This window comes from Mycoplasmopsis glycophila (assembly GCF_900660605.1).
GTDB lineage: Bacteria > Bacillota_I > Bacilli_A > Mycoplasmatales > Metamycoplasmataceae > Mycoplasmopsis > Mycoplasmopsis glycophila.
In genome coordinates this window covers 461,371-576,713 of sequence record NZ_LR215024.1, presented here as the reverse complement: position 1 = coordinate 576,713, position 115,343 = coordinate 461,371, and the positions used below count along the sequence as shown (strand labels likewise).

The 115,343-nt window shown below is 28.5% G+C and carries 84 protein-coding genes and 2 tRNA genes (1 of these 86 running past the window's edge); 52 read left to right on the top strand and 34 right to left on the bottom strand.

Features of this window, described 5'->3' with window-relative positions; genetic code table 4:
• Nucleotides 1-456, bottom strand: the 5' portion of a protein-coding gene (locus EXC46_RS02310) for a MurR/RpiR family transcriptional regulator (RefSeq protein WP_044888836.1). Its footprint begins 387 nt before the window's first position; only the first 456 of its 843 coding nucleotides appear in the window; its start codon is at nt 454-456; its stop codon lies off the left edge, out of view.
• A 258-nt stretch (nt 457-714) separates the two neighbouring features.
• On the opposite strand from EXC46_RS02310, the gene EXC46_RS02305 reads away from it, so the two are divergent.
• The 19 genes from EXC46_RS02305 to EXC46_RS02215 all read left to right on the top strand — a co-directional run bounded on the left by EXC46_RS02305 (nt 715) and on the right by EXC46_RS02215 (nt 20,634).
• Nucleotides 715-1,770 (top strand): phospho-furanose lactonase, encoded by a 1,056-nt coding sequence (locus tag EXC46_RS02305; protein WP_027333399.1) that lies wholly within the window; start codon nt 715-717, stop codon nt 1,768-1,770.
• A gap of 70 nt (nt 1,771-1,840) precedes the next feature.
• A complete protein-coding gene (locus tag EXC46_RS02300) occupies nt 1,841-3,580 on the top strand; it encodes a PTS ascorbate transporter subunit IIC (protein WP_027333398.1) in 1,740 nt (579 codons plus the stop codon).
• Nucleotides 3,581-3,635: 55 nt separating this feature from the next.
• The gene (locus EXC46_RS02295; protein ID WP_027333397.1) at nt 3,636-3,917 is read left to right on the top strand and encodes a PTS sugar transporter subunit IIB; all 282 of its coding nucleotides are present in this window, start codon (nt 3,636-3,638) and stop codon (nt 3,915-3,917) included.
• Between the two features lie 3 nt (nt 3,918-3,920).
• On the top strand, nt 3,921-4,403 hold the full coding sequence (locus tag EXC46_RS02290; protein ID WP_044888835.1) for a PTS sugar transporter subunit IIA: 483 nt from the start codon (nt 3,921-3,923) through the stop codon (nt 4,401-4,403).
• A gap of 14 nt (nt 4,404-4,417) precedes the next feature.
• Nucleotides 4,418-5,074 carry a 3-keto-L-gulonate-6-phosphate decarboxylase UlaD gene (locus EXC46_RS02285; RefSeq protein ID WP_027333395.1) on the top strand — a complete coding sequence of 219 codons (657 nt, stop codon included), beginning with the start codon at nt 4,418-4,420 and terminating at the stop codon, nt 5,072-5,074.
• A 2-nt stretch (nt 5,075-5,076) separates the two neighbouring features.
• Complete coding sequence (locus tag EXC46_RS02280; RefSeq protein WP_027333394.1) at nt 5,077-5,949, top strand: L-ribulose-5-phosphate 3-epimerase; 873 nt, start codon at nt 5,077-5,079, stop codon at nt 5,947-5,949.
• A 3-nt stretch (nt 5,950-5,952) separates the two neighbouring features.
• Complete coding sequence (gene araD, locus EXC46_RS02275) at nt 5,953-6,696, top strand: L-ribulose-5-phosphate 4-epimerase AraD (RefSeq protein WP_027333393.1); 744 nt, start codon at nt 5,953-5,955, stop codon at nt 6,694-6,696.
• Nucleotides 6,677-7,507: a Cof-type HAD-IIB family hydrolase gene (locus EXC46_RS02270; protein ID WP_027333392.1), complete on the top strand. Its 831-nt coding sequence runs from the start codon at nt 6,677-6,679 to the stop codon at nt 7,505-7,507. The genes araD and EXC46_RS02270 overlap by 20 nt, the downstream gene beginning before the upstream one ends.
• Nucleotide 7,508: 1 nt before the next feature.
• On the top strand, nt 7,509-8,000 hold the full coding sequence (locus EXC46_RS02265; protein WP_027333391.1) for a hypothetical protein: 492 nt from the start codon (nt 7,509-7,511) through the stop codon (nt 7,998-8,000).
• 299 nt (nt 8,001-8,299) lie between these two features.
• Nucleotides 8,300-9,214 carry a DnaB-like helicase C-terminal domain-containing protein gene (locus tag EXC46_RS02260; protein WP_027333389.1) on the top strand — a complete coding sequence of 305 codons (915 nt, stop codon included), beginning with the start codon at nt 8,300-8,302 and terminating at the stop codon, nt 9,212-9,214.
• A gap of 12 nt (nt 9,215-9,226) precedes the next feature.
• Nucleotides 9,227-10,063 (top strand): hypothetical protein, encoded by an 837-nt coding sequence (locus EXC46_RS02255; RefSeq protein WP_027333388.1) that lies wholly within the window; start codon nt 9,227-9,229, stop codon nt 10,061-10,063.
• Between the two features lie 18 nt (nt 10,064-10,081).
• On the top strand, nt 10,082-11,737 hold the full coding sequence (locus EXC46_RS02250) for a hypothetical protein (protein ID WP_044888834.1): 1,656 nt from the start codon (nt 10,082-10,084) through the stop codon (nt 11,735-11,737).
• Between the two features lie 4 nt (nt 11,738-11,741).
• Nucleotides 11,742-12,953, top strand: a complete 1,212-nt coding sequence (locus EXC46_RS02245; protein WP_027333387.1) for a hypothetical protein — start codon at nt 11,742-11,744, stop codon at nt 12,951-12,953.
• Nucleotides 12,943-14,862 (top strand): hypothetical protein, encoded by a 1,920-nt coding sequence (locus EXC46_RS02240; RefSeq protein ID WP_027333386.1) that lies wholly within the window; start codon nt 12,943-12,945, stop codon nt 14,860-14,862. Before EXC46_RS02245 ends, EXC46_RS02240 begins: the two co-directional genes overlap by 11 nt.
• 49 nt (nt 14,863-14,911) lie before the next feature.
• Nucleotides 14,912-15,406, top strand: a complete 495-nt coding sequence (locus tag EXC46_RS02235) for a hypothetical protein (protein ID WP_027333385.1) — start codon at nt 14,912-14,914, stop codon at nt 15,404-15,406.
• 16 nt (nt 15,407-15,422) lie between these two features.
• Nucleotides 15,423-16,403: a hypothetical protein gene (locus tag EXC46_RS02230; protein WP_027333384.1), complete on the top strand. Its 981-nt coding sequence runs from the start codon at nt 15,423-15,425 to the stop codon at nt 16,401-16,403.
• Nucleotides 16,403-17,677 carry a hypothetical protein gene (locus tag EXC46_RS02225; RefSeq protein WP_027333383.1) on the top strand — a complete coding sequence of 425 codons (1,275 nt, stop codon included), beginning with the start codon at nt 16,403-16,405 and terminating at the stop codon, nt 17,675-17,677. Before EXC46_RS02230 ends, EXC46_RS02225 begins: the two co-directional genes overlap by 1 nt.
• A gap of 5 nt (nt 17,678-17,682) precedes the next feature.
• Nucleotides 17,683-20,319 carry a coiled-coil domain-containing protein gene (locus tag EXC46_RS02220; protein WP_027333382.1) on the top strand — a complete coding sequence of 879 codons (2,637 nt, stop codon included), beginning with the start codon at nt 17,683-17,685 and terminating at the stop codon, nt 20,317-20,319.
• Between the two features lie 3 nt (nt 20,320-20,322).
• Nucleotides 20,323-20,634 carry a hypothetical protein gene (locus EXC46_RS02215; protein WP_027333381.1) on the top strand — a complete coding sequence of 104 codons (312 nt, stop codon included), beginning with the start codon at nt 20,323-20,325 and terminating at the stop codon, nt 20,632-20,634.
• 33 nt (nt 20,635-20,667) lie between these two features.
• Here EXC46_RS02215 and EXC46_RS02210 read toward each other — a convergent pair whose 3' ends face one another.
• The 5 genes from EXC46_RS02210 to EXC46_RS02190 all read right to left on the bottom strand — a co-directional run bounded on the left by EXC46_RS02210 (nt 20,668) and on the right by EXC46_RS02190 (nt 23,897).
• Nucleotides 20,668-21,153, bottom strand: coding sequence for a hypothetical protein (locus tag EXC46_RS02210; protein ID WP_027333380.1), 486 nt, complete (start codon nt 21,151-21,153; stop codon nt 20,668-20,670).
• A 1-nt stretch (nt 21,154) separates the two neighbouring features.
• Nucleotides 21,155-21,775 (bottom strand): hypothetical protein, encoded by a 621-nt coding sequence (locus EXC46_RS02205; protein WP_027333379.1) that lies wholly within the window; start codon nt 21,773-21,775, stop codon nt 21,155-21,157.
• A gap of 129 nt (nt 21,776-21,904) precedes the next feature.
• A complete protein-coding gene (locus EXC46_RS02200; RefSeq protein ID WP_027333378.1) occupies nt 21,905-22,351 on the bottom strand; it encodes a hypothetical protein in 447 nt (148 codons plus the stop codon).
• A gap of 2 nt (nt 22,352-22,353) precedes the next feature.
• Nucleotides 22,354-22,689 (bottom strand): hypothetical protein, encoded by a 336-nt coding sequence (locus EXC46_RS02195; RefSeq protein WP_027333377.1) that lies wholly within the window; start codon nt 22,687-22,689, stop codon nt 22,354-22,356.
• 20 nt (nt 22,690-22,709) lie between these two features.
• A complete protein-coding gene (locus tag EXC46_RS02190) occupies nt 22,710-23,897 on the bottom strand; it encodes a tyrosine-type recombinase/integrase (RefSeq protein ID WP_027333376.1) in 1,188 nt (395 codons plus the stop codon).
• Between the two features lie 1,353 nt (nt 23,898-25,250).
• Between EXC46_RS02190 and EXC46_RS02185 the strand changes: the two genes are divergently transcribed.
• Both EXC46_RS02185 and EXC46_RS02180 read left to right on the top strand, forming a co-directional pair.
• Complete coding sequence (locus EXC46_RS02185) at nt 25,251-25,652, top strand: hypothetical protein (RefSeq protein ID WP_129622151.1); 402 nt, start codon at nt 25,251-25,253, stop codon at nt 25,650-25,652.
• Between the two features lie 264 nt (nt 25,653-25,916).
• Entirely contained in the window at nt 25,917-26,366 is a 450-nt protein-coding gene (locus EXC46_RS02180) for a GAF domain-containing protein (protein ID WP_027333374.1), read from the top strand.
• Nucleotides 26,367-26,486: 120 nt separating this feature from the next.
• On the opposite strand, the gene EXC46_RS02175 is transcribed toward EXC46_RS02180, so the two are convergent.
• The 8 genes from EXC46_RS02175 to EXC46_RS02140 all read right to left on the bottom strand — a co-directional run bounded on the left by EXC46_RS02175 (nt 26,487) and on the right by EXC46_RS02140 (nt 36,838).
• Nucleotides 26,487-27,716, bottom strand: coding sequence for an IS3 family transposase (locus tag EXC46_RS02175; protein WP_084262920.1), 1,230 nt, complete (start codon nt 27,714-27,716; stop codon nt 26,487-26,489).
• A gap of 146 nt (nt 27,717-27,862) precedes the next feature.
• Nucleotides 27,863-29,512: an MHO_4530 family protein gene (locus EXC46_RS02170; protein ID WP_027333372.1), complete on the bottom strand. Its 1,650-nt coding sequence runs from the start codon at nt 29,510-29,512 to the stop codon at nt 27,863-27,865.
• Complete coding sequence (locus tag EXC46_RS02165) at nt 29,512-31,707, bottom strand: ATP-dependent helicase (RefSeq protein WP_027333371.1); 2,196 nt, start codon at nt 31,705-31,707, stop codon at nt 29,512-29,514. Before EXC46_RS02165 ends, EXC46_RS02170 begins: the two co-directional genes overlap by 1 nt.
• 15 nt (nt 31,708-31,722) lie before the next feature.
• Complete coding sequence (locus EXC46_RS02160; RefSeq protein WP_027333370.1) at nt 31,723-32,379, bottom strand: RDD family protein; 657 nt, start codon at nt 32,377-32,379, stop codon at nt 31,723-31,725.
• Between the two features lie 2 nt (nt 32,380-32,381).
• Nucleotides 32,382-33,401 (bottom strand): glycosyltransferase, encoded by a 1,020-nt coding sequence (locus EXC46_RS02155; RefSeq protein WP_027333369.1) that lies wholly within the window; start codon nt 33,399-33,401, stop codon nt 32,382-32,384.
• Between the two features lie 154 nt (nt 33,402-33,555).
• The gene (locus tag EXC46_RS02150) at nt 33,556-35,058 is read right to left on the bottom strand and encodes a phospholipase D-like domain-containing protein (RefSeq protein WP_084262918.1); all 1,503 of its coding nucleotides are present in this window, start codon (nt 35,056-35,058) and stop codon (nt 33,556-33,558) included.
• Nucleotides 35,059-35,133: 75 nt separating this feature from the next.
• Complete coding sequence (locus tag EXC46_RS02145; RefSeq protein WP_027333368.1) at nt 35,134-36,318, bottom strand: MnuA family membrane nuclease; 1,185 nt, start codon at nt 36,316-36,318, stop codon at nt 35,134-35,136.
• Between the two features lie 79 nt (nt 36,319-36,397).
• On the bottom strand, nt 36,398-36,838 hold the full coding sequence (locus EXC46_RS02140; RefSeq protein ID WP_027333367.1) for an RpiB/LacA/LacB family sugar-phosphate isomerase: 441 nt from the start codon (nt 36,836-36,838) through the stop codon (nt 36,398-36,400).
• A gap of 117 nt (nt 36,839-36,955) precedes the next feature.
• On the opposite strand from EXC46_RS02140, the gene EXC46_RS02135 reads away from it, so the two are divergent.
• The 9 genes from EXC46_RS02135 (at nt 36,956) to EXC46_RS02095 (ending at nt 47,374) form a co-directional block, all read left to right on the top strand.
• Nucleotides 36,956-39,004 (top strand): Mbov_0121 family peptidase domain-containing ABC transporter, encoded by a 2,049-nt coding sequence (locus EXC46_RS02135; RefSeq protein WP_027333366.1) that lies wholly within the window; start codon nt 36,956-36,958, stop codon nt 39,002-39,004.
• Nucleotides 38,992-39,387, top strand: coding sequence for an MAG1140 family protein (locus EXC46_RS02130; RefSeq protein ID WP_027333365.1), 396 nt, complete (start codon nt 38,992-38,994; stop codon nt 39,385-39,387). Before EXC46_RS02135 ends, EXC46_RS02130 begins: the two co-directional genes overlap by 13 nt.
• Before the next feature lie 20 nt (nt 39,388-39,407).
• On the top strand, nt 39,408-39,878 hold the full coding sequence (gene ybeY, locus EXC46_RS02125; RefSeq protein ID WP_027333364.1) for an rRNA maturation RNase YbeY: 471 nt from the start codon (nt 39,408-39,410) through the stop codon (nt 39,876-39,878).
• A gap of 1 nt (nt 39,879) precedes the next feature.
• A complete protein-coding gene (cdd, locus tag EXC46_RS02120) occupies nt 39,880-40,278 on the top strand; it encodes a cytidine deaminase (protein WP_044888832.1) in 399 nt (132 codons plus the stop codon).
• A gap of 2 nt (nt 40,279-40,280) precedes the next feature.
• Complete coding sequence (gene era, locus EXC46_RS02115) at nt 40,281-41,156, top strand: GTPase Era (protein ID WP_027333362.1); 876 nt, start codon at nt 40,281-40,283, stop codon at nt 41,154-41,156.
• 73 nt (nt 41,157-41,229) lie between these two features.
• Entirely contained in the window at nt 41,230-43,068 is a 1,839-nt protein-coding gene (gene mnmG, locus EXC46_RS02110) for a tRNA uridine-5-carboxymethylaminomethyl(34) synthesis enzyme MnmG (RefSeq protein ID WP_027333361.1), read from the top strand.
• Nucleotides 43,069-43,503 (top strand): 23S rRNA (pseudouridine(1915)-N(3))-methyltransferase RlmH, encoded by a 435-nt coding sequence (locus EXC46_RS02105; RefSeq protein WP_027333360.1) that lies wholly within the window; start codon nt 43,069-43,071, stop codon nt 43,501-43,503.
• Between the two features lie 210 nt (nt 43,504-43,713).
• Nucleotides 43,714-45,456: an ABC transporter ATP-binding protein gene (locus EXC46_RS02100; protein WP_044888830.1), complete on the top strand. Its 1,743-nt coding sequence runs from the start codon at nt 43,714-43,716 to the stop codon at nt 45,454-45,456.
• Nucleotides 45,443-47,374 carry an ABC transporter ATP-binding protein gene (locus EXC46_RS02095; RefSeq protein WP_027333358.1) on the top strand — a complete coding sequence of 644 codons (1,932 nt, stop codon included), beginning with the start codon at nt 45,443-45,445 and terminating at the stop codon, nt 47,372-47,374. Before EXC46_RS02100 ends, EXC46_RS02095 begins: the two co-directional genes overlap by 14 nt.
• 120 nt (nt 47,375-47,494) lie before the next feature.
• Here EXC46_RS02095 and topA read toward each other — a convergent pair whose 3' ends face one another.
• Nucleotides 47,495-49,351: a type I DNA topoisomerase gene (gene topA, locus EXC46_RS02090; RefSeq protein ID WP_044888829.1), complete on the bottom strand. Its 1,857-nt coding sequence runs from the start codon at nt 49,349-49,351 to the stop codon at nt 47,495-47,497.
• A gap of 252 nt (nt 49,352-49,603) precedes the next feature.
• Here topA and rpsF point away from each other — a divergent pair, with 252 nt between their 5' ends.
• The 12 genes from rpsF (at nt 49,604) to EXC46_RS02030 (ending at nt 60,225) form a co-directional block, all read left to right on the top strand.
• Nucleotides 49,604-50,014: a 30S ribosomal protein S6 gene (rpsF, locus tag EXC46_RS02085; RefSeq protein ID WP_044888828.1), complete on the top strand. Its 411-nt coding sequence runs from the start codon at nt 49,604-49,606 to the stop codon at nt 50,012-50,014.
• A gap of 20 nt (nt 50,015-50,034) precedes the next feature.
• On the top strand, nt 50,035-50,598 hold the full coding sequence (locus tag EXC46_RS02080; protein ID WP_052352993.1) for a single-stranded DNA-binding protein: 564 nt from the start codon (nt 50,035-50,037) through the stop codon (nt 50,596-50,598).
• 27 nt (nt 50,599-50,625) lie between these two features.
• Nucleotides 50,626-50,883, top strand: a complete 258-nt coding sequence (gene rpsR / locus EXC46_RS02075) for a 30S ribosomal protein S18 (RefSeq protein ID WP_027333357.1) — start codon at nt 50,626-50,628, stop codon at nt 50,881-50,883.
• 101 nt (nt 50,884-50,984) lie between these two features.
• A complete protein-coding gene (locus EXC46_RS02070) occupies nt 50,985-51,767 on the top strand; it encodes a hypothetical protein (protein ID WP_027333356.1) in 783 nt (260 codons plus the stop codon).
• Between the two features lie 57 nt (nt 51,768-51,824).
• Complete coding sequence (gene rpsT / locus EXC46_RS02065) at nt 51,825-52,085, top strand: 30S ribosomal protein S20 (RefSeq protein ID WP_027333355.1); 261 nt, start codon at nt 51,825-51,827, stop codon at nt 52,083-52,085.
• Between the two features lie 111 nt (nt 52,086-52,196).
• Nucleotides 52,197-52,991, top strand: a complete 795-nt coding sequence (gene nadE, locus EXC46_RS02060; protein ID WP_027333354.1) for an NAD(+) synthase — start codon at nt 52,197-52,199, stop codon at nt 52,989-52,991.
• Between the two features lie 13 nt (nt 52,992-53,004).
• Nucleotides 53,005-53,742 (top strand): YebC/PmpR family DNA-binding transcriptional regulator, encoded by a 738-nt coding sequence (locus EXC46_RS02055; RefSeq protein WP_027333353.1) that lies wholly within the window; start codon nt 53,005-53,007, stop codon nt 53,740-53,742.
• Nucleotides 53,742-54,788 carry a ZIP family metal transporter gene (locus EXC46_RS02050; protein ID WP_044888827.1) on the top strand — a complete coding sequence of 349 codons (1,047 nt, stop codon included), beginning with the start codon at nt 53,742-53,744 and terminating at the stop codon, nt 54,786-54,788. Before EXC46_RS02055 ends, EXC46_RS02050 begins: the two co-directional genes overlap by 1 nt.
• Before the next feature lie 123 nt (nt 54,789-54,911).
• Nucleotides 54,912-56,903 (top strand): GGDEF domain-containing protein, encoded by a 1,992-nt coding sequence (locus EXC46_RS02045; RefSeq protein ID WP_027333351.1) that lies wholly within the window; start codon nt 54,912-54,914, stop codon nt 56,901-56,903.
• Nucleotides 56,904-56,905: 2 nt separating this feature from the next.
• The gene (gene rplI / locus EXC46_RS02040; protein WP_027333350.1) at nt 56,906-57,364 is read left to right on the top strand and encodes a 50S ribosomal protein L9; all 459 of its coding nucleotides are present in this window, start codon (nt 56,906-56,908) and stop codon (nt 57,362-57,364) included.
• Nucleotides 57,351-58,901 carry a DnaB-like helicase C-terminal domain-containing protein gene (locus EXC46_RS02035; RefSeq protein WP_044888826.1) on the top strand — a complete coding sequence of 517 codons (1,551 nt, stop codon included), beginning with the start codon at nt 57,351-57,353 and terminating at the stop codon, nt 58,899-58,901. The genes rplI and EXC46_RS02035 overlap by 14 nt, the downstream gene beginning before the upstream one ends.
• A gap of 88 nt (nt 58,902-58,989) precedes the next feature.
• Nucleotides 58,990-60,225: a CNNM domain-containing protein gene (locus EXC46_RS02030; protein ID WP_027333349.1), complete on the top strand. Its 1,236-nt coding sequence runs from the start codon at nt 58,990-58,992 to the stop codon at nt 60,223-60,225.
• Nucleotides 60,226-61,500: 1,275 nt separating this feature from the next.
• On the opposite strand, the gene EXC46_RS02025 is transcribed toward EXC46_RS02030, so the two are convergent.
• From EXC46_RS02025 to EXC46_RS02015, 3 genes are read right to left on the bottom strand one after another with little or no spacing between them, the layout of a single operon-like run.
• On the bottom strand, nt 61,501-61,917 hold the full coding sequence (locus EXC46_RS02025; RefSeq protein WP_052352992.1) for a hypothetical protein: 417 nt from the start codon (nt 61,915-61,917) through the stop codon (nt 61,501-61,503).
• A gap of 1 nt (nt 61,918) precedes the next feature.
• Nucleotides 61,919-62,407 carry a folate/biopterin family MFS transporter gene (locus EXC46_RS02020; RefSeq protein WP_027333347.1) on the bottom strand — a complete coding sequence of 163 codons (489 nt, stop codon included), beginning with the start codon at nt 62,405-62,407 and terminating at the stop codon, nt 61,919-61,921.
• On the bottom strand, nt 62,408-62,881 hold the full coding sequence (locus EXC46_RS02015; protein ID WP_027333346.1) for a hypothetical protein: 474 nt from the start codon (nt 62,879-62,881) through the stop codon (nt 62,408-62,410).
• 76 nt (nt 62,882-62,957) lie between these two features.
• On the opposite strand from EXC46_RS02015, the gene EXC46_RS02010 reads away from it, so the two are divergent.
• From EXC46_RS02010 to tsf, 4 genes are all read left to right on the top strand, one after another.
• Complete coding sequence (locus tag EXC46_RS02010) at nt 62,958-63,797, top strand: Cof-type HAD-IIB family hydrolase (protein ID WP_027333345.1); 840 nt, start codon at nt 62,958-62,960, stop codon at nt 63,795-63,797.
• 3 nt (nt 63,798-63,800) lie between these two features.
• Nucleotides 63,801-64,301: a hypothetical protein gene (locus tag EXC46_RS02005; RefSeq protein ID WP_027333344.1), complete on the top strand. Its 501-nt coding sequence runs from the start codon at nt 63,801-63,803 to the stop codon at nt 64,299-64,301.
• Nucleotides 64,302-64,530: 229 nt separating this feature from the next.
• Nucleotides 64,531-65,316, top strand: coding sequence for a 30S ribosomal protein S2 (rpsB, locus tag EXC46_RS02000; RefSeq protein WP_044888824.1), 786 nt, complete (start codon nt 64,531-64,533; stop codon nt 65,314-65,316).
• Between the two features lie 76 nt (nt 65,317-65,392).
• Nucleotides 65,393-66,271 (top strand): translation elongation factor Ts, encoded by an 879-nt coding sequence (gene tsf / locus EXC46_RS01995; RefSeq protein WP_027333342.1) that lies wholly within the window; start codon nt 65,393-65,395, stop codon nt 66,269-66,271.
• Between the two features lie 120 nt (nt 66,272-66,391).
• Here the strand turns inward: tsf and EXC46_RS01990 are convergent, their stop codons facing one another.
• Complete coding sequence (locus EXC46_RS01990) at nt 66,392-67,828, bottom strand: glycoside hydrolase family 1 protein (RefSeq protein WP_027333341.1); 1,437 nt, start codon at nt 67,826-67,828, stop codon at nt 66,392-66,394.
• A 137-nt stretch (nt 67,829-67,965) separates the two neighbouring features.
• Between EXC46_RS01990 and EXC46_RS01985 the strand changes: the two genes are divergently transcribed.
• On the top strand, nt 67,966-71,322 hold the full coding sequence (locus EXC46_RS01985; protein WP_027333340.1) for a hypothetical protein: 3,357 nt from the start codon (nt 67,966-67,968) through the stop codon (nt 71,320-71,322).
• Nucleotides 71,323-71,345: 23 nt separating this feature from the next.
• Nucleotides 71,346-74,759: a coiled-coil domain-containing protein gene (locus EXC46_RS01980; protein ID WP_027333339.1), complete on the top strand. Its 3,414-nt coding sequence runs from the start codon at nt 71,346-71,348 to the stop codon at nt 74,757-74,759.
• A 125-nt stretch (nt 74,760-74,884) separates the two neighbouring features.
• Here EXC46_RS01980 and EXC46_RS01975 read toward each other — a convergent pair whose 3' ends face one another.
• The 3 genes from EXC46_RS01975 to EXC46_RS01965 form a co-directional block, all read right to left on the bottom strand.
• Complete coding sequence (locus EXC46_RS01975; protein WP_129622150.1) at nt 74,885-76,573, bottom strand: IS1634 family transposase; 1,689 nt, start codon at nt 76,571-76,573, stop codon at nt 74,885-74,887.
• Between the two features lie 418 nt (nt 76,574-76,991).
• Complete coding sequence (locus tag EXC46_RS01970; protein ID WP_027333526.1) at nt 76,992-85,646, bottom strand: hypothetical protein; 8,655 nt, start codon at nt 85,644-85,646, stop codon at nt 76,992-76,994.
• Nucleotides 85,646-94,897: a coiled-coil domain-containing protein gene (locus EXC46_RS01965; RefSeq protein ID WP_027333525.1), complete on the bottom strand. Its 9,252-nt coding sequence runs from the start codon at nt 94,895-94,897 to the stop codon at nt 85,646-85,648. Before EXC46_RS01965 ends, EXC46_RS01970 begins: the two co-directional genes overlap by 1 nt.
• 359 nt (nt 94,898-95,256) lie before the next feature.
• On the opposite strand from EXC46_RS01965, the gene hisS reads away from it, so the two are divergent.
• Nucleotides 95,257-96,603 carry a histidine--tRNA ligase gene (hisS, locus tag EXC46_RS01960; protein ID WP_027333524.1) on the top strand — a complete coding sequence of 449 codons (1,347 nt, stop codon included), beginning with the start codon at nt 95,257-95,259 and terminating at the stop codon, nt 96,601-96,603.
• Nucleotides 96,596-98,296 carry an aspartate--tRNA ligase gene (aspS, locus tag EXC46_RS01955; RefSeq protein WP_027333523.1) on the top strand — a complete coding sequence of 567 codons (1,701 nt, stop codon included), beginning with the start codon at nt 96,596-96,598 and terminating at the stop codon, nt 98,294-98,296. The genes hisS and aspS overlap by 8 nt, the downstream gene beginning before the upstream one ends.
• Nucleotides 98,297-98,746: 450 nt before the next feature.
• Here the strand turns inward: aspS and EXC46_RS01950 are convergent, their stop codons facing one another.
• The 8 genes from EXC46_RS01950 to tpiA all read right to left on the bottom strand — a co-directional run bounded on the left by EXC46_RS01950 (nt 98,747) and on the right by tpiA (nt 110,542).
• Nucleotides 98,747-100,858 carry an ATP-dependent Clp protease ATP-binding subunit gene (locus tag EXC46_RS01950; RefSeq protein WP_052353009.1) on the bottom strand — a complete coding sequence of 704 codons (2,112 nt, stop codon included), beginning with the start codon at nt 100,856-100,858 and terminating at the stop codon, nt 98,747-98,749.
• A gap of 1,455 nt (nt 100,859-102,313) precedes the next feature.
• Nucleotides 102,314-104,428, bottom strand: coding sequence for a hypothetical protein (locus EXC46_RS01940; protein ID WP_027333522.1), 2,115 nt, complete (start codon nt 104,426-104,428; stop codon nt 102,314-102,316).
• Complete coding sequence (locus tag EXC46_RS01935) at nt 104,428-105,225, bottom strand: ABC transporter permease (protein ID WP_027333521.1); 798 nt, start codon at nt 105,223-105,225, stop codon at nt 104,428-104,430. Before EXC46_RS01935 ends, EXC46_RS01940 begins: the two co-directional genes overlap by 1 nt.
• Nucleotides 105,218-106,057, bottom strand: coding sequence for an ABC transporter permease (locus EXC46_RS01930; protein WP_027333520.1), 840 nt, complete (start codon nt 106,055-106,057; stop codon nt 105,218-105,220). The genes EXC46_RS01935 and EXC46_RS01930 overlap by 8 nt, the downstream gene beginning before the upstream one ends.
• Nucleotides 106,041-107,426, bottom strand: a complete 1,386-nt coding sequence (locus EXC46_RS01925) for an ABC transporter ATP-binding protein (RefSeq protein ID WP_044888866.1) — start codon at nt 107,424-107,426, stop codon at nt 106,041-106,043. The genes EXC46_RS01930 and EXC46_RS01925 overlap by 17 nt, the downstream gene beginning before the upstream one ends.
• Nucleotides 107,427-107,485: 59 nt before the next feature.
• Complete coding sequence (locus EXC46_RS03740; RefSeq protein ID WP_156932088.1) at nt 107,486-107,635, bottom strand: hypothetical protein; 150 nt, start codon at nt 107,633-107,635, stop codon at nt 107,486-107,488.
• 192 nt (nt 107,636-107,827) lie between these two features.
• Nucleotides 107,828-109,759, bottom strand: a complete 1,932-nt coding sequence (locus EXC46_RS01920; RefSeq protein ID WP_052353008.1) for a type 2 periplasmic-binding domain-containing protein — start codon at nt 109,757-109,759, stop codon at nt 107,828-107,830.
• Between the two features lie 48 nt (nt 109,760-109,807).
• On the bottom strand, nt 109,808-110,542 hold the full coding sequence (tpiA, locus tag EXC46_RS01915; RefSeq protein ID WP_027333518.1) for a triose-phosphate isomerase: 735 nt from the start codon (nt 110,540-110,542) through the stop codon (nt 109,808-109,810).
• A gap of 92 nt (nt 110,543-110,634) precedes the next feature.
• On the opposite strand from tpiA, the gene recU reads away from it, so the two are divergent.
• Nucleotides 110,635-111,120 carry a Holliday junction resolvase RecU gene (gene recU, locus EXC46_RS01910; RefSeq protein WP_044888864.1) on the top strand — a complete coding sequence of 162 codons (486 nt, stop codon included), beginning with the start codon at nt 110,635-110,637 and terminating at the stop codon, nt 111,118-111,120.
• 69 nt (nt 111,121-111,189) lie between these two features.
• Here the strand turns inward: recU and EXC46_RS01905 are convergent, their stop codons facing one another.
• From EXC46_RS01905 to EXC46_RS01890, 4 genes are all read right to left on the bottom strand, one after another.
• Nucleotides 111,190-111,471, bottom strand: coding sequence for an HU family DNA-binding protein (locus EXC46_RS01905; RefSeq protein ID WP_027333516.1), 282 nt, complete (start codon nt 111,469-111,471; stop codon nt 111,190-111,192).
• Nucleotides 111,472-111,825: 354 nt separating this feature from the next.
• A tRNA-Ser gene (locus EXC46_RS01900) sits at nt 111,826-111,916 on the bottom strand.
• Nucleotides 111,917-111,983: 67 nt separating this feature from the next.
• Complete coding sequence (locus EXC46_RS01895) at nt 111,984-113,714, bottom strand: GIY-YIG nuclease family protein (RefSeq protein WP_027333515.1); 1,731 nt, start codon at nt 113,712-113,714, stop codon at nt 111,984-111,986.
• 52 nt (nt 113,715-113,766) lie between these two features.
• Nucleotides 113,767-114,951, bottom strand: coding sequence for a phosphoglycerate kinase (locus tag EXC46_RS01890; protein ID WP_027333514.1), 1,185 nt, complete (start codon nt 114,949-114,951; stop codon nt 113,767-113,769).
• A gap of 153 nt (nt 114,952-115,104) precedes the next feature.
• Between EXC46_RS01890 and EXC46_RS01885 the strand changes: the two genes are divergently transcribed.
• Nucleotides 115,105-115,189 (top strand) — tRNA-Leu (locus EXC46_RS01885).
• Nucleotides 115,190-115,343 lie beyond the last annotated feature (154 nt).

Below are 115,343 nucleotides of genomic sequence, written 5' to 3'. Positions count from 1 at the left end.
GATTTTAATCATATTAGCATAAAGATTTTCGCTAATTCTTTTACTACTTCCACTTCCTTGAATTAATACTTTTTTACATTTGTTGATTATATTAGCTGCTTCACTAACTTTATCAATAAGAGCTTTATTGTAAAGGTTGTCGATTACATAACGGTGCGATGCTATGATTGAAGAAAATGATTCATCGTTATTTATTTCATAATTATTGTTAAATTTTTGAATTACTAAATTTAAATTTACTTTGAAATCAGAATAACTTTTAAAACCGTATTTTTTTGTAAAACGTGAAATACTTGATGTTGATATTCCTAATTTTTCTGCAAATTCTTCAATTTTATATTCGAAAGTTAAAAATTCATATTTATTAATAAATTCAATGATTTTATAATCGTTTTTTGACAAACCTGAAATTGATTTTATAAGTGGTCTTGTTAATTCGTTTTTTTCTCTCTTCATAAATATGATTATATGACTTTTACAATCAAATGAACTAAAAATGGAAAAAATGGTAATTTTTCCATATTTACCCTTTTAGTTGCTTAAATACTTTTTTCTATTTTTAGGCCTAAAATATAGGCCTTTTAGTCTAAAAGTGAAATTAAAATACATAAATGAAAAAAATTTTCAAAATTTTGTTTTATTATCTCGAATAAAGTTATCTAATTAGAGTGTGGTAAGGCCACAAAAAATATAAATTTTAAGGAGAGTATTTATATGGAAAAATTCGTAAGAACAGTTCTTGGTGATATTCCAGCAAAAGACTTGGGTGTCACAGATTGTCACGACCACTTTATTAAAAATGGTGGTCCAGAAGTTGAAGAACACATCGACTTTTTAATGTTAGATGTTGAAGCTTCTAAAAAAGAATTAAAAGAATTCGTAGAACGTGGAGGAAGAACAGTTGTTACTATGGATCCACCTAATGTAGGGAGAGATGTTCACCGTACATTAGAAATTGCTAAAGCATTCGAAGGAAAAGCAAACATCATTATGTCAACAGGATTCCACAAAGCTAAATTCTATGACAAATGATCTTCATGATTGGCAGTTGTTCCAACAGAAGACATTGTAAAAATGTGTGTTGCTGAAATCGAAGAAGGAATGGATGAATACAACTACAACGGACCAGTTGTTAAACGTTCAAAAGCTAAAGCCGGAATTATTAAAGCCGGAACAGGATATGCTGCAATCGATAGATTAGAACTTAAAGCACTTGAAGTTGCTGCTCGTACATCAATTCAAACAGGATGTCCAATTTTAGTTCATACACAATTAGGAACAATGGCTCTTGAAGTAGCTAAACACTTAATTGACTTTGGAGCAAATCCAAGAAAAATTCAAATTTCACACTTAAACAAAAACCCTGACAAATATTACTACGAAAAAGTAATTAAAGAAACAGGTGTTACATTATGTTTTGATGGACCAGACCGTGTTAAATATTACCCTGATTCAACATTAGCAGAAAATATTAAATACTTAGTTGATAAAGGTCTTCAAAAACACATTACATTAAGCTTAGACGCTGGAAGAATTTTATACCAAAGAAATTATGGAATTACAAAAGGAAAAGAAACTTTTGGATTAGCATACTTATTTGACAGATTCATTCCATTAATGAAACAATTAGGAGTTTCAGAAGAAGCTATCGAAGATATGCTTGTAAATAACCCTAGAGAAATTTTAGCATTCGACGAACCAAGAGTTTACGATGAATCAAAAGTTTCAGAAGAGTTAAAACAACTTAAAAAAGACTTAAGATTAGTTTAATAAAAATTTAATTTAAATTATTTTAAAACTGTAAAATTGAGTAATTTCAATTTTTACGAAAGAGGAAAATATGTCTAAAATGCCAGATAAGACAAAACAGACTATTAAATCTCTTGCAATTTTATTTGGAGTATTAGCAGTATTTGTTATCGGAATGCTTGTTACAATGGCAATTGCTCACTTCACATTAAAAGATGGTACAGGATTTAATGGTGCTGGAGTTGTATTTTATTTAAAAAGAGTTATCATTGACAACTTCTTAGGTGTTAATGCGTTCTTAATTGGTTCAATAGTATTTATTGGATACCTTGTTTTAGGTCGTGGATTTAGAGATGCCATTTTAGGTTTCATTAAATCTGCTATCGGTATCTTAGTCTTATCTATTGGATCTGGTGTTCTTGTTGGAATGTCAAAAGAAATTTTCGTTCAAATTTCTAAATTAGGAGCAGGTGTTACTTCACTTGACCCTTACACAGGATGAACATCAGCACAAAACTTCTTAAAAGACTTAAATGGTCAAAATGTTTCATCATTTATTTCTTATGCATTACTTGTTGGTTTTGCAATCAACTTAGTATTAGTTGTTTTACGTCGTTGAACAAATGTTCACTCAATTATGTTAACAGGACACGTTATGTTCCAACAATCAGCAATGATGGTAGCTGGAACAACAGTTGCTCTTTTCTTCACAGGTAACGAATTAACCTACGGAGCACAAGCTGGAATCATTATTCTTTCAGGAATTTTATTAGGACTTTACTGAGGTGTTGGATCAACAGCTACAATTAAAGGTTCTGACGTTGTTACACAAGGTGCAGGATTCTGTGTTGGTCACCAACAAATGTTAGGACTTTCATTAGCTTACAAAATCGGAAGATTCTTCGGTAAAAAAGAACAATCAGCTGAAAACATGGTTCTTCCAAAAAGATTAAAAGTTTTCGAAGATAACATTTTCTCACAATCACTTATTATGTTAGTTCTTTTTGGAATTTTAATCACAATTATTGCAGCTAAAAACCCTGCGGGTTCAGTATTCGATGCATCAACATTCAAATGAACAAAAACTTTATTACCTAACTGATCAGTTGATGGAAACGTATTCTTCGCATTCAACATTCTTTTAGGAGCACTTAAATTAGTTGGAAGTATTCTTGTTATCCAAACAGGAGTTAGAATGTTCGTAAGTGAATTACAACAATCATTCCAAGGTATTACAGAAAAAGTTGCACCAGGAGCTGTTGTTGCAGTTGACGTTGCTGCTACATATGGATTCTCATCAAACTCAGTAACATACGGATTTGTTAGTGGAACAATCGCACAATTTATTGCTACAGGTCTTTTAATCGGACTTTCATATGTTCCATTCCCTAATGGATTTAAATTAGATATTACAATTCCATTGTTTATTACATTATTCTTCAACTCAGGATCAATCGGGGTATTCGCAAACGCTTCAGGTGGATTCAAAGCTGCCTTAATCGTTCCTGCAATCTTCGGATTCTTTGAAATTCTATTATCATCAATCGGTTTAAGTATGCTTAAATTACATGAAAATGCTGTATTTGCAGCTGCAGGTCAAGATGTTAAACACGTATTCGGAACAGGATACTTAGGAATGTTCGACTGAAACGTATTCTTCGCACCAATCATGGGTATTGGAAGCTTAAACCCAGTTGTAGGAGCAATTTTATTCGGTGGAGCTGCAGTAGCACTTATGGTGTTCTCACAATTGGTAGACTCAGGAAGACAAAGTGAACCTACAAAATTACAAAAATTATTCAAAATAAACATTACAAAATACGCTCACTAATTAATTACATTTTTAATATAGTTTTTTATAGCGAAAACAAAATAAAGGAGCAATTATGAAAGTTTTATGCTTATGTGGAAGTGGAATGGGAACTTCTATGATTATTAAAATGAAAGTGTCACAAGCATTAAAAGAGTTAGGAATCAATGGTTCTGTTGAAGCTCTTGGACTTGGACAAGGAAAAAGTGTTGCAAATAACTATGATGTTATTTTATGTACACAAAATTTCGTTTCTGAAGTTACCACAACAGCTTTAGTATATGGATTGAAAAATATTATGAATTTAGATGAAATTAAAGCAGCATTAAATGATGCTAAAAGTAAAGGAATTGCATAATATATGAATCAATTAAATTTATTAGAAAGTCTATTGGCAAACGATGCAATTAGAGTGCATCAAGAAGTTGAAACATGGCAAGACGCAATTAAGGTTGCTTGTGAACCTCTTGAAAAAGCAGGTGTAATAACATCTAAATATTATGAAGATATTTTAGAATCGACAAAAAAATATGGACCTTATTACATAATAGCTAAAGAATTCGCTATGCCACATGCTAGTGCAACAGAAGGATCTGTTCTAAAAAACGGATTTTCACTTGTTACATTGAAAAAACCTATAGTATTCGAAAATGGTGTTTCTGTAAAAATTTTAATGTGCCTTGCAGCTAAAGATGGTGAAACACATGTTAAAGTAGCTATTCCTCAAGTAGTAGCTGTCTTTGAAGATGAAAGCAACATCGATAAAATCGCAGGCTTCACAACAAAAGAAGAAATTATTGATTTAATTAAATCAGTAGATTACACGAAATACTTAATGGATTAATTTAAAGGAGAAATATGGCTAAACCATTATTACAAATAGCTTTAGATAACTTAACAATAGAAGATGCAATTGCTTCAGCTAAAAAGGTTGAAAAATATATCGATGTAATAGAAGTTGGAACAATTCTTATAGCTTCAGAAGGTAAAAAAGCTATTAAAGCTTTAAAAGAAGCATTTCCAAACAAAATTATTGTTGCTGACGGAAAAATTGCTGATGCTGGAAAAGTTTTTGGAAAAATGTTTTTTGAAAACGGTGCAGATTTTACAACATGTATTTGTGCAGCTGAATTACCAACTATTGTTGAAACGATGAAAGTTGCAAAAGAATATAAAGATTCTAATGAAGTTCAAATTGAAATGACTTCAAACTTCACATGAGAACAAGCAGAACAATGAGCAAAAGCAGGAGTACCTCAAGTAGTATGACACCGTAGCCGTGATTCACAAGCATCAGGTGTTAAATGAGGTGAAAGAGATATTAATGCTGTAGCAAAATTATCTGAAATGGGATTCAAAGTCACTGTAACAGGTGGTGTTGCTTTAGAAGATATTAAACTTTTTAAAGATATTCCTATTTACATTTTTATTGCAGGGCGTAGCTTAAGAGATGCTGAAAATCCAGAAGCTGCTGCTAAGGCATTTAAAGATGAATTTGAAAAATACTGAGGATAATAATGAAACACAATAAAACTCGTTTATTGGGAATTTACGAAAAGGCAATTAACAATAAATTTAATATTGAAGAAAAGATAATTATTGCTAAAGAAGCTGGTTATGACTTTATGGAGTTTTCGGTTGATGAATCTCCAGAAAGATTAAGAAGATTAGATTGAACAGATAAAGAAATTGCTGAAGTGCAAACTTTACTTATCAAACACAACTTTATGTTTAACTCAATGACCTTATCAGGTCACAGAAAATACCCATTCGGTTCTAAAGATACCAAAACCAGAAAAAAAGCTATCAAGATAATGGAAAATGCAATTATCTTGGCTAAAAAATTAGGTATTCGGACAGTTCAATTAGCTGGTTATGATGTTTATTATGAACAACATGATGAAGAAACCGAAAAATACTTTAAAGAAGGTATGAAAAAAGCTTTACAATTGGCTCAAAAACATTCTGTAATGCTTGCTTTTGAAATTATGGATACAAGATTCATGGGAACTATTTCAAGAGCTTTAAGATGGGTTAATGAACTAAATAATATTTACATTGGAATTTATCCTGACTTAGGTAATTTATACCAATGAACAAATTTTGAAGATTTAGAAAATGAATTATTAGTCGCTAAAGACAAATTAGTCGCGTTCCACTTTAAAGATACTATTCCAGGTAAATTTAGAGATATACCTTTTGGTGAAGGAACGGTAAACTTTGAAGCTATGTTAAGTGTACTTAAAAAACACAAACTTAATCAACCTATTATGATTGAAATGTGATCACTTAACAAAGCAGATGAAACAAAAGAAGAAGCGCTTGAATATATTAAAAGTGCAAAAGAATTTTATGAAGAGTCATGAAATAAAATTGGCGGAGATAAATAAAAAATGAACAAAAATATAATTCCTGCAGAATATAAAGAAGAGATAAAAAAATTAAAAGAAGAAGTGTATGAAGCTAACTTAAAACTTGTTGAATATAAATTAGTTATTCATACATGAGGAAATGTTTCAGGTATTACAAAAGATCGTAAGTTTATGGTTATCAAACCAAGTGGTGTAGCTTATGATTTATTATCAGCAGATGATATGGTTGTTACAGATTTAGAAAACAATATTTATGAATCAAAATACAATCCATCAGTTGATGCCCCAACACATACTTTACTTTATAAAGCAAATCCTGATATGAAAGGAATTGTACACACACATAGCGTAAACGCTGTTGCATTTGCACAAAGCGGACAAGACATTCCTTGTTATGGTACAACACATGCTGATAACTTTTATGGGCCAGTACCTTGCGCAAGAGCTTTAACACCAGAAGAAATTGATGGTGAGTACGAACACAATACAGGACTTGTTATTTTAGAAACATTTAAAAATAGAAATATAGATTTTAAAGCAACTCCTGCTACTTTAGTTAAAGAACACGGACCTTTTGTTTGATCATTCAAATCACCTATGGATGCCGTAAATATGGCATTAACTTTAGAAACAGTAGCTGAAATGGCTATTAAAACTTCTATGGTTTCAAATTTCAAATCTTCAACAGCGCAACCAGCTTTAGTTAAAAGACACTATTTAAGAAAGCATGGAAAAAACGCAACATATGGACAAAAAGCAAAATAAATATATTTTTGATTTAGATGGAACGCTACTAACTAGTAGCAAACAATTAACACCAAATACAATCACAGAAATTAATAAATTGCACCAAAGAGGTGACTATGTGTTTATCGCAACTGGTAGACCATATTATATGAATAAAAAAATCATTGCTGATTTAAACGTTAAAACACCAATTATCAATGCAAACGGAGCTGCTATTTTCGATCCTACCACAAATAAGGTTATTTACGCAAATAACTATACTACTGAAGAAGCAACAACAATTTGCAAAATATTGCTTGAAAACGAAATAGATTTTCTAGCATATTCTACCACAATGATGTTTGGTCACAATGTTCATAATCCAGCATGATTTGGTAAAATGATATACCCTTTCGTGCATGATAAACAAAATATTTATAGATGAGAATATTCTGAGAGTAATCTCTTGGAAGCAATGCAAACCCAAAAATTTATTAAGTTTTTAATCCTTGCTGAAAAAATAGATCAAGAAATTTTAAATAAAGTATTAGATAAAATTCATGAAAAAGTATCGAATGCATATTTTGTTAAATCGCAAAAAAGTGTAGTAGATATTATGCCTCAAGGTTCTAATAAATGAAAAGCCATCGTTGAAACTATCAATTATTTAAACTTAGACTTTACTAATATATATACTTTTGGAGACGCATTAAACGATTATGATATGGTCAAAAACGCTTCTACAGGGATTGCAATGGGTAATGCTGTAGAAGAAGTTAAAAATGTAGCCAAAATAATTATTGATACAAACGACAATGAAGGAGTAGCTAAATATTTAGCAAAAATTTAAAATGAGTGTTAAAAGAGCGATTAAAGTAAGATTAAACAATATTGACGGTAAAATTTGATATTATCCTTCGATTTGAACACTTTCGATTCGTAAGTGAGCATCACGACCTTACTTTAATATTCAACACTTTTTAGAGGAAACAGATTATATTAATCAACCTTTATGAATAGATATTAACGGGGATTCTGATTTTAAAATTTTTAATACTTTCCAAAAGATTTTGAAAACAAATATTTTTTTGAGTGAGCCAGTTGAAAATCAAACACGTTTTGAATTTCAATTATTCCCAAAAGTTAAATTAATAATCCCTATCGAACAAATTACAAAAATCAAACAAGGTAAGTTCTTTTCGTGACCATTAATTGATTTTCAAAGAATGTGTCAAAAAGATCTTAACGAACTTAAATCAGGGGAATCGCTCGAAATTATCTACAATGAAAAATATAATTTCATTATTCAAAAGGTTCAAGCAACCTCTGAAAACTCAAACTAAATTAAACCAATTAAAAAACATGGAATTCTTTTCCGTGTTTTGTTTTTGCCTTTGAGAAAATTCAACATTTAATAATCTATTCCAAAAAGATGTTTAAAGGTTTAAAATGCTCCTACATTTTACTTGACTTATATATATATATATATATATATACCGCACATTTGATAACATACCCCCAAGCGCACCGAGTGAGTGCGCTTTTTTCTTTGTTTGTGTTGCTACCCCAACACACCCCCCAAGAAAAAAAATACCCGCCCTTCCTTTTAATCTAGCGGCCTTTATGGAAAGGAAAAAAACAAATGAAAGATTATTTTAAAACACCCGCGGGTGTTATTAAAGAGTGAACGGAACAACCACAAATAAACAAGAACGCAATCAGAACAACACAATTTCAAGCAATTGACCACCAACTTAGTGGACTACGCCCGAAGCAGTTTACTATTATCGCCGGGAGACCCGGAACGGGGAAAACTACTTTTATTTTAAATATGATAAATAACATTGCTTCGAGCTTTCAAGATAAACGGGAATGCTTCTTGTTTATCTCGCTAGAACAAACAGCGGAAGAAATCACGCAGAAGCTTATTTCAATAAATGGAATTGTTGAGCTTTCTTTATTCAACAATGTACAGAACATTAAAACTGAGATTATGGACAACATACCAGAAGTTATGAATAAGGTTTCAAAAATTCCGCTATGAATTTGAGACGGAGCAAGCACAACCGTAGAAGATATATTCGAAATAATGCGAGACATTAAAAAAGCAAACTTTAACGTTAGGGCTATATTTGTCGATCACATACAAATATTAAACGCTAAAGATATGAACCGAGCACCTTTATACGAAAAGGTTTCTTATGTTTCAAGGAAACTGAAAGAAGCGGCCTTATCTTTTGGTATTCCGGTTATAGCATTAGCACAGTTATCAAGGGAAGCCGTTAAATCTAAAAACCCACGTGATAAATTTGACGGTGCGAGTTCTGATCTTACACAACTTAAAAACTCGGGTAACCTTGAACAAGATGCTGACACTGTTTTATTTTTAAAGGAAAATCAAATACTACCAGACGGAACCCCGACGATATGAATAGATATTTTGAAAAACAGAAACGGAGCACGCGGGGGAGCTTTATTAAAATTTGCGTCTAGTTACGCAATCATTGAAGATTTTGATAATAGCCCAAAAATTGACCTAATACAAAAAAGGGGCTAAAGGAGTAATAAAATGGAAACACAAGTAACAAAATACAAAAACTACCGTGCTATATGTCGGGGAAGTGTAGTGATTGACAAAATATCACCTATACACGAAGGAACATACGGAAAGAGTAGACGAATAACAGCAAAAGCTTTATCGTTTTACAATGGCGAGGTAAAAAGCTTCGTTCTTGCGATGTTTGTGAATAATGAGCTTGCCGATATGTTTGATAACTACAAAGTAGGGGACACTATTAGCATTTTCGGGACTTATTCAATACGTGAATATACCGAAGCTAATAAGAAAACTCAAAACATTACCGTAAGAGTTGAGAAATTAGGTAAATCGTGCGATAATGCGCGTGGTCTTATCTTTGAAATAGCTGGGTATTTAACAAATAAGCCAAAAACTCAAAAAATTACCTTACCGAATGGAGAGCAACACGACGCCTTTTCATTTAAATTAGCTTTTAAGGACTATGAAGAAAATACAACTTTTGCGTATTTTAATGGCGACCACATTAGCATACCGAATAAGTCGGCTGTAATGTCTGACTATGATACTGGTGATTTTATCCAACTTGAAGGAATACCAAAAATTAATAAATCAGAATGACAAGGTTTAACATACTACAATCTTGCTTTTAATGTTCATAAAATTAATTTCGTTTCACATAAAACAAATAAATTTATGAATATTCAAGCAAACGCAAACCTTAACAGTTTACAAAGTAACCCGTGAGCAAGTGGCTACACTAGTGCCGAGCCAGTTAGCGAAGCAACTAGCAAAGCGGACGAAATAAAAGATAAGTGAGCACAAATCTTTAAAGATGACATTTTTACAGGTGCTGCAATCGACGAATAACAAGAAAGGGGGTAGAGTATGGCGGAAATTTTAGACATTCCAACATTTACAGAAGAAAAGTTAAGGCAAATTTTAAAATATACCGATTTAGATGTGAACCCAACTTATGACGCTTTTAAATCTAAAGAGTTTTATGAAATTCAAAGTGGAGCAAAAGGAGTATCTAAGTCATTTGGTGGAGCTATTATTTCAATTTATCGCCTAGTAAATGAGAAAATTTTTAATTCCGTTTGATGTCGTAACCAGTATAACCACATCAACAACACTTTAAGGCCAATGTTCGCCAAAGTTCTTGATTTTTTAAAGGAAGAGCACGGGCTAGACTACACCCCATTTATTAAGATCACAAGTGAAGCCGTTTACTGAAACGCAGACGATGGCGGAAAAGGAAGGGCTATTTATTTCCAAAACTTTGAAAAGACGCAAGCCTTTCAAGGTATTACCTTACCTTCATCTTCGTTTAGATTTGGAGAGCTTGTAATTGACGAACCTATCGAAGACCCTAACGATAGTAAGAAAACACCTTACGAGCTTGAAAAGCTTTACGAACTCCAAGAAGAAAAAATACCCCTTTTAATTCAAAATACCGTTTTAAGGGTAGCCGCTCCGGAATGGTTCCAATTAAAAGTAAAGTTCTTTTATAACATCTTTACAACGGACCATTTTCTTATTAAAAATTATCATAACAAGGTAATCAAATTAATACACGAAGACGGGTCGCTTAATACTGAAATTATGGACAAGCTAATAAGCTCCCATTTCATTAAAGAAACATCAGAAACATTTGAAGACGATGCGGGTATTAATGTAATTATGTTCGCTAAAACATACGTTCCGAAAAAAGAGCTTTCGACAAGACAAATTCAAAACTTAAACACGTTAAAAGAAAAGAACTACCGTTTATGATGTATAACCGTCGCGGGTTTTGCTTTTGAAGAAGATAAGAATAAAAATAATTTTTATTTAAGGCCTTACATAATTGACAAGACGGGAGCAATTAGCGAAAATATTGAACTAATTACCGAAAATCAATTTTTACAAATAATTGAAAGCGGTGAGCTTGTTTCTGTTTGAGACGGCTTCGACCCTGGAAAAACAGATAACGCGTCTTGGTGTCGTGTTGGTCTTTTAAGAGACGGAAGCATTGTTTTAATTAATGCCGTGGAAGATCTTAAAGAAATTGCGAAAAGCTCTTCGCGTGCTGAAGTTAATAAAGTTTTAATTTCTTTAATAAATAGCTCAAACGAATTTATTAAAAATAAGATGTATGAGAGTGGCCAAGATATTAGCGAGTTTAATACTCTTGTTTTAACTGATAACGACATTATTAATGAGAACATTAATTTATTAACAGAACAATTCAAAATAAACGATATATATGCGGCCAAGGCCAACCGGAGAGATACCAAAACAGAAAAATTCGGTATTGTTTCCCGTCAAAATTGAGAGATATTTATTTTTAGTAATAAATTAGTTAAGGCTATTCCAACCAAAGGAGTAAAAAAGTTATTTATGAACTTGGTAAAGCAAATTATTCCACCCGGAGAAGAGAAAAGGGACGAAACAGCTTACCCGGAAATTTATGACCTTATCAATGCCTTTGAAATGGCGGCAAGCTATATTTATAAATATCAATTCAATTTTTTAAACGAAAAAGCAAAACAAGGAGCGTAGTAATATGAGCAAGTCAAACGCTGAACTAGTCGAAGCACTCAAACGTCAACAGTTAAAAGACTTTTACAAGAATAACCCCGGCATTTATCAAAATGGTAAATTTTCGGAGCCTAATTCTAGAAAACAATTCGAGACCGACGGGGCTAATATTCAAGTCACACAATTAGCAAGTAAGACGCCGGAGATTGAAGCGAAAAACAAAAAAGAAATTTTGGAGTTCTTGGAGCGAAATAGATTTATTGAAAAAATTCAATTGTTAGAAAAAGAGTTATACAAAAAAGGTCTTTACGCATTAGGAATTAAAAAAGGCAAAAAAATCGTTTTAGGTGAAGTATTAGAATACACAGAGAACGAAGACAATGAACTAACTTTTTTAAGAGTTATAACCCAAGTATTAAAGTGGAAGGGCGACAAATATAATGTAATTGAAACGTGAGAGTTAAATTCAAATGTTGTTAAAAAAGAAATTCAAAATATGGAAACCGGTAAGGTTGAGAGTATGAATGATAAGGACGACATTTATAAACAAGAAATTAACTCATACGAATACATACCATTTATTATTTTTAGAAATAGAGCGGACGAAATGCGAGACATTGACCTTGTTAATGTTGATGCTTTCGAACTTCTTGATTTAAAAACTAAAGCGTTAGCATTAGACACGTTTTTATCTCTTCCTATTCCTTCCATTAATTGAAATTTAGGTGGTAATAAACCCAGAGAAATACAGAGCGCATTATTTAATATTGATGCCGACCGTATTGTTAAGATTGATACAAAAAATGCCCTTGCGGGGTTAGGTGATAGCTTTGATGTTAAATATGCTCCAACCCAAGCACCGACAATTATTCAAGCTATGGAAAGTGTAAGGTACTGAATTAAGAAAAGCTTACTTTTCAAAAAGGACGGAGACGACGGGGGAACACATAACAGACATACAGCAGAAGTTCAAAAAATGAACTCCGATTTTGAGGATTATATAGAAGCAAAAGCAAACTTACGTGAATGCTATTATCTTGACTTTTTTAAATTAGTTTTAAAAGTTCTTAACCTTGATTATAACCAGCAAATTAAAGTTATCGTTTCAGGTTCTACTAAATGATTACACCAACAAGCTACATTGTTACAAACAGATCAAAACGGGGTAAATCTAAACCCTAACGCAACCGCACAAGTTCAAGACAATAACGATAAGGAAAATAGTGATGTGAAATAGAGAATTTGACGGCCTAGTTTCCAACTCTTTAACATTTCAAATTTATAAACTAAAAACAAACAACAATAAAGTAATTTTCGAAGCAAACACAATAAATTTTATTAGTTTGGAACGTGTCGGTCAGTTTGATTTTGCCATTTCTCAATCATTTAGAAATAACGTTATTTTATCAAATGAAGATAAAACGAGTTTAGGACTATATCAAAGTTTTCAAGTTTATACAGAAGAAGACATACCATTTATTGACGGGCAATTTTATATTTTATCAGTCAAAGATATAAAGAATTCTCACGATTTAGAAGAAGCTTTTTACTTTGAGAGCAAAATTCAAGAAGATGCTTTCAACGAGATAGCTAACAGATCAATAAAGGAATTCACAATAACAAAGCTAGCGGCCTTGAAAGAACTACAAGGAATAGAGTTTGTGCTAGGTGACGGCAAACCTTTTGAAAGTTCTATAACTTTAAAGTTTGATAGAAATTCACTTATTAATAATTTGAATTTTACAATGGAAGCACCAAGCGGAGCAACTTATAAAGCGTTACCCCTACAACACCCAGACAACGAACAACCTTTCTTATTTTTCTTTAACCCTATCAATGTTAGAGATAGCGGGCATTTTATGTATTTATGAAGCTTTAACCCAACTTTTAATTTACCTTATGATTATTTAATTAACTCTACAAATGTTGTAGAAGGTGAAAGGGTTTTAAATATCGAAATGCTTTTCACTTTTTTAGGTATCTTAACATTTAAAGATACATTCCTAAAAATATGAAAGGTTATCGATGTTGTAGATAGCGGGTTTCAAGGTTATTCAGAAGAACGAATAAAAAGATTTAGGGAAGAAAATGGAACATTTCAAAAATCAGAAGACTACATAAACTTTATAGTTTCTGCATATCTTAAAAATAATAAATTAACAGATAAGCAAAAGAACGCAATTAAAAGCTTAATTCTTTTGTGCTCTTCACAACTTTCGGGTTACTACACTTTTAAAGGTGGTAGAACGGAAGAACATAAATTAGCGTTCCCTTTCTTTATTGAGAAAAGCGGAGAACAATTCTTTTTAAAATCGCTTTATTACATTGTAGAAAATAACCAAATTAAAAATAATAATAAAAATAATTATTTAAACCACAATACTATTCAAATACACGATCAAGCTGTTCAATTGCCTTTATTACCAGAAAGATTGACGGAGTTAGATTTTTCAAGTAACCCCGTAGATTTTAATAATAAGACTTATAATTTCAACTACCCTTTTTGGCTTTGATTAGCAGAAAGAGAAAGGGAAACACTTTTAAGTTTTAATTATCAAAAATTCCACCTTGCTGATCTCAAAACAATTGAATTTGAAACATTAAAAGACGAGTTATATTATTATCAAGTTGATGCCGTGGATCGTCATATGGATAACATAGCAGCACACATAGCAAATAACGACTTTTCTCTTATGCCTACTGCTGCACGCGAGCAAATTCCACCAGGGTATAAATTTGTTCCCGGAAGTTGGGAACGCTCTTACAGTGACGAACACATAAGGGATGACGATGACGGATACGGTGGAAGACACCCCGTTTATAAAAGAACATATAAATTTAAATTTTCAGTAAAAAAAGAAAATGACGAATTAGCTCAATTTCACCCACAAAATAAATGATTTATTGAGCAAAAAGATGCGTTGATTGTTTTTAATAAAAAGCAATTAGAACGCTTCACATCTTCAAATGAAGTTTCTTTAACTTTTAATTTTGATTATGAAAATGGCCATAAGGTTAAGGAAATGGAATTACTGAGTTTATGAACTCCAATTATAAAACTCAATTACAAGAAGCACGATTATACTATTAAAACAGCAAACTATAAAGATGCTTTATCAACAAGAACAAGAATTATATTCTGGTAAAAAATAAAGGGAACTGCTGCCCTTGAAAAGACGGAAAAAGGATCAAAATATGGAATTATTAAATAAATTAAGCGAAAAGCTTGGGTTATCTACTCAAGAAATAGCTGAACGTTTAGGTTTACCGGAAAACTATAAACGTATCGAACTGCTAAACAGTTTAGGAATATACAGCATTTTTGAAACCAAGGAAGAACTAACGAACTACCTAAATTCAAAAATTGTTAACAAAATGGAAGAGAACGAAAAACTTTCAAAAGAGCTAGAGCTTTACACTAATCAAGTGGAAAGTCTTGCGCAAGAAACTACAAAAAACAAATCTAGACTTATGGAAGTAGTTGAGCAAGAATTTAATAAAATCAGTTTTTTAAATAGCCCAACCGTCGACCTTCTTAATATTGACGAGCTTGATTTTAAAAACTTAAATAAATCAATTTTAAAACAAGCCGAAAAAAATAATTGAAAAGTAGCCGAAGCTCAACCAGAGAAAAAGGACGATAAAAAAGAATTCGCCTTTTACCCAAAGGGAGTTATAAGCACGTTTTAATATAAGGAGTTAAATTATGGAAATTAAAAGCGCATTACGTGAGCAATTCACATTAGCACAAGCAGGCAACCCGACAGGTAAAGCCTTAACACTTAACCAGGTACAAGCTTCAGTAGCATTAGCTCAATTCGCAGAAGTTAGCTTATTTAATTTATTAGCTAAAAACAATGTTTTATTAGAAGCAAACAGCTTAAGTGTTCAAGTTCTTAAAAACCAAGCATTAGAATTTAAACCAAAAAGCACACTTGGAACCGGAGCACTTGGTAAATGAAGAATTACCGAAACAGAAACTATTGCTTGAAATGCTCCAATTGTAGCCGTTGAAGGTATTTCAGCATACGAGAGCGAAATGATGCCCGTAGACCTTGCCGCAATCAAGGGAGCAAAAGCAGCTGATCAATTCCAAAAAACATTTGAAAGAACAGGGTTCAAACTTATTGAGAATACAATTATCAAACAAGGTGGAACTCAAAAAATTCAAAAAGATTTATCACAATTACAACCATTAGAAATTTATAACGAATTAGTGGGTCAAGCTACTAAATTACTTAAAACAGTTAAACCAGAGCAAGGTATTGACCTTTTAAGACGTGACCAGATTGTTATTATGGTGGAACCTTTATTATTTGATAAATTAGCAATTGCTGGACTATTAGGAAATAGAGCAGCACAAACATTAGAAGAAGGACAGTACGGAATTCAATACGTAGGGGGTTATAAAATTGTATCTAACCCTTACCTTACAAAATTTGACGCAATTGTATCTGTTAACTTCGCAGCATTCGGAGCACAATCAATTATTAAAATGACATATGGCCCACTAGATAATTTAAGTGCTGACCTTGGTTTCTACTTTGAGGGAAAAATGGCGCACGCTGTTTTATATAAAGATTTATTAGTAGGGTTCACAAAAGAAAGCAACTTAAACGCTGCGTATAAAGAAAATGAATACGTAGAATTACCAGAAGGTGCTAAACAATTAAAAGACGGTAATTAATGATATTACTTTATAAGAATGCGGACTTTAGTCCTATTTCTATAAATCAAAACAAAGAAAGAGCAAAGGGGACAATTTGAAGTTTTTTCAAATCTTTGGGCTCTTTCTTTTTTGAATTAGTTGCGGAGTTTGTAATTGATGCTATTAGTATAGCCGTTCCACTTGCGGGTATTCCCTTACAACTTATTAAGGCGGGTGCTCGATTTGTTAAGAATGTTATTTTTGAATGAGTACAATACGGTACCATTTCTTGAAAACGTATTTTAATAAGCACAGCAACAGAGATAGCAAGTTTAGGAATGTCAAAAGCAATTAAAGCACTTTCGAAAGTTTCAAGAACTTTTGCTATTTCAAAGCAAGCAATTTCATTTATCAAAAGCGGTTTTAGTGAAAAGGTGGCCAAGGTTGCGGACATTCTTTTTAAGAAAACTTTTAAATCAAATAATCAAGTTGTTAATAAGCTTAAAAATTTAGGTATTAACAGCGCAGGCCAAATAATTAGCAAGGGTAAGGAAGTTTACGAAATTATTAAGAACCCTTTAAGTTTAATTATGAAAGGCCAAAGCAAATTGTTAGAAATGAGTAAAAAGCAAATTGCTAAACGTATTGACAAAATAGCAGTTGAGCACTGGGAAAAGGTAAATAAGAAATTAATTAATCAAGGGCTTTTAAAAGCTCATACAGCCGAAAGATATGCCCAAGCATTACACAAATACAATAAAGGGCAAATTTACTTTTTAAGTTCCTGAATAAGTGGGGTAAGGGTAGAAAACCCAGAATATTGAGTACAAAACCAAATGATTACTTTTTTCTTATATTTCAAAAGAGAAGCGACAAGCACATTAGATAACCCAAAAGGTAAAAGACCCCTTCAACTTGTTTTACCATTGAAGGACTTTTATGAATTTATTTACGCCCCAAGTAAGGGAAGGTATTACCTTGATAAAATTGCTTGGGGTTGAGAGTTAGGTAAAGGGTTAAGAGATTTAAGCAAAATTAGTTTTAAGAATTTAGACGAGTTTAAAAACTCGGACGAATGAAGACGTTTTCGTTTAAATGAATATGCGAATGAATATATGGAGCAATTGAAAAACGATCAACAAATTACGGACAAAATTAGAAAACACAGAACAAACAAAACGCAAAAAATCGCTTACGTTCAAAATGGAGAAAGTGGCTTAACTTTAGGGTTTGCTCCTAATGTTCAAAGTGCTAAAAGTCACATTCATACGAGCCAAGCGATTTACAGAGTTAAAAGACCTAAAAGGAGATAAAAATTATGTCAACATCAAGCACAGCAAATATAAGTACACCATCATCTACTACTATGGTTTTACCAACTTGAGAAAGGGATGTTCTTTTAAATGACAATTCCAAAATTGAAAAAGCATATAAAACAATTTGAACCATATTTACTGTTAACCGTTTTAAAGAGTATTTAATTGAAAACCTAAAGGAAGAATACGGGCTAGATATAACAGGAGAATTAAGGGAGTGACTTTTAAAAGATACTTCTATGTTTACAGAGCAAGAAAAAAATTATTGAGCTGATAATATCAATAAATATTTTATTGCTTATGTTGATTGAAAAATGGAACAATTAGGAATTGACAGAGACCACCCAAGCTTTCAATCAATGACATCTGGTTTTGGTGGCGGAAGCATTAAATATTTTGTGAATGTAGCCGAAAGATCAGGGGGATATTACGAAAATAGTGACAGGTGGGGAATTCTACAAAATATTTTAGAAAGCAAAGGAATTTTACACGGTATAACTTTTGGAGAGCGTTGAATTCCAAGCGATAAAAATGATTATGATACAACCGATTTAAACAGGCAGCCAGGAACTCCTGTTTATACAGGAACAAGAACATATACGGAGTTACCCCGAGAACAAGACGGAGAATACGAAACCAGGGAAGAAGTTATCAATTTCTGACGAATTAGCCTTGAAGACTTTAGAAGAAGCCCGGAAAACATTACTGGGAGATTTAGCGCGCCAGAACGGATCTCTAAAGCCTTGGCTAACCTTACTGGTGACGATGTTTATAACGCTCTTATTTACAGCTGTTACTCTGCTTGTAATATACTTGTAAACAATAAGCCGAGAGCATTAAGAATATTATTAAAAAATAATGTTTCCGACTTTATTGATGTAGCTTCTAGGGAAAGATATGAAGAGTTTAGAAAAGCAATTTTTAACGAGCTCAATTATCGTTTAATTTCCGGACAAATTCCAGGTATGTCTCAAAGACAAAAATTAATACCTTCAAGTATGACCGTATTCGGAGACCCTAGGGACTTTTTATTTACAGAGCAATTAGTCAATCCAGAAGCTATGATAATTTTAATAAATAGTGACTGGGAAAATCTAGGAGTGAAATTAAATCAAGATTTAACAAGCTTTAGAATATACGAGAAATTTGATAACCTTGTTAAGATTGTTCGAACTGTTCAAATTGATAATCTTTCACTTAATGATTTCAAAAATAAAGTTCAATCATTAGAGACATCATTTCAAGATATAAGAGTTAAAGCTTCGGGAATGGACGAATATAAAGCAAAAACCCAAGGGCTAGAAAGTTTATTCGATAACTTAAATACCAAAGTTACAAAGCTCCAAGAAGACAAATTAAAACAAGATGCGGAACAAACCAAACAAGCCGCAGAAGTTTATAAAGTTTATGAAAAAGTCGGGGAGATTAAGGTTCAATTTGAAGCACTTAAGAAAAAGGAAGAAGAATTAAAAAACTTAATTAGCTCAAATACTGAAAAGATAGAAACCGAGAAAGGTGCTAACGTTTCAAATTTTGAATTAATACAATCACAAGGACAAACCTTAAGGCAATTAATTCAAAATAATACAAACGAGATAAATACAAATTACGAACAACTTACTCAAATGATAGCAAGCGTTTCGCGTGATGTTGCTTCATTAAAACAAAACAATAGTTCTGGCGGTGAAGGTACAAGTGACGAAGATTTAACGGCAATTAAGGAAGATCTCGAACGTATTAAATCCCAATTAGCTAACAGGGAGACATTTAACAGTTTACTAGACGAACGTATTAACGAAGCTAAAACAGAAATTGAAGATAAAGCCTTGGAACTTATTGCGGGAAAAGCTAGAAAGATTGATAATTTAGAAAATAGACTTATAACATACTCAGAAGAATTTGAAAATGTTAAAAATGACCTATTAGAAAAGCAAACAACAATAAGCACAGCACAAGAGGCATCAAAACAAGCAAAAGAGAAAGCCCTAGAAGTTGCGACGAATTTAGGGAAAACGAATGAAAGGGTTTTAGCACTCGAAAATTTAAACATTGGTGAAGTATTTAATTCAACCGCTCAATCAAACCTTAATTGATTAAATGATAATAAACGTCATATTTTCACTACATCAAATTACAATGCTACATCTAGAAGTATTTCAAACTGAAATATTGTACCAGGTAATGGAGACAACAGTAATAGCGTATTAAAATTTAATGCAGGTAGCGGTAAACATATTGCCTTAGAGGCGAGAAACAATATTTTTGGAATTAAGGATGAAAGGAATTTTTATCTTGTTTGGTTTAGTAAAAATCGTCAAAGTTTTTGAGAACTAAATCTACCGTGAGATCTTAATGCTAACAATCATAAACTTTACAATTTAGCTGACCCTAGTGCAGATAAGGATGCTACAAATAAAAAATATGTTGATAGTAAAGTTGAAACAATTAAAAATAAACTTCAAGAATTAAATAGAGATTTCACTGAACTAAAAGAAAAAGTAACCAAGCTAGAGTCTAAAAAACCAACTGACGAGAGAATAATAGATAACTGAGACGATTTAGTTAAGGCTGTTCAATTAATTCAAAGCCGTTTAGATCTTTTAGATGCTCCTAGCGTCGATGACGAACCGGAGAATTAGAAAATGAACGAAGCAATTAGAATATTAGCTAGCGGGGGCGTGGGTGCGCTTTGTGTAATTTTGTTTTTTACTATCAAGTGACTTATTAATTCTAAAAAGGAACCTAACAACAAAAATAGCAATAACATAAACATCAATAACCAGACAAACGAAAAACTTGATTGAGTGCTTCAAGAGCTACGCGAAATGAAAAAGAGCATTCAAGAGATAGAAGATCAACAACGAAAGGGAGACACGGCTTTTCTGTTCTATATCGAAAGCACAGAAATAGACGACGCCAAAAAAAACAATATAAAAAGGTTATTAGGCAAATAATCAAAAGCAAACACAAAAATAAGACCGGGTAAATTAACCCGGTCTTTTCATTATTCATTTACCATTTTCTAAATATAAGCAAATTGCTTTTGCTTTTCTTTCTTTGGAATATTCAACAAATGTTTTAGTATCTCATATATTGAGCGCGTTAGCGTTTGGTTTTACTTGAATGAAGTATAATTCATTTTCATTATAAGCAACCAAATCAACGCCCTTTACGGCATCTTCTCAATCATTCGAGACCCTAACCATTAAGGAGCTATTTTTTTCAATTAATGTTTTTACTTGCTTCTCCCTTTGGTAGTTTTCAAATCATATTTTAAAAACATAGTCGCAATATTCCTTGAATTGTTCTGCTTGAATGGTCTTTCTCTTTTGGTTTCATTCATAAAGTTTATTTATTATTAAACTGTTTTTATATGCTTTAAATTCGTCAATACTCTTGAAGTCATTTTCCCAGAGTATGTTTTTAACTGATAAACCTAATTCGTTTAAATTTGGAAACTTTATTTTTTTCATATTACTTTATAAATGTCTTTATAAGCGCTTTTAAACTCTCGAAATCGTCTTGTGTTATAACTTTCTCTATTCTTGTTGTTTTGAATAGCTCTATGACGAGTTTTTGAGCATTCTCCGGCGTTTTTGAATTGTGGAGTATCTCTCTTATTCTTTCAAGAAAGAACCAAGGTATCATATAAATATTAAGATGTTCCCTTTCGTCTTTCTTAAGCCCGAATAATATAAGAATTAAATTCATTTTAAGACGTTCAAGTTCTTCGGGTGTTCAAATATGGTAGAACCTAATTTGTCACCCCGGAGTTTCTGGAATTACTGTATTGAAATGTGCTCCCGCAGCTCATTCAATATATTTTTTCATTCTCTCGCTCTGGTCTTGTGTTTCGTCAAAAATCATTTGTCTTATTTCTAACTCCGTCGAAATCTTTTGTTTTATTATGCTGCTATATTTAAAGTCATATCTAACTATATCGTGACTGTGGTGATATGCTTCAACTCCCCAAATATACCCGTATATTTCATATAATAAGTGCTTATATTTCTTTATATATTCCTTTTTAAGCTTTCCAATAGTAACGTCTACAAAAGAAAGCTTTTCCTTTGTTAAAAATGAATTTTTAGACATTATTTTTGTTTATCTCTTTCTTTAGCTAATTTGTATAGTGAATAATATTTATATTTTTGAAATTCTCTTTTAATTTGTTCTACTTTTGCTAAAATTAATTCTTTTTCTGCTCTTGTCATGATGTACCCCTTAATTTTTAAAATTGTTAAATAGTTTTAAATATTGTGTATGTTTTAATAAAGTTTTTTCAATGAGTTTAAGACTTCATAAAAGAAATTTTTTATCGTCTTCAAGTTCTGCGTTTGTCTCTTTGTTCTCCATTAGTATTGAAATACTATTAAACTTGGCCATTATTTGAAATAATGTCTGGTAATTGATATATCAAGCATTAATAAAAGTATACGCATCGCTATCAGTGTCAAACTCCCTTAAATCTTTTAAAAAGCTTAAACGAATTAATATTTCTTTAAACTCCGGACTAGCAAAGTCGTCGGGAGCGTTATACTCTTGCTTTTTCTTGTTCTTATGTTCTATTTTTCAAGCTATGTTTTTAAGTGTTCTTATCTCTTCGTTTAACTTGTTTAATTTATTCGTAGCTAATTTATTCGTAGATAATTTTTTTGTAGCTAATTTCATAATTAAAAGAAAAACATTTTATAAACTAGCTCAATTTCCGCCCTGTATGGTTGCGGGCAGTTTGCTGTAATGTTTTTCAGTTCCCCCTTATATTTTTCAATTAATGTTATTTCGGTTTCTGTTAACTCTTCTTCTTCCGCTCATTCTTTGAGTATCTGACAAACTACATAAATTTTTTGTCCTACTTCTTTTTTAAAAAAAGGTGCTTCTAATACAGTAACCCGTCCGTTAATAGTTTTCGGGTTAGCATATGTTAAATTATCTATATCAATGATTAACCTACTAATATTGAAATTAAAACGCTCCTTATATCATTCTAATCTTTTCATTTTGAGCATATTTTTACCGTCCTTTGTTTTTAAAAGTGTTCCGACCTTGCTTTAATATTTTCAGTTTTTTGATGTATACGTTCAAGGTGCTTTTTAATTTTTATTTGTTTATAATCAGAAGTATTTTCAAGTATATTAGTTAAGTCCCTTACAAGCTTATAAAGTTGCTCCGCTTCCTTCTTTTGCTCTTTTTGTTCTTGTCTTAACTTATCAAGTTCGTTTTTAAGAAACTTATTACTTTCTAATGTTTCCGCTTCTCTTTTGCTAAATCTTTCTATTGTTTGCGTTAATTCTTTTATGTGTTGTTCTTGTGATTTAGTTAATACTTCTTTAATTTGTGGTGCTTCGTTAAGCTCTTTTCAAGCTTCAAGCTTATAAGTTTGATCGACTTTAATATAATGGTTAAATACCGTCTCGCTTCCTGGTCTATGTCCTAAACTCGCACTAATTTTATTAGGATCTACCCCTAGATAATACGCGTTGGTAGCTTTTGAGTGTCTGAATATGTGAGTTGTGATTTTGCTGTTAGGGTTTCAATCTTCAAGGGTATAAATGAAAGCTTTAGCAAAACGATCGAGCTGCATTCTCATTTTTCTTTTAAGTGCTTCGATATCGTTGCTATTTTTCTTTAATGATTGATACTCTTTTTTATATGTTTGTGCGTATTCCTTTGGAATGATAAAGTATCTATTTTCTCCGCCCTTTACTGCTCTTGTTATTGTCCCGTAGCTACTTACTTCATTTATTCAAAAAAACTTATCTTCTTCAAACACTTTAAAGAACTCTTCGCTTCTTGCTTGATTGTGATAAAGGAAAGTGATATAAAAGAGTAGTTCCTTACTTCCTTTGCTTTTAAGAATTTCAAAAAACTGGTCAAGTTCCTTGATTGAAAGGCTCTTTTTAATTGTGTCTATCTTATCAGGTAGCTCAATATTTCACTCTGCTAAATTCATTGAAAAACGCTTGTTGATTGTCTTAATGAATGTTTTTATAATTGTTGTTAATGTTCTAACATAGTTAGGGTTATTTTTGTTAGCTAAATTTGTTTTAACGTTGTTAATATAATCAATATCAACAATATAACCAGGTAAAAGGAATTTGTTAAATGCTACCTTTACCATTCTTGCGGTTTCCTTGTTTTTTACTTCTTGACTTGATAAATAAAATTCCGCAAACTCTTTAGGTTCATAATGATTTAACGAATAAATATATTTCATTTTATTTTTTCCTTTGTTCAATAATTTTTATATGTTAAAATATTTTTAGGTAGTCGCTCATGGTTCGATTTTAGTGAAGCGGCTACCGCTTTTTTTTATACCATTACGCTACCTAAATGCTTCAAAAGAATAAATAAAAACACTAACGCCGCTATAACGTTAGTGTTAATATTTATTATTTTTGCTATATAAAAATATGAATCCAAAAGTCTAATAAAAGAAATAAACAAAAATATATAAATGTTAACAAAAACATTAAAGGGTTCGATGTCTTTAACATTTTTATTTATAAACTTGGTTCGTGTTCTGTTCACGAACTCATTTTCAAAGCATAAATATCATAACAAGTTTTCAAGAATAGTCAAGAAATTTTTTTCAAGTATAAAGAAACCCCCTTACATAGTAAGGGGGTTAATTATCATTATATAAAATAAATTAATTTAGAAAGTGGTAAATAGTCCTTCATAAATATAAATTGATCGAAATCTAATAAATTCCAGTACAGAAAGGAGAAGCTTTATTATAAAAGCTTAATGAATGATAATAAAACTTATTGAAAGATAAAACAATAATAACAATTAAATGAACAAAATTAAAATAAGTTCACACACGCGGAGAACAGAACAACGCCCCGCTCATTCTTATTTTAACCCTAAACATAAGCAGAACAAAAGAAATAAAGTTTTTTTATTTGCTTTGTTTTTTGTTTTTGTGTGGTATTTTTCTTAATATATATACTAATCATATGTGTAATACTTTATAAAGCTTAAAGCTTTTATAAAGTATTACACTACATACATATATTTAGTTATACATATTAGTACTATAACTAAATTAGTATATTATTAGAGTATATGTCTTTATTTCTTTATGTAAATGTCTTAATAAATAAGTGTTTTTATTTCTTTTGTGTAGTGTTTTTATTTATTTGGTTGTATAATGAAAGTATAAAGGGAGTTAGATAATTACACATAAACCCTCATCTCCTTACTAATGACCACACAAGATAAGTAAGCTCGAAAGCTATAAAATTGCTATCGACAAATTTTATAGCTTTCTCGCTTCGGGTATTTAGTAGTGTTATTGCCGTTGCGTCAATACGGGTTTATGTGTGTTTAATATAATTTCAAGTGCGTTAGTGTTTGTTAAATATGTGCGTATATATATATATATATATATATATATATATAATTTTAATGTCTATAAAATATAAGAGGTTTTTAAATGAAAACAATAAAAATAAATAACCCAAAACATTGAATAATGCTTTTTTCACTTTTCGTCGTTGCTATGATTGTAATTTTCTTATTTTATTTAGAGATAAAATATTTGTATTATGGTTATATAAAAGGAGTGAATATTACTAATATTATCAGACTGGAAGCTTTTTTTAATGGAACAACTTATTTTCTTGTTTGATTAGAATATTTTTGATATATATTCGTTGGAGTATTGATTTTTATAATTTTATTTATTCTTTCTATAATAGAATTAGCAACTAGGGTGATGGTTATAAATGAAGATTACACATTCTACCTTAAAAACGCAATCACAAAAAGAAAAAAACTAATCAAAATGTCTGATATTATTATTGTGGATAATTCTCCTTTAAAAATAAAATGACCAACATCAAATATTTTTGGCAAACAATTGTTTGTTTCATTTATAATCGACCAAACAGATGAAAAAGAATTTATTGCAATTTTAAATGATTCTAAAAAACCACAAGAACCAGTTACAAACGAAAATATATAAAACATTATTTTTATTTTTAATATGTAAATATAGCAAAATAACCTTAAACTTGAACACAAAAAGTGGACAAAAAGTTTAATTTGCTAAAGCACCTCAAGACTCTTGAGGTGTTTTTTTAATTTAACGTTGATTAAATTCTTTCGTTGTTTTATCATAAGACTTGGTCTTGCATTTTTTACTTTCTTAATTTACGTTAAATATGAAAAAGTGTAAAAAATGGACTTTTTTTAAGTAAAAATTGCATTTTTTGGTTATAATAATTCAATGAAAAAACAAGAATATATTAGTTTATTAAACGACGAAATTAATGTAAATTCATTACTTTCAAATTCAACTGCTTATATTAATGACACAGTTGAAAACCTTAACTGAGTTGGTTATTATTTAGCTGAAGACGAAACTTTATACTTACATACTTTTCAAGGTAAAGTAGCTTGCTCAATTATTCCTTTTAACAAAGGAGTCTGCGGACACGCAGCTACCACTAAAGAAGTTGTGGTTGTACCAGATGTGCATCAATTTCCAGGACATATTTCATGTGATGCTAATAGTAGATCAGAGATAGTACTTCCAATTATTGTTAATGACAAGCTATATGGAGTTTTAGATATTGATTCTCCAATCAAAGATCGTTTTGACGATGAAATTACTGATAAACTTCAAGAATTTACAAGGTGAATTGAGACAAAAATTGAAAGTTTGCTAAATAAATAATCAAGAAATAAAACTAAATGTACCAAAAAAATAAGGCGCATTTGGTTGCTTGAGTATAATCTCCGGAGCAACAAAAATAAAAAAAGCATGTAAACTAGGACACGAAAATTGGACAAAAGTTTATTTTATTAATGCACCTCAAGACTCTTGAGGTGTTTTTCAATTTAAAATAGATTGAATTCTTTCGTTATTGTATCAAAGAACAAAATTATCGATTAACGATTTTAGCTCTTCAAAAGTAAGTTTTGCAATATCTATTAAGTTTAAACATTCTGATTTTAAAATTGAGAAGAAATATTCTGCTTCTCTATTATCTAAAGATTTTCCTACCCTTCTCATAGAAATGACCCCATTATTTTTTCGAACTATATCAACATAAATTTTTGAAGAATATTGGAAACCATGATCAGAGTGAGCAATTCATTTTTTGTTCAATCTTATTTGAGACATATGTTTCATCACAAGATCTAAATCATTTCTTTTTGAAAGGTTGTAGTTAACAATGAATTTGCTTTTATGATCAATAGCAATAGATAAAAAAACAAAATTATTTTCGCAATCTTTTGGTGACGGAATATAGGTAACGTCGGTGGCAATTATTTGGTTTTTTTGTCCATGATAATCACGATTTACTAGGTCGATAAACTGAACGTTTGTATTCTTTTTTTCTCTATCTTTTCTTTTTCTTCTAATTAAACAAAACAAATTTAATCTTTTCATGATTCTACCAATGGTTCTATAATTTAGATCTATTTGATATTTTTCTCTAATGTAAATTTCTAATCTTTTTCTACCATACAAACATTTGTTTTTCTTAAATGAATCAATTATCAATTGATCATATTTGTTATTCACAACTCTTTTTCTTGGTCGTTGTTCTTTAGTTTTTATATTATGAATTGTTGACTTAGATTTGTTAAAAAAGATAGCTAATTTTCTTGTAGAAACTGATGATTTTTTAATTTTAGAAATATCAACATCAATATTATTTCTATCAAAAGAGTCTTTGTAAATTTCTAAAATTTCAATCAATTGTTCTTTTGGCATTTTTTCTCACTCCTTTTTTACAATTTCAATAGGAGTAATTTTTGGTTTTCTATGTCTACCTGTGCCTTTACCTTTTTTTGGAGATTTACCTGTTTGGGATTCTAAATTTAACATACCTAAATTATATCTTTTATATTTGTGCATAAAATACTTTTTGACCTCATAGAACCTTTTATCAAAAAAGCTAACACCTCTGATTGAATAATATTTCAGCTCAAAATCATTTTTGGATATTAAATTCTTTTTGTAATCTTCGTAACTACTGAAGAGTTCTAATCATTGATGTGATTTTAATTGTTTCATTATGACCTCTCTAAATGTATAAAAAAACGAAACATGGTTTTGTCCATATTTCGTGTCATAGTTTAATGAGCATAGTCATGCTTTTTTCTTATGTTCTTTGGTATTCAAGTTGCAATGCAAATGAAAATCCAACAAATACCAAACAGTTAATTCCGTACTTTTGTTTTTGCTTGTGTTGTTTTGTCCTTTGTGTAATAAGCAATATATACTTCTGCTTTTTGTATTATTTCAGGGTCTAAATTATCTAATGGATTTTCGTAAATGAGCTTAATATCATTGTTTTTAGCCAATCTAACGACGTTAATGCAGTCGAAGAACACTTTGGTATCATAAATCTGTTTTGAGATATTCTCGCTGAGTACAATCGCTTTTAACTTGGTTGTATTAATTACATTAAAAAGCGGATGATCAATTTTATCAATATATAACGCTGTTGGAATTTTATTTAAGTAGTTTTTAGCTATTTTATTTTTCAGTTTTTCGTAATCAAACATATTGTTATAAGCATAAACCAAACAAATTGGTGAAAGATTTTGACTATGGAACTTCTTGTTTAAAAACACTTCTTGTGAAATTTTAATTAGTGTATCACTAATTGAAATTTTACTTTTCAAAATTCCGTGAGCATGTTTAATAAAAGTAAGTTGCTTTTCTTCATTTAAGAAATTTAAAGAAGGTATTTTAGCAAAAAAATCATTTCACTCTTTCTCTAAATTGGCGATGTTGGTTTTTAAAATTGCTAAATCTGACATTCTTCGTGATTCGTAACTAATTAAATTTGAGTAATCTACTTCTAAATTTGTTTGATTAAAGTTAGCATTTGTGTATTTTTCTAAATTAGACACAAATAAGCGAAACTCTGGGGAGATGATAATATCATTTGGCACATTTAAATAATCAGTGATATGCTCGTTTTGATCATTAGCTAAAATGTTAAATAAACAATATTTCGACTTAATTAAAATTTGTTCAATATTGTCTTGCTCCTTTACTTTAGTGTGCAAGAAATATGTTGCAGCAATAAAATGTTTTGAAATAAAACTATTTTGATTTAAGAAGACAATTTGCTCTTGTAAGTTTTTGTGATATCTTGTATTGTAACTTTTAACAATAAAAAAGAGCATTCCTTCGCGGATGAAATATTTGATTTTATTACTTGTGAGACCAAAGTTGTTTGCGATTTCTAATAAATCTTTTTCATCAATATTATTGATGTAATAATGTGGATTTAAAGCGAATGAAATTACTAATGATTCATTTGCAAGCTTAATATCTTTGTCATTGTTAATTTTTGTTAATTTTTTATTTTGTAAATGATTACCTTTTTTAATTCATTTAATCGAGCAGACATATTCATTATTTTCAATCGGATGGATTGTAAGCTTATAAGGTGTGTTATTCAAAATTGATTTGTCAAATCAAACAAGAATTTTTTCGAAAAAATTTAATTCTTTAACATACTCTGTATTAACTCTAATTTTATATTCAGCTTTTCTTTTTTCTTGATTAGCAAGATATTCTTCGATCTTGTTTCGATCATTAGGTGCTATAAAATTTAAAAAATCTTGAAGCGAAATAAAAGAATAAATATCAAATTTAGATTTTTTCGAATCAAAAATGGTTGATAAAAAATGGTATTTTTCATTTAGACGGATTACTCTTTTGTTGTTGTAATCAATTTTAAAAAGAATAATTCCAGAAGAATCTCTAAAATCAAAGAAAAACGAAAGAACAATTAAACCTAAACAAATGAGCAAGAAAAAAAGAATTATTAAAATAAATAATAAAATAATCATTATTTTGAAATTACCTTAATTGATGGGTGAAATTTATTAAGTGTTTTGACATCTTTGTTTTTAACAAATTCAACCACAATCTCGTTTGAATTAACATCAATAACTTCACCTTCTCCAAACACAACGTGGCTAATAATGTCACCAACAATGATGTTCTTATGTAATGATTTAATAACTTCTTCGTTTTGTTCTTCTAAATCGTCCATTTCAGTGTGTGAGTTATATAGAATAACCTTATTGATATCGATTCCCATTTCTTTTATAAAACGAGAAGGTTCTTTGATAATTTCGGTTCCAATAATTTTTCCACGAGCATCGCTAACGAATAATTTTTTTCTTGCTCTTGTAGCAGCAACATAAGCAAGTCTTCTTTCTTCTTCTAAACCATCCATTTCTTCTGATAAGTTATTTTTTTTCTTACTTTTTGTACTGTCAAGAGCACGCATAGTTGGAAAGACACCTTCACTAAGTCCGACAAGGAAAATATTGTCATACTCCAGTCCTTTTGAAGAGTGAATTGTCATTAAAGAAACATAATTTGGTATGTTGTCGTATTCATCAGATACACTAAGAAGTGACACCATATTTAAATAATCTTCGACTGTTTTGTCTGGGTTTTTAGCTTCTCAAGTTTGGATCGAATTAATTAACTCTTTCACATTATCGACTGCGCTACCACGAAGATTTTTATTGTCCTCAATGTGTTCGTAATAACTAATTTCTTGCAAGAAAGAATCTAAAATAACATGAATTTTTTGTGTTTTCTTTTTAAGTAGAGTTCGATATTGCAAAATAGTTTTTACAAATGGATAAATACTATTTAAAATTAGATTTGGAGCAACGGGTAATGTTTTAATATCTTCTTTTAAACAATTGAATAAAGTTTTTTGTTTTGATTTTGCGTATTCAGATAATTTTTGTAAATTAGCTGCGCCAATTCCTCTTGAGGGTACATTAATTATTCTCTCGAGCGCAACTGTTTGGCCATTATCCAAAACCCTTAAGAAAGCAATAGCATCCTTAATTTCACTTCTTTGGAAGAATTTTGTACCATTAAAAATCTTATGATTGATTCCCTCGTTTATAAGCGCTTCTTCGAAAGGTCTTGAATAGTAATTTGAACGATAAAGAATAGCAATATTTTTAAGTTGATTTTTTTGCTTCTTAAGCTCGTTGATTTTTTGTACAACTCATCTAGCTTCGGCTTCGACGTTAAAACCGTGATAAAATTCAATCGGTTCACCTGATTCTTGATTTGTAATTAAATCTTTATGGAATCTATTTTTATTGTGTTTGATTAAATTGTTAGCTGCTTGTAAAATTTCTCTTGTAGAACGATAGTTAATATCAAGGACTATTGTTTTTGCGTTTGGATAATCTTTATCAAAATCCAAAATTAAATTAACATCTGCACCACGTCAGTTGTAAATAGTTTGATCAGGATCTCCAACGATTGTTAAATGTGTATTTTCACCAACGATTGCTTTTATAATTTCATATTGTTTAACTGAAGTATCTTGGAATTCGTCAATTAAAATATATGAAAATTGTTTTTTATATTGCTCTGCTATATCAGGTCTTTGTTTAAAGAGCATGTGAGTGTAGATGATTAAGTCATCAAAATCAACTGAACCTTTAGCTGCAAGTTCGTTAAGATAATTTTGATAAATGGTGGGGATTAAATCATTGTGATCTTGCTTGAGCTTATCTGCTAACTCTTCGCGAGAAAGATCGAAGCTTTTTGCTCAAGAAATATATTGAATCATATTTTTATAACTAATTTCATTGGTTGAAACACCTAGTCTGTTATATATTTCTGAAAGAATTTGTTTTTGATCAACTTCGTCAATAATTAAAAAATCTTTATGAAAACCAAGTGCTCTAATGTGTTTTCTTAAAACTTTAGCACAAAAAGAGTGGAAAGTATAAATTTGAACTTTTTGTTCATCATTTGAATTTATATAATTCGAAATCCGATCCATCATCTCATTACATGCTTTATTTGTAAAGGTAACACCTAAAATATTATTTGGTGAAATTCCTAAATCGTTAATTAAGTAAGCAACTTTTCTGGTAAGAACTTTTGTTTTACCTGTTCCTGCTCCTGCTATAATACGGAGTGGTGTATCAAAATACTCAACGGCAGCTTTTTGTTTTTCGTTCAAATCTGCAAGTAAATTAATTTTTTTTAGCATTATGAATACCTCCTGCTAAATTTGGTCAAAATCATTATAAAATTCAAATTCTTTTTTGTGATTGTAAAAAGGTAATAATTTATTCTCTTTTTGACTATTTTGAATGAAAATAACTTTATCATCAACAATTCTAGAATCTGAAACCAGGTCTATCAGCGAAATTCTTTTATCGTTTAAAAATATATAAAGAAAACCAATTGTATTAACGAAGAGAAAAATGTTATTTAGTGAGATTACACTTTTGTAAACGAACTGTTGTCAAAAGTAATCTGTCTTAATTGAAAAAGAATTCTCATCAATGTGATAGTAGTAAACACTTGAAATAAAAAGAATTAAGACAAACAACAAAGGGAAAGTAAGTAAATAGTTTCTTTTAATCATTGTTATCAATTTAATTCTTGTTTTAGAAGAGTTGATGATTTTTATTTTAAATATCATCATTCCAATTGTTTTACCATTTGTTAATCATGGTAAAAAGATTCAATAAAATGAAATGAAGATGATATTTAAAATAAAAGGTGTTATAAAAATGATTTCATTTTTTATTCACCTAGTTTCGTTTTTTGTGTTTCATGCAATTAAGAATGATCCAAAAAAGAAAGATAATATGATTGTTAAATCAATTAAATTTGAAAGAAGTCTTTTTCAAAAATTACTGTTTTTATAAAGCATTTTTATTCTAATTTTTCTAGTATTTTTTCTACTACTATTTTATTGATAGACTTATTAAGTAAGCAAGTCTCTTCATTTTGGATTAGCATGTAAATATTTTGGTTTCTTAAATTTCTAAAATCAGCTGTATTTTCTAGTTTTACAACTAAATTCTTATGTTTATCAATTAATTTTTTATTACGGGTATAGTTAATTTCAGAGTTTTTCAAGTATTTGAGAGTTTTATGCAAGTAACTTGTTTCGATAAAAAATCCAGAAATTAAAATTTTGAGTAAATAATAAGTTGCATATCTGATTTCTTCTTTGATATGTAAATTTTTCTCTTCAGAAATTTGTTCAATAGCTTTCATCGTATTTAAAAAGTTATTTGAATTAAATCACATATCTGCATCAAAATATTCACGATAAATTCTAAAGTCTAAATATGTATAAGTTTTTGCTTCCATTAGTAAAAGATAATTTACCATTGTGCAAAGTTTTGAGTCGTTTGTATATTTAATTTTTTGATTGCAAATCTTTTTAATTAAAGACTTTTTGAAAATTTTATTGAAGATAAATGGAAAACTATAAGCAAAGATTAAAGGAGTTTCTGCAACATTCATTTTTATGTTAGGTGTAATTCTAGCTTTTGGTTTAAATCTAGTTGTACCAACAATTCTAGGTTTAAACTCTAAAACATCAACATCTTCTCGCTCTGCGTTTTCGATCATCTTTTCAACATAATTTTTCTTTAAATTAGACTCTGAATTTAATGTTAAGACAAATTTTCCACGCGATACATTGAAAGCATTTAAAAGATTATCTTGATATGATTTAGTTCTAGTGTTAAAAATAGCAATTAATCTTCCTTCAAAGAACTCTGAATATTCAGCAACTAAATTTAGTATTTTTTTAGATTCGATATTCTTGTTAATACACAAAATAACTTCAAACTCTTGATTTGTTTGCTCTTTTAAATCTTTTAAAAAAGACTCAACATCTTTTGCGTAACTACTAATTAAAGAAATAATTGATAATTTCATTTCGCCTCTTTTTCAAATTGAATAAAAAAACTATAAATTCTTCAAATATTTAGCTATTTATAGTTATACTATAAATATTTTAACATATTTTGCTTAAAATCGACTTTGAAAGGAAAGAAAAACAAACCCAAGACAGGTTTGCTTATCAATAAAATTAAATGAGTGGTTTAGTTCAATTAGCAAGAAATTTATTAAAGAATGTGCGGTTAGGCATAATTTCATCACCTCTTTGAAAGTGAATTGAAAATTGTTTATATCAGTTAAAGATTTGGACAACTTCATTAACTTGTTCGCCTTCAAAAACATCCATGGTTTCATACTGGCTGAACATACTTCTGCTATCCATATTATTGGTTCCTACTCATGCCACTTTTTGATCTATTACACCCATTTTTGTGTGTAAAAAGCTATTTTTAAAAATGTACAGCTCAAGCCCGTGATTCATTAAGTTTTGAGCTTCTTGAAGTGTAACTTTATAAACCATTTTTTTGTCAGGTAGACCAGGAATGAAAATTTTGATTTTAACACCTCTTTTGAGAGCTAAAATTATTTGTTTTTCAAGAGAATTGGTTAAAGAAAGATATGGAGTTGCGATCATTATTTCTTCTTTAGCATCACTAATCATTTTAAGCCAAAAGAATTCAGCTTCCGAATAATCTAACGAAGGTGAATCTGACACCAAGATTAAATTATTTTTATTTTTTTGTTCAATTTCAATCTTTGAATTAATATGAGAATCAATTTCAATTTTTTGATTTGTCACAATTTCTCAAAACTGCATAAAATGCATATTATAAGAATTTACATATGCACCTTGAATCATATAATTAAGATCAATTCAATGTCCATATTTCTTACTGAGTGATGCATATTCATCCGAAATGTTGTTTCCTCCAGAAAAAACAATTTCAGAATCTACAATCACAAATTTTTGGTGGTTACGGCTAAAGCTTTTTGAATGAATTAAAGGGTAATATATTTTTCCGATAAAAGCAATTTGAGCACCTTTTTTGGCTAATTTATTAAGAGCTCTCTTTTGCGAAAATGTGCAACCAAAATCATCTACAAGTCACTTAATTTCGACACCTTCTTCAAGTTTTGCAGTTAATAATGACATAATTTCTTCTGAAATTTCACTTTTTTTAATGATATAAGATACTATAAAAATGCTTTTTTGAGCATTTTTGATTTGATCAATTAAAACCTCATAAAAACGATAACCTTCAGGAAAAAGTTCTATATTTCCTGCTAAAACAACTCCATTATTAATTTTAGAAAGATCATCTAAAAAGCGAGAGTTATTTTTTCTAATTAATTCTGGATATTTTTTAAGATCATAAGATTTTCTTTTTAATATTTTGATTTCGTTTTTATTTACAAAAATAAGACCAAAAGTTAAGAATAAAATGTGACCTATTACTGGAAAGAGCAAAATAAGATAAATTCAACTTATTTTAGCATTAGTTTGTCTTTTTTGATAATAAATAATAAATACAAAAACAACATTAATAACATATAAAAAAACTAGAAAGAATCAGTTATATAAAACATTAATTCTTTGCATTAAAATAACAAAACCAGCTATTATTGAGCTAAATATAAATAATTGAATTAAAAATATTAAGATTTTCTTGAAATTTAATGGTGTCTTTTTCATATTTAAATTTTATTACAAACAAAAAGAAAAAGCAACAATAACAAGGATAATTCCTTTGTTATGTTGCTTTTAAGATTATTTATACTTAATATCTAAAATAATTGGTGCATGATCACTTACTTTTCTTGCTAAAGTTAAGTCTGTTTCGTCTTTAAATTTAATATTGTTTTGTTTTCAAATTTTAATATCTTCTCGCTTATTTCAAATTCCTTCGTTGTATAAACCAACAATATCGATTTTGTAAGGAGCATTTCCATTAACTGTGATATTTGTATCATTAGCATCAAAAAATAATCATTTATCATATGGATTAGCATACTTGCGTTTGTAATTTCCTTGTGCATCTGTCACACTCAATGAAGTGTTATATCAAGCATCATTAAGACGGTTTTTAAAATCAACATATGCATCTTGGATTCCGTATTTTGAAAATGATTCAAAAATTTCATTAGCTTTTGCTTTTAGGTTTGTATCACCGGCAAAAATAATATCAATATTATCATTCATTTTAGGTTTGAAAATATATTCATAAACCTCTTTAGCTTCTTTAATTTCTTGTGTTCCATTTTCTGTATACACTGAATCTTTAGTTTCTCCATTATTTGTATTAACACCAGGCGCATCAAAGTGTGCTATAGCATAATAGAACTGATAATTGTTTTCTTTAACACTAAATTTAGCAAGAAATGGCGCTCTAGCATACAAGTTATCTTTTGTGATATTTTCTTTGTAATCTTCGTATTTAATAATTGATGAATCATAGAAAATAGCATAATTTTCTTTAGAGTTAGGCATTTTTGGGTTAACTGCATCATCACTGTAAATAAATTTTCAGTTTTCACCTAATAATTTTTGAAGATTTTCTAAACTCTCAACTACGTTGGTTTTTCTATCTTTAGGATTAATATAGTTTATTTCAGTAAAACCAACAACGGATGAATTTGAATATAAAATTGCTTTAGCGATGTTATTAATTTTAGGTAAAAGCACTTTAGAATCATTATTTCCACCAAAATTAAGAATATTTCAATTCATTAATCTAATCTTGTTAGGGTCCAGTGCTAGTTTTCCATTTACGGTAGTTGGGTTAGGAACTTGTGATTCAGAACTATTAGTTTTTTGAGTGTTTGTTTTATTTTTATATAAGTAATGATATGCTGAATAACCACCTGCACCTAGCGCAACTAGTAAAGTAAGTGAAGAAATTAGTCAAGATGTACCTTTTTTACTTCTTTTTTTAGTGTTTTGTTTTTTAGTCATTTTACTCCTTTGATAATGAATAAACTATATTTTAACAAAATAAAAGCCATTTGAAATAAAGATCAAATAGCTTTAATAATTATTGTTCATCTAATTCTTTAATTCTAGCGATGTGACGTCCACCTTCAAATTGAGTTTTGATATATTCATCAACCATTTCTTTTGCTTGTTCAAAACTAACTTGTCTTCCACCAAATACAATTACATTTGCATCATTGTGTTGTTTTGCAAGATGTGCGTCTTCAGGTGTAGTAATACGAGCAGCTCTGATTCCTTTGTGTCTGTTCAGAGCATAAGAAATTCCTAATCCTGTTCCGCAAACTCCGATTCCAAAATCAGGTTTTCTTGATGCCATATATTCAGCAAGCTCTTTTCCTGCGTCTGCATAGCTCACAGGATTAGTATCAGTTGAAGGCCCAAGGTCTATTGTATCATACCCTAATGTTCTTACGTATTCTTGTAATTCTTGTTTTAGTTTGAAACCTGCATGGTCACTAGCTAGCGCTACCACTTTTTTCATGTTTTACTCCTTCTATACTTTTTAAGTAGGTTATTAAATTATAAACTTTTTTTGCTGATATAACAAATTGTGTTCTTTTTTTGTACATTTTTACAATTTTTTTATCTACTTAATGGTATGAAGAAAAATCAATATGACAAATTAGATTGTTCACTTTATGTTCTTAATTATTTTCTTGAGAAAGAAAAACTTTCTCCTCCTTCCATCAATGAACTTAAAAAAATAGCAGTGTTTAATCAAAACGGTATTTCATTAGAGGAATTAAAAAGAATTAGTAATATATATAACCTTGAAATAGATGTTTGAAATTGCGACTTTGAGCAGCTACTAAAACTTGATAAAGAATGCTTTCCAATAGCTGCAATTGTTAAAAATGTTGAACAAACACACATGGTCGTTATCGAAAGTATTTCAGACGGAATTGTTGCTTTTTATGATCCAGCTCAAGGTAATTTAAAAAAGAATTACAAGGACTTTTTGAGTATTTATTTAAATGTTTTAATCTCATTTGAAAAGTTATCAAAATGCACAGATAAAAAGATTTCCAACCAAAATGAGCAAGAATCAGATTCGTTACTAAAAAGAAACTTTACTATTACAAAGCAACATTTCATCATTCTTGTTTGTTATTTGGTTGCTGATTTATTGATGTTTTTAATTCCTTATCTAAACAAATTTTTAATTTCAAAAGTAATTCCTTACCAAGCAAATAACCATCTTTGATTTACTTTGAGTGTATTTTTGCTTGTATTAATTTTGTCAATTCTTGTCAAAATAGTAGTTGGTAAATATGAAAATAAAATCATAATTAAAACAAACTTTAGATATTGAAAAATTTTCATTAATAACCTTTCAACTCTTAATCGAAAATATTTGAATGTTTTTTCATCGTTAGAAATGAAAAATCGGTTTAATGCAATTTTGCAACTTTCTAAATTAAATGTTACTTTTATGCCTAATTTAATCAATGCAATAATTTCGATTTGTTTAGCTGTTTTTATACTCTATAAATTAAATTCGATATTAATGTTGAGTTTGGTAGTTTATTGTTTTTCTTGCCTTATTTTAGGCTTTTACAACAAGCTTTTTTATGATAAAAAATACAAAGAGCTGATTTTAGAATCACAAATTCAAGATAACTTATTTAACTGTTACTATGAAGTTTTAAAAACTGAACCTAATTTCTACTTATTAAAGCAACAACTATCCAAACTTCAAGAACAAAATAATAAATTAGAAGAGCAAATTTTAGGTTTTAGCTTCTTTAGTATCAACTTTAGTAGTTTTAATCATTTTTTAGAATACTTATTCCCATTTCTAATTATTTTCATTGGCACATACGAAATTTGAAACAGCAATTTAACATTTAATGATTTAATCTTTTTTATGACAGGAGCAAGCTTGCTTACTAGACCGATTAAATCAATACCAGAATTATTTATAAGTTTATCAGAACGAAATAAAAATTTAGAAATGCTTAATTTCTTCAATTGAAAACAAAATTCTCATAGCAACAACACTCAAAGAAATTTAAATGAAAAAATCAAACAAATTAAAATTAAAGAACTTAAATTTAAATATGAAAATAGCTACAAAGAAATACTAAATATTGAAAAACTAATTATTGATTCTCATTTAATTATCAAAGGAGCTAACGGAAGTGGAAAAAGTACTTTTTGCAAATTAATTACAGGAACATTGGATTATCAGCTAGGTCAAATTTCAATCAATAATAAAGATTTGGAAATATTTCAAAACAAAAGCTATTTAGAAAAAGTGTATTTAATAAATTCTAGTTATCTCAATATAAATTTAAGCATTTTAGACTTTCTAAATATAGAAAATCCAGATCGTTTTTGAGAATTTTTAGAAATAAATCAGTTGGTTGAAATTTGAAAAGACTTTCTTTTACCTAATAATTTGTTTCTTCCGCTTAATTCGCTTTCACAAGGTCAACAGCAATTTCTAAAAATTTTAAAAACTATGATGATTGAATATGACGTAGTTGTATTTGATGAAGCTTTTGAAAATTTTGAGCATTCAAAATTTGAATTTTTAAAAAATATTGTTAAAAATCATCTCCAAAAAGCAATTACGATTGAAATTAGTCATAATCAAAGATATCTTTTTGAAGATGAAGAAAAGGTACAGGTATGAGATATCTAAACTCAGTTAAATTCTATTTGTTTGAAATAATCGTTGGTGTTTTGTTAATTTTAGCTATTTGCTTTTTGCTTTGGATTTTATTTTTTTGAGAAATAGATGTCTATGAAAAATGTCTAATTAAAAAAGAAAATGATGAGCTAATTATTAAAAATATTGATTTTAATAAATTAGATCTTGAAAAAAGTTATAGTTTTTGATTCCAAATCAATAATTTATTTTATGAATCTTCGTTTCAAATCTCAAGAATTGAAAATAATAATATCTTTATTGATTCTGAACCGCTTTGAAACATCTTTGAAGCTAAAAACACGGAATTTATTGAGTGCGCTATTTCGATTAAAAAAGAACTAATTATTATTAATCTTTTGTCATTCGTTTTTTAATTTAATATAATTAAAATAGTATGCAAAATAACAAAATTGAATTAAATATCAACAATCGAATTAAAAGGGCAATAATTTTCGAATCTGAAATGCTTCAGATTGTCCAAAACTTTGCTCAATATTTCAAAATCAAAAAACCAATAATTTTAGATGTGACTATAGTTTCGCCACAAAAAATCAAAAAACTCAATTTTGAATATCGTGGTAAAGATTACGTTACTGATATTTTATCATTTGATTTTAGAGATGATCAACTTTATGACGGCTTACCATTTTACCATTTAGGTGAACTTGTAATTTGTTGAGATAAAGTTGAAAAGCAAGCAAAAAAATTCGGTCATTCTATTAAAAGAGAATTTTGCTATTTATTTACTCATGGTTTAGTTCACTTAAAAGGATACGATCATGAACTTGAAGATGAAAGAATAGTAATGAACAAAATTGTTGATGATATTTTTAATCCTTTAAAAATAACAAGAGAGGATCATTAAAATGACAAAAGTAGAAAAATTAAGAGACCTTTTAAAATATTCATATTCACCTTATTCTCATTTTCCTGTAGCTGCTATTTTAGTTGACAACGAAGGAAAAGAATTTTATGGTGTAAACGTTGAAAATGCAGCATATCCATCAGGTCTTTGTGCTGAAAGAAGCGCAATGTTCGGTTCAGTAGCTTACGGTGGAAAAGTAGGTAGTTTTAAAGAAATTCACATAATTAGTGGTAAAAACGAAATTATTAGTCCTTGTGCAGGTTGCAGACAAGTTATGACTGAATTTTTACCATTAGATGCTAAAGTTTATCAATATAGCAACGACGGTAAACAAATCCGTATTAATACAGTGGAAGAACTTGTTCCTTTTTCAATTAGAATGGAAGAAATTAAAATTTAATTATGAAAATTTGTTTCGCAAGTATTTTAGGAAGACCAAACGTTGGTAAAAGTTCATTACTAAATGCTATAGTAGGTTATAATGTTGCAATTGTCACAGATACTGCACAAACAACTCGTGATCAAATAACCGGGATATATACAGATCAAAATTATCAAATTATTTTTACAGACACTCCAGGAATTCATAAACCACTTAATAAGTTAGGAGAAGCACTTAATAAAAATGCTTATGACTCAATTAAAAATATTGATGTTTTACTTTTTTTAACACCAGCAGATGAAAAACTTGGTAAAGGTGATGAAATGATTCTTGAAAGAATCCAAGGTTTTGATAATAAAATTGCTGTTATTTCGAAAGTAAGTAAAATTAAAAAGAATTTAAACTTATTAACTGAAAAAATAGATGATTTACAAAAATATAACTTTAAACACATTGTTTCAACAGATATTGAAAATTACAATTCAATCGAAGAACTTATTAAATTGTTAAAAACTTTTGCTTACGAAGGTGAAAAACAATATGATGAAGATTATGTAACAGATAAATCAATGCGTTTCATAGCAAAAGAAATAATTAGAGAAGCAGCTATTAACCGTCTACATCAAGAATTGCCGCATTCAATTGCTGTTGAAGTGGTTGAATTTAACGAAGAAGATGACCATTTAGAAATAAATGCGATCATTTATGTTAAAAAAGATTCTCAAAAAGGGATGGTAATTGGCAAAAATGCTCAAATGATTAAAAACATCGGTATTGCTGCTCGTAAAAAAATTGCTTATCAATTTGATATACCTACAACTTTAAATTTAAAAGTTAAAGTAGCAAACAAATGAATTGATGATGATAAAACATTAACTAGATTCGGATATAAATAGAAAAACAAGTGTTTTGCTTACAAAAACATTTGTTTTTTTGTATTTTTGTTTTAAAATTAAATATACTATGAATATGAATAAAAAAGAGTTAAATTTTGAAGCAATTGTTGTCGGTGGTGGTCACGCTGGTGTTGAAGCTGCTTTTGCATTAGGGAACAAAAATCATAAAGTAGCTTTAATTAGTTTAGACTTAAATAAATTAGCTATGATGCCTTGCAACCCCTCGATTGGTGGTCCTGCAAAAGGTATTATTACACGTGAAATTGACGCTTTAGGTGGTGTTCAAGGTTACTATGGTGATTTAGCAATGATCCAAATAAAAGTGCTTAACGAGTCTAAAGGTCCAGCTGTAAGAGCTTTAAGAGCGCAAATTGACAAAGAAAAATATTCAAAATTAATATTAGAAGATCTTGAAAAACATTCAAATATAACACTAATTGAAGGAATTGTTACCAATATTCTAACAAACGAAAATAATGAGTTTAAAGCAGTTGTTTTAGAAGATGGCACAGTAATTAATGCTAATGTTCTTGTTATTACAACTGGAACATATATGAACTCAAGAATTCTCCGTGGTGATACCGTTACAATTAGTGGTCCTGATAATCAAAAAACTACTCCTAAAATTAGTCAATCACTAATTAATTTAGGATTTGAGTTACAAAGATTAAAAACAGGAACTCCTGCTCGTGTATATGCTGATTCAATCGATTTTTCACAAGTAGAAAAAGAAGAACTTCAAGACTGCTCTCTTTCATTTTCAAATCGTTCAGGTGTTAAAATAAGTGATCAAGTTTCTTGTTATTTAACTTATACTAATGAAGAAACTCACAAGATTATTGAAGAAAACATCGATAAATCTGCAATGTACTCTGGTTTAATAGAGGGTATCGGTCCTCGTTACTGCCCAAGCATTGAGGATAAAGTAATGCGTTTTAGAGACAAAAATAGACACCAAGTCTTTTTTGAGCCCGAAACAGTTGAAGGAGATATTATTTACGTTAACGGAATGTCTACTTCGATGCCAATTGAAGTTCAGGATAAAATGTTAAGAACTATTCCGGGGCTACAAAATTGTAGAATTCAAAAATGAGGGTATGCAATCGAATATGATGCTCTTAACCCGCTTCAAATTTCACCTTCTTTAGAATCTAAAGTGGTTAAAAACATTTTTACAGCCGGTCAAATTAATGGAACTAGCGGATACGAAGAAGCTGCTGCCCAAGGGTTAATTGCTGGAATTAATGCTGCCTTGAAATTAGAAAATCAAGAACCGCTAATTTTAAAAAGACATGACGCATATATAGGTGTTTTAATTGATGATTTAGTTACAAAAGGAACAAAAGAACCTTATAGAATGCTAACTTCACGTGCTGAATATCGTTTATTATTAAGAAACGATAATCCTGATTTAAGACTTGCTAAATATGGTTATGAAGTTGGTTTAATTAGCGAAGCAGATTATGCTAAAGTTGTTGCTAAATATCAACTTATAGAAGAAAAAATCGAAGAACTTTCAAAGACTTTCTTATCATCAAAAAGCGAACTTGCTCAAAAATACGGGATTGAAAATGGAGTTAGTTTATTAAAAGTTGTAGCTCGTCCTGACGTTCAAGCTGTTGATGTACTTGGTGATTTTCCATTTAAAAACGAACTAACCATTATGGTTAGACTAGATGGTTACATCAAAAAACAAGAAACTCAAGCACAAAAAATGATGCGTTTAGAAGATTTCAAAATACCTAGTGATATTGATTACGACGAAGTTTTAAATATTGCTACAGAAGCAAAACAAAAATTAAAACAAATTGATCCAAAAACAATCGGTCAAGCATCAAGAATTAGCGGAATCAACCCAGCTGATATCCAAATGCTTATGTTTCACATCGAAACAAGAAGAAATAAAAAATAAATGAAGCTTAATTTAATTGCTGTTGGATCATTAAGTAAAGAATTTAAAGTTTTGTTCGATGATTATGCTAAAAAAATTAATTTTTTTGCTAAATTAAATGTAATTGAGATCAAGGAACAAAAAATCGAAAATATTAATTTAAAAATCGAAAAAGAAACTCAAATGATTTTAGAAAAAATCCCTAAAAACTCGAAAGTCTACTATTTATCTCTACGTGGAAAACAACTAAATTCAGAAGAATTTAAAGAGCTTTATGTAGATGAAGATAATATAACATTTGTAATTGGTGGTTCAAACGGAGTGAATGAAGAATATTTTTCAAATAAAATTAATTTTTCGAAAATGACTTTTCCGCATCAATTATTTAGAGTTATGCTAGTTGAGCAAATATATCGTGGTTTTACAATCAAAAATAACATCACTTATCATAAATAAATAATAGATAAGGCAAAAAAAGAAAGCGCAAGAATATTTTTCTTGTGCTTTTTTGGTTTTTAAAAAACTAGAGAAAAAATTAATTTTTGATTGAAAACTATTCCATTTTTCTTATTTTTTAATCTTAAAATTGTCAAAATAATTGAGAAAAAAACAATATAATAAACCTAAAAATAATAAATTATTAAATATAAAAATAAGGAGGTTCAATTGAAAAAACAAACGATCCTAGGTTTAACCAAAAATTATCGAATTGATTCATTTTTTTCGATATTTTTTGTTTTAATAGAAATTGCTTGTGTTATTTTTATTCCAAAACTAACTCAGTGATTAATCGACTTTGGAATTAAAGAACAAAATACAAATAATATTTACTTATATTCAGGAATTATTTTAATTCTTGGTATTGTATCGCTCACATCAGGAATGTTGAGTGGGTTTTTTGCGTCAAGAGCAACAGCTGGATTAGGAAAGAATATTAGATACGCAATGTTTGAAAAAATTAGTAACTATTCTTTTGAAAATTATGATAAATATTCAAAAGGTTCGCTCATTGTGAGATTAACTAATGATATAACTAATGTTCAAAACGCTTACATGATGTCAATTAGAGCTTTAATTAGAGCGCCTTTCTTAATGACTGGTGCAATAATTATGGCATTTACAACTAATTTTATGTTAGCTTGAATCTTGGTTGCTGCTGTGGTTATTTTATCTATTATTGTCGGAATTATAATGTTAATAGCTTTTCCAAGATTTTATAAAATGCTTCGTAGCTATGACGAAATTAACAACAAAATCAAAGAAAACATTAGTGGAATTCGTACAATCAAAACATTTGTAACTGAAAATAAAGAAATCCAAGAATTCAAAGAAAAAACCGAAAAAGTTCGTAAATTAGGAATTGCAGCTGAAAAGTTAGTTGCACTCAACTCACCTTTAATGCTTGGTACTGTGTTTATTTCTTTATTCTCAATTATGCTTGTTTCAGCTAATTTAATTGGTAAATACCACGATGTGTCAAGTATTTCAACAGGTACTATTACAGCTTTTGTTAACTATATGTTTCAAGTTTTAATTTCATTAATGATCGCTTCTATGGTACTTGTGACAATTACAATTGCACAAGCTTCAATTAAAAGGATTAAAGAAATACTAAATGAAGTACCTTCAATTCAAAATCCTAAAAATCCTATTTATGAAATTAACAATTCAACAATTGAATTTGAAAATGTTAATTTTATGTACAAAAATAACAAAAGAAATACTCTTAAGAAGATTAATTTAACAATTTTACCAAAACAAACAATTGGTATTATTGGGTCAACAGGTAGCGGGAAAAGCACACTTGTAAATTTACTTCCTCGTCTTTATGATGTAACTGAAGGTGAACTTAAAATTGGTGGAATTAATGTTAAAGACTATGATTTAAAAACACTTCGTGAATCTATCGCAATTGTCCTACAAAAAAATATTTTATTTTCAGGAACAATTCGTGAAAATATTCGTTGAGGAAAAGAAAACGCAACAGATGAAGAAATAATCGAAGCGCTTAAAAAAGCGAGCGCATATGACTTTGTTTTCGACAAAAATGGCCTTGATACAGTTGTAGAAGAAGGTGGAGCTAACTTTAGCGGAGGACAAAAACAACGTTTATCAATTGCACGTGCACTTATTAAAAAACCAGAAATTTTAATTTTAGATGATTCTACTAGTGCTGTTGATAATAAAACAGATGCAAAAATTAGAGATGCTTTAAATAACGAATTAAAAGATACAACAAAAATTATTATTGCACAAAGAGTAAGTTCGATCGAAAATGCTGATAGAATAATTATTCTTGAAAACGGAAGAGTAACTGCTTTTGACAATCATAAGAATTTACTTGCAACAAATGAATTTTATAAAAATTTATATGAGGCACAATTAAAGGACAAAGATGAAATCGAATAATTATAAAGGTAAAAAAGCTAAATTTGATAAACGTACTTTTAAACGTTTACTCAAGTTAATTTGAGAAAACAACAGATTAACATATAGTGTTGTATTTTTATGTATTGTGCTTTCAACTTTAATTATTACCATCTCACAAGCGTTTATTGGAACAGTTTTAGTTAATAAATATATTGACCCGTATATTACCGAATACAAACAAAATCCAAATGCTATTTTTGATTGAAAAAATTTCACTTTCGCAATGATTTTCATTGGTTCACTTTATGTAATTGGTATATTAGCTAATTATATTTATTCAAGATTGGTTGTTTCTATAACACATAAAACTATTAAGAAAATTCGAGATGATTTATACATTCACTCACAAACCTTGTCATTAAATTTCTTTGATAAAAATCAAAAAGGAGACATAATTTCAAGGTTTACTAATGATATTGACTCTTTAAGGGAGGTGCTTTCTCAAAGTATTCCTCAAATTTTAAACTCAATCTTCCAAATTATATTTTCACTTGTTTCGATGCTTATTTTAAGTTGATTTTTAACAATTGTTATGCTTATTCTAGTATTTGGAATGTTTTTAATTGCTGGTCAGATTGCTAAAAAATCAGGAAAATACTTTATCTCACGTCAAAAGTCATTAGGATCATTAAATGGTTTTATTAATGAAATGATGGATGGAGTAAGAGTTATTAAAGCATACAACCATGAAAAAGCTTCATTATTAAATTTTAAAACTAAAAACGATCAAATGTATAACGATGACTTTAAATCTAAATTAATTGCAAATATATTAATGCCTATTATGATTAACATGGGAACAATAAACTTTATTGTAATAGCATTTACAGGCGGGATTACACTTGCTTATTTAGGAAATAATCAATCCAATGCTCTGAATGTTTTATCAATTAACCTTGGAGTATTAGTTTCTTTTCTTCTATATGCACGTAGTTTTACAAACCCAATTTCAACAGTTTCACAACAAGCTAACGCAATTATTAGTGGTTTAGCAGGAGCACAACGTGTTTTTGTTATTTTAGATGAAAAGCCAGAAGAAGATAATGGAACAATTACTTTAGTAAAATATGAAGATTTATCAAAACCAGCCTTAAGTAAAATAGACACAAAGGCTGCTTATTACTGACAAATTCCAGTTAAAGATGATTATATTTATCAAGTTGCTAAAGGTGAATTTTACTTTGATAACGTTTCATTTGGATACAATCCTGAAAAATTAATTATCAAAGATTTTACTTTAAGAGTACCAGTTGGTAAGAAGGTTGCTTTAGTAGGAGCAACTGGTGCTGGAAAAACTACAATTGCAAGTTTATTAAATCGTTTTTATGAAACAACTAAAGGTACAATTTATTTTGATGGAATTGATATTAAACAAATCAAAAAAGCAGATTTGAGAAAAGCTTTCGGTTTTGTCCTGCAAGATACTTCTTTATTTTCAAAAAACATTAAAGAAAACATTATTTATGGTTTAGACGAATTTGCTAGCCAAGAATATGAAGCAGCAGCTAAATTAGCTAATGCTCATGAATTTATTGAAGATATGGCTAATGGCTATGAAACATTTTTAGAAAATTCAGGTGAAAATTTATCTCAAGGTCAAAAACAATTACTATCAATTGCTAGAACAGCAATTATTAATCCGCTTGCACTGATTTTAGATGAAGCCACAAGTACAATCGATACAGAAACAGAGCGTAAAATCCAAGAAGCGCTTGATGAACTACTTAAAAACAAGAGTGCTTTCATTATTGCTCACCGTTTAAGTACAATTAAAAATTGTGACATCATAGTAGTTATGGATCAAGGCCAAATTATTGAACAAGGAAGCCATAAAGAGCTTCTAAAAAACAAAAAACACTACTATAAACTTTACACAGGTAAGATTGAATTAGAATAATCAAATTTAAAAAGCTCCAGATTTAAAAGGAGCTTTTTTTGTTAATTTTGCTTAACTTACTTAATTAAAGACAATAAAAAACCAGCTTTTAGGCTGATTTTTCTGCAAATAGTGATTATATTATTCTTCTTCACTTTCAATTGAAGGATTTAAAAATTTAATTTCTTCTTCAGTTAAACTTCTTGTGAATTTACACTTTGGAAAGTTTCCACAAGCTACAAATTGTTGTCCTTTTTTATTATTTCTTACTAATAATTTACCACCATCATTAGGGCAAGGTTCATCAATTTCGTGAAGTTTAAATTCATATGGTTCAATTTTTTCTTCTGCTTGAGCAAACTCTTCCAAAAATTTATTTCAGAATTCAATCATAACTTTATTTTTAGCTATTTCTGACTCAGAAATTAAATCAAGTTCTTCTTCAACTTCAGCAGTATAGTCTTCATTAATAATATTAGGGAACGCTTTAATTAAATTTTTGATTACAATTATTCCAAATTCTGTTGGTTCTAGCGTATTTCCTACTTTATTAACAAAATTTCTTTCTTTAATTATTTTAACAGTTGTAGCAAAAGTTGAAGGTCTACCAACTTTAATATTGTCTAATGCCTCAATTAAAGAACCGTCATTATATCTTGGAGCAGGTTTTGTTTCGTGATCTTCAAACACAAATTCTTCAACGTTAACAATTTGACCAAGATTATAGTTAGGATCTAAATCATCAACTTGTTTTCCTGTTACTACGTAGTAACCATCGAATTTAACTTTTGAATAAGTATTCTTAAAAATATATTCTTTAGCTTTATATGTATAAGATTTAACTTCACGAATCGGTTGTTTAATTAATGCTTGTAGCGTTGTTTCGTAAATTAATTTATAGATCTTATATTCTGCTTCACTCATTTCAGGGTAAAGAGCTTTTGCGCTTTCAGGGCTGAGTGCAACATTAGTGGGACGAATTGCTTCGTGGGCATCTTGATCACCACTAAAACCTTTTATTTCGCTTGCAATATAATCTTGACCTCATTTATCTTTAATAAACTTATGAGCTTGGTCAATAAAATCTTGACTTAAACGTGTTGAGTCAGTTCTAGGGTAACTAATTAATCCGCCATCACCATAACCTTCATAGAGTTTTTGAGCTGCAGATTGAGTACTTTGTGAACTGAGTGGACTTTTACGATATAAAACAGCTTGTTTAAATGGTAGAACTGCCGCAATAGTTCTTGTTGTAATTTTCACATCATCGACAAGCAATTCTTTTGGCATTTTTTCAAAATCTGATTTAATTTTGTCTAATTGTTCATCAAAAATTCAATCTTTTCTATCTGATGGATTTTCTGCATTATAATAATATGCTAAAACATCATTATCTAATAATTTAGCATGTAATTTTGAGTATCTTTCTGGTATAAATTTTTGAATTTCCTCTTCTCGATCAACAACCAATTTTAAAGCGATTGATTGTACCCTTCCAGCTGAAGCTGTACCAGGAGCATTTTTTAATTTTCCACGCATCAATGAGCTTAATCTAAACCCGATAATACGATCAAGCATTCTTCTTGCTTTTTGTGCATCTACTAGTGCTTGATCTAATTTTCCAGCTCTTTCGATTGATCTTAAGATTGCTTCTTTTGTAATTTCGTTATATTTAATTCTTGAATATTTATCTTCAATTTTGAAATATTCAACTAAATGACTTCCAATTGCTTCACCTTCACGATCAGGGTCAGTTGCGATATAAACATGATCAACTTCTTTTAAAGCAGCTTTGATATCTTTAACAACTGTTCTTTTTGTACTATCTAGACTATATTCAGGTTCTCAATTTTCAAAGTCTATTCCGAGACCAAAGATTCCGGTTGTTTTCATTTTTAATATATGTCCAACACTAGCAAGAACTAGGTAATCTGGACCTAAATATTTTTTAATTGTTTCAACTTTATTTGGTGACTCAACTATAACTAATTTTTCCATACAAATAAATATACATTTTTTTAAATTTTTCAAAAACTATTTTTTTACCGCAATTTTAAGAGCCACCTTTTTAAATGAGTAACTTTGTCTAGAAAGATTTTACTCAAAAGCTTATGAAAATTATAATAATGTGTTATATTATATAAGAGTATCTCAATATACTCCTTGGTTATTGTCTAATTGCACAAAGATGTGCTTTTAATTTCTCAAAATAAACAATAACCCAGATTATGACCATAAGGAGAAAAAAATATGATTAAATACGAAATTATGACAATCATTGATCCTAAAGCTCAAGTTTCTGTTTATGAAGAATTATTAAAAGATGTTTTCAAAAACGGAATCAAATCAGTTGAAAAGCTTGAAAACAATGAATTAGCATATGAAATCAACAAATCTAAACACGGAATTTATGTTTTAGCTCAAATAGAAGCAGAAGGTTCATCAATCGCTGAATTTACACGTAGAGCAAACATTATTAAAGAAGTTTGAAGAACATTAGTAATCAATTTAGATTCAGAAAAAGGTTTAAACTCAAAAGGAAACAGATTTTCAGGAAAAAGAAAATCAAATAAATTTTCAAAAGATTCACAAGCTCAAGGACAAAAACCTGCTTTCAAAGCACGTCCAAAAACAAGAAAAGCTAACGAATCTCAAGAATAATTTCATTGAAAAGAGGTTACATGATTAATTCAGTTATTTTAGTTGGAAGATTAACAGCAACCCCAACATTAGCCACAACATCTAATGGTATTTCTTATGTGAGATTTTCATTAGCCATCAATCGTCGTGGTAATTCAGATGTAACAGATTTTATAAATTTAGTTGCTTGAAGAAATACTGCAGATTATATTTCTAAATACGCAACCAAAGGTGCTTTAGTAGCTGTTGAAGGTGAACTTCACTCAAACACATATACATCAGCTACTACAAATTCTACAGTGAGAAGCTTCGATGTTTTAGTTAATAATTTTAGATTATTAGAATCAAGACAAGCATCACAAAACAGAAATGCAAATTATTCTAATCATAATTCAGAAAATTTTGCAACTAAAGGATTTACACCAAATTTCCAAAATCATGCGAACCAAACAAGTGAAATCGATTTTTCATCAGTTAGAACAAGTAATTCATCAACTATCAGTTCACCTATTTTAGATGATGAAGTTAACCCTGTTGCAACACACGATGTTGACTCATTATTTGATATGGACTTTAGTGGTGCAAAAATTCCAGATGAAGATTAATAATATTATTCAATTAAGGAGATAAAAATGGCTTACACAAAACGTAAAAAAGCTTTCCAAGGAAGAAAAAGAGTTTGTGAATTTTGTGAAAACAAAATTTTCTATGTAGATTACAAAAATGTTGAACTTCTTAAAAAATTCATTTCTGCTACAGGACAAATTAAAGGTAAATCAACAACAGGTGTTTGTGCTAAACACCAAAGAAAAGTTGCTACCGCAATTAAAAGAGCAAGATTTGTTGCATTAATGCCTTACACAATCGTTAGAGCAAGAATTAACAAATAATTCATTCCAACTAGCAATTTATTACTTTGTAATAAGTTGCTTTTTTTATTCAAAAAGAGTCTAATTTTGGTAAAACTTAAATTTGTTTTATAATTAAAATTATGAAATATGTACAAAAAGAACACAAAACACTTAAAGGTGTTTTCAAATGAACAATTAATGATGTTGTTTATGTTGCAAAAACAAATGCTAAAAGCGGTTTTTATAGTCGTTTTACATCACATTTCACCGCAATTAAACAATATCTTTTAGAGGTTGCGAAAAAGAGAAATAATTTTGATGCAGTATTTTTAAGTCCTGGATTTTTAAATAAATATTTATATACTAAAATAGTTTATGCTTTACTTCAAATTAATCCTGATGCTAAATATATGGCTGAAAATTTCAAAGATTACATTGATATTGAAATTTTAGAATCTTCTGAAGAAATTTATGATGAATTAGAATTGCAAAACTTGGAACTTAAGCACATTTTCGAGACAAAATGCTATATTTTTGGATTTAACCAAAACGAAACTTCTGCACTACTTTTTGATCGTAATATTCACAGAAATTCGGAATACACAGAAACAGAAAAAGTTAGATTAACAGCAGGTATCAAAGAGTTTTATGATAGTTTGGATAACTATACAAATGCAATCGAAAAGGCAATTGAATCTAACCAAAGACTTGATAACTGAACTGAATTTATTATTAAATATAATGGAATCAATTTAATTGATGCTTATAATGAATTATATTTCTTTGATCTTGTTTTCTATGAAACTTGAGAAAACTATGAAGCAATCAAAAATGACCATTGAGAAATATCTGAAAAGAATGAAGCTTTAAAAACTAAAATCGAAGAATATAATAAACATTTTAAAATCAATAATTTTATTTAAAAAAATTGTATAATATAACAGATTTTTCAAATTTTATAAAGAAAAAGGGAGGTTTAAATGGCAAACATTAAATCTAAAGTTAAAAGCATCGCTAAAATGGAAGCTGCTCGTGTAAAAAACGCAGCTATGAAATCTCGTGTTAAAACTGCTATTAGAAAAGCAAGAGAAGCTGTTTTAGCTAAAGCTGAAAACGCAGAAGCATTAGTAGCATTTGCACACAAAACAATTGCTAAAGCTGTTTCAAAAGGTGTATTTCACGCAAACAAAGGTGCTAGAAAACACTCACGTTTAGATCAATTTGTTAACTCAAACAAATAATCTTTCGATTATATTCGAAACAACTCCGATTAGCGGAGTTTTTCTTTATTTTGAGGCGAAAATATTGTAAAATAATAAATAATTTATCACATAATTTGAAAGGTGTTTAAAATGAGTAAAATAACTCAATATTTAGAAAATAAACCTGTTTATAGCAAAGAAATAGCTTTAAAATATATCGAAAAAGTAGAAAATTTCTTAAAAGAAAAAGTAGAAGCTGCAAATGCAAAAAATTTAATTGTAGGAATTAGTGGAGGAATTGATTCAGCTCTTGTTTATGCTATTGCTAAAAGAGTATTTCCTAATAATACAATCGCAGTTGTAATGCCAATCATTTCAATGACTGAAAGTGATTTATCACATATTAGCGAACTTGAAAAGGCATTTAACGATTCATTTAAAAGAGTTGATTTAACAAATACTTTTTTAAGTATTTCAGAAACTTTGAATCTTAATAATGATTTAGCAATTGCTAATATTAAACCAAGATTAAGAATGACTACACTTTATGCAATTGCACAAGAAAATAGTGGACTTGTTTTAGGAACCGATAACGCAGATGAAGTTTACATTGGTTACTTCACTAAATTTGGAGACGGAGGAGCAGATCTTCTGCCTATTTGTAACTTTACTAAAGGTGAAGTAAAGTTCCTAGCTTCACTTTTAAATGTTCCTAGCTCAATTATCGATAAAAAACCTTCAGCTGGTCTTTGAGAAGGTCAAACAGATGAAAACGAACTTGGTTTTACCTATGATGATTTAGATTTTTATTTAAACAATCGTTTAACAAATCCAAAGTTAGTTTCACAAAAATTATCAGAAGAAACTATTTCAAAAATTGAATATAAACATAAAACAACACAACATAAGCGTGATAACATTTATAAACCAGAAAACATAGAATAAAAGGAGAATAATTATGGCAGGACACTCACACGCCGCTAATATTGCTCACCGTAAGGGAGCGCAAGATGCTGCAAGAGGAAAAATTTTCCAAAAACTTTCAAAAGAAATTTATGTAGCAGCGCAAAAAGGACCAGATCCTGAAACAAACCCAGCTTTAAAATTAGCTATTTCAAAAGCTAAATCAAAAAACATGCCTAAAGATAACATTGAAAGAGCAATTGCTAAAGCTAAAGGTGACAAAAACGCAAGCGCTTTCACTGAAACTATTTTTAACGCTACCGTTACAGGTGGAGCAACATTTATCGTTGTTACACTCAGTGATAACATCAACAGAGTTACCTCAAATGTACAATCATATTTTAGAAAACAAAATGCAACATTAGGTAAAACCAACCAAATTCCATTTGCTTTCGATAAAAAAGGTATTATCGAAATTGATAAATCATTAGTTTCAGAAGAAGATCTTATGATGATAGCTTTAGAAAATGGAGCCGAAAACATTGAAAACGAAGAAAATTCATATGTTGTATTAAGCTTACCAGAAAACTTTACAGAACTTAAAAACGCACTTGAACAAGATTTAAATATCGAAAACTTTATTCAGTGTGAAGTAACATATTTACCAAATATGTATGTTGAATATGATGCTGAAAAAGAAACCAAACTTTTAGATTTTATTGAAAAACTTAAAGAAGATGACGATGTTCAAGATGTTTACCACAACATCGATATTAAAACTACACAAGAATAATGAATTTTTTATCACAATGAATTAGTCAACTTACGGTTGCACTAAACAATAATTATAATTTAGCTAAATTTTTAGTTGCTTTATTTTTTGTGCTTGCTTTGCTTTTAATTCCTGTTGGAATTTCATTCCTTTTCCCTTTATTTAAAAGTAAATTAAACCACAAAACAAAAGTTTATTTATATGCCTTTTCAACCGGTTTCTTTATAATTTTGGCTACTTTCGGATTTTTAAGAGAAGCGATTGAACAAACTTCATTACAATCTCACAATCTAGAAAGTGATTGACAAAAATATGGTTACAACATCTTGGTAGTTGTTCTTGGATTACTTGGTGGATTAACATTTTCATTTGTTCTAAAATTTGTTATTACATACAGAATTAATCAACAACTTTTAAAAAATAAAAAATTGAGCATTTTTGTTCACGATCATTCTGCAGAACATGGATCTCACCACGTACACCAGCACGAAGATCATATCTTTACACAAGAAGATTCAATTTCGTTAGCCGAAGAAGCTTTAAGTCAAAAAATAAGTGGAAAATTAAAAATAATTGCTCTCGCCTTGCTTCTTACTCATCGTATTCCGGAAGGATTTTTAATTGGTTATAATTTAAGCTTACCAATTGATTATCTTGCTAACGGAGGAAATGGAGCGATACCAACTAATAACTTAACATTAGCTTACTTTGTTTCTCTTATTTTACACATGATACCAGAAGAACTTGTTTTCTATTATCGCTTAAGAGATGCAGGATACGGACGTTGAACTTCACTGCTTATTTCTACAATAATGGACTTTTTATTCTTCCCTTTTATGCTTATCGGAATATACACAGGTTCAGCAGTTGCAACAAACGGATATGCTCAAGGTGCATTTATGGCAATTATTGGTGGAATTTTTCTTTTCACTTCACTTGTTGAATTTTTCCCAGAATTCTATCATGTTGAAATGAATAAAAAAAGATGATTTATTACTCTTATTTCTCTTTTTGCAGGAGTTTTATTTGCAGTTTTCATCTTATCATTTCATGCACATAATCATTAAAACAAGCTCGGCTATTGCTGAGTTTTTTTATTTTAAATCAAAACTGTCTTGTTTAAATCAACATAAAATTTTAGTATAATTAAATAAATATTTAATTATTTAAAGTAATTTAAAGAGGTAATCATGATTAAAAAACAAAAAAATTTAATTTTCTTGCTTGGAATAATTTCTTGTTTAATAATAATGATCGTCTTTATAGTAGCTCTTATCAAAAGTGATAAAAGCACATGAGCATCACTATTTTTTGCTGTAGGTATTATTACAATTTTAATTTTTACTTCAATATTACTTTATTTTGCTATTTATAACTTTACCAAATCTAGAGAACTTATTAAAAAGTCCTTCAATAACTTTATTGAAGAAATAATGACTAATAATAATATTGGAATAATTGTTTATAACCTTGATCAAAAAATTATTTGATCAAGCAATTTTATTAAAAATGAATTTTCAAGTGAATTTATTGGTAATACAGTTGAAGAGTTTTTTGATAAATTGAGTTATAAACTAACAAATGATTGAAAAGTTCTTAAAAACAAAATCGAATTCGCTAATAACGGAAATTTTTACGAAGCACAGTTTTGACCAATTTCAAACACAATAGTTATTAGAGATATTTCAACAGAACAGTTATTCAAAAGAGAAGCTTGAGAACAAAGTCCAGTCATTGGGGAAATTGAAATTGATAACTTTCAACTTTTCCAATCAATTTTATCCGAAGAACAAATTTTCACAATCAATAAAATAGTTGTTGATGTTCTAAAAGAATATGTAAGTAAATATAACTTTGTTTATCGTCAATATACCAATGGAAAATTCGTTGTCTTTACAAACGAAAATTCACTTCAACAGATGATAAAAGAAGAATTCAATGGACTAATGGACATTAGCAAAAGAATCAAAAATGAAAATATTGACAAATTATCATTAAGTGTCGGTTTTGCTCATGGTTGGTCTTCATTCAAGGAAAAAATTGAGCAAGCTAAAAAAGCATTAGTACAAGCTCAAAACCGTGGTGGAGATCAAGTTACTATCTTTTCGAATATTGAACCACCAATTTATTTTGGTTCAAACTCAGAAATTCTTTCAGATAATAGTAGAACAGAAATTAAACAAATTGCTTATGAGTTTGAAAAAGCTCTACTCAATAAAGAAATTAAAAACGTTATTGTTTATGGACATGCATTAGCTGATTTAGATGCTCTTGGTGCTTGCATGGGAATTTATGAAACCGCCAAAGCATATGGTAAAAACTCATACATCGGTTCAAATACGTTTGATTTTACAACAGAAAAAGTTGTAAAACAGCTAACTGAAAAAGATAAAGATAAATTCTCGAGCATGTTTATCAAAAATAATTTACAAGCCAAAAAAATTACAAACAGCAATACAATAGTTGTTATTGTTGATACTTCAGATCCTGAAAGAACTGATAATCCTGAATCAATTATTAATGCTAATAGGGAAAATATTTTTGTCTTTGATCACCACAGAATTTCAAAAGCTGTTGATTATTGTTCAAGAAAAAATGTTTATATCAATACAAGTGCAAGTAGTGCAAGTGAAATAGTTGCTGAATTAATTTCATTTTTAGATTATAAAGTTGATTTAAGCACAAGTACAGCTCAAGTTCTCTTAAGTGGTATTTATTTAGATACAACTATTTTTACAAAAGCAATTACACCAAGAACCTTCCAAGCTGCTGCTTGATTAGAATCAAAAGGAGCAAACGGAATCAAAAGTTCGCAAATGTTAAAAATTGACGAAGAGACCAACAAACAAATTAATGAAATCATAGCTAATGTTGCCGAAATTAAAAAAGGTTACTATCTTGCGTATACAGATCAAGAATGTAGTAATGATGTTATTTCAATAGCTGCAAATGAAATTTTAAAAATCGAAGGAAGATTAGCTAGTTTTGTTGTAGCAAAATTAAAAGGTACTAAATATTACAAATTAAGTGCTAGAGGAATCGAAACTAATGTTCAAATTATCTGTGAAGCAGTTGGAGGTGGTGGACACTTTAGTACTGCAGCAGCAACAAGCGGCGAAGATTTAGAAACATTTATCGACAATATAAAACATGCAATTACAACAATAGGGAGAAATAAATAAATATGAAAGTAATTTTATTAAAAGACTGTAAAGATGGAAAAGCAAATACAATTATTGAAGTTTCAAATGGATACGGAACTAACTTTTTAGTAAAAAAAGGTTTTGGTGTTCCTTATAATCCACAAACTGCTAAAATGCTTGAAAGAAAATTAGATCAACTTACAGCAGACGAACACGAAAAAAGAACTAATTTCTTAAAACTAAAAGAAGAATTAGAACAAGTTAAATTAAAATTCGAATTAAATGCCAATATTGATGCAAATCACAATCTTAATGTTCATGGTTCAATTTCAACTAAAGAAGTTGATAAAAAACTTAAAGAACTTGGTTTCAAAATTGACAAACATGCTTTAAGTAAAATTCATTTAGTTTCAGAAGGCAATCACGAAGTTATAGCTACTTTATACAAAGATATAAAAGCTATTATACGTATTGAAATCAAAGTAAATGTCAAGAAATAATCATAAATTTCAAAACAATCGTTTTGATCATATTCAACCTTTATCATCTTCTAAATATAGTGATAATGAACTAGAAAAAAAGATTTTATCAATAATGATAATTGACGAAGAAAAACAAGCGTTAGGGATCGATATTTTAACAAGTGAAATGTTTTTTATTTTACCTAATCGTCAGTTATTTAATTTAATTAAAAATCTCAAACAAAGCAGCCAAATTAATTCAACAATTTGATTTACTTATACTGATATTATTGAATATTATAAAAAAGTCGAAGCAAAATTAGAATATAATGCATTAACATATGAATTTATTAACTCAATTGCTACTACTTTAGCAGACGAAGAAAACTTTTACGTCTATGCAGAAGAGTTAAATAATTTAACAAGAATGAGATATTTAGAATCATTCTTTGTTGAATATAACAAAAAGATCCAAAATAATGATGAAGCTAATTTTAATCAAATTATCAATGATTTTAATGATTTTTTAGCTGAAAAAAATCAAAATAAATTTTCAAATAGTCACTTTATCTCAACTGAAGAAGCTGCTTTAGAATATCGTGATGAAATTATTAAAATTTTAAGAAACGAAACTGAACAAAACGTTCTCCAATCACACTTTTATACTCTTGATAAATATATTAGAGGTTTTAAACCGGGTCAATTTATTATTCTTGCTGCTCGGCCAGGAATTGGAAAAACAGCTTTTGCGCTCAATGTGGCCAAAAACATTGCTCTCCAACATCAAAAAAGCAAGAATAATTTAGTAAACACATTAAACTCACAGGAAAACAAAAGTGAAAATGAAAGACCTAAAAATATTGCATTTATTTCACTAGAAATGCCTGTCTCAGAACTTATTGCGAGAACCATTTCTTCAACTGTTCAAATTCCACTATCATTTTTACAAGACCCTAAAAGACTTTTTGCACAAAGAGACTTACAAGATAAATTTGATTATTTTTATAACATCAACATTGATTCAATGAACATTTACTTTGATGATCTTGCAACAAGTAAAATTAGCGATATCATTCGAAAAATTAAAACACTTGTTAAACAATTAGATAATCAACTAGATTTTATCATTATTGATTATCTCCAATTAATTTCTACCGATGGTAATAATGGTAATCGTCAAAATGAAGTTGCAACAATTTCGCGTGCACTTAAAATATTAGCTCTCGAATTAAAAATTCCAATCATGGCTTTATCTCAACTTTCTAGAACTGTTGAAACTAGAGAAGATAAACGGCCACAAATTCACGATTTAAGAGAAAGTGGTGCGATTGAGCAAGATGCCGACATTATTATTTTCTTGCATCGCGACAATATGCCTAACACATCTAGTTCTGAAGAGGATAATAATTCCCAAAATAATCACTCAACATGAAAAGCGGGCGTTAAAACTACAATTACAATTGCTAAAAACAGAAATGGCCAACAAGGAATTGGTGATTTGCTTTATTATGGGCCAACTGTAACGTTTTTTGATCGTAATTTAACTCGCCCAGACCAAATTGAAAATAAAAATTAAAACTAAAAAATCAAGGAGAAAATAATGGACTCTTACCCCAGTTTGTACTCATTTCAAATAAAGAAAGATAATAACAGAGGAGGTCGAAATGACTCTTCCTGTTAAAATTATCTTAATAGTTGTTTTAGTCTTGCTCTTTTTACTCAGTAGTATTTATAGTGGTAGTGAAACTGCATATTCAACTTTATCGCCTGCAAAACTACATGACATGCAAGAAAACAAAAGTCGTTTTGCGCATTTGATCGCAAAACAATCGAAAAGATACAATCAAATTTTAAGTACAATTTTAATCGGAAACAATTTAGTAAATGTATCTTCTGCAACTTTAATGAGCCTTTTATTAAACTATACAGCTCTTTCAGATACACAAGCTACAATAATTTCAACCGCGATTGTAACGCCACTTTTAGTCTTATTTGGAGAAATTGTACCTAAATTAGTTGCTAAATCATACCCAGTTGCCTTTTTAAAAACTTTCTGTATTTTTATCGAAATCAACTATTGATTATTTTTTGTTTTAACTTTCCCAATTTCAAAATTAAGCAGAAAAGTTTACGAAACCAATAGTGAAGAAGATATCAAAAGCTTTTTAAAAATCGCTCAAAACGAGGGTGTTTTAGAAACAAGTGAATCCATTTTGGCTCAAAATGCACTCAATTTAGATTCAACTAAAGTTATCTCTCATTATGTTAAATTAAAAGATGTTCAAACAATCGATTACAAAAGCACCGTGAAAGATGCATTACGAATCTTTAAAGAGACTAATTATTCGCGTCTACCTGTTATCAAAGAAGATACTTTAATTGGTGTTATTTTAATCAAAGATATCTTTGATGCTAATCATAAAGATCGAATCATTGACTATCTTAAAAATGTTCCTTTTATTTCTGCTAACTCAATTTTATCGAGCGCATTAGAAAAATTACGTTTTGCACGTTCTCACATGGGTTTTGTAGTTCCAAATAACAACTCTAACGAAACAATTGGTATTATTACAATTGAAGATATTATTGAAGAAATTATTGGTGAAATTTATGATGAATATGATGATGATGAAGAAATTTATGAAATTTCACTAGCTAAATCTAGAGTGCAATCTAATTTATATGTTTATGATGTCTTTAAACAATTAGATATTGACCTAACTTTCTTAACCGAAGAAGAAGAAGAGTTAGATCTAAGATCCTGACTTTTAAAACGTACTAATAAAATTCGTTTAACAAAAAACTTTCGATACAACCTTGAAGATGAAATTACATTCAAAGTAGTTGAAATTATTAAAGGTCCTCAACACTATGCAATTATCGAGATTCATAAATTATAGAAGAAAAATAACTGACTTAATTTCTGAGTCAGTTTTTTAATAAAATTAGAAAAATAGAAAAACAAGCCAATTAATTTGGCTTTTTTATCGTTTTTCCGCAGATGATCAAAGTTACAAGAATGCACATTTTGCAAGGTTTTTATAGATATATCACAAAATAAAATCTACAATGTTAAATTATGAATGAATAATAAAGAGAGCTTTATTTTAATGATTTTAGTTTCTTTTAAATTTATTTCTCAAAATTTTAGTAATAACATATTAAAAAACAAAAATTAACAATAAAGAGACATCATTATAGAATGCAGTTTCAAGACATTTGAATAAATCATTTTTCAAAATTCATTAATTACTTGAGAAAAAACAAAAATACCACTTTTGTATTTCAGAAAATGGTATTTTTTTGTTGCGCTTGAGATTACACTCTAGCGATAGTTAACTAAATCTTATCTTTATACTTTTTTAGTTCTTTTTTAGTAAAAAAGCACTTTTTTCTTATCTACTTAATGGTTAGAAGAATTGAAAATCTCTAACTGAAGGGAGGAAAATGCAACAAAAAACTTTTTCTGGAAGAAAGGAATATCAATATTAAGTTATTTTTAATTCTCTTAATACTAGTAGTTATACTAGCTATTTTGAGAACAAAATAAGTTAATACATATTACCTCCTTTCGAAAAAGAAAAAAACACCTTCTGGCTGAAGGTGTTTTTCTATGGAAACGAGGTCCATGCAACAAAAACTTCATAAATATTATACTTCTTTTTGAAAGGTTTTTGAATAAATAAAAAATAATTTGCTGATTTTCACACTCAGTAGCATAAAAAATGGAGTGTCAAAAATGGTATTTTTTGTTGCGTTGGAGATTACACTCTAGCAATAGTTAACTAAATCTTATCTTTATACTTTTTTTGTTCTTGTTCAGTTCTTTTTGAGTGCAAAAGTGCTTTTTTCTTATCTACTTAATGGTTAGAAGAATTGAAAAATTCTAACTGGAAGGGAGGAAAATGGAAGTAAAAAATTTTTTTTAAAGAAAGGAATATGAATATTAAGTTATTTTTAATTCTCTTAATTTTGCTAGTTATACTGGCTATTTTGAGAACCAAATAATTTAAATCATATTTCCTCCTTTCGAAAAAGAAAAAAACACCTTCCGCCAGAAGGTGTTTTTCTATGGAAATGAGGTCCATGGAAGTAAAAAAATCATAAATATTATACTTCTTTTTGAAAGGTTTTTAATAAATAAAAAATAATTTCCAAACTTTTAAATTAAGCTACTAATTAATAGTATTCAAAATTTCGTTAATATCATCTTGAGAAATTTCTTTGCCACTTTTAATTTGGTTAAGTATCTCTTGATTTTTAGCGATGTTATCAGAAAGAGTATTTTTACGTGCTTGTATGTTGAAAAATGATTGTAGTGAAATTAAAAAGGTCATAAGGACAGATAAAATTGCTATCGCTACGAAAAAGTCCATTGTGAGCTCTGGAATTTCATTAAATCTAATTGAAAAAAGATTAAGAATAACTGTCGCCGCTGACACAAAAAGAGCTATAAGTGAAAGCGATACAAAAAGACCTCTACTTTTTCAGTATTTCTTTTTAATTTTCTTTTTTGTTTGTCTTAATAAAATAACTTCTTCATGAGTTAAATTATTTTTTTGCTCTTTATCTTTGCTATTAAATTTAATCATTTTAATTCTCCTCTTGATCAAGATTAGCAGAAGTAAAGCGATCAAAATCTAAAATTTTGACAACTCTTCGATATAACATATATTCTTTAGCTTTTTGGTTTTCTGCTTGTTTATAATTACCTATATTCGAACGAAAAGCTAATTCTTCAAAGTTAATTTTTTGTAATTTAATTTTTTTACTTCTAAAGCGATTATTAATTAAAAAGAATGAAAGAAGTCCAGTGACAAGACCTGTAATTGAGTTAATAATAGTAGTTAAAATTGGATAAACTCCTGATTTGTTTAAAAATTCAGGGTCTGTGTAGGGATTAACCATCCCTTCAGGGTAATTATTATTAACCCCGGCTAAAAAAGCGACTGAAAGAATACCAACATAAAACGCAGCAAAAAGAGTAGTTAAATTAAATAAATAATAAATAAAACCGTAAACAAAAATTTCAATTTTAAGTCTTTTTTTAATCTTTAAAAAAGTCGCATAAGCTTGAGACATTTATTTACCTCCTGAAGTTATTTGATCTTTAATAATTTGTGTAATTACTATTTTTGTTTTAGAATTAGCTTTTTCTCAAAGTTGATTAACATATTTATTTAATTGATTTTCATCTATTTCGCCAGAATCATATTTAACTTCTAAATATCTTAATGTATTGTAGATCTTTTTATACTCATTTTGTCTTGTATTATGTTTGTAAATCGCAAGAACAATAGTAATAAAAAATGAAGTTAAAATCAAAACGGTTAAAACTACTAAAATTACAAATGAGCTATTATCAACTTCATTTTTATGTATATTTCGGTAGTTAATTAACTTAACTAAAGTAATTATCGCTATAGTAATGATTGAAATATTAATAACAGCTATTAAAGCTGAAATTAAAGCATCAGAAATCTTACATAATTTAAGTTTTAAGTTGTCATTTTGAACTTTTTTATTTAAAGCTTTGATTAATTTATTGTTATTCATAGTAATAAAATTCTATTACATTTTTGAAATTAGACTTTCAAAAATTGTTAAATACTTATGTATAATAATAAACGTTATGAACAAATGAGTAATTTTTAGTGATGTAGATGGAACAATTTATCCATTCCCAGGTAAATATTTAGCAAAAGAAAATGTTGAAAAAGTCCGCGAAGTAACAAACAAAGGTGTTTCTTTTGTGATAAATACCGGAAACGGACCATATCAAAAAATTCAAAGATTAGCCGATAAACTAAATGGTAGATACATTATTTGCTCAAACGGAGCATTAATTTTCGATAATTTAGAAAAGAAAATTTTACATTTAGAAATATTACCAATAAGTGAAGCAGCCAAAATTTGAAAATTAGCGGAAGAAGTTGGAGTTGGCCTTTATTATTTTGGTACACACCAATACTATTTACATCTTTACACAGAAGAATTCAAAAATTTTATCACCGAATTTTGCGAATATAATGATTGAATTTTAGACGGTAGAATCAACGAAGATATTCATAAAATTGAAATTTATGGTCCAAGTGAAAAACTTGAAGAATTCTATGAAAAAGCAATGCAGCAAAAAATTGATCTAAACATTTGTAATTTAAAAAGTCATATCGAGATAACAAAAACAGGAGTTTCAAAGGGAAGCGGAATTAAATGACTTTGCGAGAATGTTTTTAATACTTCACTTGATAATGTTATGGGAATTGGTGATAGCCCTAACGATATTTCGATGCTTGATGTTGTTGGATATAGTTATGCAATGGAAAATGCTGATCCAGTTACTAAATCACATAGCAAATACTACACCTCTACAGTTGATCAATTTGGTTTAGCAGAAGCTATTGATGATTATTTATACCGTAGCGACTTTGAACTTAAAAGAGCAATTTCACAACAAAAGAAAGGACAGTAGAAAATGAAAAAAAGCAATAATCTAAAGCTAATCATTAACATTATGGCTGTAGTGAGTTTTATTTTACTTTTTCTTTCAGGAATTTTAAGAATAGCAAAAGTACCATTAATGTTAATTTCTTTAGGTATTCCTTTTCAAATTCTCTCAATTGTTTCGTTTTTTGAAATGATTACTCTTATTTTGATTATTTCAATTGTCTTTATCAATTGATTTGTTTTCGGAATCAATAAAGGTCAAAACAATTCATTTTATAGCATTTTAACTTACTGAATTTCACTCATAGTAGTACTTACAATTCTCTTTTTAAACTTATCATTTTTCGCTTTTAGTAATAACTTGTTAGAAATTGGGAGTTCTTCAATTTTAACTGGTCTTTGAGAAATTCTTTTAAGTGCTCTTTTAGCGGTTGTTACTATCTATACATTACTTAAAAATAGAGCAGATATACAAAAAACAAACAAAGAACAAGATATTCAAAATAACTTAAATCCAGATCAAGAATAACACCAAAAAGTACTAAAAAGATAGCTACAAAATAGCTATTTTTTGTTCTCATTTATTTTCAAAAAAGTGATAAAATTTGTATAAGAGTTTAATAACTCGCAAATTTATTATTTTTATTATTAAGATAATAAACAATAAATGTGGATTCGCTTGGGTGTGCTTAATTGTGCTAGGCGTTCGAAACATTTATTTTGAATAACAAACTAAAGAAAAGGAATTAATTAAATTTATGACAGAAACAAAAAAAGTAGAAACAAGACAACCAATTGTTTCAAAAAACAAATTATTAGAAGCTGGTGCTTACTTTGGGCACAAATCACACGCTTGAAACCCTAAAATGAGAGATTACATTGTTCCAAACAAAAAGAACAAAGGTTCTCACATTATCGACATTTCAAAAACTCAAAAGTTTCTTGAATATGCTTATACATTAGTTAACCAATTAGCATCAAAAAATGCACAATTCATTTTTGTTGGTACAAAAAAACAAGCTAGAGAAGCTGTTAAAGCTGCTGCCGAAAGAACAAAATCACTTTACGTAACAGAAAGATGATTAGGTGGAACATTAACAAATAACGAAACAATTATGTCTCGTGTTAAAAAGATGGAAGAATTAGAAGCTAAAGCTGCTAAAAACTTCCAAGGTTACACAAAGAAAGAAGCTTTAAACTTCCAAAAAGAACTTGATAAATTACACAAAAATCTTGATGGTATTAGAAACATGAAACGTTTACCACAAGTTATGATCGTTGCAGATCCAAACGAAGATGAAATTGCTGTTAAAGAAGCAAAAAGAAAAGGAATTAAAGTTATTGGTATTTTAGATACAAATGCTGACCCAGATTTCTTAGATTTTGGTATTCCAGCTAACGATGATTCAGCAAAATCAATTACATTAATTATGACAATTTTAGCTGATGCTATCGTTAAAGCTCGTGGTGGACAACAATTATTCGCATACCAAGATGACGAAAAAGTTGTTTTACCAGAATTTCAAGCTAAAAAAGCTGAATAATAATTAGTAACTGTTAAAGTTTGATTACTAATCAAACGAAAAATTAAATTTTAATACATTTCACAAGGAGATAACCATGGCTGATAACAAAATGGAAAAAATTAAAGAATTACGTGCTAGAACAAATTCAGCACTTATCGACGTTAAAAAAGCATTAGAAGCTACAGAATACGATATCGAAGCTGCTATTGCTTGATTAAAAGAAAACGGTATTGTTAAAGCAGCTAAAAAAGCAGGAAGAATTTCAGCTGAAGGTGTTGTTAACGCTTTTGGAAACGAAAAAAATGCTCTTTTAGTAGAAATCAATTCAGAAACAGACTTCGTTGCTCAAAACGAAAAATTCATTTCATTAGTAAATGATATTACAAAAGCAATTTTCGAATCAAACGCTCAAAACTTAGAAGAAGCTTTAGAAGTTGTTTTAGCAGATGGTCAATCAGTTAAAAATGCTTTATTAAACGCTACATCAGTTATAGGTGAAAACATTTCATTACGTCGTATTACACGTGTAAACGCAAACGAAGATCAAGTTTTAGGTGTATACGTTCACGCAAATGGACGTGTAGCTGCTGTTGTAACAGTTAAAGGAAAAGACGCTGAAGCAGCAAGAAATGTTGCTATGCATGTTTCAGCAATGAACCCTGAATTTGGTTTAGTTTCAGAAATTCCTGCAGAAAGACTTGAAGAAATTAAAGCAGGTTTTGAAAAACCAGCAGGTTTTGAAAACAAACCAGAAAAAATTCAAATTTCTATTACAGAAGGATGATTAAACAAACAATTATCAGAATTTGTTTTAGCTAAACAAGCTTTTGTTATGGAAGATAGTTTATCTGTTGAAAAATATTTAGCACAACACAACTCAGAACTTGTTTCATTCGTAAGATATGAAGTTGGTGAAGGAATTGAAAAAGTTCAATCAGACTTCGCTGCTGAAGTTGCAAGCATGGTTAAATAATTCACAAAACATTTGCACGCTCATTTTTAATGAGTGTGTTTTTTTATATACTTTGAAGCTTATTTTTGCAAATTAAAGTTAATAAAAACCACTTTCATTGCGAAAGTGGCTCTAGCTTTATTATCTATTTTTAATAACGTTTTGATATCAGTAAAAAGACTTTTTAGGATATCTTGTAAAATCACCAGTTCCATCATCGTGTCTATCTACATAAATAAATCCATATCTTTTTGCAAATTGTCCTGTGGTTGCAGAAACTAAATCAATACATCCTCACATTGTGTAACCAATTAAATCAACTCCATCTTCAAGTGCGCCTTCCATTGCCTTAATATGTTTATCAAGGTAGTCAATCCGGTATTGATCATCAATTGAATTATCTTCATTTTTAACATCAATTGCTCCTAATCCGTTTTCAGACACAAGAAGCGGAATTTGATATCTTGCATAAAGTTCATTAAGTGTATATCTAAGTCCTTGTGGATCAATTTGTCAACCTCAATCACTTGCTTCTAAATAAGGGTTTTTAAGACCAAAATCGAAGTTACCACCTTCTGCTGCTTTTGCTTGACCTTTGATGTCTATAACGCTTGTTGAGTAATAACTAAATGTAAAAAAGTCTACTTTTCCATTTTTTAGTATTTCTAAATCTTCAGAATGAATATCTAACTTAATGTTGTTTTCTTCCCAGTATTTTTTTGCAAAATAAGGATATGCACCTCTAACTAAAACATCACCAGCGTAATAAATTTCACGATTCATCGCTTCTTGAGTAGCAACTACATTGTCCGGATCGCAATTAAAAGGATATTTTGTCGCCATTAAAAGCATGCACCCTATTTTAAAGTTAGGATATTTATCATGAGCTAGTTTTGTGGCTAATGCTGAGGCTAAAAATTGGTGGTGTAATGCTTGCAATTTAACTTGAAGTGGAACACTTCATTTATTCATTGAAATCCCGGTTGGATTATTCTCGATAATCCCAAGAGATAAGAAAGCTCCTAAAGGGTGTAAAAGCGGCATGTTGATTTCGTTAAATGTTAATCAATATTTAACTTTGTTTTGGTATCTTTCAAAAATTACATGAACGTAATTCATAAAAAATTCAATAACTTCTCTACTTTTAAAACCATTGTATTTTTTAGCTAAATTCAGTGGCATTTCGTAATGTGAAATTGTAACAATTGGTTCAATATTGTGTTTTAAAAGTTCATCAATTAATTCATCGTAATATTTAAGCCCTGCTTCATTAGGTTTTTTATCATCTCCATTTGGAAAAATACGACTTCAAGCAATTGAAAAACGATATGCTCGAAATCCTATTTCCCCAAAAAGTTTAATATTGTTTTTAAAATGTTCATAATGTCTGACAGCATCTGCATTAGGATAAAAAACACCTTCTTCTCTTTCATATGTTACTCTACGTGGTAATTTAGTTGTTCCACCTGTTAAAGCATCAGTTACTGAAAGACCTTTGCCATCAAGATTATATGCTCCTTCGAGTTGGTTGGCCGCAGTAGCTCCACCTCATAGAAAGTTTTTTGGAAACTTATTCATTTTCGCTCCTTTAGATTTTTACTATCTATTAAATTTTATCAAACGTCCAAACTATACACTTTATATTTTTAGAGAACATTTTGTGTTCTTTTTTTGTTTTTTTGCTTCTTTTTCTTATCTACATTATGGGAGGAAAAATGGAAACACAAAAGAAAAACAAGGTAACATGGACAATTTTATCCGTGGCTGTTGTTGGTATTATCGCTACAACTTTTGCGCTGCAACAAACTCTAAAAAATAGTAGTACAAATAGAATTTTTATAAATGATTCTTTAATTAAATCAAGCGATAAAATCAAAAACGAATTTACCAAAATAGACAAAGAAAACACAAATAAAGAAAATGAAATAAACGAAATTATCACCAACTGAGAAAAAAACAAAACAGAAGAAGAAAATAAAGTTTTAGAACTTAATAAAATCATTGATTTAAAAACATCAGAAAAGACTGAAATTGAAAATTTAGTAAAATGATACTCGCCCTTTAAAATCAATGTTGAAGACCTTAAGAGACACCTTTTTACAAAGTATTTCGAAACTATCAGCGAAATCGATAAATTAAAAAGAGGTGAATCTAACTCATTTGTGCTTGATCAAGCACATCTTGCTAAATTAGATTTTTTAAAAAGTGAAGTTGGTAGTTATTTAGAAGGTTTTAAAGGAAATTTGAATCAAATAATTGACAAAACTCGAAATTCAATTTTATTAAGAATTACATCAAGCGACTTTTTGATTGATACAAGTTATGAAGTTCATAATTATTTAGAAACTTATACAGAAAAACTAACAAGTTTTAATACTATATCAACAAACAACTATCATGACTTTGTCAAATTTATCAAAGCTTTTTTTGAAACATTCGAAGAACAAGTCTTAAAAATCAATGCTGCACTTAATATCTTTTTACAAAACTTAAATGCGAAATTCAATATTTTAAAAGAAGAAATTCAATCTTTTAAAACCATTAAAGAGATGGATTTCCATTCAATTGAAATTCTTAAAAAATACCTTGCTCAAAACAGTAACTTGATAGCTTTATTAAAACATGATAGTGATTTTATTGACGAAAAAATGAAAGCTACTAATTTATCAAATCAAGATAAAGAATTAATTTATAAAACCTATTTATTTGCTTATTCCAAGAAGTTTAGCATCTTTGTTGAAGGTATTCACACTTTATTAAATTCTGTACTTGAAATTGAAGGAATAAGCCTAGAGAAAAGTAAATTAGTCACTAAAACAATTAAAGATATAAGTGCGCTTAAATTGCAAAATAAAATTTACTTTGATATTGCAAATAAACCATTTGAAAAAATCTTAAATATAACCGATATTAGCTCTCTATTTAAAGTTATAGCAGATGTTAATTACAAAGTTTTATCAAACGTCTTTGAATTAATTAATATGTTTATCATTGAAATTGAACAGGATAAAACACTTAAAGATAATATTTTTAGAACGCTAAATGAAGTTAGCAACAAACTTGGAAGTTGAACATTAAGAAAAGAAAAACTCAAAATTCAAAAACAAATGCTTGTTAACAAAATTAAAGAAAATTCTGCCTTACTTAACACTGAATCTCTTTCTAATAGCGACAAAGAAAACATCCGCTCAAAAATTAAAGTTTTTGAAAAAGAAAAACAAAAACTTGAACTTGCTTATAACGAAATGCAACTCAACTTTAAGTTCATTCAAAACGAGTATGATGAAGCTTCAAAACAAGGAATGAACATTTTAAAAAAATGAAATGATAATCTAGTTATTCTTAAGTATCTAAATTATTCTTTATCATCTATATTTGGTGAATCAAATAATAACATTCAGCTTATCAAAGATCTTAAAAATCAAATCTTATCAATTACAAACGAAAATAAGGAAGTTATAAAAAGCTATGATGAAGCCAGAAATGAACACAATCGCAAAATTGAAATATTGAACAATGAAATTGATAATCTCAAACTCAAAAATGAATTACAAATTGAAAAAAACAATGAATATAATGCCAAAATAACTAAATTAAATAGCAAAATGAGCGAATTAAGTTTAATTAAAAGAAATTTATCTGCAAATGTCTTCTTACTTACCAAAGAACTTGAAAAGAAAAAGCTTGAACTTGAAAATTCCGAAGCTAATCTAACTGAAAGAAATGCTCTAATTGCCAAACTGGAAAATAAAATTGAAGAAGAAAAGAATAAGCTCAGTTTAGTTGAAGGCGAACTTACTAAAATCAATAACGAGAAAAATGACTTATTAGTTGAACTTACAAAACTGGAAAAGACTAATTCTGATTTAATTCTCAAAATAGATCATCTAACTTCTGATAAGGAAAACCTTATTAATAAACTCACTGAACTAGAATCTTCAAACAATAAGAAAATAAGCAATTTAAATACAACAATCAGTCGGATTAGTGCTGAAAATAGAAGTCTTGAAGAAAATATTAACAAAATAAATGCTGAACTCGAACGAAGTAACCTTGAGCTTGATAACAAAACCAAAAGCATTGAAAATCTCAAAGCGGAGCTTATAGAACTTGAAAATAAAACTAATCTTGAAATTGAAACTAAAACAAGAGAAAAAGAAGAACTTCAAAAAGCACTAACAAAAAGCGAAGAGGCACTTAAAAAACTCAAAGAAGAACACCTTTCTTATTCGTTAGAAAATAATAAAGAACGTGATGATCTTAAATTATTATTAGATGCGAGAAAAAGAGAAATAGTTGATATTACTAGCCGCTTGAATGAAAAAGATAAGGAAATCGAATACTCAAGAACATACATACAATCTTTAAGTGAAGTCAATGAGAAATTAAGTAATGAAAAAATCTCGCTCACCGAAAAATTGCAAATTGCAACTAAAGCTCTTGAAACTGCTAAAAAACGCGAAAAAGACCTTGAAAACAAGCTTGTTCTATTAAGAAATCAACTTGATGATCAAATTTTAAAATACAACAAATTAAGTGATCAAACCAATTATGGATTTATTAACGAAAATAAAAAACGCAGAGATTTAGAAAAAGAAATCAACAATCTTAAAAAAGAGCTTCTCAAACAAAATGAAAAGAATAAAAAGGAATTAGATAACTTAATTCGAGAAAAAAATGAACTTATTTCTGAAATTGAATCTTTAAAAATTAAAGAACTCGCCTATGCTAAATTAGTTATGAAAGCAAATACAATCATTAAAAAAGCAATTGGTATTTTGCAAACTTATCGTTCTTGAACTGAAGATAATCGAATTAGAGTGAATGTTCCTGAAATGCCCTATGATATTGAATTAGAATCAAATGGATATGTACGTAGAAGAGTGCCGCGTCCGGGACAATATGCTTCAATGTTAAGAAAACTACTCGATGAAATCATGGAAAAGAATGTTGTATTTTACAAAAATAATGGCGAAGAAGTCTTTGCAGAAGCTCTCAAAGTTTTAAAAGAATGAGAATTACCAGCGGAATTAGAAAACGAAATTAACAACCTTATTTCTAGCCATAATTAAAAATCCAAAAAAAGGAGAAAGCCATGAAGAAATGAAAATGACTTATTATAGCAAGTTCAAATTGTGGTATTTTGTCAGTTGTTGTTGCCGGATGTTTATCATATGCTTGTGTTGCAAAATACAAAAAACAAATTCAGCAAAAAGATAAAGAAATTGTACTTTTGAAACTCAAAATTGCGGATCTTGAAAAACAAAATCAAATTCTTTTAATTGAAAAAGAAAAATTAGAACAAACGATCACAAAACTACAAGAAGATTTAGGTATTGTTACTAGACAAAATAATTCATTTAGAGATAATTCGTCACGCTTAATGCGAAGTTTATTAAGAAAATCTCGTGAAAAATCAGAAACAATTTATATCACAAGAGAACAAATTAATTTTTTAGCACCTTCTGATCAATTGCACGATAGCCATCCAGCTAGTGAAGAAGAAGTGATTCAAATTTTAAAAAACAAGCATGCTGAAGCTGTTAAAAATTATGAAACACAAAAAAGAGAAATTGAAAATTCACTAGCTATTTCACAAAATAATTTAAAACAAGAGACTAAAAATGAATATACAAAAACTATTGAAGCATTAACAAAAGCAATCGAAGAGTTAAATAAAATAAAGATTAACTCAATAGATCAAGGAATCAGTTTCCTTGACCAAAAGATCGAAATCGATGATGCACTCAGTAGCTTAAATTTAAACCTTAATAAGATGCTTTTAGAAGAATTGCAAGAAAAACAAAAAACAATTGCAGAAAAAGAAAGCGAAATTTCAAGTCAATTCGAAAAAGCTAAACAAATGGTGCAAATCACAATTCGTGCTTCCAAAGAGCAAGTTTCTTATATTAATTCACTAAAAGAAAAAGTGAGTTCCTTTTTAAACAAAGATTTTTCATACACAAGTTCTGAAGTATCTGAAAATCTTAAAAAAGAAGCTAACTCTGTTTTGAACTACCTTGGCGAATATGAAAATGAACTTTCAAAAGCATTAGAAATAGCAGAAAGAGAGTACGAAACAGGTGTTGCTAATCACAATATCAATAACTTTATTGTAATTGATGTCGATAAATTTGGTAAAACTAACCAAAATATACTAAATAAAACACAAATACTTTATGATCGGGATTTTAATGCTTTATTTGAAAAATATAAAGAAATAAACAAACTAAAAGAAAATCTCCAAGGAGAGCTTTTATTAATGAAAGAAGAACTCAAAAACTCTAAATATGAGCTAGAAGAACTTAAGATAGTCCTTGATAATACTAATAATGCAAAAGAAGCATTATTAAGCGAATTAAGCGCTAATAAAGAAGAATTTCGTGAGATCTTAAAAGATTACATTTTAAATGTAATTCAGGATCTAGAAAAGATTCTAGAAGTTATAAAAACAGAAGATAGCAAAAATATAAGCGAAATAATCAAAGCATTAGAAGAACAAAAAGAAATCTTAACAAAAACACTTGAAAAATACTCTGAAGAAAACTTTGTAACACAGTACAAAGACATTATAAATGGATCTTTAGAATTAATTTCTCAAGCATTTAAGGAATATAACGATCAAAAGCTTGTACCACTTCAAAAAGAATTTATCAAAATTTCGGAAGAGCTGCAAAAAAGTAAAGATGAGCTCGCAAATCTTAAAGATCAAATTAATTTAAAGAACTCCAAAATCGGCGAATTAACCGAAGAAAACACTAGCTATAAAGCAAGCATTGAAACTCTAGAAATTGAATTTAGTAAAGCACAAGAGAAGTTAAAGATATTAACAAATAATTTAACAGAGTATAAAAATAAAGAAACAAATGATTTACAAGAATCGAGCTCACGCATTTTAATTATTAAAGAATGATATGTCAAACTTAAAAATCAAGGAAATCTTTTAGTATATAAAATTGGAGATAGCACAATGACAAAAGAATTAGAAACAATATTAAATGAAACAATTGAACTTGAATATGATAACACAAGCTTGCAAAGCGTTAATAACAAAATAAATGAATATCTTGATTATCAAACAAAGCTATCTTCTTTAATTTTACAACTCCAAAACAAGCATTATGAGGAGACGAAATCGAAGCAAGATGCAATTATCGCGGAAAATAACACCAATATCTTACATCTAAAAGAAGAAGTTTCTGATTTAACAAATACAAAAAGAGAACTAGAAACAAAAAATCAAGTAATCGAAAATAATAAAAATGAACTTCAAAAAAATATTAGTTTAAAAGATCAAGAATTAGCAAAACTTAAAGAACAAAAAGAAGAAAATGAAAGACAAATTAAATCACTTGAAAATGTTATTCTTCAAAAAGATACAAAAATTACGGAATTAAACGAAAGAATTAGTAAAGACCAAACTGATTGACTTACAAGAAAAATTGAAGCAATAAACAAAGAAAAAGAAGAACTAGAATCAAATAAAGCAGAGCTTGAAAAAGCTAATAAAGAGCTAGAAACAAAAATTCAAGAAAAAGATGATCAAATACTTTTAAAGATTAAAGAACTAGCCGAAGCTAGAAATAAAATCGAAGAAAAGGATAATTTGCTTTTACAAAAAAATAAAGAAATTGAAAACGTATCTCGAGAAAAAAGAGAGATAGAAAATAGCGTTTGATATATTGAAAAACAAAAAGAAGTAGCAGAGATAAGGCTCCGTGAATTAGAAAACCAAGTAGATAATTTAGAAGAAAGATTAATTACAATTATGAGTAAACAAGTAAATAGCAGAGAGCTCATTGTTAAAAGTTATAAAAGTAGTATCGATAAAAATATGCGAATTTTAAAAGAATTCTATGGAAGCACAACGGATGATGCTCATACCTATACAGGTACAAACTATAAACCTAATTTTGCATGATCTACCTTTGGGGGAGCAAATAACCGTTTTGCTTGACAAAACCTTGACATTCAGATAAATAACGCTGATTTTACCTGAAAAGTAGAACTTGTTGGACTTGGCAATGATAATATTATAGAAATTAACGGATTTAAATATTTAAAATTAAGTCTTTCAAATGTCGAAATTGAATATATAAGCTTAAAAGATGGTGTAAAACTTGAAAATAATTATTTACTATTTCCAATTTCACTTTTCAAAAGCGGAAACTTTAATCAAAGATTGTTAGGTCAAAATATCGAATATAAGAGCTTATCAAAATATAATCAAATCAATAATTCGTCAGAATCAAAAAGTATTTGAAATGATGGTGTATTTAGATTAGAATACAAATTCAAAGATAACACACTTTATCTTTATCAAATATTTAAAGCGCAACGAATAACAAATGTATCTCTTGATTCACGTGGTTATCTTGCAACATTACCAGATAAGAATATCGAAAAGTCACCTTTTGCCATTTGAGATTACTATGACAAAAGACCAAAACAACCTCTATTTGAAATAATAGCAGCTTCTTATATTCAAACTAACTCAAATGAGCTATAATCGTTTCTAAAACCTAGTTTTGTAAACCATTAAAAAGACCTTAATATCCTGAGTTTCCAAGTTGTAATGAAGAAAAAAACGAATACACCTATAAATAAGGCGTATTCGTTTTTTGCGCTTTTAAATTACAATGATAGACCATCGACTGCATATTGAAAATCACTATATATTTTGTTTAATTCCTTATGTTCTGGGTCTAAATTATTCTTGATTTCACTTACAACTTTACCATTCACAGTCTTTGTTGTGATTGTTATAAGTTTCAATGCATCTATAAACATATTCATTGTGAGTTTTTGGATCTCTCCATTATCTTTATAAAATTTCTTTAATTTATAAATGGAATATTTCAAAACAATTAGAGATAAAAAGCATAAAAATACATGAGATTGAATATGTTCGTCTTTATAAACGTACATCGGCCTAACTTCGATTGCTGATTTTAAAGTTCTAAAACCTTCTTCGACTTTTCATTGTCCCTTATATATTTCATTTGCTTCTTTTGAATCTATATTTGTTATGTTGGTTTCAATCATATAAAAACCATCTTCATTAGCGACTTTTTTAATTTTTTCGATATTTAATCTTCCAACTGTTTTACCATCTACATCCATATACTTTTTCTTATATTCAGGAACCAAAGCACTTAATGGTAATTCACCGTTAATAGACTTTTTCTCCAATTTATTAATAAGATTTTGTCTTTTTATTTTGTCTAAAGTTTGTTTGGAAGGGCTAAAATAGACAAATTGTTTTCTAAAAGTATCGCTATATCTTTTTTTATTTTTATTTTTAGCTCAAACAGATTGGACGAATCTAGATTTAGTGAAATAATCATTTTCTTGAACAAACCCTTGATCATTTACTATAAATGCTTTATCTTCTTTTCCAAGAATATCAATACGTTTCTGAACTATATATTTATATCCTTTTTGCTCTAAATATCTTAAATTTGCATTTTGACTAATACCCTTATCAGCAACTATTATTGTGTCTTTTGTTTTGTAAATCCTTTGCATTTCGACTAAAAATTTCACAAGAGTTTTAGAATCTGCAGTATTTCCTTCGAAAACTTTATAGTGAAAAGGAATACCATTATTATCAACTGCCATAGCCACAACAATTTGATCTTCATCATGCTTTCCATCTTTAGAAAAACCTCTTTGTCTCAAACCATCTCTTGAAAAACTTTGAAAATAAGCAGTTGTATTATCAAAATGCATTAATTTTGTGTTTCTAGTTGTCAATTCTTGCATTTTGTTATAAATATTGACTAAAATTGTATTTTTATATTCTAAAAAAGTATCAAAATAGTTATAAATTGAAGATTTTTTTATATCTATATCATGTAAAAAGTCATTTTTGTTTTTGTATTGACAAATATAACTTCTTGGTTGAATTATTCTTGTTGCAACAATAAATTCTAATACTTCTTCTAAAGATTTGTGTTTAGTTTTCGGTAATCCTTTAAATAAATCTAGTTCTTTAATTACTTTATAAATCAATTCAATACCAACATTTTTCACATTTGTTTCGACAGATGTTGGTTCAAGCAATTGAAAAAATTTGGTTTTAACTTCAATTTTATCTTCTCCAACAGGAACTAATTTAGCAATTGGTTTTAAATCATCGATGTTTTGCAGAGAATATTTTTCTTTAATTTCTTCTCAATAACCTAATCCAACTAAATTACCAATCCCTTTACCATATCCTTTTGATATTCCTAATGCAATGTAAATTCCTTTTGGGTTTTTTCTTTTATACAGAATGTAGTTACTCATATTTATATTATACATTATTATCATTGTAATCATTGTAAAAAATTAAAATAATTAAAAACTGTACTTATATACTATGTATATAAGTAATAAGGTAGAAGGTATAAAAAAGAGCTTCCAACTTGGAAACTCAGGACATTACCAGATAAGAATATCGAAAAGTCACCTTTTGCCATTTGAGATTACTATGACAAAAGACCAAAACAACCTCTATTTGAAATAATAGCAGCTTCTTATATTCAAACTAACTCAAATGAGCTATAATCGTTTCTAAAACCTAGTTTTGTAAACCATTAAAAAGACCTTAATATAAACGATAAGAAAAGCGCTAATTAAGACAACTTTATTACAACAAAAAACACCCTTCCTTAAATAATAGGGAAAGGTGTTTTTTGTATAAAACTAGAAATAATCTATTCTAGTGTGTTTTGAGTAAAATATAGCATTTAAATGACTAATCTTTGATTTGGAATTTAAATTCTTGGATTGTACTTTGATATGGAATTGATAAAATGTTAGAAATAGCATCACCATGCGCTTTATTTTCATCTGAACTATATGGTCAGTGTACAGCTTTTAATTCGTTTAAAGTTTTAATTGTTCCATTTTCTATCAACGTTCCACCCATACGATCTATTCCTCTTTGGAAGAATTTAAAATCATCAGTAGCACTTTTTAAATCCTGTTTATTACGTGTTGTAGTTGATCCAAAGACACTATCTTGTGGGTTTAAAATGTATTTAAGGGCAGGTTGATTATTGTAGTTGATTGTAAAGTTATTAAGACTATTGTAATCTGTCGAAGAAGGCACATTAAATTCTAAATTAGAATCATTTTCTTTAAATACTAAATTGTTTTTGTGCACAAATTCAGCAAATTTATCAGCCGATCATACTTGTTTGTCTGTATCATTTGAACCAAGAGAATTATATCCATCTACCATTAAACTACGAACTTTTGTAAAGTTTCTAGATTCAAGATGTTTAATATATGATTTAACTTCTTTAGTTGTTTCGTCTATTTCAAACTTAAACACTCATTTAAATACTTCAACTTGTGGCATTGCTTTATAAATATCTGTACCAACAAATAAGTTTCCATATGCTTGTTTGAAAGGTAAGTCTTTATCACCTATACCATCTTTTGTTGGATAAGGTGCATCTTGAGTAATTGGTTTACTTGGGTAAATTCCATAAACAATCATTTCTTTATCATCTGGACTTAAATATACTTTATATCTTCCATTATTTGATTCAATAATATTAGTTCATGAACCTGAAAAAGCATTAGAAACAGGTATTAAAATTTTAAGTCCTAATTTTTCTTCTTTAATAAGTTTTGCAACTTTATCATCAGCTCCAGTTAATTCGCTTGCATCTGTTGCATTGTGTGCTTTTTGGTAATCTTCATCTGAAATTGAAATAGCATGCGAAGAACCAAGACCACCAAAGATTTTATCACTCAGTCCATTTCAGAATTCATTTAATAACTGTTCATCTGTTTTAGAACTTGTGAATCAACCTGTATCTTTCATGTTTATTACAGATTGTTTTGCATTTTGCCCGAATACATCTTGCCCATTTTCGTCTTTTGTTACAAAAATATTTCTTCCAGAAGGAATTTGTAAAATAGAAGAAGTTTTGAAACTGATTGATAATTCATCACTTGCAAATTCTATATCATTTAAATTGTCAAAATTATCTGCATTTTTTGGTGTAAATTTATAAACAACACTAAATTTTACTTTGGTTTTTGAATAATCATTATTTTGATCTTCTAGTTCATATCAAGTATTGTCTGATCTTCTCTTAAGAATAATTCTAAAATTGTCTAAATTAAAAATGTTTCCAGAATCAATTGAAGAGAATTTAAACTTCTTGAACAGAGACATAAGATCCCTGGAAGTTGTAATGTCCATTTCTTGTGTTGCTGAATCACTTCCTAAAACATTAATTTTATTTGTAAATTCATTGTATCTTGTTGTTTCTTTTGCTTGAATTTCTAAATATTTATTAATAACTTCATTTAAAAGAAGTAATTTACGTGGTTTATTTTCAAAAGTAGATTTTTTAGATTCATCAAATTTATCAGTATCTGAATTGGCTTGCGTTACTAGATATGAAAGCTCTTCATTATTAATGTTATCTTCTAATCAATCAAAGAATTTTTTACTTTCATTGATTGTTGTGACAATATTTTGTGATTTATCTTGAATATATGTTTTTTGTCTTGCTTTTAATTCAGCAAGTGTTTCACCAGGGTTTGCAGGTGTTTTTGAACCTATGTTCATGAAATCAGGAACTAAATTATCAACTAGATTTTTGAATTTATTATAAGCTTGTGCATATAAAGTTCTTGCAGCTCAATATGCTGTTCTTTCTGTATTAATATCAGTATCTAAATCCGTAATAATTTGATTTAAGTTTGCTCTAATTGTATAAAGATCTTTAAAGTCTTCTTGAATTTGCGAAACTAAATCTTTAAGTAGTTTTTTTAGGTCATTTAATTCTGTTGAATTTTTAACCATTACTTGAGGATCTGTATTAGTTATTAAATCATTATAGTTTGTTTCTGTTGTAGAACCTAAAAACTTTTCATACGCGGTAATGAAAGTGTTGTTGAAAATATTGATTACTTTACCCATTCCTAATTGTTTGAATAAGCTATCTTTATTAGATTCTGAAGAATTGATAAATGGAGCAATAGTTTCTTTGAAATCTCTAATGATTCCTTTGGTTCTATTTTGTTCTTGGCCAATAAAACTCTTCATATTTTCAATGTAAATAGCATTAAAAGTATTAATTGCTGTTTCAATTTGTGTAATACCAGCTTTAAGAATCATTTGAATTTCTTGCGTAAATAAAGAATATGAACTATTTTCAGTTGAAGGATATCTTGTATTAAATGATTCTTCATTTCATTTTGAAATATCTTCATAAGAGATAGTTCCTCTCTCTTGTAATTGATTTTTAAGTGTTTTTATAACATCATATTCTTCTTGCTTAATATCTATTCCGCTTCTTGCGATTGTATTGTTAAATGCTTGAACTAAAATATCTAATTTTTTATATTCATCGTTAAATTTGTTTTGTTTCGCTTCTCAAATTTTTCTTTTTTGGTTATTAAGTTCTTTGTTAGCGTAGTAAATTTTTAAGTTAACATCTTTAATTGTTACATTATCAGGTAATTGACTATTATCTTGTCCAGATTGATCTTTTGTAATTGATTTTAAATCATTAATCGCTTTAGTTTCGTAGTTGCTTGTTTTATAAGGTGTTCAACCCAGCTCTGTCATTTCATTATATAATTTTTCCGTCTCAATAAGTAAACTTTTAGCTTGTTTAAGTTTTTCCAATCTAATTTGTTCAATTTTATTTTGAAGATCATAACGTCTATGAGCTTTTGCATCTTCACTATTTGGTTTTTTAGCAATTTCAGTTTCTGCTTGTTCTATTAATGTGTGGAGTTCTTTATAAAGCTCTTTAACTTTTTCTGTGTCAATGATGTTTGAATCACCTTCTTTTTGTCTTTCGTTATAGTATTCATTAGCAAGATTAATTATTTTTCTTAATTCTTTAGTATCTTCGAATACTTGTAAAATAATATTATTTTTGACAGGATCTAAATGATCAGAAGGAGTTGTGACACTAAGATATGAAGTTGCATCAATTAGATATTTGTTCTTAATTGCTTGAAGCTCATCGCTAGTAGGAATTTTTTCGTTTGCAGATAAAGCAGCAAACTCCGAATCGAATTGAGAATATAAAGCTTCAATTGGTGCTTTATCAGATTCCGAAATACTTGAAGAACTAATTTTTTCTTTAATATTTTGATAATCTATTAAGATCTTAACTTCTAAAATATTTATTTTTAGTTTTTCAGTTAATTGATCAATTGAAACAGCTTTTGTTTCTGTCGAATACATTCTTTTTGCTTTTTTGACATTTTCAGAAAGCTCATTTAATTTGTTTGTTAATTTGCTATCAGTTGAAACTGTTTTTGAAATTTCTGCTTCTGCTTCTGTAGCAGCTTTAGAAAGATTGATGAAGTTAGGTTGTAATATTCGCATAAGTAATTTTTCTTTACCATCTTCATCAGTAAAGATATCTTGGTCTAAAGATTCTTTTGTTTTTGATTTTGCTGCATTATTATTTAGAATATTATTTACACGCTTTTCAAGCGCAGTTTGAAGTTCACTATTTAATTCTGAATTGTTTAAACCGTTAACAGAATCTTCTTTATAAGCTTTAATTAAATCATATAATTTTTCTCTACGAGCATCGATTTGAGCAACATTTGTTTTTGCTACTTCTAATTTCTCTAAAGATTTTTGAATTTCTTCTAAACTGCTATTAGGATTTTTAGGATCAAAAGGTTTTTTAGCTGTATTTTCTCATAAATTATCAATTAAAAGTTGAGCATCAACATCATATCCTTTGAAAGATGTATCAATTGCTTTATTTTTGTAGGTTTGAATTTCACTTGAAATTTCTTTATACTTATCTACTAAACCTTTAGCAGCTTTTGCTGTTTCTTTAATTTTTCTTAATAATTCTGTATCTGTTTGATTAAATGCATCTTGCTGAATTCTATTTAATCAATTTTTAACTTCTTCTTTTTTGATATCACTATCTTGCCCATTATATGTGTAATAATCAATATTTTCATTTACAGCAAGAGCCTCATCTATTATTTTATTAATTGATTCAAAGATAGCGGCTCTTTCAACTAATTTATTAATTTCTTCAATTTTTGTTTGTATTTCAGCTGAATTTGCATCTGATGAACTAGATAATTTTTCACCCTCTTGAATTAAGTTTTCAATTTGTTTTTTAAGTTCAGTAAATTCAGGTGAAGTAGGACGTTTAGGATTGTCTTTATCGTTTGGATCTTCAGGACTATTCATATAATTGTATGCTGCACTAACTTTTTCAGCAAAAGAAGCGATTGTTGGCAGTTTATCATTATATGTATTTAATTGTTCTTCAATGCTTTGAAGATCAGCATCAGAAAGTGCATCGTTAGCGTTTTCAATCATTTTGTTGTAAACATCATTAAGTTGTTTTGCTAATTTTGGATCATATGCACTTGTTTTATCATTGGTTCTATCTTTTAAATCATTGATTCTATCAATTAAATTATTACGTTTAATTTCGAATGTTTTGTATTCTTCAAAAGCTTTGTTTAATTCATTTTGTTTGTTCTCAATATTTGATTTATCATCAGTAGATAAAACAATCGAATTGGTAAGCATATTCTCTAAATTAGCTATATCTAATTCTATTTTATTTTGATTACTTTCTCATAAAGAATCACGATCATCATTAGGCACAGAATTTAATTCATTTAATTTTTCCTTAAGTTGAGCTAATCTTTCAGCAACAGATTTTTGATCAGTGAAAAGATCATTTGCTGCTTCAATTTTTTCTTGTGCTTCCTTTGGGTTATAGTTGCTGTAATTATTAGATTCATCATTCAATTCATCTAGAACTTTTTGTGTGTAAGTATTAACACCATTTTTAAGTGTTAAATAACCTGACTGTGGCGAATCTGCTGTTGGATTAGCAAAAGGAGTGTTAGCATCATTTACTTTTGCTTTAAGATCATTAGCAGCTTTAATTGCTTCATCTTTATCAAAAGCAAATTGAATTTCTTTAAGTTTATCATCTAAATCTTTTAGGGTAGTTGAACCTAAATCTTTAATATCTTCGTAACTTTGAATTGCTTCAATGTAATTTGGGTAATTATCTGGATTTGCATTCTTTTTAGGATCTAGAAGTTGTTTAAGGTTTTCAATTTTATCAATTTTAGCTTGGTAATCATCTTTGTTTTGTTGAATTTCTTCTTTAGCTTTTTGAAGCTCCTCAAGAATTTCTGCATTTTTAGCCAAAATATCTTCTGGAGTAGCATTTTCAGAATCAATCAAGATATTTGCACTATTTTTTAACTCTTCTAGTTTTTTAGCAACTTCCGATTGAATACTTTTATCTTCTATTTTGTCTAATAATTTTTGAACTTCATCGTTAATTGTGTTATTAAGTTCTTTTTTAGCTAGTTCCTTAGCTAAAAAGTCTTTAAGATTTTCTGTTTTATTATCAATAGCACTTGGTGAATCTGCTAAATTAATTCCATTTTCTGCAATTGCTTGTTTAATTTGATCAATTAATTTTTGATTTTTGTCTGTATCACCTTGATCCGCTTCTAATTCACGTATTAAATCATTTGCTTTTTTAAGTTGCTCAACAAGCGGGTTAAGTGCTTCTACTTTTTTCTCTGCCTGCAGAACATCATTTGCTTGTGTTTTATTAGCAAGAACATCTTGCACAAAAGCATCTATTGCCTGAATACCTTCGTTTAATTTAGCTTCTTCCAGAGTTGCTGGATTACTAATTGATTGATCTTGAATTTGTTCATTAAGTTTAATTAACTTATCTTTTGATGTTGCAACATTAATATTATTAGTTGCATCTAATGCTTCATTATTTGTTGATGAAATTTCTTTTGTATCAGGAATAGAATCTGAATTAATTCTACCTACAATATCATCAATTTTAGCTTGAACATCATATCCTTCAGGAAGTGCAGCATTTGAATAAGCACCTTTATATGGTGAATTTTCTGAATTTGAAATAGCAGGTTCTAAAGCTTGCATTTGAGTATCTTGCAACTCTTTTAATGATGGTAAAAGTTGTTCTAATTTTGCTAAATCTTCTTTGGTTTTCGCAATGTTATCAGGATTTTTTCTATCTCTTGCATAATTTTCTTTAACATTTTCTAATTTGTCTAAAAGAGCTTGTTCAATTGGAGAAAGTACTCCACCTGATGCAGCATTAGGGAATGTATCATAAATTTTTTGTCTAAGATTTTCGAACATTTGGTTTTGTTCTTCAGCTAAAATAGCATCATTTAAAGCATCATTTGCTTCTTTTAAATCTTGATAAGCTTTATCTAATTCTTCTTTTGTTGCATTTGGATTATTAAGTACCGCTTCAAGAGCATCTTTTTTAGCTTGAACATTGTCCATTTCTGCTTTTGGCAAGTTACTTAAAGTATTTGCACGATCAAATAATTTTTCGCTACGCTCAATTTCGTCTAAAGATTTTTGAGCTAAAATAGCTTTTTCAGTGTTTTCTAAAACTTTACGTTGAATTTCATCCAATGCTGCGGCAATTTCATCTTTATTTTCAGGATTTAATTTTTCCCTTAAAGTATTAGCTTCTTCTCTTAATTTTTCAAGATTATTTTCGTAATTTTTTTGAACTTCACCTGGAACGTAATTAGGATCATTGTTTTCGTTGAAAACATCATTTAAATGAAGTTTTTTATCATCAATAAGTTCTTGTGTATCGATATATTTGTCAATAACTGGTTTGACAGCAAGAAATGCATTCATTTTTTCGATTGCATCTTTTAAATTTCTAATTGTAATAGGGTTATCAGTGTTAGAAAGTTTTGTTGCTAAATCTTGAAAATCATTAATTTGAGCAAGCATATCTTGATTATATGGACTAGTTTGATCTAAATATAATTCTTTAAGATCTTGAATTTGATCATTTAAGTTTTGAACTTGATCTAAATATTTATTTTTAAGATCTAGTGTTCATGCTTTATAAATTCCCTTTAATTGAGCTACGGGAATAGTTCCAATCTCATTTGTTGCATCGATTTTATTTAAAAGTTCATTTAAATCTGTATTAATTCCATCTTTAAGATTTTCTTGATCACTTAATCATTTAATATCATTTTTTAAATTATCAAGTTCATCCATAATAACTTTAGAGTCTTTAACAGCATTCTCGTAATCTTTTTTCATTTGCTCTAATATTTTTTGAGCTTCTTTAACGTTAGGAGCAGCTTTGAATTTTTCTTCTAAATTGTCTAGCTTTAATTTATCAATATCAGAAAGAATTTTTTTGTCATAAGCAACATCAATTTTTCCTTCAACATCTTTAAATTCATCTTCTAAAACTTTTAATTGGTTGTATTTATCGTGAATTTGTTTTTTGATTGTCGCAAGTTCTGTAACATCGTTTGGTAATTCATCAAGATTTGGAACATTTTCTCTTAATAAATCGTCAAAAATATCTAAATCTTCTGTATTAACAAAATCTCTAATCGCTTGTTTTAATTCCTCCGGACTCTTACGGTAATCACTTTCTTTTAATAAAGTGGTTTCTAAATTTCTGATAGCTTCATCTAGTTCTGCTTCAGAATTTAAATTAGCTTTAGTTTGTGAGTAATTTTGTATTGCATCTTGAATTTCTTTTTGAATTTTTGGATCACTAATTGAGTTTAATATTTCATTAGCTTTTTCTGCTAAAGCATCACCTTTTGTAACTTTTTTATCAACTCTTACTTTTAATTCTTCTAATTCATTTAATTTATTTTGAATAACTGTGGCTTTTGTTTCAAGTTCATTCAAACTAAATTCATTACTTTTAATATAACTATCTAAACTATTTACTGAAGTAAGGAAATTTTTCTTAAGATTTTCATAAGGAAATTCATCACTAAATTCATTAGCTTTTCTAATTAAAATTTCTGCATCTTGAAGATATAAATTTTGTTTTTCTAAATTTTTTTGTAGCTCATTTTGATAGTTTTGTAATGCTTGCGAAAGATCATAAGAAGAATCATTTTGATATCTATTGAAAGCTTTTTCAAGTTCAATTGTAGGGCCTAAATCAAAATTATTTTTAAGTGTTGATTCACGTAAAAGTTTCTTTTGGTTTTGAATAAGATTTTTAACTGCTTCTAAATCTTGTTTTGACATATCTGGAGTGATATTTTGAGAAACTTCTTGAGCTAAAGAGTTTATAATCTCTGAAAGTTTTTCGATTTTTTCCTTTTCAGTTAAGTTTTTATCATTTAAAACAGAATTATATTCTTTGCTCTTTTCTGCTAATTGCTCTCCAAGTTTACCTTTAAAGTAGACTGAATTAGCAATATTATTGATTGAAGCATAACCTTGTCCTAAAGTAATAAGAAACGAATCAGGATCCATTCCTAATCCTTCCTTAACGAATAAAAGGTGTGTGGTTGTTCCTGCTGCAGCAATAGCTGCAGTAGTTAATAAACCACCTAATATTTTTTTAGATTTTTTATTCATTAGTTTCCTCCTTCTTCATTATTTTGTAATTCAAGATCTGATTTGTAAATTTTAGCTGTATAGTCTATGTCAAATGTATTAACGAAACCAGTTGAGCCGAAAGTCATTCCATCTGAATCATTTACATTGTTTGAAGCACCAGATGAATTTTTACTTGTGATATATGTTCCACTTTCTTGTACATTTCAAAACGCATCTGTCTTTGATTTAGGACCACCAGTTGTGTTATCAATTTTATAAGCAATATCTTTGTTAACATATTTTGAAAGAACATCTTTAGCCATTTCTAATGATTTTGTGTAATTTTGTTGTGCATCAGTATCTGAATATGTATATGAATTAGATACATAAGCAACCATTCTATTTTCTCAAGGCATACCAGCAATAAAGTATTTAGCATTTGATGAAGGCACAATTTGAAATAATCAAAGAATAATTCCCATTTTCTTACTATTAACATCATAAACTGGAATAGCAATTAAGTGAGGTATGTATGAAAGTGAACCATAGTTATCTGATGGTAATAATCTTCAGAATGTAAGGTCTGCACTTTTAGCATAGTTTTTGCCTTTGTATGTAAAGTTTCTATTATTTTTAACTGAAATATTGATGTTAATTCTTTCTTTTTGGATATCTAAAGTACGTTTTCATTTTTCAACTTCTTTAGTTCATTGTGTAGCTTGCTCTATATGTGGGTATTTTTGAACTCTAGCTTTTGCTGCACTTAAGTTAGGATCTAAACCAACAAATGGATCGCTCATGTTGAATGTTTTAGTTTTTAATTCAGTAATTTTAGCTGCCGAATACATTGGTAAATATGTTTGTTCATTATAAAGCGATTGTAAATCATTATATCCCGAAACAATAACACCAGGTGCTGTTTCCGGTGTAAGTCCACCTTTTGAATAATCGAATAAAATTGCACCAGGAAGATTTTCTACTGATGTATTTTTTCAATTTTCGTACATCTTTGTAGATCAATCACCTTTGTAGAAGCCTTTTGTTGTGCTAAATCAATTGTTATTAATTTTAATTTCTGAATAAGTTTTGAATCTTGACTCAACACCTCCTCAATAAACAGTCGCATCACCAGTATCATTAAATACACTGTCTTGATTTTGAGTTGCTGGTCAAGTGAATTTAATCATTAAGTTATATTTAACATTCTTATAACTTGGGTTAGCTTGAATAATTTCTTCTAAAATCTTTGAATCAGCGTCTTTATTTTTGTATAAATATACTTTTACATTTGCACCATTAAAGATCTTTGGATTTTGTTTAACAATTGAAAATCTCTTGAATAGATTTAAAAATGGTTGAGTATCATTAACTAAAATTGCATCTTTATCTTCGCCATTAATTTGAATTGTTTCAAAACTTGAAATTTTATTAATTTCTGCGGCTCAATCATCAGCATATTTTCCATCTACTAATTCTAAATCATTGTAATTGAAGTGATATGAAGTACTATCATTAGCTGGTTTTTTGTATAAGTAGTCAAATAATTCTTGTTTATTAACTGGATTATTTAATCAATCTCTAAATGTTTTAGCTGAAAGTAATGCTCTTTTTACTTTTCTTAAAATTGCTGATGGCGTTTCTAAATTGCTATCATCTAATTCTCTCATGTTCATGTTTGAATAGATGTTAGTTTTAATTTTTTGTGCTTGATCTTTTTGAACATTAAATAATTCTAAAAATCTTTGGAAAATAGCATCTTTTTGATCTAATTGTCTTGTTTCTAATCACTTGTCAAGATAATTATCAATTTGTGATCTTTGATCAATGTAATTTTTGTAGATGTTTTTAAGTGCTTTATCATCATTTGAAGTTGTTCCAAAGATTAATTTATTTCATTTGCTATTTTGTTCTAAAATTGCGTTAGCAAATTTTAAGAATTTATCTTTTGAATCAATAAGTTTATCTTTATCAGCAGAATCATCTGGTTCTACTAATGGACTAGCTCCATCTACATTTTGTGTATTTGTTTCATATGAACTTTTATCTAAAAATGAAGTTAGGTAATCACCACTTTTAGAATTGAATTCCATATCATCAAGAATAGTTCTTAAGTTAGATGAACCATCTTGAGTCGTTATTGGTTCAAATTCTTTAATTACACTGTCAAATTCTGTTTTAAAACTCTTAAGTCTCAATGTAGTAGTTTGCTTTAAGTAAGTATATTTTGAATTTAAATCAGTTTTACGCTCTTTAATTTTTCTAATTGTACCTTTATAATCAGCATATTCATTATCTTGATATTTAGATAAGTTCTTATCTTGCGCTGGACTTGAATATTCAGATTCTATATTTCATGTCGAAACATCAAAATTTCCTTGATCTGGAATTTGTTTAATTAACTGAATTAATTTTTCAACGTCAGCATTAGAAACGTTTAATAATTTAGCTAACTCTGTAGATTTGCTTTGAAGATCATCTCCTAAACTAACACCACTATAAACTTGTGCATATTGTTTTGATTTTACAATTAGATTTTTAAGCGCTTTCTTTTCGTATTCAAAAAGTTCATAAAGTTGATCTTTAATGGCTGTTTTAGATTCTTCAATTAATTCATTACTTTTTGTAATAAACTCTTCTTCTTTTGGTAACGGATTATTAACTAAATCTTCAATTTTATCAACAGCTTTTGCTTTAAAATCAGGATTCTTTGGACCATTTGCAAAGTTATAGTTGCTTTCTAAATAAGAATTTATATCTTTTGCTAAAGATAATTGTTTTCTGAGTTCTTTTAATTTTTGATCTTTAAGTTGAGCTATAAGACCTGTTGAACTATCATCAATTTTGTCAATTTCAAGAGATTTAGAAATTTCATTGTGATTAATATTAGTTAATTGAGCTTGAGCTTTTGTAATTTCATCAATTAACTTATCGTAAAGATTATTCATTTCTCTTGTATCGTTTGTTTTTGTAACACCATCTTCATTGATCACTTTTCTGGCATCATAAATTCTTTGTGCTTTGGTGATGATTTCTTTAAGTTGAATTGAGTTGGCAAGAGCTGTTTTAAATGAAGTATCATTTTGTGCTGTTAAATATTTTTGAACGAAATCTTTTTCTAATTCATCTTCTTTATAGTATGAGTTTGTGTAATACATTTCTTCAAAAATAGTATTAAGAATATTTTGAAGTGGTCTTCATTCAGCTTCAGTGAATTGGACTGTACCTGCAGTTGCTGCTGTACTTGAATCTTTGCGATCATCTAGTTCTTTTTGAGAATTAGCATATTTTTCATAGAAAGCGAGTTTACGGATTTGGAAAGCTAATAAATCATCTCATTGTTTAATAAAGTTTTGATCTGTATTAGCTTGATAAAGTGAAGATAAATTATTAGAATCCGCTTGTAGTTGTCCTTTGATGTAGTTAATTTCACTTTCAATTTGACCAACAAGAGATTTGATATGTAAATTATCTTTAATGTCTGCGTTGTTTTTAATTTCTTCAATTTTTGTTTCTAATTCGTAAATTTTATTTGCTATTGCTTTGTATGAATTAGGAACTTTATTAACGCTATCGATATAACTATTGTAATCATCTAGCTGTGTAGTTGAATAAGCTTTAGAAATGTATTTAAGAATATCTAAATATAAATTACTAATTTTTTCATTAGCGAGTTTGTATTTTTCTTGAGCTTTTTGGTTATTACTTGATGTAGCATCAGAAACAAGAACTGGTAATACATCTTCACTATTAAGAGTATTGATAGAATCTTTAACTGCTTTTATTTTTACTTGTCTTTGAGTATATAATTCTTGTTTTTGTTCAATTTCTGATTCTAAATCATTTGCTTTATTAATTAAAACTTGATTTTTTCATCCTAATGCTTTTGATTTGGTTGATAATCTTTGATCTACAACTTGATTTGTTGCGTATTCAAATAATATTTCAGAAAGTTTATTTTGTAAATCTAAATTTTCTTTGTATTTTTGAAGATCATATTGAATTTGATAGAAAGCTTTTTCTAATTCGTTTTGTTTATTTTGTAGATCTTGTTCTTTTTGTTTTAAAGTAGTAAGTTTTGAGACAATTTCTTCTTTAATTAAATTAGCAGCTTGTTTTGCACTTTCAATTTTTGTTGTTAAATCTTCAGTTGTATAAGAGTTTTGAGCCTCTAATTCGGTTATTCTTTCTTTTGCTATTTCTCATTCTTTTACTTGGTAAGTAATTTGATTATTAAGTTTAACGATTTCATCATTTAATGAATCAATTTCTAATGTTTTGTTATCTAAAATAGCTTTATCTGAATTAATTTTAGATTTAATGCTTGCATTTAATGATTGAAGTTCTCTATATTTGTTTTCAATATTTTCAACGCTATCACTTGGTAAATTATCAGAATTTTGTTTTGAAACAATACCTGAGTTTAAAATGGTTTCACCGACATTCTTTTTATCAAATTCATATCCATAATCTTCGATTAAAGATTTATCATTAACATTTAATGTTTGGAACTGGTCTTTTTTAGCTGTAGCATCATCGCTGATAGTTTTTACTTTTTCAAGAGCTTCTTTTTGCTTATCTACTAATTGATCAAAGTTATTTAACGAAACATTAATAAGAGCAAGTTCTTTTTTAAGGTCAAGAACATCAATTTCTGTATTTGAATAATCGATATTTTCAGAGAAAGTTTTAAGGACAGCAAGAGATTCAAGCATTTTTGTCTTAACATCATCTTTTGTTAAAGAACTAAAACTTTCTTCTTGTGCATCATCACTTAATTTGAAGTTCATTCCTGAAATAACACCAAAACCATCGCCATAATTTAAATTATTTAATTTATCTTTAGTTGCGTTGTATTTGGTATTAAAATCTTGAATTGATTTTAATAATGAAGAATAGTTTTCTTGTTTCTTTATAAGATCCTGAATAACTTTTGAATCAGGATTTGTGTATTGTTTTTTGGCCGCTTTTTCTAAATCTTCTTTAAATCTAGCTTTTAAGTTTTCTAATGCAACTGCATCACCAGGAGCTGCTTGTGTAATTGCTTCGTCTGCTTTATTAGAAAATTCATAAACTTTTTTAGCAAAGTCTTTGATAGCATCAAGGTTTTCTTTAATTTTAGTAGCTTTTTCTTCAATAGCTCTAATTGCGTCTTTTCCTTTCGCTGCAGCTAAAGCTTCTTTTTTAGAATCAATTAACTGATCAAGTTCAGCAAGTTGATCTTTAGCATAAGCATCATCAGGTAAGTTCGATTCTGATTTTACCTCTTCATCAAGAGCATCTAGTTTACTTTGAACTTCTTTACGGAGCTCTTCTTCTTCTTTTGCACCATATCTAGCATCACGAAGATTTTTTGTTTTTTCTTTGATATCAATTACACCATCTGTTGGATCAATTAGGTTATTATTAATAGCTTGGTCAATCTCTTCAGGGTTTTTTGAATTAGGATAAGCATCCACAAGAGCTTTCGCTTCTTCGGTATACGAATCTAAACTATCAAGTTTTTGAATGTATTCTTTAAGTTGTTCTTCGGTAAGCTCATTCAGATCTGTATCTTGATTATTAACAAGTTTCGATCATTCTCCAGCCGCTGTACTTACTTTATTTTTTAATGAATCAACTGGTTCAGTATGACCTTCGATTCCTTGAATTCCTTCTAATCTTTTATCTAAAGTGTCTTTTTTACTATTGAAAATGTCTTTAAGATTTTCTATTCTCATTTTGTCAATTAATTCTTCGATTTTTTGAGGCGTTGCTCCATCAACAAAATTACCACTTTCATCTTTTAATGCAGCAATTTCATCTCAAACTCCTTTAAGTTTTGAGTTTTCTGCTAATTCTGATGGATTATTAGGATCTTTAAGAGGATTTTGTAATTTTAATTGTGTGTAAAGTTCATCAGCTTTATTGTAAGTATCTTTTAATTCTTTTTCAAGTCTATCTTTTTCGGTTTGATCTTCACTTAAAGCACGATCAATATCTTTTTTAAGTTTAATTAGTTCGTCTAAATTTTGATTTGGATCAGCAAATCTTTCTTTAAATTCTGCTAATTGTTGATCTCATTTTTGTTTAGAATCAGCGAAGATAGCTTTTGGAGAGTCAGCATCTGTATAAATTTTTTCAAACTCTTTAAGAGATTCTAAAGCTTCTTGTTTTGCTTGAATTTTGTTTAATTCAGCTATAATATTCTCAATTTTTTCGTTGATTTTTGTAGGAGAATCACCTAAATTCATCAAATTAGCTTCAATAACATCTTTAAGTTGGTTCGCAATAATTTGATCACCTTCATCCATTGGATCTTTTGCTGTTAATTCTTTGTATCTTGCTTGAGCTTCTTTTAATTTTGCAGCAAGCGGAATGTTATTTTTTACTTGTTCAGCTGTTAATTTGATTGTGTTGATTTTTTCGATTTCATTAATTGGGCCAACAATGCTTTCAGCTTTTTCTTGTGCAACTTTAATATTTTCTGTAATTTTAGCTTCTAATTCTTTTGAAAGTTCAGAATCTGTTTCTTCTGATGGAGTGATGTATTTTTTAAGATTATCAAGCGCTTTGTCAAATTTAGCTTTTTCTTGAGCAATTTGAAGACCATCTTTTTGTGCCATAGCTTCATTTTTTAGTTCTTCGTATGCTAATGGACCAACAGAAGGAGAACCAAGGTTAGCAATAAAGTCATCGATTTTTGCAAGTTTAGCATTTGCAGCATCAACTTGATCTTGTGGTTTATATGTCCCAAGACCCATGTCTTCTGTTCTTTGAATTTCATCTTTTAAAGCACGACGAGCTTTTTCTAAATCAGCAGCAGCTTGAATGTTAGCTTGAAGATTTCTAATTGCTTCAACAGCATCATCATAAGCTTTTGAATCTGTGTTAGGATCATCTAAAATTGCTTTAAGATTTTCAAGCTCATTTTTGAATTTAGTTTCTAAAGCACTTGGAAGAACACCGTCACGATATGGAGAGAATGCAGAATTAATTTGTTTCAATGTTTTTGTGTAGTACTGATCTGAAACAATTTTTGCTTTTTTATCTTTGATTAAATCTTCAAGTTCTTTTAATTTTTCGATTTCACGATCAATATCATACTCACCTGGTTTTCTAAAGACATTGTTTTGTGAATCTAAAAGAGCATTTGCTTCATTTACTTCTGAAAGAATTTGTCTTTTGATTTCAGGATCATTGTCAAGGTCATTTAAAATGTTTACTAAAACATTTTGCTCGTCCATTAATCTTTGAAGATCTTTTTGAGAAGCTTCGATTGCTTTAATTTGTTCATAAAGAGCATCAATTTCTTCTTCTTTTTGTGCATTTGATTTATTTGGTGTTGAGTGAATTACATTGATACGGTTTAATAAGCTGTCAATTTTAGCTTTATAAATGTCAGCTTGGTCATTTCTGTTATTGTCAGTTGGCATTGCTGCGATTGTATCTTTAAATGCATTTGTTTCGTTATTAATTTTCGAAACTTTGTCACTTAATCTAGCATCATCTAAAAGTTTTTTGTACTCTTTGATTTTTGGATCAATTTGTTTATTTGTTGCACTTGAATATTCATTAGTTAATGGAGTAGAAATTGTTTCAAGAGCTTTTAATGAATTTTTAATTGAAGGTGCAACATCAGGATTATTTTGAGCTTCTTGACCTTTAGCGATTAAATTTTTAAGTTCATTTTTATTAGCATCTCTGAGTTTGTCGAATAATTCGTTAATTTTGTCTTCTGCTCTTCAAGTTAAATCTTTTTCGCTATCAAGATCATCTCATTGATTAATTGTCTCATCTTGTAAAGCGGCTATTTCTGACAAAATAGCATTAAGAACTTCGTGATCTGCATATGGACTTTGAATTTTTTCATCAACAATTCCTTTAAGACGATTTAATTCATCATTAACTCTTTGTGCACGAGTTAATTTTTCGATAACGTCATCTATTTTTGCATTTTCATCTTTAGTAAGAGATGCAAGATCATCGCCGTTAATTGATTCAATTTCAGCTTTTAATTCGTTTTTCTGTGCTTCCGTGATTAATTGATTTGCATTTGCACGATCGATTAAGTCATTTGTTCTATCGATTGAGTTTTGATTAGTTTTTGCATATTCAATTTTTGATTGAGCATCTTTTTTAAGTTCAATGAGTTGGTCTTTAGTAAGTTTTGGATCGCTTAAACTTTCTCTTAATTTAGCAATTTCATTTGCTAATGTATTATTTAAGTTTTGGTGACTTAAAGTAGCAGCTGAAGATAAAATGGTTTCGATTTCTTCTCTAATTACATCATTATCTTTGTTTTTATCATCCATTTCTTGAGCTAATTGATCTAAAGCTTTTTCAAGTTCTTTAAGTTCATCGTATTTGTTATTAGCATAAACTAAATCTTTTGAACCTGCTTGATCATTGAAAGCATTAATTTTGTCTAAAAGTTTATTTTTATCTTCATTACTTAATTTTGACTCAAGAACTTTTTGTTTTGTTGCTTCACTTTTGCTTAAATATTTTTGATATTCAAGTTCAGTTTCCTTTTTAAGGTCCATTAAGTCATTATATGTGTCAACAAGTGCTTCAGTTAATTGAGAAACGTTTTCTGCAGATAAAACGTTTTGATCTAGTGCACCTTCTAATGCATGAATGATAGCTTGTGCTTTAGCTTTATCTTCTGGCTTATAGTTTTCAGGTTTTGCAGCTAATTCGTCTTTGATTTTTCACAAGATATTTTGTGCAGGAACAATAATATCATTTTGTTTTTCGAAAACGTTTTGACTTTGTTCTTTGAGTTGGTTTGCAAGTTTAATTTTGTCTTCTTTGTTTAAATCACCGTTTTGAATTGAATTCATGACATCTCTTGAATTTTGTAAAAATTGTTCTTTTAATTCAGGATCTTTAATTTCATTTGTGATCTGATTTAAAGCTTCCTTAACATCTTCTTGTGACCCATTACGAATTGCTTCCTTAAGTTTTGTGTAAGCAAATTCGCGTCCAAGTTTGTTTGTAAGTTCTTGAGCGCTTAATGAGTTAGTTTCAGGATTTTCCTTGCTTAATTTAATTTCAAGTAAGATTTCATAAATTTCTTCTTGTGCTTCTTTGCTTAATGAAGATTCATTTGTTTCAGGATTAATTGTTGATTGAAGAAAATTTAAAACTTCCGCTTCAAACTCTTTAACTTGACCAAATTCTCTCTGGAATGCAAGTGGTTTATCTTTCTTCATACCTTCATGAAGTGCTAATATCACACCTCCAAGTCCAGCAGCAGCAAGACTTGTTCCAAGAATAACTGCTTTAGATAAAGTTTTTGATTTTTTCATTTTTACCTCGCTATCTATTTAAAATTTTGCCCGTGGATTTTAAAACATAATTTCAATTTCTATCAATAAATTTATTTCATCAGTTTATATATATATATATATATAAAACGGGGTCAAACATTATTTTTAAATATTTATAAATTATATAGTAAATTCAAAAATAACAAAAAGCATTTATTTTCCATAGGATAAGCTAATTTGACTAGTCAAAATTCAAATAAACAGCTCAAAAGAAAATTAAACAAGATAAATTAATTTGAATTTCAAGCATTTTAAAAAACAAAATAAAATATAGTAATATAATTTAAAATATTTATACCTTCATAAGTTTTAATTACTCTAATTTTCAAGGAGAAACCATGTTTAATAAAATTAAAGGAACAAAGGATTATAATCCAGTTAGTTTCCAAGTTAAAAAACAAATTCAAGAAGCATTCGAAAGAATTTCTAGTACATTTGATTTCAAAATGATCGAAACACCAATTATGGAATCAGCATCACTTTTTAAACGAAGTGTTGGAGAAACTAGTGATATTGTTCACAAAGAAATGTATGAATTTAAGGACAAAGGTGATCGCGATATTTGCTTAAGGCCAGAAGGGACAGCCCCTTTTGTTCGTGCCTTAATTGAAAATAAATGATATGCAGAAAACATTGAAAAATTCGCTTATTTTGGCCCTATGTTCAGATACGAGCAACCACAAAAAGGTAGAATGAGACAGTTTTATCAAGCAGGTGTTGAGTATATTGGAGAAAAAAATTACTTAAAAGATGTTGAAGTAATTTTTATGGCACAAATTCTTTTATTTAACTTTGAAATTAAAACCACTTTAAAAATCAATACTATTGGAGATGCAATAAGCAGAAAAAATTACGCACAAGCACTAACTGAATATTTACAAAAGTATAAAAATGAATTGAGCGAACAATCACAAAAAAGATTAGAAAATGGTGGCGTTTTAAGAATACTAGATGACAAAAGAGATTCTAAATTAGAATTTATGAAAAATGCACCAAAGATTTGAGATTATTTATCTGAAGAATCAAAAAATTATTTTTCAAAAATCAAAAAGACACTAGAAGAATGAGAAATTGAATTTGAAGTTGATAGCGATCTTGTTCGAGGGCTTGATTACTATGATGAAATTGTTTTTGAATTTGTTGCAAATGATGATAACGTTGGTAGTCAAAGCACTTTAATTGGTGGTGGAAGATATTCTAACTTAATTAAAGAATTAGATGGTCCAGAACTTTCAAGTGTTGGTTTTGGTTTTGGTGTTGATCGTTTAATGAGCATTATTGAAAATCGAATAATTGAAGAAGAAAATCTCAAAGAACAAATTGAAAACTACACATTTTATTTAGCTGTTTCAGATACAGAACAAAACCTTGATTTTTTAGCAAGAGTAGGTAATCTTGTTTTAAGAGGTTTATTCCAAAATATTAAATTGGAGTATAAACAAATAAAACCGAAAAAGATTTTTGAGAAAGCACAAAAATATAACGCAGAAATTTTAATCACAGATGATCCCCAACGCCCTGATTTATTACTTGTTAAGCATTTAGAAACAGGTGATAAAATGCATATTAGAAAATCACAAGAATCATTAATTGATTTGATTCATTTTTTAGTGGATCATGAAATACAAGAAATTGATCCTGATTTTGCAGAACAATTTATAGAAGGAGCTTTTGGTTATGAATAAGAACATTAATAATAATCAATTAACATTAGCTAACGAAGGTCAAAAGGTAACTCTTTATGGTTGAGTAGCAAATAAAAGACGTTTTGGTGAGCTTAATTTTGTTGACTTAAGAGATAAATTTGGAATTACACAACTTGTCTTTAACAAACCCATTACATTTTCAAAAGAAAGCGTTTTAGAAGTAACTGGAACTGTTGTTAAAAGAAAAGATCCTAATTTAAGTCTACCAACAGGTGAAATCGAAGTAATTGTTGAAGAATACAAAATACTATCTTTAGCAAAAGAATTGCCTTTTTCGATTCGTGATGATATTGAAGTCAAAGAAGAAATTAGATTAAAAAATCGTTTTTTAGACCTTAGAAGACCTGTTATGCAAAATAATATCATTTTAAGAAATAAAGTTATTTTTGCAATGCGTGAATTTTTACAAAGCGAAGGTTTTTTAGAAGTTGAAACACCGATTTTAACTAAAGCTACTCCTGAAGGAGCTAGAGACTTTTTGGTTCCTACAAGATCATATAATAGCTTCTATGCGCTTCCACAAAGTCCACAGTTATTTAAACAACTTCTTATGATTTCTGGATTTGAAAAATACTATCAAATAGCAAGATGTTTCCGTGATGAAGATTCAAGAAAAGATAGACAACCAGAATTTACACAACTAGATATGGAAGTGAGCTTTATGGATGTTCAATATTTTCAAAGTTATATTGAAAAAATGTTTCAATATCTTATGAAAAAAGTAATGAATGTAGAAGTTACAATTCCATTTAAACGTCTTAAATTTGACGATTGTATCGATAAATACGGAACAGATAAACCTGATGTTCGTTTTGACAATATAATTATCACAATACCAAATTTTTGTGCTAACACCGATTTTAGTATCATAAAAGACGCACAAAGCATTAGATTATTAAAAATTGATGAAAGTATCTCGAAAAAAGAATTTAAAACACTTGAAGAAATTGCTAAAAAGAACAAAGTGAAAGCTCTTTTCTTTTTTGTGGTAGAAAATAAAGAAATTACAACAACAAACTTTGCAAACAAAGTTCCTGAAGCTGTAAAAGAATTAATCGACAAACAAACAAATCCAAACGGAACATATTTAATTTGTGCCGATAAATACGAAAACGCATCACAAGCATTAGGAGCAATTAGAGTTGAATTAAATTCATGATTCAACTGAGCAAAAGATGAATACAATTTTTCATGAATTACTGATTGACCAATGTTTGAGTATGATGAAGAAAACAACACTTGGGCAGCAGCACATCACCCATTTACTCAATTTGACAATCCACTTGATCAATTAGATACTTTACCAAAAGATAAAATCAAAGCTAAAAGCTATGATTTAGTGTTAAATGGTTTTGAGTTAGGTAGTGGTTCAGCAAGAATCTTTGACGAAACAACACAAAAGAAAATGTTTGAACTTATTGGTATGGACGAACAAACACAACAAAATAAATTTGGTTTCTTCCTTGAAGCATTTAAATATGGTGTACCTCCACACTGTGGAATAGGTTTAGGAATCGATCGTTTAGTAATGATTTTAGCAAACCAAAAAACAATTAGAGACGTAATTGCTTTTCCTAAAAACTCGAAAAACGAAGATATTTTCACAAACGCACCAAGCGGTATTGATGAAAAACAGCTTAACGAAGTATTTATTTCATTAAAAGAAAAATAAAATTATTTCTCAAAAGGTTAGAAAATCTTTTATAATAATTATGCAATTCATGTTCCCCTTTCTATTAAAAGAAAGAAAAAACACCTTGAGGCAACAAGGTGTTTTTAATTATTTTGAAAAAGAGGAAACTCAAAAAAATTAAAATTTAACCAAAATTATTAAAATTATCAATAATTTTAGTAAAACGAATATATCTTTCAAGTTTCACACTTTTTTCTTTTTCATGTTCCTCCTTTTCCTTGCTAAGATTTTTTCCTAGCATATAATAGATAATTTTTTTGGCCTATTCTTTCAAAAAAAGTTGAAAAATTTGATTTATTTATGATAATTACTAGATTTTGTTCCATGAATTGCTTTTACAATTTACTAAATTTAAAAAACAAAAACACACGATTCAAAAATGTTTCGTGTGTTTTTTGTCTTGTCTTTTAAATCTAATTTTAGCTATTATTAAGTTAATTTAAACTTATCATTTTCAACATTAAGCTCTAATTTAACGTTTTGCAGGTTATCCTCAATGATTTTAAGAGCAATAATGTTTTCAATATTTTTTTGTATATATCTGCGAATAGGTCTTGCACCATATTCTGGATCATATGCTTCGTTCACGATTTTTTCTGTTACTTTTTTGCTAAATACTAACTCTATTTCTTTTGCTTCTTTGATTCTTTTTGCTAATTTTTCAAGTTCGATTTTTGCTATTTCTTCAACATCTTCTTTTTTAAGTGGATTAAACGAAATAATTTCATCAATTCTATTAATAAATTCAGGTTTTAAAAACTTGATAAGTATGTTTTTGATATCTTTTTCAGGTAAAGGCTTCTTGTTCTTCAAAATTTCTAAAGCACCTAAATTTGAAGTCATAATTACAATTAAATTACGGCAATTAATATTTTTACCTTTAGCATCTGTTATAAAACCATTGTCTAGTAATTGTAAGAAGACGTTCAAGACATCATGGTGTGCTTTTTCGATTTCATCTAAAAGTAAAATAGTATATGGGTTTTTTCTAATTCTTTCAGTTAAATGACCTCCACCATCATAACCTACATAACCTGGAGGAGCACCAATAATTTTTGCAACAGAATGTTTTTCCATATATTCTGACATATCTAAACGAATCATTTGTTTCTCGCTATCAAAAAGATTAAGAGCAAGTTTTCTAGCAAGTTCTGTTTTACCAACTCCAGTTGGCCCTAAAAATAAAAAGCTTGCTAAAGGTTTGTTTGGATCGTTAATATTAATTTTTGTTCTTAAAATTGATTGTGAAACTAAATTTACAGCTTCTTTCTGACCGATAATTTCTTTATCTAACTCTTTTTCTAAATTTAAAAGTTTATTTTTTTCTGTTTCAACTAATTTTTGCACAGGAATTTTAGTTCATTTTGAAACTATTTTTGCAATATCTTCTTCTTTAACGGTATCTTTAAGAAGAGTATTTGCAGAATTTTTACTCATTTCTAAATCACTTATTTGTTTTTCAAGATTAGGAATATCGCTGTATTTGATTTTTGAAGCAAGTTCAAAATTACCATCATTTTGTGCTGTATTAAAAGCAAATTTTAAATCAATTAATTTTTTTTGTAAATTTGCTAGTTTATTTAATTTTTCTTTTTCTAAATTTCATTGATTTTCTAATTTTGTAATATTTGCTTTGTTTACCTCAAGCAATTTAGTAATTTCTTCAACTCTTTCTTTACTATTTTTGCTATCTCTTAAAGCGATTTTTTCCATTTCAAGAGTAATTTTTTCTTGTTTAAGTTTTTCTAAAACTTCAGGCTGGAAGTTCATTTCGGTTTTAATTGTTGCAGCAGCTTCATCAACTAGATCAATTGCTTTATCAGGTAAAAAACGATCAGTAATATAGCGATTTGATAATTTAGCAGCAGCAACTAAAGATTCATCTGTAATTTTTACTTTATGAAAATGTTCTAACCTTTCTTTAATCCCTCTTAAAATTGTGATAGTACTTTCAACACTAGGTTCTGAAACATCAATTTTTTGCATTCTTCTTTCTAGCGCAGGATCACTTTCAATATAAATCCGGTATTCGTCAAAAGTAGTTGCTCCAACTAAATGTAAAACACCACGCGCCATTAATGGTTTGATAATATTCGCTGCATCCATACCAGAATTTGAACCAGCTTTACCAGTACCAATTAACATATGAATTTCATCAATAAATAAAATTAATTCATCTTTGCTTTCTTCTACTTCTTTAAGTAATTGTTTTAATCTTTTTTCAAATTCTCCTTGATATGAAGCTCCAGCGATTAAACTTGCTAAATCAATTTCAATTACTTGAGCTTTTTTAAGATTTTCAGGAACTTGTCCTTCAATAATTTTATGTGCAAAACCTTCAATAATAGCAGTTTTACCAACTCCTGGTTCCCCCACTAAAACTGGATTATTTTTTGTTTTACGACTTAAAATTCTAATCATTCTCCGAATTTCATCGTCTCTTCCGATTACTGGATCTAATTTATTTTCTTCAGCTAATTTGGTTAAATTTTTACCATATTTAACTAAAGCTTTTTCTTCTTTTTCATAGTTCATATTCATTTTAGTCCTCCTTGTTTTGAGTAACTTATAATATAATTGTACCATACTTTTTAGCAATCGAAGCGTTTAATTGCTAAAAATATTTATTTTCTTTCTTTTTAGCTGGCCTTCGAATTTAATATAATTAAATAAAGAGAGGCAAGAGAAAAATGTTATCGTTTGTACTTTATGTTTTAATTGGGTTATGTATAATATTAATTGTTTTTACAATCTTTAAAAAAATGTTTAAACTCCTGATTTTTTTGATAGTAATAGCTTTAATTCTTTCTTTCTTATCTTTTATTGGTTCTTCTTTTGTAGGGCTATTTAAAGATATACTATATTAAGCTAAATTTTGCGCAACTACTTGCGCTTTTTTTATAGCAAACACCTTAAAAAGCTTTTTACTCCAACGTAATCTCTAGCACAACAAAAAGATATTACAAAACAACAAAAGAACTGACTTTAATTTCTTAGTCATTTTTTTAATAAAATTAGAAAAATAGAAATATAAGCCAATTAATTTGGCTTTTTTCTCGCTTTTCCGCAGATGATAAAAGTTGCAAGATTGCACATTTTGGATGGTTTTTATAGATATATCACAAAAGAAAATCTAAAATGTTAAATTATGAATGAATAATAAATAGAGCTTGATTTTAATGATTTTAGTTTCTTTTAAATTTATTTCTCAAAATTTTAGTAATAACATATTAAAAACAAAATTTAACAATAAAGAGGCATCATTATAGAATGCAGCTTCAAGACATTTGAATAAATAATTTTTTCAAAATTCATTAATTACTTGAGAAAAAACAAAAATACCACTTTTGTATTTTAAAAAATGATATTTTTTTTGTTGCGTCAGAGATTAGGCTCTAGCAATTTAATTTGATAAGTTTCCTTTTTAGTAACATCGAAAAATTTACGTTAAATTGTATTACAAAGAAATTGCCTATTAAAAAAGTTCCTTAAATCTACAAGTTTATAAAGATAGATTAACTAAATCTTATCTTTATACTTTTTTTGTTCTTGTTTAGTTCTTTTTGAGTGCAAAAGCACTTTTTTCTTATCTACTTAATGTTAGGGAATCTTTGAGGTTTTCTAACTGGAAAGGAGGAAAATGTTCTCAAAACATTTTTTTGAAAGAAAGGAATATGAATATTAAGTTATTTTTGATTTTCTTAATATTGCTAGTTATACTAGCTATTTTGAGAACAAAATAAGCTAATATATATTACCTCCTTTCGAAAAAGAAAAAAACACCTTCTGGCGGAAGGTGTTTTTCTATGGAAACGAGGTCCATGTTCTGAAAACATTACATTGAAATTATACAACTTTTAAAAAAGTTTGTTGAAAAATAAAAAATTTAAGGCTGTGTCAAAAAATGGTAGTTTTTGTCACGTTGGATATTACACTCTAGCAACAAACTTTTACGAGTGTATTTTCGCTTTTTTAATGATATGAAGTAAAGATCTATTAAGATTTAGTTTTCTCACGATAATAGGTTGTAATTAAGCTGTAAAGCTGATCATTGATTGGTGATAATGATTTATGAATAGTGTGCTGACTATTAACAATTTCATAAAGGTTAATTGCTTCGCTGTCAAGACCATCAACTGGATCAGCAAAATAATTTCTCAGTACAATTTCATAGTCAATGTTCATTGAAGGAGTATAGTTAATGTATGAGAAATTATTGATATTTAAATGATCAGCTAAAGTTTGATCATCTTCTAGATCAATAAACGCTACTATTCGAGCTAAAGTTGTCACAAAAGTTTCATTTTTTTCTTCTTCTGTTTCTAATTCTTTGATATCAGTTACAAAACTGTTATTTTCTTCAAGGAAGCTTAATAACATTTTGTGGATTAAACGTTCTTCCATTGATTCAAATTCTAAAGCTTCAATAGTTTCAATCGAGTCACCTTCAGCGTTATTTATCGCTGCAATAAGTTTATTAACAAAATCTTGTTTTTCTTCTTTTAAGAATAAGCTAATTAAAGTAGGAGCGTAATTTACTCTTTTTTCCAAATCCACATCTTCAACATCAGAACTTGAGTTAAGGAAGTTTGAATGAAGCTTTCTAAAATCATAGAATTCATTAAAGTGTTTTTCATTTTTTGCGCTAGAAAGATCGATAATTGAATGTAAATGATCCATGATTTCAGGAAGCGCTGCTTCTAAATCTTCTTCTAATTCAAGCTTTTGAATAATGTTGTTTGTTTTAATTTCTTTTCATAAATGTGCAATTTGAAATTCTGTAAATTTATTAGTTATATTTTGTTCAAAGTCATTAAATAAAATTTCATTGTAGTTTTCTTTAATATTTTTAAACTCATTTTTCAAATTAGCATAAAGGCTATTTCCAAGATTTTCTAAATATCTATTATTACTCTCATCAGTGTTATTAGCAGAAAATACAACTCCATCGACAAGAAGCAAGTTATGCTTTGGTTTAATAGATTTAATTGATCCATCGATTGATCAACCTGGTAAATTATCAGCTCCATAATAAGCATCTAAACCATCACCGTTATACATAATGGCAGCTTGAACATCTAATCTACTCAAATTAATTAAATTATTAAGCAATTCAAGACCATCTCCTTTAAATGAAATGTGATCACTATTTGTAACTTTATATCCTGTACCATCATGAACTAAATCAGTAAAAGCATCAATTAATTCTTTATAAGTTTTAAACTCAACATCTCCTGTAAAATCACCGGCAGTTCTTCTTCCATCAGCTTTTTTTCAGTAGCTCGATCCATAAAGCATATTATCCCTGAGAGCATCAGTGATAGTTCATGAAGTATAGCCTGTATTATGTAATTTATGCAAGATATTAACTAGATCGTTGGGAGATTCGGTTCCATCAATTAATTGATTGTCTGCATTATTAAAATCAATATTTGCAAGTTCTTCTACACTTGTTTCGATTTCTGGAAAATCGCTTAACGATCAATCATCTCTACTTTCTTTTGAGATTGTATTAAGCACACTTTTAGCATATTCAGGGTTTTTCTTAAGAAGGCTATAAGCTACTACCATATCTTGTGAATAATATGGTAAAAAATATTCTCAAAATTCATCAATTACAACTTTTCCATCTTCTAGTACACTTGTTAAACGATCTCCATTTTTGTCTACTAAAAACTTATCGTAACTAGTTAAGTGATCTCAAATTTCTTTTCTTAAAATTGTTTGTAAAGCGTTTTTGATAATTTGACGTTTTTGTGAAGCTGAATATTTAGATGAACTGAGGTCTTCATCTTCAAAAAGTATTTCATAATTAATCTTTTTAAGAAGGTGTTTTTGGATTAAAGAAGCTGCTAAAAAGTCAGTTCCAATTCCTGCTGCTGCTTTATGATTAATTAAAGCGTTAGTAAATTGATTGATTTCATCAAATTGTTTGTAGTCAAATTCATTTCTCAAGTATTCTTGATTGTCATTTGACATATATGATTTATAGTTGTAAAAACTTGGTTTGAAAGGTTTGCTTGTTTTATAACTTGCAATACCTATAGTTGCTCCAGTTATAGCTACTAGTCCGGCTGTTATTCCTAATGCTGTTTTCGAAAATTTTTTCATTATTTATTTTTTCCTTTATCTAATTTAACAAATGTATAAATAATATTTCCGATGATTGTAGCAAAAAGAACGATTGAACCTAAAACAAGTCCTCATGGTTCAAATGCTCCTTCATAAAGTTTAGTACCTAATGTTGAAGCATTTGAAACTGTTCTAGCAATAATAAAATCATCAAAACTTAAAACCGATGAAACAACTATAACCATAATAATACTTGGGAGCATATAAACTAAATAAGTTTTGAATCAAGATCTGATTCTTGAATAACCAAGATCCTGTGAAGCTTCAAATAAGTTATTATTAAACTTCTCGCTTCTTGGTAACATTAACATAATTCCATATGGAAGTGCCATGATAGTGTGACCAATGATTAATCTTAAAAACCCTTCATTTTCAGTTGCGATAGTTCCAAAAGCAACACCAAAAACTAAAACAAGTCCAATAGCTGTGATGTTATCTGGGTTGATAAGCGGAATGTTTGATGTTCCTTGAACCACAGGTTTTAAAACTTTACTTTTTTGTTTATATAAAGAATAAACAGTAATTAAACTAAAAGTTACAACTAAAAAACTTACAATAATAGCTAATAAAATTGTATTAGCAAGAGCTAAATCACGTCCATTATCAAGTAATTCACGATAATTATCTAGAGTTGTTTCTGTAAAGTAAGGGTTAAACTCTCCTTTGGGTGATTTTTGGTTAAAGCTAAAGACAACACCAAAAACTAAAGGAATATAAACTACCAATAAAATTAAATAAATATAACTTCTTTTTAAAATTGTAGAAAGTCTACTCATAATAAGCTCCTTTCTTAAATTTAAAAATTAATTTTGGAATAATTAAAAATAATGAATAAATTCCAATAAAGATTGCTGATACAACAATAACAAGAGCACTTCCCGCTTCTAGGTCAAATTTATTTCCAGGGTTAATTTTTGAGTTAATTAAATCTCCAATCAATTGGAATTGTGAACCGTCTGGTAAAAGTTTACTTGAAATAATAAATGTTGTTGCACTTGCTAAAAAGATCATTGCAAGTCCACTTAAAATAGCTTTTGTTCCATAAGGAATAATAACTTTAAAAATAGTTTGAAAGTCATTATAACCTAGGTCATTTGAAGCTTCTACAATGTTTTTAGGCATATCTTTAAAGACAGTATAAAGAGGCATAACCATAAGTGGTAGATTTAAATATGTAAGCCCAAAAATTATGAAAAGTTCAGAGTTTAATGCATTTGGATTTGTTGCAAAAATTGCTAAAAATAAACCTTTAATAGAATAAATTCTTGCAATTGTGAAAATAGCCATCGGCGAAATAATTAAACTGAGTGCATAAATTTGAAAAATTTTACTTTTTGAAGTTGAAATAAAATAAGAGTATGGAAAAGCAATAATTAAACATAAAAATGCCGAAATAAGTCCTACATATAAACTTCTTCAAATAATCTTTCATGTACTTAAACTTGTCACAAGTTGTCAGCTACTAAATTCAGAATCACTAAATTTAAAAGCATTAATAATAATGAATGTAATTGGTAAAACAATCAAAAAGATTGCAACCAATAAATAAGGTACTGCTAAAATCATTTTTTCATTGAGATTTAATTCTTTTTTAATTTTGGAAAGCATCGTTTGAATAATCTCACTTTGGATCTTTTTTCATTAAATGAATTGAATCAATTGTTCATGATAAATAAACTTTATCATTTAAGTCAAAGTTTTTAGCAGTTTCTACGTAAATAATATCGTCGTTTTCTGTTTCTACAGCAAGGTAGTAGTAACTTCCACGATATTGAATATCTTTAATTTTTCCTTTAATTTTTCCTTTAACATTTTTTGGTTCTAAAACAATATCAATATCTTCAGGTCTAATTAAAGCATCTACTTGATTTGAATCACTGAATTCACTAAAATCGTGAATTGTTTTAAATTCCTTACCAAGCATTCTAACATTTCCGTTTTGTAAAATTTTAGCATCAAAAATATTTGAATTACCAATAAATTTTGCTACTCAAATATTGACTGGATAGTCATAAATATTTTTTGGAGTGTCATATTGTTCGATAACTCCACCCCTCATAATAGCAATACGATCTGATAATTCTAACGCTTCATCTTGATCGTGAGTAACGAAAATAAAAGTAAGTCCTAATTCTTGTTGAATGTTTCTTAATAAAACTTGCATTTTTTCACGAATTTTAGCATCAAGTGCACTGAGCGGTTCATCTAATAAAAGTATTTCAGGTTCAATAACCAAACTACGTGCAAGAGCTACACGTTGTTTCATACCACCACTTAATTGTGAAATAGATTTCTTTTCATTACCTTTAAGTCCAACTATTTCAATAATTTTTTGGATTTTATCATCAATTTCTTTTTTAGTCATTTTACGTTTAAAGTAACGATTTTCAAATGATTCTACTTTTTGACTCACGTAGTTTTCTCAATATGAATATTGGAAATCTGAATCATCTAATCAATCTTGACGTTTACGGTATTGACGTGTACCTGGAATTAAGTTTTCTAATTCATTTGTGTATTGTTCTTGAATTTTGTCAAGTTCTTTCATTTTAGCTTCAGCTTTAGCTATTCATTGTGCTTTTTTAGTTTCTAAAAGATTAATATGCTTTTCGCTAATTTCTTCTTTTTGAATTTTCTTAAGTTTAAGTCCGTAAGCGATGTTACCCTCAACATTTAAATGCGGAAATAAAGCATAATCTTGGAAGATTGTAGATACATTTCTTTTGTGTGGGTATAAATCTTTGATATCTCTACCATTAAATTTAATCTCTCCCCTTGTAGCTCACTCAAATCCACCTAATAATCTCAAGATTGTAGTTTTACCACTTCCTGATGGACCAAGTAAAGTAACAAATTCTCCACGCTCAATTTTAAGATCAACGCTATAAAGAACTGTTTTATCGTCAAATTCTTTAACAACTTCTTTTAATTCAATAATAGGTAAGTTGCTTTTTTTCTTTTTATTATTAATTGCCATATGGTTCCCTTCCTTTTTATATAAGTAGACCTAAAAGTCTAAATAATGTTTGCTAAAAATTAGCAAAAAGCAGAAGGGGAGACACTATCAGAATAATTTTCGTAATATTCAACAAAAACGAAACGAAAAACAGGATAGTTGAATCCTGAAAAAACTTCAAAAATATGTTTAACATTAATTTTCTGTATTAAGTCGTTTTTGTTTTTCATAGTATTTATATATTTTACTTTAAATAGATAAAAAAGTAATATTTTTTTGATTTTTTTCAATGATTCAATATCTCTAAAAAAGTTCGTTTAGCACTATAATCAAGTTTCAAAAGTCAAAGATGCGCATTTTTTATAATTATAGATTTTCAAACAATAAAAAACTCCGCATATTTATTTTGCGGAGCTAATTTTTTATGATTTTGTGAGATTAAAATATTCAATATTAATCTTGCTTTGTAATTTTTTACTAATTGGTGCAAGAGCTTTATGAATATTGTTGTTATTATTTATAATTTCGTATATTTTAATAACGGTTTCATTTTGTCCATTTTCAAAATCTAGGAAATAATTTCTTAAAACTAATTCATAGAGCGAATTTTCAACAGGTACATAACGAACATAATTAAAATTATCAATGTAATAATTTCGATCTGATACTAGTTCGTTTTGTAACTGGAGAGCAACGATTACCCGAGCTAGAATTAGAGCTTTCTCATTTTTAGTTTTATTTTCAAGATTTACAATGTTATGAGTAATTTGATATTGATCAATTAATCTTTTGAGAACTAACTCAAAATTATCTTTTGGCTCGAATTCTTCTTTCAAAATAGCGTCAATTAAATCAAACTTATTGTTAAGTAAATAATTTTGAACTAAACCAGGTAAATAAGAAATTCTATCGTTAATATTTACACTTTCGCTAGTTTTACCTTCTACAAATAATTGATATTTCTTTCTAGTTTCATAAAATTCTTCTAATTTTGAGAAATTATCAAAATTAGTTAAATCAATAAGAGGGGAAACTAAATTAATAAAATCTTCAATTTGCTCATTTGTGAGATTAAAACTTTCTAATTCTATTTTTTTAAGATTTTCTCAATCTTTTAAATATAAATATTCATTAAGAACTTTTTCGTTATTTAGAAGATTGTTTTTGTTTTCAGTTTTGAGCTGCTTAATAATTTGATATTTATTTTTTAAATTTTCATAAACACTATTTGAAAGAACTTTTAAATAATTTTTTTTGCTTTCTTCAGAACCGTTTTTAGCAACTACAAGTCCATCGATTAGCAAAATGTTGTGTTTCGGTTTAATTCCTCTGATTTGACCGTCTTTTTTAAGCTCCGGAAAATGTTCTGAACCATAATAAGCATTCATTGCATCACCATTGTACATAATAGCTGCCGCATAATCTTTATAGTCAGGATTTAAAACATTTCGAATAATCTCAAGACTGTCTCCTTTAAGACTGATATGATTATAATCTTTGAGACTATATCCCATCGAATCAAAAATCAAGTCATTAAAGTATTTTAAAAGTTCTGGGTAAGTTTTATCAGTTACATCACCAGTAAATTTATCACTAATTCTATTACCATTTGGTAATTTTCAGTAACTTGAACCGTAAAGCATATTGTCTCTAATTGCATCAGTAATAGTAAGATGATTAAAACCATTTGCTTTTAAAGTTTTTAAGATATTAACTAAATTATGAGTGTTTTCTTGACCATATTTAGCTTGATTTGATAAACTATCAAAATCAATTTCTTCTGAATTTATTTTTTTGTTTTCAGGCTTAATTGAAACTTTGGTGACATTATATCCCACAATAGCATCTTGAGAATAATATGGAACAAAATACTCTCAAAATTCAGTTGGATGAACACCATCAGTTCAATTAGATAATAAAGGTTTTTGGTTTTGATCAATTAAGTATTTGTTATAACTTTCTAAATGATCTCAAATTTCTTTACGATAAAGTGATTTTAAAGCACTTTTGACATCATTATAACTTCGTAAAGAAGAATCATCTAATAAAACTGAATAATCAATTTTTGTAATTAAACCTTCTTTAATTAAGTTGACAGCTTGGAAATCTGAACCAATTCCAGCTGCTGCTTTATTATTAGTTAAAGCTTTACCAAATTCATTAATTTCATCAAAAACTTTGTATTGAAAAAAGCGATTTAAATACTCTTCATTTTTTTCAGAAATATATGATTTATAGTTAAAAAAACTTGGTTTAAAAGGGTGTGTAATTTTATATCCAAGAGCACCAAACCCGATTGCTCCAATGGCAAAGATGCCTGATATTAAGTAAATAATCTTTTTTGAAATCTTCATGTAGTCGTACCTAGATTTTAAAAATAAAAGTTGCTTTAAAAAGCAACATTATTTACCTAAAGTTAATAACTTTACAAAACTTTCAGCTTCTAGTGAAGCTCCACCAACTAAAAATCCGTCGATGTCTTTTTGTTTTGAAAGTTCTTCAATATTTTTTGGACTAACACTTCCACCATATTGAACAACTAATTCTTTAGAAGTAATTTCATGTATGTATTCACAAACTTCTTGTGCAATTTCTGGAGTTGCTACTTTACCTGTTCCGATTGCTCAAATTGGTTCGTATGCAACAATGATTTTTGATAAATCTAAATCATTAACAGATTTTTCAATTTGCTCTTTAACAACTTGTTTTGTTTGCCCAGCTTCATATTGTGCTAGTGTTTCTCCAACACAAATCACAGGGATTAAGTTGTTTTCTAATGCTAATTTAGCTTTTTCATAAACAAATTCATTTGTTTCACCATAGTATTCTCTTCTTTCAGAGTGACCTAAAATTACATATTTAACATTTAGATCTAATAACATTGCTGGTGAAATTTCGCCTGTAAAAGCACCTTGTGTTTTATTTGACATATTTTGTGCTGCTAATTTTAAATTTGCAACTTGATTGCTTTTGAATGCTGCTAAATTAGTAAATGGTGCAGCAATAGCAAAATCAACATTTTCGATTAATTTTGATTTGTTTAAATTATATTCGTTGTGGAACTTTGTTAAAAATTCTTCTGTTTCAGAAAAAGTTTTATTCATTTTTCAGTTCCCGATAATAACCATTTTTTTCATTTTTTCTCCTTGAACATTTTTAACTTTTTAAAATTTTAAAGTATATTTATTTTTTTTGTAAAAATTTACCAAAAAAATTATCTATTATATGTATGAGAAAAAGCAAAAACAAAGGTATGTTTTTAGAAAACATCATTAATAACTCAATTAAATATTATTGAGAAAACAAGATAGCATTTATTGAAAAGAAAGAAACTCCAATTAAGTTTTATAAAGTTACCGAAAATAAAGGAAATAAGCAAATCGAAGGAAAATTATTTTCTAAAAGTACAGTTGATTATATCGGAATGTATCAAGGTAAGTTTATCTGTTTTGAAGCAAAAAGTTCAGAAAATGACCGCTTTTCGTACAAAAACATTAAAAAACATCAAATTAATTATTTAAACATTATCGAAGAAAACGGTGGCCTTGCTTACTTTATTTTTTACTTTGCCTCAAAAGATATTTTCTTATTAACCAAAGCTTCATTAATTAAGAAACATATGTCAAATCACTCATCAATAAAGCTAGAAGAACTTGTTTTAATATCTGTTATCTTAGATCTTGAATTTCCTGGTATTATAAATATCTTCAAATAAAAAAGCCTTTCTCATTGGTTAAGAAAGGCTGAATGAATGAAATTTTTAAGAGAAATTAAATTTAAAATATTATGCTTTGATATCAATTTGGTCACGTAAATATTTTGACGGTTTATATTTAATAACACGTCTTTGTGGCACTTGTTGTTCTTGTTTTGTAAATTTGTTTTGAATTGTTCTTGATTGTTTTACAACTGTCGAGAAGATTCCTAATTTAGAAAGTCTAACTTTTTCTTCTGTAATTAATTGTTCTTTAAGAACAAAAACCATTGAATCAAAAACTTTTTCTACCACTTTTGGTTCTAAGTCTGCATATTCTGCGACTTCTACTATGAAATCTTTTTTTGTCATATGTCTCCTATATTAATGTTTTTTACACTTATATTATATTATAAAAAAAATTTTTTTATTTTTTTAAGCCTATTTTTAAGATATTTTGGGAAAAAAATATTTTTTTTAGCATTTTCGGTCTTTTCAAACTAATAATAAAATAAAAAAAACAAGGAATTTAGTTCCCTGCAAAATTAAATATATATAAATTATAAAACATATAATTAGAGACATTAGTCTATAAACTGATAATATTTATTTCTCTTAAAGTAATAGATAAAGAAAGAAAGAATGTTTTAAAATGTTATTTTAATATTTTGTCTATTAACAAAATTACAAATTAATAAAAAGAGATAAAAAATCAAAATAAAAAAATGGCGGAACAGAGAGGATTTGAACCTCCGCGGGAGTTGCCTCCCCTACAGTCTTAGCAGGACCGCCTCTTCAGCCTCTTGAGTACTGTTCCAAATTTATATGTATATTATACATTAAAAAAACCGGAACAAAAGAAATTTATTTGTTTCAAAAGAAAACTATTTGCTTTGTTTTAAGTTTTCAGTAATGATTTTAGCCACTTTTTTATTAGTAACACTTGCTATTTGATCAAAACTAGCATTATAAATAGCGCTATAGTCTTTAAAATTTTCTAAAAGGATTTTTTCTGTTTTAGGACCTATTCCTTTAAGTTGTCCTAATTTGCTTTCAAATGAAGTTACTAAATGTTTTTTTCTCATAAAACTTTTAGCAAACCTATCAACTTCGATTTGCATTTGAGAAAAAAGATTGTGCAGATCAGTCGAAATTTGAATTTCATTAAAATTAGAGTCGATTAAATTTTGTGTTTTGTGATAATCGTTTTTAACAAGACCAAAAACTTTATTATTTAAATTTGCCTCTTGAAGAGCATAGAGTGCTTCATTAATTTGTTGTCTTCCACCATCCACAATAAAAATATCGTTTGGTTTAATTTGGTTTTTGTCGCTATTTAAAAAGCGAGCAATTGTTAAATACATGTATTCGACATCGCTTTTTCTTGTCATATCATTCACAAAACTTTCATGGTTAAATTTACGATATAAGCTTTTATTTTTTTCTAAATTAGAATAAGCTATTGCAACCCCAACAATATAACTGTTATTTAAATTAGAATTATCAAAAAGATAAATATTTCCGATTTTATTTGACTCATTTAAAACTTTTTCAATCTCTTGTTGTAATTTTTCTTTTTTGTGATTTTTTAAAATAATTTCAGAATGAAAAAGCTCATAATTTATTTGATTATTTTTATTGGCTTGTTCAATAATTTGTTTGATTTTACCTATTTTTGGAAAGGTTAATTTTTGTTGAAAATGATCGTCGTCTAAACTTAAATCACTATACTTCGAATCTAAAACAATTTGATCTGGTAGTTCATTAAACTTGTAAAACTCATGAAAAAAATTATTTAGAATTTCATCTAAAATTCCAACTTTTTCAAAACTGAATTTTAAATGTGCTATTTGCACACCAAAACGATAGAGAAGAGAATAAATAAAAACATAATTATCTTTTTCGTAAATCGAAAAAACATCAATGTTTTTGAAGTTAGAAATTTCTACAATTTGTTGCTCTTTCATTTTTTCTAAAACATGAATAGAATTTTTATATTCTAGTGCAACTTCAAAATTTAAGCTTTCTGCAGCTTGATGCATTTTTTCAGTAAGTAAATTAATAAAAGTATTATCTTTTAATTTTAACAGTTCAATTGCTTGATTAAACTTTTTTTGTCAAACAAGAAAATTATCTTCGGTAATTAGTAAACCATTTTTATAAAGAAAAAGTCTTTGAAGAATATGCGTAAGCTCTCTTGCCGAAGTTCCTTTAGGAAAAGGTCCATAATAAAATGAATTGTCGTTTTTTTTATTAGTTCTAAAAGAGGTATAAATTTCTAATTTTTCACTTAATTTAATTGCAATATAAGGGTATCTTTTATCATCCATTAATTGAATGTTAAACGGAGGTTTATGAATTTCAATATAGTTTTTTTCTAAAATGTATGCCTCTTGTTCAGTTGAGCAAACAAAAATATCAAATCCAGCTATTTCGCTGACCATTTTAGTAGTTTTGTATGAATTAATTGAACCTTTAAAATACTGATGCATTCGATTAAAAAGGTTTTTTGCTTTACCAACATAAATAACATCATTGTTTTCGTTTTTTCATAAATAAACACCTGGTTTTTTAGGAACTTGTTTTAGTTTATTTTGTAACTCTTGTTGATTCATAATTAAATGATAAAGAAAAAAATCAACAATAGTTGATTTTTCTTTCTTTATTTTATTTATTTTGAACTGATGTAACACCAGGTAATTCTAAACCTTGAAGTAGTTCTAAACTTGCTCCACCACCTGTTGAAACGTGAGAGAATTTATCTTCCATTCCTAATTTTTCAACAGCAGCAACAGAATCACCACCACCTACAACTGAATAAGCATCTTTTAATCCAGCAATAGCTTTACATACAGCTAATGTTCCTTCTTTGAAGTTATCAAATTCTGTAACTCCCATAGGCCCGTTTCATACAACTGTTTTAGCTCCTTTTAAAGCTTCTTGGAAAGCAGCAATTGATTTAGGCCCTAAATCTAATCCCATAAATCCATCTGCAATATCGCCTTCAAATAAAGTTCCTTTTACATCTGCAAATTTATCAGCACATAAGTGGTCGACAGGTAAAATTACTTTATCACCGTATTTTTCTAAAAAGTTTTTAGCTAATTCTAGGTAATCATTTTCTACTAATGAATTACCAATTTTGTGCCCTTGAGCTTTTAAGAATGTATATGCCATTCCACCACCAATAATCATTTTATCAGCGATTTTGATTAAGTTTTCTAAAACTTGAATTTTGTCTGAAACTTTTGCTCCACCAATAATAGCAACATATGGGTGTTCTGGATTTTTAATAGCTTTTTCTAATGAAGAAACTTCTTTCTCCATTAAGTATCCTAATGCACTTTCAGCAATATTAGAAGCAATTCCACTATTTGAAGCGTGAGCACGGTGTGCTGTTCCAAAAGCGTCATTTACAAAAACATCTCCTAATGAAGCTCAATATTTACCAAGTTCTGGGTTATTTTTGCTTTCTGCTTTATTATTTAAATCTTCATAACGTGTGTTTTGAACTAATAAAACATCTCCATCTTTCATGTTTTTAATAGCTTCTTCTAAAACTTGACCACGTGTTTGATCAACAAAAACAACTGGTTGTTTTAATTGTTGAGCAAGTTCAACAGCAACTGGTTTTAAAGTTTTTGATGCTAAATCTTCTTGTGTTTTTACTCTACCTAAATGTGAAAATAAAATAGCTTTTCCACCATCTTTAACAATTTTTTGAATTGTTGGCAATGCAGCAGAAATTCTTTTAGTTGAAGTAATAACACCATTTTTTACTGGAACGTTAAAGTCAACTCTAACTAAAACTTTTTTACCATGTAATTTTAAGTCATTAATAGTTTTTTTCATTGTTCTCCTCTTTTTATCTTATGATGTGTAATATTATAATACAAAAATAGAACTATTATTAAAGCGATTAAGAATATTTTTAGAGAATATCTAAATTAAGAAATTAAATTTTCTTGTCTTTTGAAAAAAATGTTCTATAATATTAAAGCAAATGCCCGAGTGGTGAAATTGGCAGACACGCTAGACTAAGGATCTAGTGGAGCAATCCGTGCAGGTTCAAATCCTGTCTTGGGCACCATATCTACTTAAGGCCATGCACCTAAAAGGTGCATTTTTTTTATTTTTTGAAAGCCAGGAAGGTTTAAGAAATAATTTTAAAAGCTAAAATTAAGCATCAAAATACTTCCTGGTTATTAATAGAATATTAATAAAAGGTATTTTGAACATAAAAT